This window comes from Conyzicola lurida (assembly GCF_014204935.1).
Taxonomy (GTDB): domain Bacteria; phylum Actinomycetota; class Actinomycetes; order Actinomycetales; family Microbacteriaceae; genus Conyzicola; species Conyzicola lurida.
Map to the genome: position 1 here is coordinate 1256969 of NZ_JACHMJ010000001.1, position 115343 is coordinate 1372311.

The 115343-nt window shown below is 69.1% G+C and carries 110 protein-coding genes and 1 pseudogene (2 of these 111 running past the window's edge); 70 read left to right on the top strand and 41 right to left on the bottom strand.

Annotation, left to right across the window (positions count from 1 at the left end):
• From HD599_RS06070 to HD599_RS06090, 5 genes are all read right to left on the bottom strand, one after another.
• Positions 1-1565, bottom strand: the 5' portion of a protein-coding gene (locus HD599_RS06070; RefSeq protein WP_184234699.1) for a DEAD/DEAH box helicase. 229 nt of this gene lie to the left of the window's left edge; only the first 1565 of its 1794 coding nucleotides appear in the window; its start codon is at positions 1563-1565; the stop codon falls past the left edge of the window.
• Positions 1566-1723: 158 nt separating this feature from the next.
• On the bottom strand, positions 1724-3142 hold the full coding sequence (locus HD599_RS06075; RefSeq protein WP_343061911.1) for a UDP-glucose dehydrogenase family protein: 1419 nt from the start codon (positions 3140-3142) through the stop codon (positions 1724-1726).
• An 85-nt stretch (positions 3143-3227) separates the two neighbouring features.
• Entirely contained in the window at positions 3228-4325 is a 1098-nt protein-coding gene (locus tag HD599_RS06080) for a right-handed parallel beta-helix repeat-containing protein (RefSeq protein WP_246376107.1), read from the bottom strand.
• The gene (locus HD599_RS06085) at positions 4322-6232 is read right to left on the bottom strand and encodes a right-handed parallel beta-helix repeat-containing protein (RefSeq protein WP_184234702.1); all 1911 of its coding nucleotides are present in this window, start codon (positions 6230-6232) and stop codon (positions 4322-4324) included. The genes HD599_RS06080 and HD599_RS06085 overlap by 4 nt, the downstream gene beginning before the upstream one ends.
• On the bottom strand, positions 6229-7551 hold the full coding sequence (locus tag HD599_RS06090; RefSeq protein ID WP_184234705.1) for a glycosyltransferase: 1323 nt from the start codon (positions 7549-7551) through the stop codon (positions 6229-6231). Before HD599_RS06090 ends, HD599_RS06085 begins: the two co-directional genes overlap by 4 nt.
• 550 nt (positions 7552-8101) lie before the next feature.
• Between HD599_RS06090 and HD599_RS06095 the strand changes: the two genes are divergently transcribed.
• From HD599_RS06095 to HD599_RS17785, 6 genes are all read left to right on the top strand, one after another.
• Entirely contained in the window at positions 8102-9673 is a 1572-nt protein-coding gene (locus tag HD599_RS06095; RefSeq protein ID WP_184234708.1) for a DUF6345 domain-containing protein, read from the top strand.
• 43 nt (positions 9674-9716) lie between these two features.
• A complete protein-coding gene (locus HD599_RS06100) occupies positions 9717-10346 on the top strand; it encodes an RNA polymerase sigma factor (RefSeq protein WP_184234711.1) in 630 nt (209 codons plus the stop codon).
• Positions 10343-10885 (top strand): hypothetical protein, encoded by a 543-nt coding sequence (locus HD599_RS06105; protein ID WP_184234715.1) that lies wholly within the window; start codon positions 10343-10345, stop codon positions 10883-10885. The genes HD599_RS06100 and HD599_RS06105 overlap by 4 nt, the downstream gene beginning before the upstream one ends.
• A gap of 18 nt (positions 10886-10903) precedes the next feature.
• On the top strand, positions 10904-12514 hold the full coding sequence (locus tag HD599_RS06110) for a S8 family peptidase (protein WP_184234718.1): 1611 nt from the start codon (positions 10904-10906) through the stop codon (positions 12512-12514).
• A gap of 32 nt (positions 12515-12546) precedes the next feature.
• Entirely contained in the window at positions 12547-14997 is a 2451-nt protein-coding gene (locus HD599_RS06115) for a CHAT domain-containing protein (protein ID WP_184234721.1), read from the top strand.
• A gap of 90 nt (positions 14998-15087) precedes the next feature.
• Complete coding sequence (locus HD599_RS17785; protein WP_246376109.1) at positions 15088-16113, top strand: LGFP repeat-containing protein; 1026 nt, start codon at positions 15088-15090, stop codon at positions 16111-16113.
• A gap of 184 nt (positions 16114-16297) precedes the next feature.
• Here HD599_RS17785 and HD599_RS06125 read toward each other — a convergent pair whose 3' ends face one another.
• On the bottom strand, positions 16298-16720 hold the full coding sequence (locus HD599_RS06125) for a DUF1801 domain-containing protein (protein ID WP_184234724.1): 423 nt from the start codon (positions 16718-16720) through the stop codon (positions 16298-16300).
• Between the two features lie 24 nt (positions 16721-16744).
• Positions 16745-17146, bottom strand: coding sequence for a hypothetical protein (locus HD599_RS06130; protein ID WP_184234727.1), 402 nt, complete (start codon positions 17144-17146; stop codon positions 16745-16747).
• 81 nt (positions 17147-17227) lie between these two features.
• Between HD599_RS06130 and HD599_RS06135 the strand changes: the two genes are divergently transcribed.
• Both HD599_RS06135 and HD599_RS17920 read left to right on the top strand, forming a co-directional pair.
• Entirely contained in the window at positions 17228-17950 is a 723-nt protein-coding gene (locus HD599_RS06135; protein WP_343061912.1) for an AzlC family ABC transporter permease, read from the top strand.
• Entirely contained in the window at positions 17947-18258 is a 312-nt protein-coding gene (locus tag HD599_RS17920) for an AzlD domain-containing protein (protein WP_343061913.1), read from the top strand. Before HD599_RS06135 ends, HD599_RS17920 begins: the two co-directional genes overlap by 4 nt.
• A 32-nt stretch (positions 18259-18290) precedes the next feature.
• Here HD599_RS17920 and HD599_RS06140 read toward each other — a convergent pair.
• Both HD599_RS06140 and HD599_RS06145 read right to left on the bottom strand, forming a co-directional pair.
• Positions 18291-19292, bottom strand: a pseudogene (locus HD599_RS06140) (GtrA family protein); the annotation flags it as partial.
• Positions 19289-20224, bottom strand: a complete 936-nt coding sequence (locus HD599_RS06145) for a phosphodiester glycosidase family protein (RefSeq protein ID WP_184234733.1) — start codon at positions 20222-20224, stop codon at positions 19289-19291. The pseudogene HD599_RS06140 and the gene HD599_RS06145, both read right to left, overlap by 4 nt.
• Before the next feature lie 125 nt (positions 20225-20349).
• Here HD599_RS06145 and ligD point away from each other — a divergent pair, with 125 nt between their 5' ends.
• A complete protein-coding gene (gene ligD, locus HD599_RS06150) occupies positions 20350-21357 on the top strand; it encodes a non-homologous end-joining DNA ligase (RefSeq protein ID WP_184234735.1) in 1008 nt (335 codons plus the stop codon).
• A gap of 68 nt (positions 21358-21425) precedes the next feature.
• Here ligD and HD599_RS06155 read toward each other — a convergent pair whose 3' ends face one another.
• Positions 21426-22463 (bottom strand): ATP-dependent DNA ligase, encoded by a 1038-nt coding sequence (locus tag HD599_RS06155; RefSeq protein ID WP_184234738.1) that lies wholly within the window; start codon positions 22461-22463, stop codon positions 21426-21428.
• Between the two features lie 102 nt (positions 22464-22565).
• Here HD599_RS06155 and HD599_RS06160 point away from each other — a divergent pair, with 102 nt between their 5' ends.
• Positions 22566-23426, top strand: coding sequence for a phosphatase PAP2 family protein (locus tag HD599_RS06160; protein ID WP_184234741.1), 861 nt, complete (start codon positions 22566-22568; stop codon positions 23424-23426).
• A gap of 63 nt (positions 23427-23489) precedes the next feature.
• Complete coding sequence (locus tag HD599_RS06165; protein WP_184234743.1) at positions 23490-24911, top strand: APC family permease; 1422 nt, start codon at positions 23490-23492, stop codon at positions 24909-24911.
• Here the strand turns inward: HD599_RS06165 and HD599_RS06170 are convergent.
• A complete protein-coding gene (locus tag HD599_RS06170) occupies positions 24908-25096 on the bottom strand; it encodes a hypothetical protein (protein ID WP_184234747.1) in 189 nt (62 codons plus the stop codon). The genes HD599_RS06165 and HD599_RS06170 overlap by 4 nt on opposite strands.
• Before the next feature lie 92 nt (positions 25097-25188).
• On the opposite strand from HD599_RS06170, the gene HD599_RS06175 reads away from it, so the two are divergent.
• Both HD599_RS06175 and HD599_RS06180 read left to right on the top strand, forming a co-directional pair.
• On the top strand, positions 25189-26898 hold the full coding sequence (locus HD599_RS06175) for an AMP-binding protein (RefSeq protein WP_184234750.1): 1710 nt from the start codon (positions 25189-25191) through the stop codon (positions 26896-26898).
• Positions 26895-27362 carry a cupin domain-containing protein gene (locus tag HD599_RS06180; protein ID WP_343061916.1) on the top strand — a complete coding sequence of 156 codons (468 nt, stop codon included), beginning with the start codon at positions 26895-26897 and terminating at the stop codon, positions 27360-27362. Before HD599_RS06175 ends, HD599_RS06180 begins: the two co-directional genes overlap by 4 nt.
• Positions 27363-27385: 23 nt before the next feature.
• On the opposite strand, the gene HD599_RS06185 is transcribed toward HD599_RS06180, so the two are convergent.
• A complete protein-coding gene (locus tag HD599_RS06185; protein WP_184234753.1) occupies positions 27386-28891 on the bottom strand; it encodes an NAD(P)/FAD-dependent oxidoreductase in 1506 nt (501 codons plus the stop codon).
• 85 nt (positions 28892-28976) lie between these two features.
• On the opposite strand from HD599_RS06185, the gene HD599_RS06190 reads away from it, so the two are divergent.
• Entirely contained in the window at positions 28977-31616 is a 2640-nt protein-coding gene (locus HD599_RS06190; protein WP_184234756.1) for a DUF4062 domain-containing protein, read from the top strand.
• Positions 31613-32437, top strand: a complete 825-nt coding sequence (locus HD599_RS06195) for a hypothetical protein (protein ID WP_184234759.1) — start codon at positions 31613-31615, stop codon at positions 32435-32437. Before HD599_RS06190 ends, HD599_RS06195 begins: the two co-directional genes overlap by 4 nt.
• On the opposite strand, the gene HD599_RS06200 is transcribed toward HD599_RS06195, so the two are convergent.
• A complete protein-coding gene (locus tag HD599_RS06200) occupies positions 32420-32938 on the bottom strand; it encodes a hypothetical protein (protein WP_184234762.1) in 519 nt (172 codons plus the stop codon). The genes HD599_RS06195 and HD599_RS06200 overlap by 18 nt on opposite strands.
• Before the next feature lie 77 nt (positions 32939-33015).
• Between HD599_RS06200 and HD599_RS06205 the strand changes: the two genes are divergently transcribed.
• Positions 33016-33480 carry a VOC family protein gene (locus HD599_RS06205; protein WP_184234765.1) on the top strand — a complete coding sequence of 155 codons (465 nt, stop codon included), beginning with the start codon at positions 33016-33018 and terminating at the stop codon, positions 33478-33480.
• Between the two features lie 23 nt (positions 33481-33503).
• On the opposite strand, the gene HD599_RS06210 is transcribed toward HD599_RS06205, so the two are convergent.
• Positions 33504-33908 (bottom strand): hypothetical protein, encoded by a 405-nt coding sequence (locus tag HD599_RS06210; protein WP_184234767.1) that lies wholly within the window; start codon positions 33906-33908, stop codon positions 33504-33506.
• Positions 33909-34055: 147 nt separating this feature from the next.
• Here HD599_RS06210 and HD599_RS06215 point away from each other — a divergent pair, with 147 nt between their 5' ends.
• The 4 genes from HD599_RS06215 to HD599_RS06230 all read left to right on the top strand — a co-directional run bounded on the left by HD599_RS06215 (position 34056) and on the right by HD599_RS06230 (position 37847).
• The gene (locus HD599_RS06215; RefSeq protein WP_184234769.1) at positions 34056-34448 is read left to right on the top strand and encodes a hypothetical protein; all 393 of its coding nucleotides are present in this window, start codon (positions 34056-34058) and stop codon (positions 34446-34448) included.
• A gap of 27 nt (positions 34449-34475) precedes the next feature.
• Entirely contained in the window at positions 34476-35093 is a 618-nt protein-coding gene (locus HD599_RS06220; RefSeq protein ID WP_184234772.1) for a TMEM175 family protein, read from the top strand.
• A 66-nt stretch (positions 35094-35159) separates the two neighbouring features.
• Positions 35160-36680, top strand: coding sequence for an SPFH domain-containing protein (locus tag HD599_RS06225; RefSeq protein WP_184234776.1), 1521 nt, complete (start codon positions 35160-35162; stop codon positions 36678-36680).
• A gap of 141 nt (positions 36681-36821) precedes the next feature.
• A complete protein-coding gene (locus HD599_RS06230; protein ID WP_184234779.1) occupies positions 36822-37847 on the top strand; it encodes an adenosine deaminase in 1026 nt (341 codons plus the stop codon).
• Here the strand turns inward: HD599_RS06230 and HD599_RS06235 are convergent.
• The 4 genes from HD599_RS06235 to HD599_RS06250 are packed head-to-tail and all read right to left on the bottom strand — an operon-like array spanning position 37801 to position 40192.
• Positions 37801-38733 (bottom strand): oxygenase MpaB family protein, encoded by a 933-nt coding sequence (locus HD599_RS06235; protein WP_184234782.1) that lies wholly within the window; start codon positions 38731-38733, stop codon positions 37801-37803. The two genes, HD599_RS06230 and HD599_RS06235, sit on opposite strands and share 47 nt — an antisense overlap.
• A 10-nt stretch (positions 38734-38743) precedes the next feature.
• Positions 38744-38962 (bottom strand): hypothetical protein, encoded by a 219-nt coding sequence (locus HD599_RS06240; protein ID WP_184234785.1) that lies wholly within the window; start codon positions 38960-38962, stop codon positions 38744-38746.
• 52 nt (positions 38963-39014) lie between these two features.
• Positions 39015-39416 carry a S4 domain-containing protein gene (locus HD599_RS06245; protein ID WP_184234788.1) on the bottom strand — a complete coding sequence of 134 codons (402 nt, stop codon included), beginning with the start codon at positions 39414-39416 and terminating at the stop codon, positions 39015-39017.
• Positions 39413-40192, bottom strand: coding sequence for a lysophospholipid acyltransferase family protein (locus HD599_RS06250; RefSeq protein ID WP_184234791.1), 780 nt, complete (start codon positions 40190-40192; stop codon positions 39413-39415). Before HD599_RS06250 ends, HD599_RS06245 begins: the two co-directional genes overlap by 4 nt.
• Before the next feature lie 82 nt (positions 40193-40274).
• Here HD599_RS06250 and HD599_RS06255 point away from each other — a divergent pair, with 82 nt between their 5' ends.
• On the top strand, positions 40275-41252 hold the full coding sequence (locus tag HD599_RS06255) for a siderophore-interacting protein (protein WP_184234793.1): 978 nt from the start codon (positions 40275-40277) through the stop codon (positions 41250-41252).
• Between the two features lie 17 nt (positions 41253-41269).
• Here the strand turns inward: HD599_RS06255 and HD599_RS06260 are convergent, their stop codons facing one another.
• Positions 41270-41716 (bottom strand): hypothetical protein, encoded by a 447-nt coding sequence (locus tag HD599_RS06260; protein WP_184234796.1) that lies wholly within the window; start codon positions 41714-41716, stop codon positions 41270-41272.
• Between the two features lie 104 nt (positions 41717-41820).
• Here HD599_RS06260 and HD599_RS06265 point away from each other — a divergent pair, with 104 nt between their 5' ends.
• The 4 genes from HD599_RS06265 to HD599_RS06280 all read left to right on the top strand — a co-directional run bounded on the left by HD599_RS06265 (position 41821) and on the right by HD599_RS06280 (position 44400).
• Positions 41821-42396, top strand: coding sequence for a CDP-alcohol phosphatidyltransferase family protein (locus tag HD599_RS06265; RefSeq protein ID WP_184234799.1), 576 nt, complete (start codon positions 41821-41823; stop codon positions 42394-42396).
• Positions 42397-42498: 102 nt separating this feature from the next.
• Positions 42499-43017 carry an FHA domain-containing protein gene (locus HD599_RS06270; RefSeq protein WP_184234802.1) on the top strand — a complete coding sequence of 173 codons (519 nt, stop codon included), beginning with the start codon at positions 42499-42501 and terminating at the stop codon, positions 43015-43017.
• Positions 43017-43715, top strand: coding sequence for a transcriptional regulator FtsR (gene ftsR, locus HD599_RS06275; protein WP_184234805.1), 699 nt, complete (start codon positions 43017-43019; stop codon positions 43713-43715). The genes HD599_RS06270 and ftsR overlap by 1 nt, the downstream gene beginning before the upstream one ends.
• Before the next feature lie 136 nt (positions 43716-43851).
• On the top strand, positions 43852-44400 hold the full coding sequence (locus HD599_RS06280) for a MerR family transcriptional regulator (RefSeq protein ID WP_184234808.1): 549 nt from the start codon (positions 43852-43854) through the stop codon (positions 44398-44400).
• Positions 44401-44627: 227 nt separating this feature from the next.
• Here the strand turns inward: HD599_RS06280 and HD599_RS06285 are convergent, their stop codons facing one another.
• Positions 44628-45434, bottom strand: a complete 807-nt coding sequence (locus tag HD599_RS06285) for an AAA family ATPase (RefSeq protein WP_184234811.1) — start codon at positions 45432-45434, stop codon at positions 44628-44630.
• A gap of 67 nt (positions 45435-45501) precedes the next feature.
• On the opposite strand from HD599_RS06285, the gene HD599_RS06290 reads away from it, so the two are divergent.
• From HD599_RS06290 to HD599_RS06300, 3 genes are all read left to right on the top strand, one after another.
• Positions 45502-48909, top strand: coding sequence for a pyruvate carboxylase (locus HD599_RS06290; RefSeq protein WP_184234814.1), 3408 nt, complete (start codon positions 45502-45504; stop codon positions 48907-48909).
• 72 nt (positions 48910-48981) lie between these two features.
• A complete protein-coding gene (locus HD599_RS06295) occupies positions 48982-50379 on the top strand; it encodes a MinD/ParA family ATP-binding protein (RefSeq protein ID WP_343061920.1) in 1398 nt (465 codons plus the stop codon).
• A 5-nt stretch (positions 50380-50384) separates the two neighbouring features.
• Positions 50385-50879 (top strand): peptide deformylase, encoded by a 495-nt coding sequence (locus tag HD599_RS06300; RefSeq protein ID WP_184234817.1) that lies wholly within the window; start codon positions 50385-50387, stop codon positions 50877-50879.
• 66 nt (positions 50880-50945) lie between these two features.
• Here the strand turns inward: HD599_RS06300 and HD599_RS06305 are convergent, their stop codons facing one another.
• Complete coding sequence (locus HD599_RS06305) at positions 50946-52769, bottom strand: AMP-binding protein (protein WP_184234820.1); 1824 nt, start codon at positions 52767-52769, stop codon at positions 50946-50948.
• 127 nt (positions 52770-52896) lie between these two features.
• Between HD599_RS06305 and HD599_RS06310 the strand changes: the two genes are divergently transcribed.
• The 3 genes from HD599_RS06310 (at position 52897) to HD599_RS06320 (ending at position 56039) form a co-directional block, all read left to right on the top strand.
• Entirely contained in the window at positions 52897-53844 is a 948-nt protein-coding gene (locus tag HD599_RS06310) for an ROK family glucokinase (RefSeq protein WP_184234823.1), read from the top strand.
• Between the two features lie 29 nt (positions 53845-53873).
• Complete coding sequence (locus HD599_RS06315; RefSeq protein ID WP_184234827.1) at positions 53874-54572, top strand: lysophospholipid acyltransferase family protein; 699 nt, start codon at positions 53874-53876, stop codon at positions 54570-54572.
• A 93-nt stretch (positions 54573-54665) separates the two neighbouring features.
• A complete protein-coding gene (locus tag HD599_RS06320; RefSeq protein WP_343061921.1) occupies positions 54666-56039 on the top strand; it encodes a class II 3-deoxy-7-phosphoheptulonate synthase in 1374 nt (457 codons plus the stop codon).
• Positions 56040-56101: 62 nt separating this feature from the next.
• Here HD599_RS06320 and pknB read toward each other — a convergent pair whose 3' ends face one another.
• Complete coding sequence (gene pknB / locus HD599_RS06325; RefSeq protein ID WP_184234829.1) at positions 56102-58057, bottom strand: Stk1 family PASTA domain-containing Ser/Thr kinase; 1956 nt, start codon at positions 58055-58057, stop codon at positions 56102-56104.
• A gap of 89 nt (positions 58058-58146) precedes the next feature.
• On the bottom strand, positions 58147-59436 hold the full coding sequence (locus tag HD599_RS06330; RefSeq protein WP_343061922.1) for a LysM peptidoglycan-binding domain-containing protein: 1290 nt from the start codon (positions 59434-59436) through the stop codon (positions 58147-58149).
• Positions 59437-59730: 294 nt separating this feature from the next.
• Between HD599_RS06330 and HD599_RS06335 the strand changes: the two genes are divergently transcribed.
• Positions 59731-60069, top strand: a complete 339-nt coding sequence (locus tag HD599_RS06335) for an Rv2175c family DNA-binding protein (protein ID WP_184234832.1) — start codon at positions 59731-59733, stop codon at positions 60067-60069.
• 65 nt (positions 60070-60134) lie between these two features.
• Here the strand turns inward: HD599_RS06335 and HD599_RS06340 are convergent, their stop codons facing one another.
• Complete coding sequence (locus HD599_RS06340) at positions 60135-61253, bottom strand: polyprenyl synthetase family protein (protein ID WP_184234835.1); 1119 nt, start codon at positions 61251-61253, stop codon at positions 60135-60137.
• Positions 61254-61332: 79 nt separating this feature from the next.
• Here HD599_RS06340 and HD599_RS06345 point away from each other — a divergent pair, with 79 nt between their 5' ends.
• The 21 genes from HD599_RS06345 (at position 61333) to dnaE (ending at position 85424) form a co-directional block, all read left to right on the top strand.
• Positions 61333-61710 carry a DUF3040 domain-containing protein gene (locus tag HD599_RS06345; RefSeq protein ID WP_184234837.1) on the top strand — a complete coding sequence of 126 codons (378 nt, stop codon included), beginning with the start codon at positions 61333-61335 and terminating at the stop codon, positions 61708-61710.
• A gap of 248 nt (positions 61711-61958) precedes the next feature.
• Positions 61959-62390 (top strand): division/cell wall cluster transcriptional repressor MraZ, encoded by a 432-nt coding sequence (gene mraZ, locus HD599_RS06350; RefSeq protein WP_184234840.1) that lies wholly within the window; start codon positions 61959-61961, stop codon positions 62388-62390.
• A 103-nt stretch (positions 62391-62493) separates the two neighbouring features.
• A complete protein-coding gene (gene rsmH / locus HD599_RS06355; RefSeq protein ID WP_184234843.1) occupies positions 62494-63447 on the top strand; it encodes a 16S rRNA (cytosine(1402)-N(4))-methyltransferase RsmH in 954 nt (317 codons plus the stop codon).
• Positions 63444-64046, top strand: a complete 603-nt coding sequence (gene ftsL / locus HD599_RS06360; protein ID WP_184234846.1) for a cell division protein FtsL — start codon at positions 63444-63446, stop codon at positions 64044-64046. Before rsmH ends, ftsL begins: the two co-directional genes overlap by 4 nt.
• 66 nt (positions 64047-64112) lie before the next feature.
• On the top strand, positions 64113-65876 hold the full coding sequence (locus HD599_RS06365) for a peptidoglycan D,D-transpeptidase FtsI family protein (protein ID WP_343061924.1): 1764 nt from the start codon (positions 64113-64115) through the stop codon (positions 65874-65876).
• Positions 65877-65922: 46 nt separating this feature from the next.
• Complete coding sequence (locus HD599_RS06370; protein ID WP_184234849.1) at positions 65923-67467, top strand: UDP-N-acetylmuramyl-tripeptide synthetase; 1545 nt, start codon at positions 65923-65925, stop codon at positions 67465-67467.
• Complete coding sequence (locus HD599_RS06375) at positions 67464-68369, top strand: UDP-N-acetylmuramoyl-tripeptide--D-alanyl-D-alanine ligase (RefSeq protein ID WP_184234852.1); 906 nt, start codon at positions 67464-67466, stop codon at positions 68367-68369. The genes HD599_RS06370 and HD599_RS06375 overlap by 4 nt, the downstream gene beginning before the upstream one ends.
• Entirely contained in the window at positions 68366-69499 is a 1134-nt protein-coding gene (mraY, locus tag HD599_RS06380; RefSeq protein ID WP_184234855.1) for a phospho-N-acetylmuramoyl-pentapeptide-transferase, read from the top strand. The genes HD599_RS06375 and mraY overlap by 4 nt, the downstream gene beginning before the upstream one ends.
• Entirely contained in the window at positions 69478-71070 is a 1593-nt protein-coding gene (murD, locus tag HD599_RS06385; protein WP_184234857.1) for a UDP-N-acetylmuramoyl-L-alanine--D-glutamate ligase, read from the top strand. Before mraY ends, murD begins: the two co-directional genes overlap by 22 nt.
• Complete coding sequence (ftsW, locus tag HD599_RS06390) at positions 71012-72409, top strand: putative lipid II flippase FtsW (RefSeq protein ID WP_184234860.1); 1398 nt, start codon at positions 71012-71014, stop codon at positions 72407-72409. Before murD ends, ftsW begins: the two co-directional genes overlap by 59 nt.
• Positions 72406-73560: a glycosyltransferase gene (locus HD599_RS06395; RefSeq protein WP_184234864.1), complete on the top strand. Its 1155-nt coding sequence runs from the start codon at positions 72406-72408 to the stop codon at positions 73558-73560. The genes ftsW and HD599_RS06395 overlap by 4 nt, the downstream gene beginning before the upstream one ends.
• Positions 73547-74947, top strand: a complete 1401-nt coding sequence (murC, locus tag HD599_RS06400) for a UDP-N-acetylmuramate--L-alanine ligase (protein WP_184234867.1) — start codon at positions 73547-73549, stop codon at positions 74945-74947. The genes HD599_RS06395 and murC overlap by 14 nt, the downstream gene beginning before the upstream one ends.
• Before the next feature lie 497 nt (positions 74948-75444).
• On the top strand, positions 75445-76449 hold the full coding sequence (locus HD599_RS06405; protein ID WP_343061926.1) for an FtsQ-type POTRA domain-containing protein: 1005 nt from the start codon (positions 75445-75447) through the stop codon (positions 76447-76449).
• Positions 76450-76655: 206 nt separating this feature from the next.
• On the top strand, positions 76656-77813 hold the full coding sequence (gene ftsZ, locus HD599_RS06410; protein WP_184234873.1) for a cell division protein FtsZ: 1158 nt from the start codon (positions 76656-76658) through the stop codon (positions 77811-77813).
• Complete coding sequence (locus HD599_RS06415; protein WP_184234876.1) at positions 77814-78515, top strand: YggS family pyridoxal phosphate-dependent enzyme; 702 nt, start codon at positions 77814-77816, stop codon at positions 78513-78515.
• A gap of 34 nt (positions 78516-78549) precedes the next feature.
• The gene (locus HD599_RS06420) at positions 78550-79038 is read left to right on the top strand and encodes a cell division protein SepF (protein ID WP_184234879.1); all 489 of its coding nucleotides are present in this window, start codon (positions 78550-78552) and stop codon (positions 79036-79038) included.
• Positions 79039-79072: 34 nt separating this feature from the next.
• The gene (locus HD599_RS06425) at positions 79073-79372 is read left to right on the top strand and encodes a YggT family protein (protein ID WP_184234882.1); all 300 of its coding nucleotides are present in this window, start codon (positions 79073-79075) and stop codon (positions 79370-79372) included.
• A 121-nt stretch (positions 79373-79493) separates the two neighbouring features.
• The gene (locus HD599_RS06430; protein WP_184234884.1) at positions 79494-80369 is read left to right on the top strand and encodes a DivIVA domain-containing protein; all 876 of its coding nucleotides are present in this window, start codon (positions 79494-79496) and stop codon (positions 80367-80369) included.
• Positions 80353-80922, top strand: a complete 570-nt coding sequence (lspA, locus tag HD599_RS06435) for a signal peptidase II (RefSeq protein WP_246376113.1) — start codon at positions 80353-80355, stop codon at positions 80920-80922. The genes HD599_RS06430 and lspA overlap by 17 nt, the downstream gene beginning before the upstream one ends.
• Entirely contained in the window at positions 80922-81842 is a 921-nt protein-coding gene (locus HD599_RS06440; RefSeq protein WP_184234887.1) for an RluA family pseudouridine synthase, read from the top strand. The genes lspA and HD599_RS06440 overlap by 1 nt, the downstream gene beginning before the upstream one ends.
• Before the next feature lie 96 nt (positions 81843-81938).
• Entirely contained in the window at positions 81939-85424 is a 3486-nt protein-coding gene (dnaE, locus tag HD599_RS06445) for a DNA polymerase III subunit alpha (RefSeq protein ID WP_246376114.1), read from the top strand.
• 54 nt (positions 85425-85478) lie between these two features.
• On the opposite strand, the gene HD599_RS06450 is transcribed toward dnaE, so the two are convergent.
• The gene (locus tag HD599_RS06450; protein ID WP_184234893.1) at positions 85479-85979 is read right to left on the bottom strand and encodes a flavin reductase family protein; all 501 of its coding nucleotides are present in this window, start codon (positions 85977-85979) and stop codon (positions 85479-85481) included.
• A 96-nt stretch (positions 85980-86075) separates the two neighbouring features.
• On the opposite strand from HD599_RS06450, the gene hisD reads away from it, so the two are divergent.
• Genes hisD through HD599_RS06465 form a run of 3 tightly spaced genes read left to right on the top strand, consistent with a single transcriptional unit; the run spans position 86076 to position 88988 of the window.
• Entirely contained in the window at positions 86076-87383 is a 1308-nt protein-coding gene (hisD, locus tag HD599_RS06455; RefSeq protein ID WP_184234896.1) for a histidinol dehydrogenase, read from the top strand.
• Positions 87384-87431: 48 nt separating this feature from the next.
• The gene (nrdR, locus tag HD599_RS06460) at positions 87432-87908 is read left to right on the top strand and encodes a transcriptional regulator NrdR (RefSeq protein ID WP_184234899.1); all 477 of its coding nucleotides are present in this window, start codon (positions 87432-87434) and stop codon (positions 87906-87908) included.
• Positions 87909-87959: 51 nt separating this feature from the next.
• Positions 87960-88988 carry a quinone-dependent dihydroorotate dehydrogenase gene (locus HD599_RS06465; RefSeq protein ID WP_184234902.1) on the top strand — a complete coding sequence of 343 codons (1029 nt, stop codon included), beginning with the start codon at positions 87960-87962 and terminating at the stop codon, positions 88986-88988.
• Positions 88989-89046: 58 nt separating this feature from the next.
• Here HD599_RS06465 and HD599_RS06470 read toward each other — a convergent pair whose 3' ends face one another.
• Positions 89047-89631: a DUF3043 domain-containing protein gene (locus tag HD599_RS06470; protein ID WP_343061927.1), complete on the bottom strand. Its 585-nt coding sequence runs from the start codon at positions 89629-89631 to the stop codon at positions 89047-89049.
• Positions 89632-89671: 40 nt separating this feature from the next.
• On the opposite strand from HD599_RS06470, the gene HD599_RS06475 reads away from it, so the two are divergent.
• The 6 genes from HD599_RS06475 to HD599_RS06500 all read left to right on the top strand — a co-directional run bounded on the left by HD599_RS06475 (position 89672) and on the right by HD599_RS06500 (position 95021).
• Positions 89672-91087: a dipeptidase gene (locus tag HD599_RS06475; protein WP_184234908.1), complete on the top strand. Its 1416-nt coding sequence runs from the start codon at positions 89672-89674 to the stop codon at positions 91085-91087.
• A gap of 10 nt (positions 91088-91097) precedes the next feature.
• Positions 91098-91466: a HesB/IscA family protein gene (locus HD599_RS06480; protein ID WP_184234911.1), complete on the top strand. Its 369-nt coding sequence runs from the start codon at positions 91098-91100 to the stop codon at positions 91464-91466.
• Between the two features lie 106 nt (positions 91467-91572).
• The gene (ctaC, locus tag HD599_RS06485; RefSeq protein ID WP_425489155.1) at positions 91573-92442 is read left to right on the top strand and encodes an aa3-type cytochrome oxidase subunit II; all 870 of its coding nucleotides are present in this window, start codon (positions 91573-91575) and stop codon (positions 92440-92442) included.
• Positions 92443-92447: 5 nt separating this feature from the next.
• Positions 92448-94166, top strand: coding sequence for an aa3-type cytochrome oxidase subunit I (gene ctaD, locus HD599_RS06490; protein WP_184234918.1), 1719 nt, complete (start codon positions 92448-92450; stop codon positions 94164-94166).
• Between the two features lie 2 nt (positions 94167-94168).
• On the top strand, positions 94169-94594 hold the full coding sequence (locus tag HD599_RS06495) for a cytochrome c oxidase subunit 4 (protein WP_184234921.1): 426 nt from the start codon (positions 94169-94171) through the stop codon (positions 94592-94594).
• Positions 94563-95021 (top strand): GNAT family N-acetyltransferase, encoded by a 459-nt coding sequence (locus HD599_RS06500; protein WP_184234924.1) that lies wholly within the window; start codon positions 94563-94565, stop codon positions 95019-95021. The genes HD599_RS06495 and HD599_RS06500 overlap by 32 nt, the downstream gene beginning before the upstream one ends.
• A 30-nt stretch (positions 95022-95051) precedes the next feature.
• On the opposite strand, the gene HD599_RS06505 is transcribed toward HD599_RS06500, so the two are convergent.
• The 5 genes from HD599_RS06505 to ctaE all read right to left on the bottom strand — a co-directional run bounded on the left by HD599_RS06505 (position 95052) and on the right by ctaE (position 100188).
• Positions 95052-95846: a putative RNA methyltransferase gene (locus HD599_RS06505; protein ID WP_343061929.1), complete on the bottom strand. Its 795-nt coding sequence runs from the start codon at positions 95844-95846 to the stop codon at positions 95052-95054.
• Between the two features lie 32 nt (positions 95847-95878).
• The gene (qcrB, locus tag HD599_RS06510; RefSeq protein WP_184234930.1) at positions 95879-97543 is read right to left on the bottom strand and encodes a cytochrome bc1 complex cytochrome b subunit; all 1665 of its coding nucleotides are present in this window, start codon (positions 97541-97543) and stop codon (positions 95879-95881) included.
• Positions 97540-98616: a cytochrome bc1 complex Rieske iron-sulfur subunit gene (gene qcrA, locus HD599_RS06515; protein WP_184234933.1), complete on the bottom strand. Its 1077-nt coding sequence runs from the start codon at positions 98614-98616 to the stop codon at positions 97540-97542. Before qcrA ends, qcrB begins: the two co-directional genes overlap by 4 nt.
• A gap of 112 nt (positions 98617-98728) precedes the next feature.
• A complete protein-coding gene (gene qcrC, locus HD599_RS06520; protein WP_184240402.1) occupies positions 98729-99538 on the bottom strand; it encodes a cytochrome bc1 complex diheme cytochrome c subunit in 810 nt (269 codons plus the stop codon).
• A gap of 20 nt (positions 99539-99558) precedes the next feature.
• On the bottom strand, positions 99559-100188 hold the full coding sequence (gene ctaE, locus HD599_RS06525) for an aa3-type cytochrome oxidase subunit III (protein WP_184234935.1): 630 nt from the start codon (positions 100186-100188) through the stop codon (positions 99559-99561).
• A 94-nt stretch (positions 100189-100282) separates the two neighbouring features.
• Here ctaE and trpD point away from each other — a divergent pair, with 94 nt between their 5' ends.
• Positions 100283-101338 carry an anthranilate phosphoribosyltransferase gene (gene trpD / locus HD599_RS06530; RefSeq protein ID WP_184234938.1) on the top strand — a complete coding sequence of 352 codons (1056 nt, stop codon included), beginning with the start codon at positions 100283-100285 and terminating at the stop codon, positions 101336-101338.
• Here trpD and HD599_RS06535 read toward each other — a convergent pair.
• Complete coding sequence (locus HD599_RS06535; RefSeq protein WP_184234941.1) at positions 101335-101742, bottom strand: YchJ family protein; 408 nt, start codon at positions 101740-101742, stop codon at positions 101335-101337. The two genes, trpD and HD599_RS06535, sit on opposite strands and share 4 nt — an antisense overlap.
• A gap of 118 nt (positions 101743-101860) precedes the next feature.
• Here HD599_RS06535 and HD599_RS06540 point away from each other — a divergent pair, with 118 nt between their 5' ends.
• From HD599_RS06540 to helR, 3 genes are all read left to right on the top strand, one after another.
• The gene (locus tag HD599_RS06540; protein ID WP_184234944.1) at positions 101861-102904 is read left to right on the top strand and encodes an LLM class flavin-dependent oxidoreductase; all 1044 of its coding nucleotides are present in this window, start codon (positions 101861-101863) and stop codon (positions 102902-102904) included.
• 32 nt (positions 102905-102936) lie between these two features.
• Positions 102937-103500, top strand: a complete 564-nt coding sequence (locus HD599_RS06545; RefSeq protein WP_184234947.1) for a dihydrofolate reductase family protein — start codon at positions 102937-102939, stop codon at positions 103498-103500.
• A 101-nt stretch (positions 103501-103601) separates the two neighbouring features.
• The gene (gene helR, locus HD599_RS06550; RefSeq protein ID WP_184240404.1) at positions 103602-105776 is read left to right on the top strand and encodes an RNA polymerase recycling motor ATPase HelR; all 2175 of its coding nucleotides are present in this window, start codon (positions 103602-103604) and stop codon (positions 105774-105776) included.
• Between the two features lie 19 nt (positions 105777-105795).
• On the opposite strand, the gene HD599_RS06555 is transcribed toward helR, so the two are convergent.
• From HD599_RS06555 to HD599_RS06580, 6 genes are all read right to left on the bottom strand, one after another.
• A complete protein-coding gene (locus HD599_RS06555) occupies positions 105796-106710 on the bottom strand; it encodes a 5'-3' exonuclease (RefSeq protein ID WP_184240406.1) in 915 nt (304 codons plus the stop codon).
• Between the two features lie 63 nt (positions 106711-106773).
• Positions 106774-106950 carry a hypothetical protein gene (locus HD599_RS06560; protein ID WP_184234950.1) on the bottom strand — a complete coding sequence of 59 codons (177 nt, stop codon included), beginning with the start codon at positions 106948-106950 and terminating at the stop codon, positions 106774-106776.
• 225 nt (positions 106951-107175) lie between these two features.
• Positions 107176-107445 carry an HPr family phosphocarrier protein gene (locus tag HD599_RS06565; RefSeq protein ID WP_184234953.1) on the bottom strand — a complete coding sequence of 90 codons (270 nt, stop codon included), beginning with the start codon at positions 107443-107445 and terminating at the stop codon, positions 107176-107178.
• 31 nt (positions 107446-107476) lie between these two features.
• Complete coding sequence (locus HD599_RS06570) at positions 107477-109480, bottom strand: PTS fructose transporter subunit IIABC (protein ID WP_184234955.1); 2004 nt, start codon at positions 109478-109480, stop codon at positions 107477-107479.
• Positions 109481-109505: 25 nt separating this feature from the next.
• Positions 109506-110462: a 1-phosphofructokinase family hexose kinase gene (locus HD599_RS06575; RefSeq protein ID WP_184234958.1), complete on the bottom strand. Its 957-nt coding sequence runs from the start codon at positions 110460-110462 to the stop codon at positions 109506-109508.
• Positions 110459-111247, bottom strand: a complete 789-nt coding sequence (locus HD599_RS06580; RefSeq protein WP_184234961.1) for a DeoR/GlpR family DNA-binding transcription regulator — start codon at positions 111245-111247, stop codon at positions 110459-110461. The genes HD599_RS06575 and HD599_RS06580 overlap by 4 nt, the downstream gene beginning before the upstream one ends.
• A 199-nt stretch (positions 111248-111446) precedes the next feature.
• Between HD599_RS06580 and HD599_RS06585 the strand changes: the two genes are divergently transcribed.
• Positions 111447-112049: a hypothetical protein gene (locus HD599_RS06585; protein ID WP_184234964.1), complete on the top strand. Its 603-nt coding sequence runs from the start codon at positions 111447-111449 to the stop codon at positions 112047-112049.
• On the opposite strand, the gene HD599_RS06590 is transcribed toward HD599_RS06585, so the two are convergent.
• From HD599_RS06590 to HD599_RS06600, 3 genes are read right to left on the bottom strand one after another with little or no spacing between them, the layout of a single operon-like run.
• Positions 112046-112525 (bottom strand): heme-degrading domain-containing protein, encoded by a 480-nt coding sequence (locus HD599_RS06590; protein WP_184234966.1) that lies wholly within the window; start codon positions 112523-112525, stop codon positions 112046-112048. The two genes, HD599_RS06585 and HD599_RS06590, sit on opposite strands and share 4 nt — an antisense overlap.
• Complete coding sequence (locus tag HD599_RS06595) at positions 112522-112989, bottom strand: NUDIX domain-containing protein (RefSeq protein WP_184234968.1); 468 nt, start codon at positions 112987-112989, stop codon at positions 112522-112524. The genes HD599_RS06590 and HD599_RS06595 overlap by 4 nt, the downstream gene beginning before the upstream one ends.
• A gap of 9 nt (positions 112990-112998) precedes the next feature.
• On the bottom strand, positions 112999-113781 hold the full coding sequence (locus HD599_RS06600) for an SDR family oxidoreductase (protein WP_184234970.1): 783 nt from the start codon (positions 113779-113781) through the stop codon (positions 112999-113001).
• Positions 113782-113864: 83 nt separating this feature from the next.
• Here HD599_RS06600 and HD599_RS06605 point away from each other — a divergent pair, with 83 nt between their 5' ends.
• The 3 genes in view from HD599_RS06605 to HD599_RS06615 are tightly spaced (at most 49 nt apart) and all read left to right on the top strand, a layout consistent with a single transcriptional unit that may run on beyond the window.
• Positions 113865-114338, top strand: coding sequence for an NfeD family protein (locus HD599_RS06605; RefSeq protein ID WP_246376115.1), 474 nt, complete (start codon positions 113865-113867; stop codon positions 114336-114338).
• Positions 114335-115285, top strand: coding sequence for an SPFH domain-containing protein (locus HD599_RS06610; protein ID WP_184234972.1), 951 nt, complete (start codon positions 114335-114337; stop codon positions 115283-115285). Before HD599_RS06605 ends, HD599_RS06610 begins: the two co-directional genes overlap by 4 nt.
• 49 nt (positions 115286-115334) lie before the next feature.
• On the top strand, positions 115335-115343 hold the beginning of the coding sequence (locus HD599_RS06615) for a glycerophosphodiester phosphodiesterase family protein (protein WP_343061932.1). 714 nt of this gene lie beyond the right edge of the window; only the first 9 of its 723 coding nucleotides appear in the window; it begins with the start codon at positions 115335-115337; its stop codon lies off the right edge, out of view.

Genomic DNA, 115343 nt, shown 5'->3' on the forward strand with positions numbered 1-115343 from the left:
ACGATCTGGCGCGGCTCGACACGCTGGCGCTTGCCGACCTCGATGCGGTACGCGGTGAGGCGCTTGTTCGGGTCGCGCGGGCGACGCTCGGCGCGCTCGGGACGGTCGGGGCGGTCGTCGCGGAACGAACGCTCCGACCGGTTCTGGCGGTCGTTCTGGTCGCGGTCCATGCGCTCGCGCTCGCGTCGCGCGAAACGGGGGTCGTCGGGCGAGAGCAGCAGGGGCGTGTCGCCCTGTGCCACGACCGCGAGGGCGGCCGCGACATCCGACTCGACCACATCGTGGTGTTCGACGTAGTGGGCGATGATGTCGCGGAACGCGTTGAGCTTGTCGGCCTGGCCGAGCGCCTCGGTGATCGCGTCGTCGAAGCGGGTCAGGCGCGTCACGTTGACGTCCTCGACGCTCGGCATGCGCATCTCGACCATCGGCTGGCGCGTGGCCTTCTCGATGGCGGAGAGCAGGCGGCGCTCCCGCGGGGTGACGAAACTGATGGCTGCGCCGCTGCGTCCGGCGCGGCCCGTGCGGCCGATACGGTGCACGTACGACTCGGTGTCGATCGGGATGTCGTAGTTGACCACGTGGCTGATGCGTTCGACGTCGAGGCCTCGGGCCGCGACATCCGTCGCCACCAGAATATCGAGCTTGCCGTTCTTCAGCTGCTCGACGGTGCGCTCGCGCTGGGCCTGCGGCACGTCGCCGCTGATCGCCGTGGCGGAGTACCCGCGGGCGCGCAGCTTCTCGGCGAGCGTCTCCGTCTCGTTCTTCGTGCGCACGAACACGATCATGCCCTCGAAGTTCTCGACCTCGAGGATGCGCGTCAGGGCGTCGATCTTCTGCGGGTACGAGACCATCAGGTAGCGCTGCGTGGTGTTCGCCGACGTCGTGGTCTTGTTCTTGACCGTGATCTCTTCGGGGTCGTGCAGGTACTTCTGCGAGATGCGGCGGATCTGCGCCGGCATCGTCGCCGAGAACAGGGCGATCTGCTTCTCGTCGGGGGTGTCGGCGAGGATCGTCTCGACGTCCTCGGCGAAGCCCATCTTCAGCATTTCGTCGGCCTCGTCGAGGACGAGGTATTTGAGCTGCGACAGGTCGAGCGTGCCCTTGTCGAGGTGGTCCATGATGCGGCCGGGCGTACCGACGACCACGTGCACGCCGCGGCGGAGCGCCGACAGCTGGGTGCCGTAGCCCTGTCCGCCGTAGACGGGCAGCACGTGCACGCCCTTGAGGTGCGCCGAGTACCGTTCGAACGCCTCGCACACCTGCAGAGCGAGCTCGCGGGTGGGGGCGAGTACGAGCGCCTGCGGGCTCTTCTGCGAGAGGTCGATGCGCGACAGGATCGGCAGTGCGAACGCGGCGGTCTTGCCGGTTCCGGTCTGGGCGACGCCGAGCACGTCGCGGCCGGCGAGCAGCGGCGGGATCGTGGCGGCCTGGATGGCGGACGGGGTCTCGTACCCGACATCCTTGAGGGCCTTCAGTACTGCATCACCGAGCCCGAGTTCGGAGAAAGTAATGGTGGGAGCGGCAGGATCTTCCGCGCCGGGCGTGGTGGTGTCAGGGGACGTCATGCTTCAACGGTAGACCGTCGCGGCGGTCGTGTCGTCATCGGGCCTGCTCCGGCCGCCCATCCGACGGCTCCGGCCGGGCACCGGAGCCGCTCGGGCGCCGTCCGCCCGTCGACGGAGGGAGCCCGGCGATTCCGAAGTCGCCGGGCTCCCTCGTCTACTCAGGCGGCATCGACCTCGTCTCTCGCATCCACCGTCAGGCCCACCGTCTGGGCCTGAGCGGGTCGACCGAGAGCCCGGTACTCCCAGCCGTTCGATACGTAGGCGTCGGCGTCGAGCGCGTGCCGGCCGTCGACGATCCGACGGTGGCGCACGATCCGGCCGAGGTCGTCGGGGTCGACGTCTTTGAACTCCTGCCATTCGGTGAGCAACGCGACGACGTCGGCATCGATCGCCGCCGCAACCATGCTGTCCGCGAAGTTGAGGTCGGGATAGACGCGGTGGGCGTTCTCGTTCGCTTCGGGATCGTAGACCGTCACGATGGCGCCTTCGAGGTAGAGCATGCGGGCCACATCGAGTGCCGGGGCGTCGCGTACGTCGTCGGAGTTCGGTTTGAATGCCGCCCCGAACGCCGCAACGCGCTTCCCGTTCAGGTCGCCGCCAGCCATTTCGCGGATCAGGTCGACGGTTCGGAGGCGCCGGCGGTTGTTGATGTCGTCGACCTCGTGCAGGAAGGCCACCGCATGCCCGACTCCCAGTTCTTCCGCGCGGTGTGCGAATGCCCGAATATCCTTCGGGAGGCAACCGCCGCCGAAGCCGAGGCCCGGCTTGAGGAAGCGTCCGCCGATTCGGTCGTCGAGCGCGAGCGCGCTGGCCAGCAAGTTGACGTCGGCGCCGGTCGACTCGCACACCTCGGCCATCGCGTTGATGAACGAGATCTTCGTCGCGAGGAAGGAATTCGCCGCGACCTTGACGAGTTCGGACGTAGCGAGGTCGGAAATCACCAGGGGCGTGTCGACGGCGAGGATCGGGCGGAACGCCGCGCTGAGCTGGCGCTTGGCCCATTCGGACGCCACGCCGAAGACCAGCCGGTCGGGGTGCAAGGTGTCTTCCACCGCGAATCCCTCGCGGAGGAACTCGGGGTTCCAGGCGAGTTCGAGTTCGGCGCCGATCGGCGAGATCTGCTGGACGAGCGCGGTGAGACGCGCGGCGGTGCCGATCGGAACGGTCGACTTGCCCACGATAAGCGCCTTGCGGTCGATGCGACGCGCGAGCTCGGAGAATGCCGACTCGACGAAGCGCAGGTCGGCCGCCTGCGAGCCGGGCGCCTGGGGTGTGCCGACGCAGACGAAGTGGACGTCGCCGAATTCGGCCGCGTGGTCGAAATCGGTCGTGAAGTGCAGGCGGCCGGAGTCGAGCGCCTCCCGCAGTTTCTCGGGCAGGCCCGGCTCGTAGAACGGCACGATGCCGTTGCTGAGGTCGTCGATCTTCTTCTGGTCGACGTCGACGCCGAGTACGTCGTAGCCGAGCACGGCCATGCAGATCGCGTGGGTAGCACCGAGGTAGCCGGTGCCGATGACGGTCAGACGAGGGTTGTCGACGATGGGCGTGAGAGCGGGGTAGGGCTGCAGTTCAGACACGGGTAAGCCTTTCTGTCGGTAGGTGTGGTGCGTGGAGACGGGGGTGAGGTTCGGGTTCACCCCCGCCAGCTGAGGAGCGGGCCGCCTAAGAACAGGTCACATTCGTCAACCCTTCTGCGGCGCCCGATGCGGTATTGCTGCACTCGACGACGTTGTCGAGTTCGGGGGTGAGCGAGAATCCGAAGCCCTGGCCGTTGACGGCTGCGGTGTTGCCTCGGAAGACGTTGTCGGTTCCCCAGCCCTCGAGGATCTCGTGGGTCTGAAAGCCGTCCATGGGGGAATTGACCCCCGAGTTGTTTTCGATCACGTAGCCGTTTCCTTTGACGTCCACCCACGAGTCGGCCTCGACCAGCGCCGAGCCGTCGAACGAGTTGCCGCGGACGATCCCGCCCGACGAACCCTCTTTGAGGTCGATGCTCTCCGAGGTGGTGCCGCTGAAGGTGTTCCCCTCGATGAGGTTGCGGTCCGAGGCATCCGGTTGGCAGTCGTTGACGTCGCACCAGTTGCTCTCGGCCGACCCGATATAGACCCCCTCGCCGAACTTCGGTTTGCGCAATCCGGTATTGCTCACCGTGTTGCCGATGACGCTGTTGTCGGTGCTGCCCTTGCGCAGATGGATGGCCTCATCCCCGATTGTGGTGACGGTGAGATTCTGGATGACGCTCCCGACGGTCGCGTCGGCCATGACGCCTTTCTGTCCGTTGGTCACGGTGAAGCCGTCGAGTTTCCAGTACTCGGCGTGGTCGAGGTGGAAGACGTAGCCGTCGCTCTCGTCGTCTCCGTCCAGCACGCTCTCCGACGAGCCGCACAGGGTGATCGGGCTCGCCGCGGTGCCGGACGTCGTAGCGACGAAGTTACCGACATAGCTGCCCGGCGCCATCACGATCACCGCGCCCGGCTGAGCGCCGGCGAGGGCGGCTTCGAGCTCGGAGGCGTCGCTGACGGTGGGGGACGACAGATCGCACGAGCCGGCGGAGGGCGTCGGGGCATCCTCCGGCGGTGTGGGAGTGGAGCTCGCCGTCGGTGTCGCCTCGGGCCGGGGGCCGGCCGGTTCCCCGGTCGGCGCGCCGTCGTTCTGCGCGGTCGCCGTCGCGACCGTGAAAACGGCTACCGCGAGCAGAGCGCCGATCACCGCGGCCGCGACGATCGTGATCATCGGGTGGCGGAGGAAAAAGGTTTTCATACGTGTTTTCCTGTCTGACCGCGGCGGATTCGTTCGAGGGAGTCACGGTCGACGATGCCCTTGCTGTAGCTGCTGAGAGGAGCGAGGTTGGAATAGGGATGGCGGAAGCCTGTGTGCTTGCGCCCGACGCTGGACAAGGCGGAGATCAGCAGCAGCAGCCCCAGGAACAACCACATGACGGTCAACGGCTGGAAGATGCTGCGGAGCACGACGTCGAGAGGCTTCGTACTGCGCCAGTCGTCGTCGTTCGTGCGGGTGACCTCTGTATCGGCCGCCCGAGCCACGTCGATCGCGCTCGGTCCTGCGCCGGAGACCGTGTTCTTGTCGATCACCGAGGCCCCCGTGGCGCCGATCAGTGTGATCGCGTGGTTGGAGACGTTCTCGATCGTGTTGCGTTCGAACCTGCCGCCGGCGTCTCTCACGTAGATGCCGATCTCGCCGCCGACGATCGTGTTGCCCTGCACGAGCGCGTCGGTGCCCGCTTCGCGGATCGCGATTCCCTGTTTCAGCGAACTCTCGACCATGTTGTTCTTGACGACCACCTCGTCGGCGCCGGCACCGACGACGATCCCCATGAGGTTGTTGCGGACTGCATTGCTGTCGAGGTGTACGCCGTTGCCGCCGAGCACGTCGATGCCGTATCTGACGTTGTCGTTAGCCGTGCTGTTGGAGACCTCGTTGTTGCCGTACGAGCCGACGGCGGTTCCCGTGGCGCTCGGCCCATCGGCGAGCGGGCGCCCGTTGAGCGAGATACCGTTGGCGCCGTTGTCGGTCGAGGTGACGCGGTCGAGAATAACGCCGGAGGTGCCACGGGTGAGCTTGACACCGTCCATCGCGTTGTGGTGGGAGACGGTGCGGGAGATCTCGCTGTTGGTGACGTAGCGGTGGAAGATGATGCCGTCGACGAGGCTCTCGCGCACCTCGGAGTCCCTGATGACGACGCCCTCCGCGCTGGTCACGAACAAGCCGAAGGCATTGCCGTCGAAGGTGACGTTGTTGATCAAGGCCGACACGTATCCGTAGCTCGTGAGGTCGGCGTCGATCGGCAGCAGTCCCGCACCCTCGTCGGCGGGGATCAGCTCCTGGCCGAAGACCTCGGGGTTGGCGGCGTCGCCCTCGGCGATGCGCTGGTCCTTGCCCGTGGCGAGGTCGGCTGTCTCGATGTCGAGCGCGTCTGTGCCGGTCAGGGACACTCCGCCGGTCGCGCCGCTCCAGAATCCGAGGTTCGAGAAGAACGCGGCATCCAGATCGGCGTGCCCGCCGACCACCCGGATGTAGGAGCGGCCGTCCGTGGTATCGACGTCGGGTTTGCCCGTCGTGATGTCCCAGCTGCTGACGGTCGCCGGTGCCAAAAGCGTGCCCTTCACGGTGAACGATCCTCCGAGCGTGATGATCGACACGAACGACTCGCTGTTGGAGGCGAGGTGAAGTGTGAGGCCGTCGGGGTGGGTCAACTCGAGGCTCGCGCCCTCGTCGACGACGATGTTCTCGCTCAGCAGGAAGGTGCCGTCGGGCTGGCGGGCGAAGGTACGCGGCGCGAGCGCCTGGAGGTCGTCGATCGTGTACGGCGCGTCTCTCGCGACGAGCACGAGCGTGTACAGCTTGCCCGTGGCCAGTCGGTACGGCTTGTACTGCGCGGCGCCGCTCCAGTCAGCGGCATTTGCGATGGCGCGCACACTGGCGATGCGCCGGTCCTCGGTCGCGACCAGCAGCGCCTCCGCTTCGGCGTCGCCACGGTAGGTCTCCCCGGCCACGCTGTCGTCGTGTTCGGTCGCGCTGGGCGAGGGTGAGGGGGTCGTGTCGACGGACAGGGATGTCGCGGCCGATGCCGCGCCGGGCACCGCGAGACCGGCGACGAGCAGACCGGCGGTCAGAGCAGTCCCCGCGAGCAGGGTCAGGCGCTTCATGCCGCGACCGAGTCGGTGGTGTCGTTCGCGAACTGGTTGTTCTGCGCGGGGTCATCGGCCACGAGGGTTCGCGCCGTCTGTCCGTCGCCGCCGACGGTGTCGGCGTGCCTGGTGAGCCAGCCCTGCTTGTTCATCGTCACGAAGGCGTAGAGCTTTATCGGCAGGGCGATCAGGATCACTACCAGCGCGACGACCGGCAGCAGGAAGATCTCCTGCGGGTGCCGCTTGAGGTGCGAGAAGCCGCGGATGCCGCGGGTGAGCAGTAGCCAGACCGCCGTCGCAGTGATGCCGATCACGGTGAAGTCGAGCCTGCTCATGACGATGTAGGCGATGGTGAGACCCATGGTGAGGGGCGTGAGCAGGATCTGCAGCACGGTCACCTTGGTGACGAACGGGGTCTTCCAGAGCCAGCCCTTGGCAATGGCGGTCAGGTAGCAGCGGTAGGAATTGCGGCTCCAGCGCACGCGCTGCTTGACGAACGCGCTGAAACTCGACGGGAACATCGACAGCGCTTTGGCCGACGACTGGTGCACGGTCTTGAATCCGGAGGCGAGGACGAGCCAGGTGAGCCGGCCGTCGTCGCCGGAGATGCAGCGCTTGCCGAGGAAGAACTCGTTTTCGAGGTTGTCGAGCACCGGCAGCACTGCCGATCGGCGGTACGCGGCGGTGCGGCCGGACAGGCACGGTACGGCGCCGGCGCGGCCCATGGCGGGAACGTAGTTGTAGTAGCGCAGGTTGACGAGCCAGTCGGCGACACGGCGCCAGATGCTCGTCGTGCGCTGGTAGACGTTCTGCTGGGTGCTGACGCCGCCGACGAGAGGGTCGGCGAACGGCTTCTGCACGTTCTCGAGCAGATTCGGCAGCCACGACGTGTCGGAGTCCGCGAAGACCAGGATCTCGGATGTCGCGCGCCGCACTCCCACACCGAGTGCCGATCGCTTGCCGACGTGGTGATAGAGCACCGGCACGACCCTGTCGTCGCCGAGAGCCACGATCCGGTCGTAGGCCTCGACGTCCATCACGTCGAGCACGATGATGATCTCGGTCGGGTTCTGCTCTCGCCACGATTCGAGACAGCGCATGAGGATGTCGGGGTCCTCGTGGTACGACGGCACGATAACCGACGTGCTGGAACGGAAGTCGCTCTCGATCGGCTTGGCTGTCGCAGAGAGGATGACCCGGTACAGCCAGAGCAGCCAGACGATAGATCCGGCGATCGCCAGCGGGAAATACGGGGCGACCGACCCGAGGAAGTCGAGGACGGATCGCCAATCTGTGATGGTTTGTGAGTCGACAAATAACGCTATTGCTGTGCGCATGGTTTCGGGTTCCTTGCACTAAGGGGCGGGTAGGCGCGCCGATACGATTCCCCTTGGAGCTACATCGGTCCCCGGTGTTTCGAGGAGAACCGTGACCGACGCCAGACTTCGGGTAGGACGCCGCGGTTGTCCCTTTCGACTACAGAAGCAATAACGACAGAGCCCTCGATTTTCGTCAACACCCGGAATGTTTACTTTCCCGAAACACGATCACTGCTAGTGGATGCGGGTTCCCCCGGCGTTCGAGGGTGTGTCACTCTGGTCCTCGTTCCGCTCCCCGTCGTCATGACGAGGAAATAACAAGCCCCTGATCAGCACTTGCGGGTTTCCCGATGCGGGAGCGGCTCTGCGAACGAGCGGACTCCGCCCACGTCGACCGACCGGACCGCACGCCGGCCGGACGGTGCCTTCCGGCGGCCTCGATTCCGCGTGCACCCCCGAACTGGGGGTACTCGTTCGGGGGGTGAAAATTCTCGTGCTCCTGGGAAATCCGTATCAGAAGACCGGGTGCCCGCTCCTCACCCGCATCAGCGGTGAAAGGAGAACCACAATGTCCGTCTCAATCGACCCCGAGAGCATCCGCCCCCATGACGGTGTGCTCGGCGTCCTCAGACTCGGCGAGCGCCGCTCCGCCGGCGCCGAGCGTGTGCTCGAGCTCGCGAAGTCCGCGGCTCCCGACGCCGAGGCGCGCTCCCTCGGCGACAGCGCGACCGGCCTGTACGTCGACGACCGGTTCGTCGCCTACGCCGACCCGGACGGGCCCCTGTCGCGCAGCTTCCCGCAGCTCGAGCTGCTCTCCCCGGGCGACGGTCTCGCCGACCGGGCCGCGCGCGCGGCACACGAACTCGCCGAGGACGACGGACTGGTTCCCCGGGACGGCACCGAGTTCGCCGTGCTCGACCCGACGACCCTGCACGGGGCCGCCGCCTCCCGTCGCCGTGTCACCGACACGGCCGACTACCTCGCGACCGCGCGCATCCAGCGCCGCATCGACGGTGTGCCCGTCGTCGGAGACGGATCCCAGGCCACGGTGAGCGTGTCGGCCGACGGCATCGAGTCGTTCGCCCACAACTGGCGGCCTGCCGACCGGGTCGAGGAGTACTCCGGCGCCGATATCGACCGCCGCCGCGTGGCCGACGCGATCACCGAGTCGCTCGCCCCCGTCGCCGAGGAGAAGGACGTGCGCGTCGAGAGCGTCGAGCTCGTCTACTACGACGGCGACAACCAGCTCATCCAACCGGTCTACCGCTTCGTGGCGGCGGTCGGCGACGAGAACTCCGCGCGTCTCGTCGGCTACGTGCCGGCCCTCGAAGCGTTCGACCGCCTGCCGCTGACGATCCAGCCGCAGAAGCTGCAACCGCGCGTGACGAAGGCCGCGAAGGCCGCGCTCACCACCCGCCGTGCCGCCGCCGCCCGCCCGGGCCTCGGGCGGTATGTCGTGCGCAACGACAACGCCGGCTGGGTCGAGAGCGCGAACGACTTCCTCAGCGGTCTGCGCGCCTCGGCGATCTTCGGCGGCGTCTCGCCGGTCGACCGGCAGTACTACTGGGCGTATCCGAGGCTGTACGAGAACGAGAACCGGTCGTTCGTCGACTCCGTGCACGTGACGCTCACCGAGGGGCACGGCAACTGGTGGCTGTTCACCACGGAGGGCGACGACACCGACATCGTGCGCCTCGCCGACATCCCCGCCGACGGTTACGGCGGCGCGTTCGACCTCGGCTCGCTCGCCCACTGGGTGATCCACTCCTGCTCGGTGATCCCGGCCCCGATCGACACGTCCGCCTCGTTCGACGTCTGGTGGGACATCTTCCGCGGCCTGCACTCGGCCGTCGGCTACCGCACCGTGATGTGGATCAACGACCGGGTCACCTGGCGTTACGGGTTTTTCGCCGGCCTCGGCGCCCCGATGGTGTCGAACTGGCTGTCCGCCGTGATCGGCGACGACTCCTACTCGCCGACCACCTTCTACACCGATTCGGACCACCACAACCCGGCCCGGGTGCTGCCGCACGGCCGTCCGTCCGCGGTGAACGTCTTCGGCCACGCCGACGACACGATCCGCCAGACGGCTCCGCTCGGCCGCCCGTCGGTGCTGCAGCAGTGGTGGTACGGCAACTGAGGGGGCTTGTCGCCCGCCGACCGGAGAGATCACAATGCACACCATGAGCAGCGCCGAGACAGTGCCGTCGACGACCGGGCCGTCGACGGCAGGTCCGACGACTGGGGCGTCCGAGAGGGCGCTGTGGGATGCCGCGGCCGACGCCTTCCGCCGGTGGCAGTCCGGTGCGGACCCCGTCGATCCGCTCGTGCGGGTGATGACGCCGGTGCTCTGGCACGTGGTGCGCGCGTACGGTCTCGACGAGGAACTCGCCCGCGACGTCGTGCAGACCACCTGGCTCGCACTCGTGCGCCGCGCCGGCTCGATCGCCGACCCGCAGGCGGTCGCGGCGTGGCTCACCGTCACGGCCCGGCGTGAGGCGTGGCGGGCGGCGAAGCGGGCGGCCACCACTGTCGCCGTCGACGACGAGGTGCTCGACGTCGTCGTCGACGCGGGGGAGTCGGCGGAAGACAGCGCCGTGCAGCAGGACCAGCACCGCCGGCTGTGGGCGGGGGTCGCGACCCTCGACGAGCGCTGCCAGCGCCTGCTGCGCATCGTCGCCTTCGACGCGCGGCCCGACTACGCGCGCATCGCCAGCGACCTGGGCATGGCGGTGGGCAGCATCGGTCCCACCCGGGGCCGCTGCCTCGACAAATTGCGCACCGCCGTGCGTGAGAACGGGGGAGTGTCATGAACGGGCACACGGGGACCAGCGCCGACGACGGACGGCTGCTCGCCGACCTCAGGAGCATGTGGGAGCGCCTCGACCCGCCGCCGCGCGGCCTCGTCGACGATGTGCTCGTCACCCTCGCGACCGCCGACGTCGCCGACGAGTACGAGGTGCTGACCCTCGTCAGCGACGCACGCGAACTCGCCGGTACGCGCGGCGACGGCGAGGCGCGGGTGCTCGAGTTCACCGCGACCCGGCGCGACGGCGCGGCGACCGTGCTGCTGCGGGTGAGTCCCCTCGAGGGCGGCCCGGGCGAGGACGGTCCGGGCGGGGGCGGTCCGGGCGGGGGCGGCGACGTCCGCATCGACGGCTGGGTGGTGCCCGGGCGGGCGGGCAGCGTACTGCTCGAGCGCGACGCCGGGGACGACGCCACAGCTGTGGTGAGTGCGGAGGGGCGCTTCGAGTTCGCGCGGGTGCCCGCGGGCGCCGCGCGGCTGACGGTGTCGGCGCGGCAGGACGCCGCGGCATCCGTGCCCCTCGTGACCCCCGATTTCGAACTGTAACCGCGAAGGAGAACCACGATGGCCCGAACCCCGTCCCGCATCGCCGCAGACGACTGGCGGCTGCGCTTCGACCGCGTGCGTCCGCGCGGCGCGGTGCTCAACCCCGGCACCGACCAGCGCGAGCCGTACCCGGTGTACCCGACCGCGTACGTCACCGACCGGTTGCTCGTCTCCGCCCTGCTCGACGACGGCGGGCGGACGCGGACGCTGCTCGACGAGACGGCGGCGGCCTACGGCTGGGAGCTGGTGGACGACCGGGAGTACCGGGCGGTGCTGCCCGTCGACGACCGCGAGCGGGAGGAACGCCGGTCGCGCTACCCGTGGGCCACCGGCGACCTCGGGTTCGTCCGCGTCCTGCTCGTCGCCCGCACCGGCGCGCTGCCGCCCGACGCCTGGATCGTGCTGCGCGACGCCCGCCGGCGGCAGGGCGAACTCGACGGCGGCCGGCTCGTGGGGGTGGGACTCGACCACATCCTCAGCGTGCACGCCGGGTTCTCGGCCGAGCCGTACCATTCGACGCCCTACCACTCGACCCCATACCATTCCACGCCCTACCACTCGACGCCCGCCGGGGGTTTCGACCCCTCGGGCGGCGGCACACCGATGGGCGCCTACCTGTTCCAGGGATCGGGCGGACGGCAGCCCGTGACCGTCGTGCTGCCCACGCCGCCGCGCACGGAGGCCGGGAACCGCGTGATCGTCGCCACCCTCGACACCGGGCTGGGCGCGCACGACTGGCTCGACCGCTGCCGGCGCGACCTCACCGGGCTGCCGATGATCGGGTACACCGACGACGCGGACGATCCCGAACTGCACCCCGACCTGGTCGGCCCGCTCGACGGGCAGACCGACGCGCTCACCGGCCACGGCACGTTCATCGCCGGTCTCGTGCACCAGGCGGCGCCGGACGCCGACATCGCCGCGTGGCGGGTGGTGGGGGCGGATGGCGCGATCTCCGAGTCCGAGGTCGGTGCGGCGATCACGGCCCTGGCCACGCTCATCGAGTCCGCCACCGCGACGCCGCAGGGGAAACCCCAGCTGCTGATCGACGTGCTGTCGCTCTCGCTCGGGTACTACCACGAGACCCCCGAAGACACGCTCATCGACATCACGCTCGCGGAGCAGCTGCTGCGCATCCGCCGGGCGGGCACGGTCGTCGTCTGCTCGGCGGGCAACGACGGCACGAGCCGCCCGATGTTCCCCGCCGCGTTCGGCGACTGGGAGTCGACACCGGCCGACCAGGTGCCGTGGCGCGGCGGGGCGGACGCCGCGCCCCTCGTCTCGGTCGGGGCGCTCAACCCCAACGGCTCCACGGCCCTGTTCAGCAACACGGGCGCGTGGGTGCGCTGCTACGCCCCGGGCGCCGCGGTCGTGAGCACGATGCCCGCGCACCCGGGAGGCGCCGAGCCGATCGCCCGCACGACGGCCGACGCGCGCACGCGCGAGACGGTGGACGCGGACGACTTCCGCGGCGGGTTCGCCGTCTGGAGCGGTACCTCGTTCGCCGCGCCGGTCGTCGCGGGGCGCATCGCGGCCGCACTGCACACCGAGGTGAGGACGGCGGACAGAGACGACCGGGTGAAGCGGGCCACCCGCATCACAGCCGACGTGCTCGCGTCCACTCCCTGACAGGCCCGGATGCCCCGGCGCATACTGGTCGCGTGCTGACGGCAGCGACGCTCTACCAGCGGGGTATCGACCTCGCCAACGCGGGGCGCCACGCGGCGGCGCGGCGCCAGCTCGACGCGGCGCTCGCGCGCGATCCCGACCCCGACGTCGAAGCGCTCGTCACCGGCATCCTCGCCTACATCGTCTCGGAGACCGGCGACGCCGACACCGCCCTCGCCATGTGTCTGGCGGCCGCCGCCGACCCGCGGCTCTCCGCCCACACGCGGGCGGTGCTCGCCGGACAGACCGGGCTGATCGAGCTCAGACGGGGCGATGCGGATGCCGCTCTGAAACACCTCTCCGCGGCGGCGGCCCGTCTCGATACGGACCCCGCCCGGCAGGGTAGGGCGCTGCTCAACCGCGGTCTCGTCCGCCTCGACCGCACCGAACCCGCGGCCGCCCTGCGCGACTTCGGCCGCGCGGCCGAGGCGTTCGACCGCAGCGGCGAGCCGGTCGAGCAGGCGAAGGCGCTGCACAACCAGGGTTACGCGGCGATGCTCACCGGCGATCTGGTCACCGCCATCCGGTCGATGGACGCGGCGCGGCCGGTGCTCGCCGCGCTCTCGCCCGTGGCCGCCGCGGTCGGGGACGCGGACCGCGCCGAGGTGCTGCTCGCCGCGGGGATGACGACGGAGGCGGTGCGCGTGCTGCGCGAGGTGGCGCGCGTCTACGGTCTGCGCCGGTTGCGGCAGGCGCAGGCCGAAGCGGAGCTCGCGCTGGCCCGTGCGCTCTCCGCCGAGTCGCCGCTGGAGGCCTCCACGATCGCGCGACGGGCGGCGCGGCGGTTCCGCTCGCGCGGAAGCGAGAGCTGGGCGGTGCGGGCCGACGCCCTCGCGCTCGGGGCGGCCATCGCCGGGGGACGTGGCGGACCCGCCGTGCGCGCGGCCGCCGAACAGACCGCGACGGCGCTCGCCGCGGCACGCCGTGTCGACGACGCGGCCGCGCTGCGCCTCCAGGTCGTGCGGGCGGAGGTGCGCGGGGGCGACCCGTTCCGACGGGTACGGGTACGCGAGTCAGCGCCGATCGTCACCCGCCTGCTCGCCGACGAGGTGCTCGCCGAGATCGCGGAAGCAGAGGGGAGTGCCTCCGGCGCGCTCCGCCGGGCCGCCGCGGGACTCGACCGGCTGCGCGACTGGCAGTCCGCCTTCGGCAGCCTCGAACTGCAGAGCGCGGCGGCGGCGCACGGGCGAACACTCGCGGTTCTCGGCGTGCGGGTCGCCGTCGGCACGGGCGATCCCGGCACGGTGCTCGAGTGGTCGGAACGGGTGCGCGCCCTGTCGAAGCGGGTGGCGGTCGTGCGGGCACCGTCCGACCCGGACGCGGCCGGCCAGCTCGCCGAACTCCGGGCACTCCGTGCCGCTGCCTCCGGGGCGGACGCCGCCGCTGGCCGCGAACTCGACACGCGCGAGACGGAGCTGCGCGAGAGCATCCGCCGCCGACGCTGGACGCGCGACGGCGGGGGGACGCGCGAACCCCGGGTCGCGCTCGCCGACCTGGCCGCCGCGCTCGCCGAGGACGGCGCCGTATTCGTGTCCTACCTCTGGACGGTCGACCGGCTCACCGCACTCGTCGTCGGTCCGAGCGGCACCCGTCTCGTCGATCTGGGGGAGTGGGCGCCCGTCGATGCCCTGCTCGCCGGCCTGCTGGCGGACCTCGACATGGCGGCGACCGCCCTCCCGTCCGCACTGCGGCAGGCCGTGCGGACGGGGCTCGCCGACCGGATGGCACGCCTCGACGCGCTGCTCGTCGCGCCGCTGATGCTGCCGGCCGGCGACCGGGTCGTGATCACCCCGGCCGGCGCGCTCGCGGGGGTGCCGTGGGGCATGCTGCCGTCGCTGGCGGGGCGGGCCGTCGCCGTGCCGGGGTCCGCGGCCGAGTGGCTGGCCGGGCGCGGCACCGTCGCGGACCTGTCCGCCACGGGATTCGTCGCGGGCCCGGGGGTGGCCCGTGCCGAGGCGGAGGTGCTCGCGGCGGCATCCTCGTGGCCCGAACCGGCGATACTCAGCGGAGGGGCCGCGACAGCGGACGCGGTCTCCCGGCTCGCCCCGCGGGTCGACCTGCTGCACGTCGCGGCTCACGGCAGGCACTCGGCCGACAACCCGCTGTTCTCCGCCTTCGAGCTCGCCGACGGGGCCTGGTACGGCTACGACATCGACCAGCTCGAGCGCGTACCGCGGGTGGTCGTGCTCTCCGCCTGCGAATTGGGACGCTCGGCCACCCGGTGGGGCATCGAAGCCCTCGGGATGTCGCGGGCCTGGTTGCACGCGGGTGCCCACTGCGTCATCTCGTCGCCGTCGGCCATCGCCGACACCGCGGCCGAGCACCTCCTGCGCGCTCTGCACACCCGGGTGGCTGCGGGCGACGGCCCCGCCGAGGCGCTCGCCGCCGCGGGTCGGGAGACCGGGATCGTCGCCCCGTTCGTCTGCCACGGCTCCGGTTGGTGACCGCGTATCAGACCGGCCGCCATGGCCTCCTCATGGGTATCGGGCGTAAAGCGGCATCCGCTGCGTGTCGCCACCACAGAAGGAGTTCCCATGCCTGACAACAGACTCGTCGTCAACCGCGACCGGATCGACATCGATCCCGGCCTCGTGCACGTCTTCGTGCGCGGGCCGCACGGCGGCCGCATGTTCGACTCGCCCACGGGGCGGTTCGAGGTGTACGGCGCCATCCTCGACAAGTACCTCGCGTTCGGCGGTCCGGCGTCGTTGCTCGGGATGCCGCTCACCGACGAGACCGGAACCCCCGACGGCGTCGGCCGGTTCAACCACTTCCAGGGCGGCTCGATCTACTGGACGCCGGCGACCGGGGCGCACGTCGTCTACGGGGCCATCCGGGCCCGCTGGGAGTTCCTCGGCTGGGAGCGGTCGTTCCTCGGCTACCCGGTCAGCGACGAGCTCGACTTCGACGAGGGCGGCCGTGTCTCCGTCTTCCAAGGCGGCGAGGTGTACTGGTGGCCCGACACCGACGCCATCGAACTGCACCACGTCGTCGTGCGTTACGCCGGCATGCACGCGTTCGGCGTCTCGTCGGGCAGCCCCACCGACAACACATACGGCGTGCTGGGCGTGGTCGGCGCCGAGTCCCGGTTCGCAACGCGTACCCCGCGCCGCGACATCCGGTCGGGGGGATCCCACGCCGACGCGGTCGAGTTGTACCGTGGCCGCCCCACCGGTCTCACGATCAGCTCCACGGTGATCGAGCACGACTACGGCAGTCCCGACAGCTACGTCGGTGCGGCGAAACAGGCCGTCCAGGCCGCCGGCACCGCGGTCGCCGGTCTGGTCACGCTGATTCCGTACGTCGGTCCGCTCTTGGGCGCGGCTGTGATCGCGGGAGTCGCTGAGGCGGGGGACGACATCGCCGCCTGGGTGGCGGGCATCGTCGGCGACGACGTCATGGGGTCGGCCCAGAACACGCTGACGCCGAAGCAGCTGGCGGTCCTCGCCGGCCGCACGGGCGACAGCCACTTCGCGGGGCTGACCTACAAGTTCGAGACCCCGTTGTTGAGCGACGGCGACGCGTCGTACAAGTTCTACTTCACGGTCGCGGCGGAGTAGCGAACGAGCAATTCGGCCGGCGGGGCGGTCCCGACTGTGGCCCGCGCGTCATTACCCAGGCTCGACGGGTCAGGGACCGCCCCTGTGGCGCGCGACCGATCAGGTGCCCGCGAACGCCGTCGGCCGCCCGCCGCCCGCCGCTCTTCGGGGTCAGCCGCACGTCGGGGTCAGCAGCCCGTCGGGGTCAGCCGTCCGTCGGGCGGTTCGGCCAGTCGCCGGCCATGATCGCGCGGTAGGACCGGTCGACCAGGGCCTCGAGCACGGCGAGGTCGACCGTCGAGAGGTCCTTCAGGTACAGGCAGCCGACGCCCGTGGTGTGCGGGCCGAGCCGCGCGAGATCGTCGCCGTAACTCTCGACGCCCTGTGCGAGGTAGACGGTGGTCGCGGGCTTGCGGGGCGCGAACGCGGCGGCCGGCGCATCGCCCTCGCGGCCGGTGGCGTAGACGTAGTGGTACTCGCCGAACCCGACGATCGACGTTCCCCACATGCGCGGCGCCTCGCCGGTCACGCGGGTCATCAGCTCGAGCAGGGTCTCGGCGTCCCGGCGTCTCACGGCGCCAGGGACGGCGTCGACGAACGAACGGACGGATGCTCCGGTGCTCTCCATGGAACGACCATAGGACCTGGCGGGCTAGTCGCGCACCAGGAGGTTGTCGCTGATCGCCGTCCATTCGTCGTTGCTGGCGGCCGTATCCCGCACCAGCCAGGCGTCGAAGCCGGAGATCGTCGTCTGTACCTCCCCGCCGCACACGATGCCGAGTTCGAAGTCGTTGTCGCCGGAGAACGCGAGGCAGGGATCGTCCATGTCCTCGTTTCTCACGAGGTAGAAGTCGACGCCGTTATGAGTGCCCGAGAACCGGGACGATTCCAGGTCGTACTCGTCCAGCTCCATCCCGTCCACCATCCGGTCGGGCAGCTCGTCCTCCGCCGTCTGCTCTCTGTCGAGCACGGAAAACCCGGAACCCGCACACCCGGCGAGCAGCAGGACGGCCGCGACACCGACGACGGGACCGATCAGGCGAGTTTTGGTCATGTACCGACGGTATCCCGCCAATTGCGGTCTGGGAAGGCTCGCCGGTTTCGCAGGCCGGACAAGCACTGGCACGATTGACCGGTGACCGCGAGCCTCCGACATTCCCCGGGCGCGCGAGTCGGGGCATCGATCGCCGTGGCAACGGGGCTGTACGGCATGTCGTTCGGGGCGCTCGCCGTGGCGTCGGGCCTCGACGTCTGGCAGACCTGCGTGCTTAGCCTGCTGCTGTTCTCGGGCGGATCCCAGTTCGCCTTCATCGGCGTCATCGCCGGCGGCGGGTCGGGCATAGCCGCGGCGTCCGCCGCCGCCCTGCTCGGAATCCGCAACACCGTCTACGGCATGCAGCTGAACGCCCTGCTGCACCCGACCGGCTGGCGGCGGTTCGCCTCCGCACACGTCACTATCGACGAGTCACTCGCGACCAGCACCGGCCAGACCGACCCGGTCGAGCAGAAGCGGGGCTTCTGGGTCGCGGGACTGGGCATTTTCGTGCTCTGGAACCTCTTCACCCTCGTCGGGGCGCTCGCCGGCGACGCCCTCGGCGACCCGAAGCAGTGGGGACTCGACGGGGCAGCGGTCGCCGCGTTCCTCGCCCTGCTCTGGCCGCGTCTCCGCTCGCGCGAGGCCGGGGCGATTGCCGTCGCCTGCGCCCTCGTCACCGTCGTCGCCGTGCCGTTCGTGCCCGCCGGCGTGCCGATTCTGGTCGCGGCGGTCGTCGCCGCCGCGATCGGCTGGTTCGGCAGCGGCCCCCGCGGTGAGGGGCTCGAGCCCGACGTGGAACCGAAGCGCGAGGCCACCTCGTGAGCCTCTGGTTCTGGATCCTCGTCGCCTGCGTGGTCGCCTACCTCACCAAGCTGCTCGGCTACCTCGTGCCGCGCAAGGTGCTCGCCAATCCGCGCTTCGCCCGCGTCGCCGGCACGCTGACCATCGGCCTGCTCGCGTCGCTCACGGTGGTGAACACCGTGGCCACCGGTCAGGGCCTGGTAGTCGACTCCCGCATCGGCGCGCTCGTCGCCGCCGCGGTCGCCCTGTGGCTCCGCGCTCCGTTCCTCGTCGTCGTGATCGTGGGTGCGGCGGCCGCTGCGGGTCTGCGGCTCCTCGGGTTGCCGTAGCCGCCCCGGCGACCGTGCCCGAAGACGAACCAGCGCTGCACGAGATAGCTCACGACATAGAGTGCGGCGTCGGTTATGAGCTTTGCCGCCAGCAGCGGCATCCCGACGCCTGTCAGTAGGGCTAGACCTCCGTAACTCGCCGCCAGCAGCGTGAGCGCGAGGGCAAGGTAGCGGCTCGCGTGCCTCAGAACGCCGCCGCCCGACGTGCGGAACACGACCCGGCGGTTGGCGAAGAAATTGCCGGTACCGCTGATCAGCCGGGCACCGACGACGGATGTCGCGAGCGACCCCGTCGCCAGGTAGAGCAGTTCGAGTGCCACGACGTCGACGACGAACGATCCGAACGACACCGCCGCGAACACGATCAGCGGCCGCATCACCCGCAGCGAGTCGACCACGGGGCGGAAGTGCGACGACGCGTTCTGCTCGAGGTAGATCGTTTCGATCGGGATCTCGTCGATCGCGACCCCCGCGTCCCGCGACCGCAGCAGCATCGTCAGCTCGTACTCGAACCGCTCGCCGTCGAGGGCGAGCAGCCAGTCGAGCATGCCGGCCGGGAATCCGCGCAGCCCGGTCTGGGTGTCGTGCACCGACAGGCCGGTCACGAGCCGGAAGCCCACGCGCGACACGGCGTTACCGAACCGGCTGCGAGCGGGCACGTCGCCCGCGAACCGCCGGCCGCCCAGCACCATCGCGCCGCCGGAGGTGCGCAGCCGCTCGGCGACCCGCAGGATGTCGGCGGTGCAGTGCTGCCCGTCGCAGTCGGCGGTCACCACGTCTTCGCCGGGGTAGGTCGAAAGGATATGCCGCAGCCCGACCTTGAGCGCGTGGCCCTTGCCCGCGTTGACGTCGTAGCGCAGCACCTCGGCGTCCTCGGCACGGGCCGCCCGGAGCGCGGGGTCGTAGGCCGGCCCGCTGCCGTCGTCGACGACGAGCACCCGGGTTGCGGGGGAGGCGATGCGCAACTGGCGCACGACGTCGGCGAGGCTGGCGCCCGGTTCGAAGGCGGGGATCAGGACGATCACGGCCGTCACCCCTCGATGTAGAGGATGTCGGAGGTGCCGCGTTCGGTCCCGGTCCCGAGCGGGTTGTTCACGAGTTCGCCGTCGAAGTACATCGTCGACGACCCGCCGCCGTCGATGTTGTACGCCGTCGTCGCTCCGAGCCCCTGCATGATCTCGGCGAGCCCGGTCATGGTGACGCCCGCGCTGTAGCCGGGGCTGCGCCCGTCGACCACGACGAACACGAGGTGGTTGTCGTCGATCACGCCGACAGCGGTGCGCGGCTGCTCGCCCTGGATGGAGTGGTTGCCGACGTTCGTGTCGACCTCGACGTCTTCGATGCCGTCCACGATGTTGCCGTCCTCGACGATCGCGGGACCGAACGAGAGGGTGTTCCAGACGCCGTCGGCGAGGAGGTCCGCCGCGGTGGTCTCCGTCTCGTCGTACACCTCCACGCTGCCGTCGGTGTAGAAGGCAAGCCCCTCGCGGGCGCCCTCGTCGCGGTAGACGACGCCGTTGCGGATCACGATGCCGGTGTCGCGGAAGCCGTAGTAGTCGCCGTTGATGGCGAAGACCGCGTTGTTGTCCTCGGCGATGTCCGACGTCGTCTCGGTGATGTTCTCGCCGAAACTGTTGTCGGCGAATGCCGACTGCAGCACCGTCGCGTCGGTGATCTGCACGTCGGCCACGTAGTAGGTGACCGTGTCGTCGCCCGTACCCTCGACCACCGTCGAGATGGTGATCGTCGCGCCGTCCGACTCGTAGCCGGTGTCGGTGGTGACGGCCGTGTCCGAGTCGGTCGTCGTCGCGGTCGTCGTCGAGTTCTCCGCCTCGTACGCGTCGACGTCGGAGATCGCGACGTGTTCGATCACGAACCGGTCGAGCGCCCAGTAGGTGCCGCCGCCGAGGACGAGCGCCACGGTGAGCGCCCCGCCGATGATGAGATTGCGCTGTCTTTTTCGCATGTCTCAGGAATACGCACGCGATCTAGGAGTACCGAAGGTCGCAGCCGGGATGCGGGTGTGAGGTTCCTATGGGGCGGCTATGGCAAGGCCTGTCCGCTCCCGGCTGCCGTCGGTAGGTTGGCCCCATGGCAAGCGAAGCAACCACCCTGTCTGTCGGCGGCCGGGAGCTGCGGCTCTCCAGCCCGAGCCGTGTGCTCTGGCCGGAACCCGGCATCACCAAACTCGACCTCGCGAACTACGTGGTCGAGGTCGGCGACGCGTTCCTCGCCGCGAACGGCGGCCGCCCGCTGTCGCTGCAGCGGTTCCCGGGCGGCGTGGACGGCGAGCAGTTCTTCTCGAAGAACCCGCCGAAGGGGGCGCCCGACTTCGTGCGCAGCGTGCCCGTGGTCTACCCGAGCGGACGCACCCACCCGCAGCTCGTGATCGACGAGATCGCCGCCGCCGTCTGGGCCGTGCAGATGAACACCGTCGTCTTCCACCCGTGGCCGAGCCGCGCCGATGCGAGCGACTTCCCCGACCAACTGCGCATCGACCTCGACCCTCAGCCCGGGACCGACTTCGACGACGCCATCGCGGCGGCGCTGCAACTGCGGGAGGTACTCGCCGAAGCCGGCCTCGAGACGTTCGTGAAGACATCCGGCAATCGCGGTCTGCATGTCTTCGCCCCGGTGGAACCGACCCACGAATTCCTCGAGGTGCGTCACGCCGTCATCGCCGCAGCGCGCGAATTAGAGAGACGGATGCCGCAGGCGGTCACGACCGCGTGGTGGAAGGAGGAGCGCGGCGAGAGGATCTTCGTCGACTACAACCAGGCCAACCGCGACCGCACCATGGCGGGCGCGTACAGCCCGCGCCCCCTGCCGCACGCCCCCGTCTCCACGCCGCTCGACTGGGCCGAACTCGAGAACACCGACCCGGCGGAGTTCACGATCCTGACCGTCCCGGCCCGGCTCGCCAGCACGGGCGACCCGTGGGCGTCGTTCGCGGCGAAGCCCGGCACGATCGACGTGCTGCTCGGCTGGTGGGAGCGCGACCTGGCGGACGGGCTCGGCGAACTGCCGTTCCCGCCCGACTACCCGAAGATGCCGGGGGAGCCGCCGCGCGTGCAGCCGAGCAGGGCGCGGAAGGCCTAGCGCCCTTCGACAGGCTCAGGGACCGCCTTCGACAGGCTCAGGGACCGCCTTCGACAGGCAGGGCCCCGCTACGCCAGCACCTTCCGTAGGTCGTACGCCACCGGGATCTCCAGCTGCTCGAAGGTGCACGAGCGCGCGTCGCGGTCGGGCCGCCAGCGATCGAACTGCACCGTGTGCCGGAAGCGCGAGCCCTCCATCTGGTCGTAGCGCACCTCGACCACCCGGGTCGGTTCGAGCCGCACGTACGAGACGTCCTTGCCCGCGGAGAACCGGCTGCGCTCCGTCTCGCCCCGCACCGCGTCCCCGGCGTCGTCGCGCTGCACGAGCGGCTCGAGCTCGTCGACGAGCTCGCCCCGGCGTCTGTCGCTGAACGCCGAGATCCCGCCCACATTCCGCAGCTCGCCGTCGTCGCCGTACAGGCCGAGCAGCAGCGACCCCACCCCGCTGCCGCTCTTGTGCACGCGGTAGCCGAGCACCACGACGTCGGCCGTGCGGTGGTGCTTCGCCTTGAGCATGACCCGCTTGCCGGGGGAGTAGACCGCGGCGAGCGGTTTCGCCACGACCCCGTCGAGCCCGGCGCCCTCGAACTCCGTGAGCCAACGTGTGGCGAGCTCGGCGTCGGTCGTGATCTGGCTGAGGTGCAGGGGCTGGCCGAGTCCCGACGCGAACCCCTCCAGGGCCGCGCGGCGCTCGGAGAACGGCGAGTCGAGGAGGCTCTCCCCGTCGAGCGACAACAGGTCGAACGCGACGAAGCTCGCGGGCGTCTGCCGGGAGAGCTGGGCGACCCGGCTCTCCGCCGGGTGGATCCGGGCGGAGAGCGCCTCCCAGTCCAGTCGTTCGTTGCCCAGGGCTCCGCTGCGCACCACGATCTCCCCGTCGAGAACGCACGGTCCGGGGAGAAGCCGGGCGAAGGCATCCACCAGATCGGGAAAATACCGCGTCAGCGGTTTCGATCCGCGGCTGTCGATCACGACCGACTCGCCGTCGTAGTGCACGATCGCGCGGAAGCCGTCCCACTTCGGCTCGTAGGCGAGTCCGCCCTCGACACTGTCGGCGGCGGGCACGGAATCGACGGCTTTGGCCAGCATGGGCGCGATGGTGGGCATACCAAGGATCATCCTCCGCGAGCGGGCCGCCGCGAAAACCGGGTCTCGGGGCTTGCGCCGCGTCGGCAGGCAGAACCCAGCCAGACTTTGTACCCTTGGCGGGTGCGTATTCCAGGGCGGTCGGAGCGGCCCCGAACGACCTCTGTCGTGGTGCTCGTCGCGAGCACGGTCGGCTTCGCCCTCGTCTACGCCGCCGGTGTGCTGACCCGGCCCGGGCAGATCGTCGAGAACCGCGCGCTCGACGCCTCCACCTACCTCGACCGGCCGGGCGGACTGCTCGCCCTCGTGAGCCCCCTCAACCTCGCGATCGCCCTCGCCGTGATCGCCCTCCTCGGACTGGCGCTGCGGCGGGTGCGCGCGACGGTGCGCGGCGTGGCCATCGTGGTCGTCAGTACCGTGCTGTCGCAACTGCTCAAGAACGGTCTGCTCGCCCGCCCCGACTACCTCGGCGATGTCTCGGCGAACACCCTGCCGAGCGGGCACACCGTGGCCTACGCCTCGATCGTCTGCGCCCTGCTGGTCGTGCTGCCGACCCGGCCGCGCACGGTCGCCGCACTCGTCTCCTCGATCGTGCTGGGCGTCGTCGTCGTGCAATTGCTCGAGTTCGGCTGGCACCGGGCGAGCGATGTGATCGCGGGGTTGCTGCTCGTGGTCGCGGTGATGGCACTCGCCCAGCTGCTCCTGCCCGATCGCGGCCCCGTCCCCGTGCGGTCGAGCACCGGAACCCGCGCCCTCCTCGTTCTCGGCGCCGTGATCGGGGTGGTTCTCGTCGTGGCGAGCGTCGCCTTCGCGGCCACGCTCGCGCTCGACCGGTCGCTCGCGACCACGCACACCCTGCTGCTCGCCAGCCAGGTCATGTGCCTCGCCGCCGTCTCGCTCGCCGTGATGACGGTGCTCTGGGTGCAGCGCGGTGTCGTCGCCGCGGCTCCCCGCGGCCGCGCTCTTGCCACGACGCCCGTCTAGGAGCATCATCGAGGGCACGTAAGCCCCCGACGGGACATCCTCACAGGCAGAGCGGGAGGGACCATGAGTTCCATGCAGACCACCGTCGCCCCGACGACCGAGCTGAAGCGGGCCATCGGTCCGAAACTGCTCCTGCTCTTCATCGTCGGCGACATCCTCGGCACGGGCATCTACGCCCTCACCGGCCAGGTCGCGGCGGAGGTGGGCGGCGCCGCCTGGCTGCCGTTCCTCGTCGCGTTCGCGGTCGCGACGGTGACCGCGTTCTCCTACCTCGAGCTGGTCACCAAGTACCCGCAGGCCGCCGGCGCCGCCCTCTACGTGCACAAGGCCTTCGGCATCCAGTTCTTCAGCTTCATCGTCTGCTTCGTGGTGATGTCCTCGGGGCTGACGTCGGCGTCGGCGGCGTCCCGGGCCTTCGCCGTCAACCTCGTCGCCGGATTCGGGCTCGACGTCGGTGTCGGTGCCGTGCTGGCGATCGCGGTCGGGTTCATCCTGCTGGTGATGCTCGTGAACTTCCGCGGGGTCACCGAGAGCGTCATGCTCAACGTCGTGCTCACCCTGGTCGAACTCTCCGGCCTCCTGCTCGTCATCCTCATCGGGTTCTGGGCGATCGCCGGCGGCGACGCGGACTTCTCCCGGGTCGTCGCGTTCGAGACACCGGAGGACAAGGGCGTCCTCGTCGCGGTCAGCACCGCCACGTCGCTCGCGTTCTTCGCGATGGTCGGGTTCGAGGACTCGGTCAACATGGCGGAGGAGACCAAGGACCCGAGCCGCATCTTCCCGCGGATCATGCTCACCGGCCTCGGCATCACCGCCGTCATCTACGTGCTCGTCTCCATCTGCGCCGTGGCGATCGTGCCGATCGGCGAACTCGCCGGCAACGAGACCCCGCTCGTGACGGTCGTGCAGACGGCAGCCCCCGACTTCCCGATCTCCGACCTGATCCCGTTCATCTCGATGTTCGCCGTCGCCAACAGCGCGCTCATCAACATGATGATGGCCAGCCGCCTGCTCTACGGCATGAGCAAGCGCGGAGTCCTCCCGTCGTTCCTCAGCCGCGTCCACCCCGGCCGCCGCACCCCGTGGGCGGCGATCCTGCTCACCACGGCCATCGCCGTCGGCCTGATCAGCTACGTGTCGCTCGACACGGAAGGGTCGGTCGTGGCCCTGCTCGGCGGCACGACGTCGCTCCTGCTGCTGGCCGTGTTCACCGTCGTCAACGGCACCGTCCTCGTGCTACGGCGCGACATGGTCGAGCACGAGCACTTCCACGCCGGACGTGTGCTCCCCGTGATCGGGGCCCTCTCCTGCGCCTACCTCGTGCTGCCGTGGTCGTCGGGGCGCCCGGTCGAGCAGTACGAGATCGCGGGCGTCCTGCTGGCGATCGGCGTCCTGCTGTGGGGGATCACCTGGCTGGCCCGCCGTCTGGTCGGGTCGAATACCACGGTGAAGGATGACGCCACCGGCCTCACCGGAGAGGACTAGTTCCCGCCGCTCAGCGCACGGTCGCGCTCGATCTCCGTCGCCTGCCGCCGCAGCGTCGCCGCGCGGTGCTCCGCCGCCACGGCCAGCTGCGAACTGCAGCGCCGCGCGTAATCGGCCTTGAGCGTCGTCCACCGGACCTCCGTCACGGTGTGGCCGTGTCGCCCGTGGGCGGTCCGCTCGATCATGGTGTTCTCTTTTCTCCCGGTGTCCTCCGAGGTTAGGCCGCGAGCGATGCTCAGAGACAGGGCACAAGGTCCCGGAGGAGGATGATGGAGGAATGTCCCGTGCCACCCCCACCACCGCCTTCCGCACCGCCCGCGACCGACTGCTCGAGCTACGGCTCGACCACGAGGCGGCGGCGGCCGAGTTCGCCTGGCCCGACGTCGGTCCCGCGTTCAACTGGTCGGTCGACTGGTTCGACCGGATCGCCGAGGGCAACCAGAAGACCGCTCTGTGGATCGTCGAGGAGGACGGCAGCGAGCAGAAGGTCACCTTCGACGCGATGCGCCGCCGCTCCGACCAGGTCGCCGCGTGGCTGCAGCGCCTCGGTGTCGGCGCGGGCGACCACGTCATGCTGATGCTCGGCAACCAGGTCGAGCTGTGGGAATCGATGCTCGCCATCATGAAGTCCGGCGCCGTCATCCTGCCGACCTCGACCGTGCTCACCTCCGCCGATCTCTCCGACCGTATCGAGCGCGCCGGCGTCACCCACGTCATCGCCAACGTCGAGGACGCGCCGAAGTTCGACGCGCTCGGCGACGGCTTCACGCGCATCCTGATCGGCGACAGCCTGCCCGGTTGGGTGCCGTACACCGACTCGGCCGCCGAGACCGCGGCGCCCACGCCCGTCGCCGTCCTGACGGGCGACCCGTCGCTCATCTACTTCACCTCGGGCACCACCAGCAAACCGAAGATGGTCGTCCACACGCAGTCGTCGTACCCGGTGGGCCACCTCTCGACGATGTACTGGCTCGGCCTGCAGCCCGGCGACGTGCATCTCGCCATCAGCTCGCCCGGCTGGGGCAAGCACGCGTGGAGCTGCTTCTTCGCCCCGTGGAACGCCGAGGCGACGGTCTTCGTCTACAACTACAGCAGGTTCGACCCCGCCGCCCTGCGGGTCCAGCTCGAGCGGGCAGAGGTCACTACCTTCTGCGCCCCGCCCACCGTCTGGCGCATGCTGATCCAGTCGCAGCTCGGCGCGAAGCCGTCCCACCTGCGCGAGGCGCTCTCCGCGGGCGAGCCGCTCAACCCCGAGGTGATCAGCCAGGTGCAGCGCGCGTGGGGACTCGTGATCCGCGACGACTACGGCCAGACCGAGACCACCGCGATCATCGCGAACGCCCCCGGCTCCGCGCTCAAGGCCGGCTCGATGGGCATCCCGCTGCCCGGCGTGAAGGTCGTGCTGGTCGACCCGCTCACGGGAGAGCTCTCCGACGAGGGCGAGATCTGCCTCGATCTCTCCTCGCCGGCGGTCAACCTGATGGCCGGTTACCACGGCGATCCCGAGCGCAGCGCCGACGTGGTCCGCGACGGGTATTTCCACACCGGCGACGTCGCCGTGCGCGACGAGAACGGCTACATCACGTTCGTCGGCCGCACCGACGACATCTTCAAATCGAGCGACTACAAGGTCTCCCCGTTCGAGGTGGAGAGCGCGCTGATCGAACACGCGGCCGTCGCCGAGGCCGCGGTGGTACCGGCGCCCGACGACACGCGCCTCAACATCACCAAGGCGTACATCGTGCTCGCCGCCGGGTGGGAGCCGTCCGAGGCGACCGCGCTCGAGATCCTGCACCACGCCCGCGTCAGCCTGCCGCCGTACTTCCGGGTGCGCCGCATCGAGTTCTTCGAGCTGCCGAAGACCAACTCGGGCAAGATCCGCCGCGTCGAGCTGCGCGAGCGCGAGAACGAAGCGGCGGCCGCCGGGCTGCGCCTTCCCGACGAGTGGCGCGACGACCAGTTCCCGCAGTTGAAGGGCCGCTCGTGAGGGCGGTGCGCCGCACGGCCGACGGCGCGTTCGTCGAGGAGCTCGAGGTGCCGCCCCTCGCCCGTCACCTCGAACTCGAGCCGCACCCCGAGGGCGGCTGGTACCGACGCACCTGGGCCTCGGCCGACACGGTCGCGACACCCGCGGGCGACCGTCCGGCCGGCACGCTCATCGTCTTCCTGCTCCCCGCGGGCGAGGCCTCGGCCTGGCACCGTGTCGCGTCGACCGAGATCTGGATCGGCGGCGGCCTCGGCCCCGTCGTCCTCGAGACCGGCGGGTCCGGCGAAACACCGGCGACGGATGCCACGGTGCGGCTCGGCGCGGACGCCGCCGCAGGCGAGACCCCGCAGTTCGAGATCGCCCCGAACGTCTGGCAGCGGACACTGCCGGCCGACCACGACTCCCTCGTGAGCTGTCTCGTGTCGCCCGGGTTCGACTTCGCCGACTTCACGCTCGCGATCTAGTACGCCCGCGGCAACCCGCGCGCCTAGTCCGTCCGGGGGTGCGCAGCCAGGTACGCGTGCACCGAGCTCACCACCACCGACCCCTCGCCGACCGCCGATGCGACGCGCTTCACCGAGCCGCGTCGCACGTCGCCCACCGCGAAAAAGCCGGGCAGCGACGACTCGAGCGGCGCGGGAGGCTGCTCGTGCGGCCACGCCCGCCGGCCACCCTCGGTCAGCACGTCGGCGCCGGTGATGACGTAGCCCCAGCGGTCGCGCAGAACCTCCGGCGGCACCCAGTCGGTGTGCGGGGCGGCGCCGATCGTGATGAACAGCGCGTCGCAGCGCACGGTCGACCGGCGTCCGGACACGCGGTCGGCGAGCACCACGTGGTCGAGCCGCCCGTCGGTGCCGCCGCCGCCCGCCACCTTCGCTTCCGTCAGGATCGCGACATCCGCCGCCGCCAGCTCGTCGATCAGGTACTGGGACATGCTGTCGGCCAGATCCGCGCCGCGCACCACGAGCGACACCGACGCGGCGTAGCGGGCGAGGTGCAGCGCCGCCTGTCCCGCCGAGTTGCCGCCGCCCACGACGAGCACGACCCGGCCGGTCTGCTCCTTGGCCTCGAGCGCCGACGCCCCGTAGAACACCGAGGTACCGACGAACGGGTCGAGCCCGGGGATGGCGAGCCGACGGTAGGAGACCCCGGTGGCGAGGATCACGCTGCGCGCGGTGACCGTCTCGTTCGGCGCGACGGCGAGCACGCTGCGGCCGTCGATCACCGACATCCCGACGACCTCCCGGGTTAGGGCGAACCGCGCCCCGAACACCCAGGCCTGCTGGTAGGCGCGCTCGGCCAACTCGACCCCCGACACCCCGCGGGCGAAGCCGAGGTAGTTGCGGATCAGCGAGCTCGATCCGGCCTGGCCGCCCACCGCCCGCTGCTCGACGACGAGCGTCGACAGGCCCTCCGATGCCGCGTACACGGCCGCCGCGAGACCGGCGGGTCCGGCACCGACGATGGCGAGGTCGACGGGTTCGGCGGGCAGCTCCGTCGACAGACCGTGCGCGCGGGCGAGGTCGGGGTCGCCGCGCACGGCCGTGATGTCGGCGGGGGAGTCGTCGGTGCTGCGCCGCCAGTCGAGCAGCAGGTCGGTCACCGTGCGGTGGAAGTACTCGTCGGCCGGCTGGCGGGGCCGCACCACGTAGTAGTCGATGAGCGTCGACGCCATCAGCCGCAGCACGCCCGCGGCCACGTCGGGGTCCGCCCAGTCGCCCCACTCGATCACGAGGGCGCGGCGGGCGGTGGGGAACAGGCGGCGGGTCGCGGCGAAGAGCGTACCGGTCACGTCGTCGCTCAGTACGAGAGCCGCCGGGTGACCGTCGGCGGCGGTGCGGGAGAGCTGCTCTTCCCCGCCGTCGGCGACCGCGAGCACGCGGTAGTCGGCGCCGAGCCGCTTGGAGAGTTCGTCGGCGGTGAAGGTCAGAGCCGGCGGGTGGGCGAGCGACAGAAGGACGACGGGCAGGGGTGCGGGGTCGGGATTCGTCATGCGACAGGCCTACACGGGCCGGGCAGGTCGGCGCACTCACTAGACAGCACGCGGCGACGCGCGCAGACTGCCAGCCATGGAACGAATGACTGGCTCCATTCGCACACCCGACCAACGACTCCGAGTCTTCATCAGCTCGACGCTGAAAGAGCTCGCGCCCGAACGCAGAGTGGCGCGCGCCGCGGCGGAGCGGCTGCATCTCGCCCCCGTGATGTTCGAACTCGGTGCCCGCCCGCACGCGCCCCGTGACCTCTACCGCGCCTATCTCGCCCAGAGCGACGTCTTCGTCGGCCTCTACGCCGAGCGGTACGGCTGGGTCGCGCCGGGCGAGGAAGTGTCGGGGTTGGAGGACGAGTACAACCTCGCCCCACGGCACCTGCCCAAGCTCATCTACATCAAGGATCCGGTGGACGAGCGCGAGCCACGGCTGGTCGAGCTGCTCGACCGCGTGCGCACCGACGACACCGCCTCGTTCAAGTACTACTCCTCGGTGCGCGAGTTCGGGCAGCTGCTCGAGAACGACCTCGCCACCCTGCTCGCCGAGCGTTTCGACGCCTCCCGGACGGCCGCCGCGCCGCCGTCCGCCGACGAACTGCCGCCCGCGGAGACTCCGCGGCAGAGCTCCGAGATCTCGCTGCCGACACAGCTCACCGAGCTGATCGGCCGCGACGCCGAGGTGCATCGGCTCGACGCTCTGCTGCGCCGCGATTCGGCCCGCTTCATCACCCTCACCGGCCCGGGCGGCATCGGCAAGAGCCGGCTCGCGGTCGCGGCGGCGTCGCGGGCGGCCGACCACTTCCCGGGCGGCGTCGTGTTCGTCGACCTCGCGCCCGTTCACGACCCGGCCCTCGTGGTGAACGCGATCGCGGCGGCCCTCGGCGTGCGCGACCCCGGCGATGCGCCGCTCGTCGAGAAGCTGACGACCGCCATCCGCACCCGCCGCCTGCTGCTGGTGCTCGACAACGTCGAACAGGTGCTCGGCGCCGCTCCGCTGTTCGTCGACCTGCTGCGCGCGGCACCCGGACTCACCCTCCTGCTCACGAGCCGTGCCCTGGTGCGCGTGTCCGCCGAGCAGAGCGTCGAGGTCGGCCCGCTCGCGCTGCCGACGCTGGGGCGGGGTCTCACCGTCGCCGACGTGCTCGCCGCGCCATCCGTCGCCCTCTTCGTCGAACGCGCCCACGCCGTGCGTCCGGACTTCGAGGTGACGCCGGAGAACGTCGAGGCCGTCGCGCGCATCTGCGTGGCGCTCGACGGCGTGCCCCTCGCGCTCGAACTCGCCGCGGCCCGCATCCGGGTGCTGACCCCCGCCGCGATGTTGGAACGGCACGAGCGCGGGCTGCCGTTGCCGGTGTGGGGCATGCGCGACCTGCCCGAGCGCCAGCAGACCCTGCGCAACACGATCGAGTGGAGCACCGGGCTGCTCGGCGAGAGCGAGAAGAACCTGCTGTTCATGCTCGGCGTCTTCGAGGGCGGGTTCTCGCTCGAGGCCGCGGAGGCGGTCGGCGGCGACGACGCCCTCGGCAACCTCGCGGTGCTCGTCGACAACTCGCTCGTGCGCCAGCAGGACTTGCGCGAGCGGTCGTACTTCACCATGCTCGCCTCGGTGCGCGAGTACGCGCTCGAACGGCTGGAGGAGAACGGCACCCTGGCGGCGACCCGCGAGCGGCACGCCGCCTTCTTCATCGAATCGGGGCGCGACATCGAGATCGCTATCGAGGGGCACCGCCAGCGCGAGCTCGTGCAGCAGCTGCGCGAGGACACCCCCAATCTTCGTGCGACGGTGCGCTATCTGCTCGACCGTCGCGAGTGGGACCGCGCGGCCGAGTTCGCCTGGTACCTCTACCTGTACTGGTGGATCGGCGGTCTGCTCGGCGAGGTGCGCGGCTGGATGGACGTGCCGCTCTCCTCGGGCGACGAGCTCCGCGACGAGACCCGGGCCATCGCGCTCTATTTCACCCGGGCCATCACCTTCTGGCAGGACCCCGCCGTCGTCGTCGTCGCGGGACTCACCGAGAGCGCCGAGCTGTTCGAGCGCGAGCAGAACCCGGCGGGCGAGGCGCTCGCGCGGGTGTCGCTCGCCCTCGCGATGCTCGCGGACGACCCGCCCGACCCCGCCCGTGCCGACGACGAGCTCGAAACGAGTCTCACGCTGTTCCGTGAGTCGGATGACGCCTGGGGAGAGTCCCTCGTGCTGGTGTCGCTCGGCCGGGTCGCGCTGCTGCAGAACCAGCTGCACCGCGCCATCAACCGGTTCGACGAGGGGTTGGCGATCACTCGGCGCGAGCGGGACAGCCTGGGTGAGACGATCGCGCTGCACCATCTCGGCTGGGCCAAGCTGCTCGGCGGCGACCTGGGTGCGGCTCGCGGCCTGTTCGCACGCAGCGTGACCCTCGCGGCCGAGCTCGGCCACGAAGAGGGGATCGCCTACGGTCTCGAGGGGCTCGTCGCCGTCGTCGCGACCGAGGGCGACGTCGACCGGGCCGGGCGGCTGCTCGGCGCCGCCGACCGGCTGCGCGAGGAGCGCGGCATTTTCAACGCCGCCGCGTTCTCCTTCCACCGCGGCATCGTCGAGCGCATCCTCGCGGGGGACCGGGCGGGAGAGTTCGCGACCGCCCGCGTGCTCGGCCGGGAGCTCTCCGCGGAGGACGCGGTCGCCGAGGCACTGTCGGACGCCCCTCCGGCAGCGGTGACCGTCAGCCGGCCGTCATCCGGGGCCCTCGAATGACCGACGCGGTACGGACGGCCACGCGCGTCGTGGCCGCCGTGATCATCCCGTTCCTCGTGGTGGCGAGCGTGCTTCTCTACCTGCTGCCGACCACGACCGGGGAGCTCTTCGCCTGGACGATCGAGCCGCGGCTCAGCGCCATGTTCCTCGGCTGCGCCTACATCGGCGGCATCTGGTTCTTCGGCCGGGTGTTGCGCGCGCGGCGCTGGCACCACGTGAAGTACGGCTTTCCCGCCGTCATCCTGTTCGCCAGCCTGCTCGGTATCGCGACACTGCTGCACTGGGACCGGTTCCACTTCGGGCACATCTCGTTCATCACCTGGACGACGCTGTACCTGACGACGCCGTTCGCCGTGCTGGCGGTGACGTTGCGCAACTGGGATGCCGACCCGGCGACGCCCGACCGCGGCGACTTCGCGATCCCACTGCCCGCCCGGGCGCTGCTGGCGGTGGTGGGGGCCGCGTCGCTCGTCTGCGGGCTGACGCTCTTCGCCGTGCCGACGCTCGCGACGGAGGCCTGGGCGTGGTCGCTCACCCCGCTCACCGCCCGCGTGGTCGGGGCGATCCTGACCCTGCCCGGCGCGGTGAACCTGTTCCTGCTGCGCGACGCGCGGTGGAGCGCGTTCCGGTTGATCTTCCAGGCGCAGCTGGTGAGCCTCGGCTTCATCGTGCTGGCGCTGGTCATCGCCCGCGCCGATCTGGTCGGCCCGCGTCCCGTCGTCGCGGCGCTCATCGTCGGCCTCGTCGGGTCGCTGCTCGCCTACGTCGCTTTCTACGCCTACTGCGAGCGGCGGCGGGCCCCGTCAGCCGTGGGCGAGTAGCTGCACGAGGATCACGGCCAGGCCGAAGACCAGGAGCGCGAAGAAGACGGCGAGCTTCGCCCACCATCGCAGCGACGACCGGAACACCGCGAGGTAGCCGACCGCGCCGAGGGTGAGCGCCATGATCGCGATCGCGACCGCGAGGGCCGTCTCCACCGGGATCCACCCGACGACGGCGAGCACCAGCACGACGACCGGCAGCACGACCGTGGCGAGAGCGCCCGACGACACCCGTACCAGGCCGGCGAACTCCGCCGCCTTCGGCAGGTGGCCGTGCACGCCGAGGTGGGCGATGATGTCGCTGACGAGTCCCGCCGAGCCGGCGCCGACGGCCGCGATCAGCAGCGACGTCACGGCGGTCAGCGGCTCGGTGTCGGACGCGTGCGCATTGAGCCCGAGCAGCACGGCGAGCCCGATGAACGAGACGTAGACGCGCTCCTTCAAGTACGGCACGAGCTGTTCGGGGGTGGGGCGTTGCCGGGCGGGGCTCGTCGAGGTCATCCGTCCAGTGTGAAGCATGGCGGGGCGGGCGATCGCATCGTTATCCTGAGTCATCGCGAACGACGAACGGGAGAATCATGTCGTCCATCAGCCCCTTCCTCTGGTTCGACAAGGACGCCTACGAGGCGGCCGAATTGTACGTCTCGCTCTTCCCCGACTCGCGCATCCTCAACGTCGGGCGCTACCCGGATGGGAGCCCGGGGGAGCCGGGATCGGTGATGTCTGTGTCGTTCGTGCTCGACGGCCTCGAGGTGCAGGCCCTCAACGCCGGCCCGCAGTTCCCGTTCACCGAGGCGTTCTCGTTCTTCGTCCAGGCCGACACCCAGGAGAAGATCGACCGCTACTGGGACGCTCTCATCGCCGACGGGGGAGCGCCGAGCCAGTGCGGCTGGCTCAAGGACCGCTTCGGCCTGTCGTGGCAGATCGTGCCCCCGCGGCTGGGCGAGCTGCTCGGCGACCCCGACCCCGAACGGGCGGGTCGCGTGATGCAGGCGATGCTCGGTATGCAGAAGATCGTCATCGCCGACCTCGAAGCGGCCTGAACCGTCGTCGGTCGAGCAACTCGTCAGTCGCGGTGCGGCGGGCCGACCCGCAGCACGTCGTCGGCCGGCAGCGTGATCGTCGCGACCGCGTCTTCCTCGTCCGGGTCGGGCAACGCCACCCGCACCGTGCACTCGTTCTTGTCGAGCTCGACGATGACGACGCGTCGCCATTCCCAGTGCGGTTCGGGATGACGCAGGTCCGAGTCATCCCGCAGCGGGCGGGGTGCGAGGCACCACCAGTAGTTGGCGAGCGAGATCAGGCCGCGGTCTCCGAGCACCGACTCCGCCTCGGTGCGCGTGCCGGGTTCGCCGAGCGGATGGCCGATCAGGTTGAGCGGCACGAATCGCCCGTCCTCGCCCGACGGGTCGAGGTATCCGGTCAGCTCCCCGTCGCTCGGACGGTGGAAAGCGATCCATTGCTCTGCCACGGCACGAATGTAGCACCGGGATACCGAGGTGACGAAGGAAAACTACCGAGGTCAGGTCGCCCGATTACCTAATTTCGGCGACTAAGCCTGTCCTAACCGAATTAGCCGGATTTACGATTGAGCGTAATTCACATTGGGGGAGCTACTATGACGCAGCTGGAACGCGACCGTGCAGAACAGTTCTTCGACGGGTACGGCGACGCGCTGACCCACAACAACCTCGAGGCGATCGCGCGCTGCTACGCGTACCCCTCGATCGTCATCACCGACACGGCGAGCCGGGCGATCACCAGCCCCGACGAAGTGATGGACGCCTTCCGTGACGACGAGAAGGACGACGACGCCGTCCAGGTGGTCGCCACCGTCGGGTCGATCGAGAGCGTCAGCAGCAATGTCGCCTGGGTCACGGTGAGCTGGAGCTACCGGGACGACTACGACGAGGAACAGCGGTCGGACGCCTACCGCTACCTGCTGCGCAACCTCGACTCCGCCGTCGAGATCTGCACCGTCACTCCGGTGCCGGTGGAGGCAGCCCGCTGACCACGTCCCGCGGCGCATAATGGCAGCATGGCAGCCCAGCGCGGATTCGACCGACTCGTCAATCTGAGCGACGCCGTCGTGTCGATCGCCGCGACCCTGCTGATCCTGCCCCTCGTCGACACCGCGTCCGAGCTGGGCTCCGGCGGCCTCGGCGAGCTGTTCGCCGACCACTGGGAGCAGCTTTTCGCCTTCGTGCTGAGCTTCGCCGTGATCTGCAGGTTCTGGCTCATCCACCACGCCGTGTTCACCCGGCTCGACGGCTACACCCGGCCGCTGCTCTGGGCGAACTTCCTCTGGATGGGCAGCATCGCCTTCCTGCCGTTCCCGACCGAGCTCGTCGCACCGTCGGGCATCGACGACCCGTTGACCTCCGGCCTGTACGTGGCGACCATGTGCGTCGCCTCGGCCGCCATCACCGTCATCCAATGGATCGCCATCAGGAACCCCGCGATCCAGGCCGAGGAGGGACGCGGCACGCTGACGATCCACGCCGCCGCCACGAGCACGGTCGCGATGCTCGTGGTGCTGCTCATCGTGCTGGTGCTCCCCGGCGTCGGCCTCTGGGCCCTCCTGCTGCTGATCCCGGCCGGCATCCTCGGCGACCGGCTCACGCGACGCGCCGTGGCCGCCCGCGGCACCGCCTAACAACTGAGCGGAATTCCACACTCTCCGACATACTGGGAGGGCACCACGAACCCCAGGAGAGCTCACATGGAAACCCCCCTGCCCTCGGATGCCCTCGTCGGAGGCGTCGTCGTCGTCGTTCTCGTCGTCCTCATCCTCGCGGTCCTGTTCACGTTCCTCCGCGGCATCAAAGTCGCGAAGCCCGACGAGGCGATCATCGTCACCTCCCGGCAGAAGACGGTCAAAAAGCCCGGCGACGAGGACGAGAACGGCGGCCAGCGCGTCGTCTTCGGATCCCGCGTCTTCGTGATGCCGATCGTCGAGGCCCACTTCAAGCTGAGCCTGCGGTCGCGCCAGCTCAACGTGCAGGCCACCGCCCAGACGAAAGACGCGATCACGATCAAGGTGAACGCGGTCGCCGTCGTCAAGGTCGGGGGCTCCGAGTCGATGGTGCGCGCCGCCGCCCAGCGATTCCTGAACCAGCAGGACCAGATCGAGACCTCGACCGAAGAGGTGCTGAGCGGTTCCGTGCGTTCCATCGTCGGCCAGCTGACGGTAACCGAGATCATCACCAACCGCTCGGCGCTGCAGGGCCAGGTGCTCGAGGCCGTGCGCGAATCCCTCGACGTTCAGGGCCTCCAGATCGACACGCTCCAGATCAAAGAGATCGACGACGACAACGGCTACATCCGCGACCTCGGCCGCGCCGAAGCCGCCCGCGTCAAGCAGGTCGCCGAGATCGCCGAGTCCGTTTCGCGCCAGGCCTCGGAAGAGGCGCGCATCTCCGCCGACCAGGCCGTCGCGGAGCAGCAGCGCAAGCTCGACCTGCGTAACGCGGAGATCCAGAAGGAGACCGACAAGGCCCGCGCCGAGGCGGCCGCCGCCCGCCCGCTCGCCGAGTCGATCGCGCAGCAGGGTGTCATCGCCCAGGACGAAATCAACGCGGCATCCCGGGTCGGCCTGCGCAAGCAGGAACTCGACGCCGAGATCCGCGCCGTCGCCGACGCCGAGGCGTACGCGGTGCTGAAGAACGCCGAGGCATCCGCCGCGGCCGCCGTCGCCGCCGCCGACTCCAACCGTGACGCCCGCAAGGCGAGCGCGGAAGCCGTCGAGGCCGAGGGTGTCGCCGAGAAGAACCGTCGTATCGCGGCCGCCGAGGCACTGCGCGCGGAGGGCGAGGCCGAGGCCAACTCGATCCGCGTCAAGGGTTCCGCCGAGGCCGAGGCCACGCGGGCCAAGGCCGAGGCGCTCGAGGAGCGCGCCGACGACCTGCTGCGCCAGCAGGTCATCGGCCAGCTGCCCGACATCGTGCGTGCGGCGTCCGAGCCGCTCGCCGCGATCAACAACATGACGGTCATCTCGTCCGACGGCAGCGGAACCGAGCAGGTTGGGCAGAACGTCGCCACCCAGCTGGCGACCGCGACCCAGATCGTGCGCGACCTCACGGGCATCGATATCGCCGAGATCGTCACGGGCCGGGCGACCGGTGCGGCGGCCGGCGACGCGCTGGCCGCCGGCACCGCTCCCGCGGCGAAGGCTCCGAAAGCGCAGAAGCCGCGCACGGCGCCCGTCGCGACGGCTCCCGCGGACACCACCCCGTCGATCTAGCCGCACCGAACGGAGCGCCCCTCCCACTCGCGGGAGGGGCGTTCCGTGTCTCGCCACCGGTCGACGTGCCCGACGAAGCGTGAGACTGCGCGCACCACCCAGGCCGTGCCAAGCTGAACCCCACCCGACGAAGGAGCGACCGTGATCTGGCCCACCGCCGAACTGCACATCCACATCGAGGGGACCGTCGAGTCGCCCTTCCTCGTTGCCGCGGCCCGCCGCAACGGGATCGCCCTGCCGACCTACGACCCGGCCGAGCTGTCGGCGCGCTACGTCTTCGCCGACCTGCAGTCGTTCCTCGACGTGCACTACTCCAACCTCACCGTGCTGCGCACCGAGCGCGATTTCCACGACCTCGCCCTCGGCTACCTCGAACGGTCCGCCGCGGGAGGCGTGCGCCGCGCCGAGTTCTTCTTCGACCCGCAGACCCACATCAACAACGGCGTCGATCTCGCCGTCGTCTTCGCCGGGCTGACCTCCGCCGTGCAGGAGGCCCGCGAGACGGTCGGCATTTCCGCCGACATCCTGTTGTCGTTCCTCCGAGATCTGGGCCCGGATGCCGCGGAGGAGACTTTCCGGGCGGCGCTGCCCTTCCGCGACCAGTTCATCGGCGTGGCACTCGACTCGACCGAGATCGGATACCCGCCGTCGCTGTTCGAGAAGGTCTACGCGATGGCGGCCGCCGAGGGACTGCACCGGGTCGCGCACGCCGGCGAGGAGGGCGGTCCCGAGTACGTCTGGGAGGCCCTCGACCTGCTCGGCGTCGAACGCGTCGACCACGGCAACCGCGCGCTGGAGGATCCGGCACTGGTCGAGCGCCTGCGCGCGGAGCGGATCCCGCTCACCGTCTGCCCGCTGTCCAATGTCGCGCTGCGCACCGCACCGCCCGCGCTGAAAGACCACCCGCTGCGCCGCATGCTCGACGAGGGGCTGCTCGTCACGATCTCGAGCGACGACCCCGCGTACTTCGGCGGCTACGTCGACGACAATTTCGCGGCGATCGAGCGGGAGATGGGCCTGACCTCCGTCGAACTGGCGACGCTCGCGGCGAACTCGTTCGTGGCCTCGTTCATCTCCGACGAGCAGCGCGCCGGCTACCTCGCCGAGGTCGCCGAAACGCTCACGGTCGCCGAGTCGCTCGCGTCGACCCGGGCTCTGGGGGAGTAACCGCCAGTCTCGCGAGCCGCTCCCTAGCGGCCGACTCGGAGGTGGACCGGGATCCGAGAACCCGTCCCACCAGTCCGAGGACGATCCCGGTGGCCCACACCACGGGCAGCCGCGAACGACGCAGGCCCAGCAGGTCGCGATACTCGTCGGGGATCGACGCCACGGCGCCCGCGAACAACACCCGGTAGGCGGGCATCATGCCGCGCCGTAGAGGCGGATTGCGGATGAACCGCACCGCCTCGGCGACCCGTTCGTCGCTCTTCAGCGTCCCCGCATCGCCGAATGCCCGGAGCCGGCCGCGGAGCTCGGCCTCCGACCTCGGCGGGTCGTCGACGCCCACGAGCTCGCCGGCCGTCGCCCATTCGCGCACGTATGCGTCGGCACCGCCCGGGATGCCGCCTCCCCACAGCTCGTGGCAGGAGAGGAACGCGTCGGTGAAGACGACGTGCACCCACGACAGCAGTTCGGGATCGCCGGCCGCGTACGGCCGCTCCACGCCGTCCGCGTCCCGATAGCGGCCGACGACGCGTTCGTGGAACCTGCCCACCCGCGCCGACTCGGCGCGCGCGACGGCGGTGTCGGCGAAGGTCACCGTGACGAGCCACTGGATGGTGCCCGACAGGCGTCCGAGCGGGTCGTCCCGGTAGCGCGACCAGTCGTGCACGCCGGCCATCGCGCCCGGGTGGAGCGTCTGCATCAGCAGGGCGCGGATGCCGGCGACGAGCGTCGGAATCCCGCCGTGCACCGCCCAGGCCGCCGATCCGGGGCCGAAGAACCCCGCGTCGTCGCCCTCCGCGATTCTCGCGACCCACGCCGGTTTCCCGTCGCTCTCGCCGGAAAAGGTGGTGAGCAGGTGCGACCGCCAGGTGTCGACGGTGCGGCTCATCGGCGAGTGATCACGCGTAGTCGGCGCCCGGGCGACCCGCCTCGCGGTACTCGTGCAGGCCCTCGTCTTCGCCGTCCTCGACGAGTTCCCAGACGACCTCCTCGCCCTCGAAGTCCCCGCTGCCGGCGCGCACGAAGCTCTTCTGCGGCAGCCCCTGGATCAGGTCGAGCTCGACCGTCTCCGTTCCGTCGTCGCCGATGAGGTGTGCGGTGTAGGTCGAATCGCTCATGGCGCGACCCTACGTCGACGGGCCGGATGACGCCAGCCGTTGCCGAAGCGACTCACACGTGCTCGCCGAGCAGGCGGTCGATCTCGCGCCGGTCCTTCTTCGTCGGTCGGCCGGCACCCCGGTCGCGCACCGCGGTCAGCACGCGCTCCTCCTTGGGCGGCGGCGGGGGAGTCAGATCCTCGAAGCACTCCGCCGCGACGGCCGCGCTCACCCGCTTCACGATCAGACGCCGCACGACGAGCGTGCGTTCGCCCTCGCCGGTGCGCACGCGCACCTCGTCGCCGATGCGCACCGACTGCGCGGCCTTCGCGCGCTCGTCGTTCACCGTCACGTGGCCGGCCTTGCTCGCCGCCGTCGCCGCGGACCGGGTCTTGAGCACGCGCACGGCCCAGATCCAGCTGTCGACCCGCACCGAGGTCGGCGGGACGAACGGCGGCTTCGGCTGGGTGCTCACCGGCGTCGTTCCGCCGCTTCGCGGGCCTTGCGCGCCTTGCGGGCGGCCTCCTCGACGGCAGCGACCTCGGGGGTGGGCGCCGAACCGCCGAGGCGGGCGGGCTGCCACCAGGCTCCGGTGCCGTCGACGGGGTAGTCGGCCTGCAGGGCGCCGACCAGGGTCTGCAGCGACCGCTGCAGGCCGAGGGTGACGTCGGCCGCGTCATCCTCGGGGCTCGGTGTAAAGGGTGTGCCGACGGCGAACCGTACGGGCACGCCGAATTTCTCCCGCAGGGACGAGCCGGCCGATTTGGTCTTCAGACGGTGTCCGCCCCAGACGGCGACGGGGATGACGGGTACGCCGGCCTCCGCGGCCATGCGGACGGCACCCGACTTGAGCTCGCGCACCTCGAACGACGCGCTCACGCCGCCCTCGGGGAACACGCCGAGCACCTCGCCGTCGCGCAGCGCCTGCACGGCCGCGCGGTAGGCGTCGGCGCCGGCCGTCATGTCGACGGAGATGTGGTGCATCCCGCGCAGCACGAACCCGACGCCGGGCTTGTCGAACGCGCCCTTCTGGGCGAGGAAGCGGATGTGGCGGCGGTTGGCCTTCCACATCATCCACTCGACGAGGGCGAAGTCCAGGTAGCCGAAGTGGGTGATGGCGAGCACGGCGCCACCCTGGGCGGGGAAGTTCTCCGCGCCGGTGATCGCGGGCTTGACCCGGAGTGCGCCGAACAGGGCCCGCCCCACGCCGATCGCCGTGCTGTAGATGGGTTCCGCGCCGCGCCTCGTCATGGGTTCAGAATACGGGGACTTCGGGCGGGCAGGCTGGGCATCCGCCTGTCCGTGTTCCGCGCGGGGATGCGATACTTAGGTAATGCTTACTTCGACCGCCGACGAGACCGCGGCTTCCGACCCCGTCTCGCCCGCCGCGCGGCAGCCCCGCCCCGCCTACCGTCCGTTCCGGGCGTCGGTCGTGGCGGTGCGCGAGCTCAGCCCGCATTTCACCCGCGTCACGTTCACGGGGCCCGACTTCGCGACCTTCGGCACGGCCGGTCTCGACCAGCGCATCAACCTGATTTTCCCGCTGCCCGGTGTCGGCATCAGCGACTGCGGCTGGGATGACGCGGAGACGCTGGTCGACGGAGCCTGGTACGCGCGCTGGCGGGCCCTGCCGAACGAGCTGCGCAACCCGCTGCGCGTCTACACGGTGCGCGCCATCCGCCCGCAGAGTCTCGAACTCGACGTCGACTTCGTGGTGCACGGCGACGGACCGGCGGCGCGCTGGCTCGCCGTGGCGGCGCCCGGCGACGAGATCGTCGTCATCGGGCCGGACGCGGTCAGCCCGCCGTCGACGGCCGGGATCGACTTCCACCCCGGCGACGCGCACTCGCTCCTGCTCGTCGGCGACGCGACGGCGGCGCCCGCGATCGCCGCGATCCTCGAGTCTCTGCCCGCCGACCGGGTCGCCCACGCGATCATCGAGGTGCCGGAGGCCGAGGACGCGCTCGACCTCGTCCACTCCGCGGCGGCGACGGTGCGCTGGATCCCGCGCGACGGCGGAGCGCCCGGCTCGCGGCTGCTGCCCGCGGTACGCGCGTGGGTGGCGGACCGTCACGACATCGTGGATACGACGCTCGCGTCATCCGCCCAGTTCGTGGCCGAGCCCACGGGGCCGGACGATCTGGTCTGGGACGTCCCGGAAGCGCCGACGGGGGCCGGGCTCTACGCCTGGATCGCGGGGGAAGCCGAGGCCATCACCGGCATCCGCCGTTACCTCGTGCGCGAGGTCGGCATCGACCGCGGCCAGATCGCCTTCATGGGCTACTGGCGCAACGGCCGCACGACCGTCTGAGGCCGAGATCGTCGGATCTAGCCGGCGACGGCGAGATCCGACTTCCACCGCACCAGGGAGCGCACGGTGTCGTCGGGATCCTCGGCGAGACGTTCCATCACGTCGGCGGGCACGAAGAAGTTGACCGCGAGCCAGCCGCGTACCGTCTCCGACTCGTCGTCGGCGAGGGAGCGCAGGATGTCGCAGGGGACGGCCTCATTGCGGGCGAGACACGCGCGCACGCTCACCTCGGGATCGTGGGCCAGAGTCTCGAACAGGTCCTCCGGCGCATGGTAGCTGCTGGCGACGCTCTCCCGGATCTTCGGGTTGGTATGGGTCGCGAGCAACCGCAGCCGCGCGATCTTCGACTCGGTCACCGCGGGGGCGTGGTGGAGTGCCGCTGCCTCTTCGGGGGTGAGCATCACTGGTGCGTGGTCGCGCATCGCCTGTCGCTGGGCCGGGGTGTTGAAGCGGATGCAAGACATGCTCCTACGCTACCGGCCGCCCGCCGAGGCATCGCGGAAACGCTGGCGGCGTTTCGGCCACGTCGACCGCGGCCGGGGCGGTGCCACTCGCTAGAATCTGGCTCGTGAGCACCGACGGGCCGGCCATCAGCAACCGGGTCATCACCGTGCCCAACCTGCTCAGCTTCCTTCGCCTCGCGCTCGTGCCCGTGTTCCTCGTGCTGATCCTGCGCGGCGAGGACGCGCTCGCGTTGCTCGTGCTGGTGATCTCGAGCGTCACCGACTTCCTCGACGGGCTCATCGCCCGGCGGTTCCACCAGATCACCCGGCTCGGCCAGCTGCTCGACCCGCTCGCCGACCGGCTGTTCATCTTCGCCGCGCTCATCGGGCTCGCCGTTCGCGGGGTGCTGCCGTGGTGGTTCCTCGCCGTCATCCTGGGCCGCGAGGTGCTGCTGCTCGTCATCGGCGTCGGGCTCGCGAACGTCGGGTACGGGCCGCTGCCCGTGCACCACCTCGGCAAGGTCGCCACGTTCTGCCTCTACTACGCCCTGCCGATCATCATGGTGGCGCAGGCCTTCCCGGCCACCGCGCCGGTGGCGGACCCGGTCGGCTGGGCGTTCGCGCTCTGGGGAGCGTTTCTGTACTGGTGGGCCGGTGTGCTCTACCTGCGTGAGGCCGTCCGCGTCGCGAAGCTCGGCTAGGAATGCAATTCTTTCGTCTCGCCGCCCCCGCGATTCGGATACGCTGGACAACCAGCGGTTAGTGAGACCTAGCCCGGCTGTGTAGCTAGCAGGAGGTTCGCGATGAATGAGTCCGAGATTCCGGATGAGCCCACCGAGTTTGAACCCCAGGAGACCCCCGACGTGCAAGAGGAAAAAGCCAACGTGCCCCAGGAAAACGACACGACGCTCACATTCGGCAGCGAATTCGGCGCCCAGCTTGCCGCACTCGAGGGGGAGGTCTCCGCTGAGGAGCAGGACGCGATCGCGGCCCTGCCGTCCGGTTCGGCCCTGCTGATCGTGCGCCGCGGTCCCACGGCGGGCGCGCGTTTCCTGCTCGACGCCGATGTCACCACGGCCGGCCGTCATCCCGAAGCCGACATCTTCCTCGACGACGTCACGGTCTCCCGTCGTCACGCCCAGTTCCTCCGTCACGGCACGAACTTCGAAGTGAAGGATCTCGGTTCTCTCAACGGCACGTACCTCAATGGCGAGCGCATCGCGTCGGAGCCGCTCGGCGACCGGTCCGAGGTGCAGGTCGGCAAGTTCCGCCTCACGTTCTACGCGTCTCGCCGCGACCTCGCGAACACGGCTGGCAAGTAGTGGTGCGAGCAACCGCCCAGGCCCGAGTGCCCGGGGCGAGTGGCCTGCTGAGCATCGGGCAGGTGCTGGCGAAACTCAATCCCGAGTTTCCCGAACTGAGCCCGTCGAAGCTGCGCTTTCTCGAAGAGCGCCAGCTGATCACCCCGTCGCGCACCGACTCGGGGTACCGCAAGTTCTCCGCGACCGACATGGACCGGCTGCGGTTCGTGCTGACGATGCAGCGCGACCATTACCTCCCGCTCAAGGTCATCCGCGGCTATCTCGACGACTTCGATGCCGGACGCCAGCCCGAACTCCCGGGCGGTGCGGTCCAGGCGCCGTCGATGCTGAGTTCCGAGCGCCGTCTCTCCCGTGACGAGCTGATCCGCGAGGCCGGCGCCAACGCCATGCTGCTGAACGACGCGGTCTCCGCCTCGCTCATCGTGCCGGCCGACCACTTCGGCGAAGACGTGCTCTCCGTGCTCAAGTCGCTCGTCGAGCTGCAGCGCTCCGGAATCGAGCCGCGGCACCTGCGCGGTTTCCGCGCGGCGGCCGAGCGCGAACTCGGTCTGATCGAGAACGCGCTGATGCCGGTCGCGCGCCGCAAGGACGCGTCCAGCCGCGCGAAAGCCGCGGAAATGGCGCGCGAAATCGCGAGCCAACTCGAAATTGTGCGGAGCAGTCTCATCCGCTCCGCCCTCACGCGCCTCGATTCGTAGTAGCGTCGGTAATCAACAGCGGCGACACGCCGAGCAGTTTTCTCGGATGTGCGGGCTGACCGACAGCTGTCTCGGTACCGTGGAGTTCGACAACATTAAGCGTCAACTTCACGATGAAGGTTAAGAGGAAAAAGCCATGAGTGAACTCAGCCGTAGCGAGGATTCCCGCTACGACCTCGGCCTCCTCTTTACCGACGGCATGCCCAACCACGACGACGACACGGGCTACCGCGGAGCGGTCGCCGCCCGCGCCGCCGGCATCAGTTACCGCCAGCTCGACTACTGGGCCCGCACCGAGCTCGTCCAGCCCACCGTGCGTGGTGCTGCGGGCAGCGGTTCGCAGCGTCTCTACGGCTTCCGCGACATCCTCGTCCTCAAACTCGTCAAGCGCCTGCTCGACACCGGCATCTCCCTCCAACAGATCCGCATCGCCGTCAACCAGCTGCGCGAGTCGGGCATCAACGACCTCGCCCAGACCACGCTGATGAGCGACGGCGCCAGCGTCTACCTCTGCACCAGCAACGACGAGGTCATCGACCTGGTCAGCCGCGGACAGGGCGTCTTCGGCATCGCCGTCGGCAAGGTGCTCCGCGAGGTGGAGACCAGCCTCATCGAGTTCGACTCCGTGCTCGGCGAAGACCCGGCCGACGAACTGGCCAAGCGCCGCGTCAGCAAGGCCTCCTAGCCTCACCGGCCGCCGGCCGCCGGTGGTCGGGTAAGGCCGTCTACGGTCTGTGTCGAAACCGTGCATGCGGCGGGTCGAGCCTGTCGAATCCCGCCACGCGGGTCGAGCCTGTCAAATCCAGCCAAGCGGGTCGAGCCCGTCGAAACCCCGCCACGCGGGTCGAGCCTGTCGAATCCCAGACCCCAACCGGCCCGGCAGATTTCGACAGGCTCACTCAGCGATGCTGGTCAGCGCTTCTCCGCGTAGTCGCCGATTCGCGCCGTGCGCATGATTCGGTCGAGCAACTGGTCGAAGTTGTGCGCCATCTCTTCGGCGCTCTCGCCCGGCCAGACGTGCAACGGCTTCGCCGCGCCCTGGGCCTGCTGCAGCGACGTGCGCTCCGGCAGCTGCGGGCTGAGGACGAGCGGCCCGAACATGTCGCGCAGCTCTTTGATGCGGAACTGGTGCTCCAGCGACTGGATGCGCACCCGGTTCACGATGATGCCGAGCGGCTGCAGGCGGGGGGAGAGGCCGCGGCGGATCTCTTCGATCGCGCGCAGCGCACGGTCGGCCGCGGCGACGGAGAACAGGCCGGGCTCGGTGACGACGGTCACGCGGTCGCTCGCGGCCCACGCCGTGCGGGTGAGCGCGTTCAACGAGGGGGCGCAGTCGATCAGTACGAGGTCGTAGTCGTTCTCGACGTTGGCGAGGGCCTCTTCGAGCTTCCAGATCTCGCGGATGCTCGGGTGCGGGCCGTCGAAGTTGATGGCGGAGGGCGAGCCGATGAGCACGTCGATCTTGCCGGGACGGCCGCGGGTCCAGCCGCTGGGGGCGATGGCCGCCCGGACGACCTTCTCCTTCGGCGACGCGAGGACGTCGGCGATGTTCAGGTGGCCGGTGACATCGATGTCCATGCCGGTCGAGACGTCGGCTTGTGGATCGAGGTCCACCACCAGCGTTCTCAGGCCTTTTGCGAAGGCGGCAGAGGCGAGCCCAAGAGTGACCGTGGTCTTGCCCACACCCCCCTTGAGGGAACTGACGCTGAGTACATGCACGAACAACGACAATACCTTCACTAGTCTGGATGAACCTAAACGTCGACGGTGTGCCGAGAGGGCTCAATTGTTCACAAAGATCCTGGTTGCCAATCGCGGCGAGATCGCGATCCGCGCTTTCCGCGCCGCCTACGAACTCGGAGCCAAGACCGTGGCGGTCTTCCCGTTCGAGGACCGCAACTCGATGCACCGGCTGAAGGCCGACGAGGCGTACCAGATCGGCGAGCCCGGCCACCCCGTGCGCGCCTACCTCGATGTCGACGAGATCATCCGCGTCGCGAAGGAGAGCGGCGCCGACGCGATCTACCCCGGATACGGCTTCCTGTCCGAGAATCCCGACCTCGCCCAGGCCGCGGCGGCCGCCGGAATCACCTTCATCGGCCCGCCGACGCGGGTGCTCGAGATGGCCGGCAACAAGGTCACCGCGAAGGAACACGCGATCGCCGCCGGCGTGCCCGTCCTCAAGTCGACCGCCGCGTCGAAGGACATCGAAGTGCTGCTCTCGCAGGCCGGGGAGATCGGCTTCCCGATCTTCGCGAAGGCCGTCGCGGGCGGCGGCGGCCGCGGAATGCGCCGCGTGAACACACAGCAAGAACTCAGGGGCGCGCTCGAGGAAGCGATGCGCGAGGCCGACAGCGCGTTCGGCGACGCGACGATGTTCCTCGAGCAGGCCGTCGTGCGCCCGCGGCACATCGAGGTGCAGATCCTCGCCGACGCCCACGGCGGCACCGTGCACCTCTTCGAGCGCGACTGCTCCGTGCAGCGCCGCCACCAGAAGGTCATCGAGGTGGCGCCCGCGCCCAACCTCGACGAGGCCATCCGCCAGGCCATGTACCGCGACGCCATCGCGTTCGCCAAGTCGATCGACTACGTCAACGCCGGCACCGTCGAGTTCCTGCTCGACACCGCGGGGGAGCGCGAGGGCCAGCACTTCTTCATCGAGATGAACCCGCGCATCCAGGTCGAGCACACCGTGACCGAGGAGGTCACCGACGTCGACCTCGTCTCGTCGCAGATGCGTATCGCCTACGGACAGTCGCTCGCCGAGCTCGGCCTCGAGCAGCAGGACATCCACCTGCGCGGCGCCGCGCTGCAGTGCCGCATCACCACGGAAGACCCGGCCGCCGGCTTCCGTCCCGACACCGGCAAGATCACCACCTACCGTTCGCCCGGCGGTGCCGGCATCCGCCTCGACGGCGGGACCGTGAGCGCCGGCGCGCAGATCTCGCCCCACTTCGACTCCATGCTGGTGAAGATGACCTGTCGCGGCCGCGACTTCGCCGCCGCAGTCACCCGGGCCCGCCGCGGTCTCGCCGAGTTCCGACTCCGCGGCGTCTCCACGAACATCCCGTTCCTGCAGGCCGTGCTCGACGACCCCGACTTCATCGCCGGCGACCTGAGCACCTCGTTCATCGAGGAACGCCCCCAGCTGCTCAATTCCCACCAGTCCAAGGACCGTGGCACGAAGATCCTCAACTGGCTCGCCGAGGTCACCGTCAACCAGCCCAACGGCGACGGTGGCGGCGTGATCAGCCCGCAACTCAAGCTGCCGGTCGTCGACCTCGACGCCCCCGCTCCGGACGGCTCCCGCCAGAAGCTCCGAGAGCTCGGCCCGGTCGGATTCGCGAGCGCCCTGCGCGCGCAGACCGCCCTCGCCGTCACCGACACCACTTTCCGCGACGCCCACCAGTCGCTGCTCGCCACCCGCGTGCGCACCCGCGACCTCGTCGCCGTGCTGCCGCACGTTGCCCTGATGACGCCCGAGCTGCTCTCGGTCGAAGCCTGGGGTGGCGCCACCTACGACGTCGCGCTGCGCTTCCTCGGCGAGGACCCCTGGGAACGCCTCGCCTCGATGCGCGACGCCCTGCCGAACGTCAACATCCAGATGCTGCTGCGGGGCCGCAATACGGTCGGCTACACGCCCTACCCGACGCAGGTGACCGACGCCTTCGTGCGCGAGGCCGCGGCCACCGGAGTCGACATCTTCCGCATCTTCGACGCTCTCAACGACGTCTCGCAGATGAAGCCGGCGATCGACTCGGTGCTCGAGACGGGTACCTCGCTCGCCGAGGTCGCCGTCTGCTACACGGGCGACCTGCTCGACCCCGCCGAGAAGCTCTACACGCTCGACTACTACCTGCGCCTGGCCGAGCAGATCGTCGACGCCGGCGCCCACGTGCTGGCGATCAAGGACATGGCGGGCGTGATGCGCGCGAGCGCCGCGGAGAAGCTCGTCACGGCCCTGCGTGAGCGGTTCGACCTGCCGGTGCACGTGCACACGCACGACACCGCGGGCGGGCAGCTGGCGACCCTCCTGGCCGCGGCCCGCGCGGGCGCCGACGCGGTCGACGTGGCCAGTGCCCCGATGGCCGGTACCACCAGCCAGCCCTCGGCCTCCGCCCTCGTCGCCGCGCTCGCCCACACCGACCGCGACACCGGACTCTCGCTGCGCGCCGTGAGCGACCTCGAGCCGTACTGGGAGGCCGTGCGCCACGTGTACAAGCCGTTCGAGTCGGGTCTCGCCGGCCCCACCGGACGCGTCTACAAGCACGAGATCCCCGGCGGCCAACTGTCGAACCTGCGCCAGCAGGCCATCGCCCTCGGCCTCGGCGACCACTTCGAAAAGATCGAAGACCTCTACGCCGCCGCCAACGAGATGCTCGGCCGCCCGCCCAAGGTCACCCCGTCGTCGAAGGTCGTCGGCGACCTGGCGCTGGCCCTCGCCGCGGCGGACGCCGACCCGGCCGACTTCGAGCAGAACCCCTCCAGATACGACATCCCCGACTCGGTCATCGGCTTTATGGCCGGCGAACTCGGCGAGCTGCCGGGCGGCTGGCCCGAACCGTTCCGCAGCAAGGTGCTCGCCGGGCGCACGGTGAAGATCGGCGTCGAAGACGTCGGCGCCGAGGACCGGGCCGCGCTCGAGGGGACCCCGGCCGAGCGCCGTACGGCACTCAACCGCCTGCTCTTCGCCGGTCCGGCGAAGACCTTCCAGTCGGTGCGCGACAACTACGGCGACCTCTCCGTGCTCGACACCACCGACTACCTCTACGGCCTGCACCAGGGCGCGGAACACGTGGTCGAGATCGACAAGGGCGTCAGCCTCTACGTCGGCCTCGAGGCCATCGGCGACGCCGACGAGAAGGGCATCCGCACCGTGATGGCCACGCTCAACGGACAACTGCGCCCGGTTTTCGTCCGCGACACCAGCATCACGGTCGTGTCCGCGACGGCCGAGAAGGCGGATGCCGCACTCCCGGGCCACATCGCCGCGCCCTTCTCGGGCGTGGTGACCGTGCAGGTCGAGGTGGGCGACACGGTCGCCGCCGGCCAGAGCGTGGCGTCCATCGAGGCCATGAAGATGGAGGCCGCGATCACGACATCGGTCGCCGGAACGGTGTCCCGTCTCGCCATCCCGAAGACCCAACAGGTCGACGCCGGGGACCTCCTCGTGGAGATCACCCCCGCCAAATAGGGGCACGGGGGAGGGCCGGGGCGGCTCTGGCAGTAAACTGAGGGTTGTACTGCACCGAAAGGGAATGCCGCCGTGGCTATTAGACGCAAGAGGGAAGACGGGTCGATCCAGGTTCTCGACGACGAGACCGCCGACTCACCCCTGACTGACCCGACCCACGGGACCGAGAATACCGAGACGGATGCCGCCGCCGACGACGGCGGCGATTACCACGGGGAGCTCGCACACGACCCCGGCGCCGACCTGGCCACGGCCCTCCCCGAGAGCCTGACGATCAACGTCGACCTGCCCGCGACGGTGCACTCCGTGCCCGAGCACGAGGTCGCCGTCGCCATCGACGAGAACACCGTCAACCCCGGTGAGGTCGTGCTCAGTGCCGACCCGTCGACCACGACGATCTCCGTGATCGCCGACGACGTGGCCATCCATCCGGAGGAGCCCGTCGTCGAGGAGAAGGTCATCCCCGAACTCCCCGAGCGCGCGTTCAGCCGCCGCGACCGCCTGCGCGGCGCGGTCTCCGACCAGCCGGAGACCGCCGCCATGCTGACGGCCGACCGGCTGATGGAGACCAAGGGCAAGCGCCGTCACGCGCCCGAGGGCGGCTGGCCGTCGTTCGTCTACGCGATCACGCTCCACATGGTCAACCTCGGCGACTCCCAGAAGGTGCGCGACCGCAAGGCCGTCGACGCCCGCATCGACCGTCAGTTCGAGGGCTCCGCCCGCTTCGTCCCCGTGCTCACACGCAAGGGCGGCGTCGGCAAGACCACGATCACCACGATCATGGGCATGGCCTTCGCCGACGTGCGCGAGGACCGCATCGTCGCCATCGACGCGAACCCCGACCGCGGCACCCTCGCCGAACGCATCAACAAGCAGACGCGCGCCACGGTGCGCGACGTCGTCACCAGGGCGCCATCCATCAACGGCTTCACCGACTTCTCGACCCTGGTGTCGCGCGACGAGACCCGTCTCGACGTCCTCGCCTCGGACACCGACCCGCTGCTCTCCGAGGCCTTCGACGAGAACGACTACAACGTCGTCGCCGATCTCACCGAGCGCTACTACTCGCTCGTGCTCACCGACTGCGGCACGGGAATCGTGCACTCGGTCATGCGGGCGACTCTGCAGCGCGCCGACTCGATCGTCATCGTCTCCGGCGGAAGCGTCGACGAGGCGCGACTCGCCTCCGAGACCCTGACCTGGCTCGAGGCCAACGGCTACGGCGACCTCGTGCGCAACGCCGTCGTCGCCCTGAACACGGCGACGCAGGGCACGAACCTGATCAAGCTCGAGGAGATCGAGGCGCACTTCCGGTCGCGCGTGCGCGAGATCGTGCGGATCCCGTACGACCCGCAGCTCGCCGCCGGCTCGGTCGTGAACTACCGCGAACTGCGTCCGATCACGCGCGACGCCGCCCGCGAACTCGCCGCCCTCGTCGCCGACGGCCTGCCCGTCCGCCGGGTCGTCTGACCGCTGTGAGTGTCCGACAGATCCGCCTCTTCGGCGACCCCGTTCTGCGCTCGAAATGCGACCCGATCGTGCCGGGCGACCCGAAAGCCGCGGCCCTCATCGCCGACCTCATCGAGACGGTCGAGGTGCCCGGCCGGGCCGGCGTCGCCGCCAACCAGATCGGTGTGGGCCAGCGCGCCTTCAGCTACAACGTCGACGGCGTCGTGGGCTACATCATCAACCCGGTGCTCGCCGAGGTCTCGGGCGAGCCCGAGCTCGTCGACGAGGGATGCCTCTCCGTGCCGGGCTTCTACTTCCCGCGTATGCGCTACCCGTACGCCCGCGTCACCGGCATCGACCTCGACGGCAACCCCGTCGAGCTCGCCGGCGACGGGCTGATGGCGCAGGCGCTGCAGCACGAGACCGACCACCTCGACGGCCACCTCTTCATCGAGGGGCTCGAGCCGACGGCGAAGCGGGACGCGATGCGTCTGATCCGCCAGTCGGAGTGGTGGGCGTAGGTCCCGCAGCGGGTTGAGCCTGTCGAAACCCTAGGGATGTCGACAGGCTCGACCCGCCCGCGTGGGCTACTTGAGGCTCACACCCATTGTCGACGGTGCGTCGTTGTAGATGCCCTCGACCTCTCGGGCGAAGTCCTCCATGATCAGCGCGCGCTTGATGCTGAGCTTCGGCGTGAGGTGTCCACTGGCCTCGGTGAGCTCCTGCTCCAGGATCTGGAACTTGCGGATCGACTCGGCCCGCGACACCAGCGCGTTCGCCGCGTCGATGGCCCGCTGCACCTCGGCGACGACCGCCGGGTTCGTCGAGGCCTGCGCGAGTGTCAGCGTCGCGTCCTGTCCGTTGTTCTTCAGCCAGGTCGGCAGCATCTCCGCGTCCAGCGTGATCAGGGCCGCGATGAACGGCTTCTTGTCGCCGACGACGATGACCTGGCCGACGAGCGGGTTGGCGCGGATCGGGTCTTCGAGAGCGGCCGGCGCGACGTTCTTGCCGCCGGCGGTCACGATGATCTCTTTCTTCCGGCCGGTGATCGTCAGGTAGCCGTCGCTGTCGAGCGCGCCGATGTCGCCGGTTTTGAACCACTCGCCGTCCATGACCTCGGCGGTCGCCTCGGGGTTGTTCCAGTAGCCGCCGAAGACGTTGACGCCCTTGATCGAGATCTCGCCGTCGTCGCCGATGCGCAGGCCGACGCCCGGCAGCGCCGGTCCGGTCGTGCCGATCTTGAACTTGTCGGGCAGGTTCACCGTGGCGGGGGCGGTCGACTCGGTCAGGCCGTAGCCCTCGAGGATGCGCAGGTCGAGGCTGCGGAAGAAGTGTCCGAGCCGCGGGCCGAGCGGCGCAGAACCGGAGACCGCGAACTTGACCCGGCCGCCGAGTGCCGCGCGGATCTTGCTGAGCACCAGCCGGTCGTAGAGGGCGAACTGCAGGCGCAGCCCGAGCGGCACGACGCCCTCGTCCAGGGCCTTGGAGTGCGCGATCGCGACATCCGCCGCCTTGCGGAAGATCTTTCCCTTTCCGCCGCCCTCGGCCTTCTGCTCGGAGGAGTTGTAGACCTTCTCGAACACGCGCGGCACCGCGAGTAAGAAGGTGGGACGGAACGACGCCATCGACGGCAGAAGGAGCTTGGTGTCGGGCTGGTGGCCCACCTTGACGCCGGCGTGGATCGACAGCACGGAGATGAAGCGGGCGAAGATGTGCGCCGTGGTGATGAACAGCAGGGTCGACGAGCCCGGAGCCAGCACCTCGTGCATCACGACCGCGGCGTTGCGGGTGAGTTCGACGAAGTTCGAGTGCGTGAGGATGACGCCCTTCGGACGCCCGGTCGAGCCGGAGGTGTAGATCAGGGTCGCGACATCCGACCCGACGGCGATCGAGCGACGACGCTCGATCTCGGCGTCCGAGACTCCGGTGCCGGCCGCTGCGAGCTTGTCGAGGTCGCCGAGGTTGACCTGCCAGACCTTCTCGACCGCGGGGGTGTCGCCGCGGATCTCGTCGAACTTCGCGAAGTGGTCGGCCGACTCGACGATGATCGACGTCGCGCCCGAGTCGGTGAGGTTCCACTGCAGCTGCGTGGGGGAGGAGGTCTCGTAGATCGGCACCATGATCGCGCCGGCGAACCAGAGGCCGAAGTCGACGAGCGTCCACTCGTAGCGGGTCTTGCACATGAACCCGACCTTGTCTCCGGGCTCGATGCCGTTCGCGACGAATCCCTTGGCTAGCGCTACCACCTGAGCGAGGAACTCGGCGGACGTGACGTCGGACCAGCCGCCGTCGGCGGTGGGCAGGGCGAAGAGCGGATCGTTCGGCGTGGCCTTGACCCGCGCGACGAGCAGGTCGGTCGCGTTGGCGTCGGGGTCCGGCTCCACAACGGGAGGGACGAAGTATTCGGTCACGGTAACTCCTTTGGCACCGGGGCGGTCAATTCACCTCACTCTAACCGGGATTTCCGGGTATCGCCCCGGACACCCCCGCAGTGGGGTGGCTCGCACGCCCTCGTGGCCCTAACTAGACTCATCCCTTGTGCATGCCATCGGAATAGACATCGGCGGAACCAAGATCGCGGGAGCGCTCGTCAGCGAATCGGGCGAGATCCTCGCCGAGGACCGCGAACCCACCCCCGCCGGTTCGCCCACGGACATCGTCGAGCTCGTCGTCGGAATGATCGACCGCCTGTCGGCCGGACAGCAGGTCGTCGCCGCCGGAGTCGCCGCCGCGGGCTTCGTCGACGCGGCCCAGTCCACCGTCTACTACGCCCCGAACATCAACTGGCGCAACGAGCAGCTGCAGCGTCACATCTCCGACCGCGTCAGCCTGCCGATCACGATCGACAACGACGCCAACGCCGCGGGCTGGGCGGAATACCGCTTCGGAGCCGGCCGCGACCTCACCGACATGACGATGCTCACCATCGGCACGGGAGTCGGCGGCGCGATCGTCACCGGCGGCGCACTCTTCCGCGGCGGCTTCGGCGCCGGGGCCGAGCTCGGCCACCTCCGCGTCGTGCCCGACGGCCTGCCCTGCGGGTGCGGCGCGCGCGGCTGCATCGAGCAGTACGGCTCGGGACGTGCCCTGCTGCGCATGGCCAATGAGATCGCGGATGTCGGCGGCATCGGCCTCGCCCTCGCCGAGGCCCGCGCGGCCAACGGCGTGCTCACCGGACCCATCGTCGCGGCCCACATCGCCTCCGGCGACGCCGGCGCCGTGCACGCGCTGCAGGAGCTCGGCCGCTGGCTCGGGCAGGCCTGCGCTTCCCTCAGCGCCGTGCTCGATCCCCAGGCCTTCGTCTTCGGCGGCGGTGTCGCCATCGCCGGCGATCTGCTCCTCGATCCGATCCGCGAGGCCTACCTCACGCACCTCCCGGCGCGGGGATACCACCCCGAGCCGGCCTTCCTCGTCGCCGAGCTGCAGAACGACGCGGGGGTGGTCGGTGCCGCCGACCTCGCGCGCATCCACGCGGCCGGGCGTTAGAGTGACTGTCTAAGCGGAGGCAGATACCGATGTTCTACTGGTTCATGAAGAACCTCGTTGCGGGCCCGATCCTCAAGACGGTCTTCCGTCCCTGGGTGACAGGACTCGACAATATCCCCAAGACCGGCGGCGTCATCCTGGCGAGCAACCACCTCTCGTTCATCGACTCGGTGTTCCTGCCGCTCGTGATCGACCGCCGAATCTTCTTCCTCGCGAAGAGCGACTACTTCCGCGGCAAGGGCCTCAAGGGCTGGGCCACCAAGGCGTTTATGAACGGCACCGGCATGCTGCCGATCGACCGTTCCGGCGGCAAGGCGTCCGAGGCCAGCCTCAACACCGGCCTGCGCGTCCTGCACGAGGGCGAGGTGCTCGGCATCTACCCCGAGGGAACCCGCAGCCCCGACGGCAAGATGTACCGCGGCCGCACCGGTGTCGCCCGCATGATCCTCGAGGGCAACGTGCCCGTCGTGCCCGTCGCCATGATCGACACCGAGAAGGTCATGCCGATCGGCACCCGCATCCCCAAGGTGCAGCGCCTCGGCGTCGTCATCGGCGAGCCGCTCGACTTCAGCCGCTTCAAGGGCCTCGAGAGCGACCGGTTCATCCTGCGCTCGATCACCGACGAGATCATGTACGAGCTGAACCGCCTCAGCGGCCAGGAGTACGTCGACGTCTATGCCACCAGCGTCAAGGACAAGATCGCCGCCAAGGCCGTCAAAGCCCGCTGACCGGCCCTCGCCGTCACAATCCGTCGCGAGCCGATAAGCTCGTACGTCGGGCCAGTGCGCCCGTTCCGACCGACCAAAACCAAAGGAAGTACCGTGGTAGACCCGTCAGAGCAAGTCGTTCTCGCCGATCCAGCAGTGATCGCCGGGCTCGACTATTGGCGTGAACTGCCGATCAAGCAGCAGCCAGCATGGCCGGATGCCGCGGCCGTCGCCGAGGCGTCGAAGCAGATCGCGAGCTTCCCGCCCCTCGTCTTCGCGGGCGAGGTCGACGACCTGCGCGACAAGCTCGCGCGTGCCGCCGCCGGCCAGGCGTTCCTGCTGCAGGGCGGCGACTGCGCCGAGACCTTCGCCGGAGCCACCGCCGAGCAGATCAAGAACCGCGTCAAGACGATCCTGCAGATGGCCGTCGTGCTGACCTACGGTGCCTCCATGCCCATCGTCAAGATGGGCCGCATGGCCGGACAGTTCGCGAAGCCCCGCTCCAACGACTTCGAGACGCGCGGCGACGTGACCCTGCCCGCCTACCGCGGCGACATCGTCAACGGGTACGACTTCACCCCCGAGTCGCGCCAGCCCGACCCCCAGCGCCTCGTGCAGGGGTACCACACGGCCGTCTCCACCCTCAACCTCGTGCGCGCCTTCACGCAGGGCGGCTTCGCCGACCTCCGCGAGGTGCACAGCTGGAACAAGGGCTTCGCCCGCAATCCCGCGAACAAGCGCTACGAACTGCTCGCCCGCGACATCGACCGCGCCATCAAGTTCATGGAGGCGGCGGGAGCCGACTTCGACGAGCTGAAGCGCGTCGACTTCTACGCGAGCCACGAGGGCCTGCTCATGGACTACGAGCGCCCGATGACCCGCATCGACTCTCGCACCGGCACGCCGTACAACACGAGCGCGCACTTCCTCTGGGTGGGCGAGCGCACGCGCGACCTCGACGGAGCACACATCGACTACATGTCGCGGGTGCGCAACCCGATCGGCGTCAAGCTCGGCCCGTCGACGACCGCCGACGACATGCTGCGCCTCATCGACAAGCTCGACCCCGAACGCGAGCCCGGACGACTGACGTTCATCACCCGCATGGGCGCCGGCAAGATCCGCGACGCCCTGCCGCCCCTGCTCGAGGCGATCAAGGGCCACGACGCCACGCCGCTCTGGGTCTCCGACCCGATGCACGGCAACGGTCTCACCACGTCGACCGGCTACAAGACCCGTCGCTTCGACGACGTGGTCGACGAGGTCAAGGGCTTCTTCGAGGCGCACCGCGCGGTCGGAACCCATCCGGGCGGAATCCACATCGAGCTCACCGGCGACGACGTCACCGAGTGCCTCGGCGGATCGGAGCACATCGACGAGGCCGACCTCGCGACGCGCTACGAGTCGCTGTGCGACCCGCGCCTCAACCACATGCAGTCGCTCGAGCTGGCGTTCCTGGTGGCGGAGGAACTCGCCTCGGTGAACTAGCAGCAGCTCGAACGACGAAGGGCGGTCCGCATCGGCGGGCCGCCCTTCGTCATCTCTAACTGTCAGTCAGAGATGACGAGCCGGAGACTGAGAGTCACTGTCGAACCCTTGGGGACCTCGACCCCTATAGCTGGATTCGTTCCGATCACTTCCGCGTTTGGGTACGGGTCGAAGGTGTCTCGATAAGTAACGACAAGCCCGAGAGCCTGAAGTTTCGATATCGCCACGTCTCGACGATCACCCTCGACATCAGGGATCACAACCGGCTCGGGCCCCTTCGAGACGATCAGGTTCACGCCGTCGGTCGGCGCTACCGAGCCGTCGGGTGTCGCCGTCTCCATGCGGATGACGTTGCCGTCGGGGATGTCGGTGTTGAACTCGCGCTCGGCGACGGGGTTGCCGGTGACGTCGACCGCGGCGAGGGCCGACACGGCCTGGTCCACGGGCAGGTTCACCACGGTGGGCAGGGTGCCCGCCGAGAGCAGGAACGTGATCGGGCGCTGGTCGTAGTACTGGTCGCCGGTCGCGAGGGTGATCCGAGAACCGTCGTCGGCGACGCCGAAGACGGTGATGACCGTGCCCTCGGGCGCGTCGAAGAACCGTCGCTCGCTGTCGGTGGGCACGAAGCCCGTCTCCTCGGCGAGGGTCTTCGCGTCGTCCTCGGAGAGTCCGCCGAACTCGGGGACCGCGATCGGCTGCGGGCCCTGGGAGATCTTGAGAGACACGACCGTGTCGCGCGCGACGACCGAACCCGCGGAGGGGTCGGTCTCGGCGACGGCACCGAGGGGGATCGTGGGGGAGAAGACCTGCTCCTCCGCGACCTCGGACGTGAGGCCCGCCTCCGCGATCGCGGCGGCCGCGGCATCCGGGGTCTGGCCTATGACGGACTCGGTGGGGATCTCGACCTGCGAGCCCGGGCCGAGGAACCACCCGGCACCGCCGGCGGCGCCGGCCAGCACGATGAACAGGACGATCCACCACCAGGCCCGCGAGTGCCGCTTGTTGGCCTGCCGGGTGAGCGCGGCGGTCGCGTCGGAGAGCGGAGGGGCGGCGGCCGCGGGCTGCGCGGACCGGATGACGGTGGTCTGGTCCCCGGTTCCCGAGAGAGCGAGGGCCGCGGGCATCACCGTGGTGCGTTGTTGGATGACGGCGGTGGCACCCGTCGGCAGCGCCGTGCGCAGCTGGGACTGGGTCTCGACGACCTGCTCGAGCATGACCCGCGCGTCGCGCGGACGCTCGTTGGGCTCGCGCGCCGTCGCCCAGAGCACGAGCTCGTCGAGCTCGGCGGGCACGTTGGGGTTCTTGGTGCTCGGCGTCGGCACCGAGTCGTTGGCGTGCTGGTACGCGATCTGCATCGGCTGCTCGCCCCGGAACGGCTGCTCGCCGGCCAGCATCTCGTACATCATGATGCCCGCGGCGTAGATGTCGCTGCGGGCGTCCGCGATGCCGCGCGTGACCAGCTCGGGGGAGAGGTAGGCGATCGTGCCGAGCAGCGCGGCGCCGGTGGCGGTGTTGGCGCTCACCGCGCGGGCGAGGCCGAAGTCGCTGATCTTGATGCGTCCGTCGTCGGCGAGCAGCACGTTCTCGGGCTTGAGGTCGCGGTGCACGATGCCCGACTTGTGGGCGGCCGCGAGGCCGGAGAGCACGGCCTCGAGGATGTCGAGGGTCTGCTCGGGCGTGAGGATCTTGTGTTCGGTGAGGAGGTCGCGCAGCGTGATGCCGGAGAGGTACTCCATCACGAGGTAGGCGACGTCGCTGTCCTGGCCCTGGTCGAAGACGTTGACGACGTTGGGGTGGGCGAGGCGCGCGGCGCTTCGCGCCTCCTGGATGAATCGCTCTTTGAACTGGCTGTCGTCGGCGAGGTGGCCGTGCATGATCTTGATGGCGACGCGGCGCTCGAGGCGGAGGTCGGTCGCAAGGTAGACCGTGGCCATTCCGCCCCGGGCGATGCGCGACTTGACCTGATATCGGCCGTCGATGAGACGGCCGATCATCGGGTCAGTGGTGTTAGTAGTCACCGGGCTATTCTAAAGTTCGCGGGGCGCTGGGCCCGGTTGAACACGGCTCGCTCGGCCAAAACTCTGGCCCGGTCGCGCGCACGTGGCTCTTAGCCGAGGTCGGAGAGCCAGAAGCGGGCCGACTTCTCCCACTTGGCGTAGGCGTCGGGGTAGGCGGAGATCTGCACGCGCTGCGCGGCCTGCGTCACGGTCAGCGACTCCCAGCCCGAGATGTCGAGCAGGCCGGCGGTGATGCCCTTGTTCGGGTTGCTCGCGCCGCCGAAGAACAGGCGTGCGGAGTAGGTGGGATCCGTCAGCTGCGCGACGGTGCCCCAGCCCTGGCTCGGGCGTTGCTGGAACAGGCCGACCGAGTCGCGGTCGCCGTAGTCGATGTTGCGCAGGCTGGATTCCTGCATTGCGGCGGCGAGGGCGACGACGAGGCCGTAATCGCTCACACCGAGCTGGCGGCCGACGGAGACGATGGTGCGCGCGTTGGCTTCCATCTCGTCGGTGAGCAGGGTGATCGCCTCGCCGCTCGAGCTCGTCGCCACGGTGGTGCCCTTGATGGTGAGGGTGGCGCCGGCGTAGATGGTGGTCGACAGCGAGATCGAGTTGGCGCTGAGGATCGAGTCGACGGTCACGCCGTACTTCGACGCGATGCCCGAGAGGGTGTCGCCGGAGACGATCGTGTGCACGGTCGAGCTGCCCGGGGCGACCGGGGTGGCGGCGACGGGTGCTGCCACGACCGGCGCGCTGACGACCGGGGCGCTGACCACGGGGGCCGCGACGACGGGGGCGGCGACCGGGGCCGCTGCCGGGGCGACGGCGGTGACGCCGGGGATGGCGAGCGACTGGCCGGGGTAGATGATGCTCGACCAGCCGAGGCCGTTCGCCGTGAGGATGGCCTGGGTGGTGACGCCGTAACGGCCGGCGATGCCGCTGATGGTGTCGCCGCTGACGATCGTGTAGCGGCCGCCGGCGGCGGGAGTGGTCGATGCGACCGGGGTGGCCGCGATGGGCGTCGCGGCGACGGCGCCGTTGACGAGCTTGAGCACCTGCCCGGGGAAGATGGTCGACTTCCAGCCGAGGCCGTTCAGCGCGAGCACCGAAGCGGTGGAGAGGCCGTAGCGGCCGGCGATGCCGCTGACCGTGTCGCCCGAGACGACCTGGTAGGTGGTGGGGGCCGCGGCGGTGGTGATCTCGCCCTCGGAGACGCTGTCGTCGGCGGACTCGACGCCGGCGTCGTTCACGGTGGTGTCTTCGACCTCGTCCGACTTGTCGCCCACGGGCGACTTGGCCTCGATGCGGTCGATCGGTGCCGTGAGATTGAGGGAGACGGCCAGCGAGCCGACCAGGATGATCGGCATCGTCGCGAACATCGTCTTGCTGAGTTTGCTCACATCGCGAGACGGTCGCTCGCCGCGGGCGAACGCGGATGGAGTCGGAACAAGGCCGGAGAGAACAGTTCCCTCGGTCGTGTGTGCGTCGTGCTCGAATGTGAATGTCATAGGTTCCCCGTCTTGCTCCCGGCCAGGATTGCGCCACAGTCGTGGCGCAGACACTCAAAACTGACACAGTTGCGTATGAGAGTCAATCAATGTTGCTGATGTTGTTTCGGTTAACCTGCGCGAAACATTTCCGAATGGCGCACGTCAATGCCTGCCAATTCGGGTGTCCCGTGGCACGCTTGAGAGGTGACTGATACCCCCGATGCCACGTGGCTGACCGTTCCAGACCTGACTGAGCTCCTCTCCCTCAAGGTGAGCCAGGTGCGCCGTCTGATCGAAGACCGCGCCCTCCTCGCCCGCAAGATCGACGGCGTGTGGAAGGTGCCCGCCGCCTTCATCGTCGACGGCGAGCCGATGAGCGAGCTCCGCGGAACCCTCATCGTGCTCGGCGACAGCGGATTCACCGACGACGAGGCCATGGACTGGCTGCTGAACCCCGAAGACAGCCTCGGCACCAGCCCGATCGCCGCGCTGCAGGCCGGCCGCAAGGCCGAGGTGCGCCGCGTCGCCCAGGCTCTCGGCTAACCGCAGACAGATTCAGCGAACGCCCGCGCCCTATATAAGAGGCGCGGGCGTTCGGCATTCACGCGCTACGCAGTACGCCGGATGACGGTGTCGGCGAGTTGCAGCAACTGGGTGCGGGACGACGCGCTCAGCGGCGCATCGACGATCGCAGTCTTGGCCCGGCCGACGTTGTGGGCGATGATCCGTTCCACCCGGTCGATCGCGCCGCTCTCGCGCAGCACGTTCTGCAGCACCTCGACCTGTTGCGCGTCGAGTTCCGGGTCGCCGAGCAGCTCGTCGAGCAGCGAGCGCGCGTTGCCGGGAAGCAGAGGTCGGGCGAGGGCGATGAGCACGGTGCGCTTGCCCTCGCGCAGGTCGTCGCCGGCCGGCTTGCCGGTGACGGCGGGATCGCCGAACACCCCGAGCAGGTCGTCGCGCAGTTGGTAGGCGACGCCGAGGGGCAGGCCGAACTCGCGCAGGGCGGCCGACTGCTCCGACGTACCCCCGCCCAGGGCCGCGCCGATGGCGAGGGGCGCTTCGACGCTGTACTTCGCCGACTTGTAGACGATCACGCGGTGGGCGCGGGGGAGAAGCTCGCTCTCGGGGTGAATACGCCAGGCGTTCTCCTCGACGATGTCGAGGTACTGCCCGACTGTCACCTCGGCGCGCATCCGGTTGAACTCCTTGCGTCCGGCCGCGGCCGCCGCGGGATCGGCCAGCGCCCGCAGGCCCTCGTCGAAGAGCTCGTCGCTCCAGCCCAGCAGGAGGTCTCCGAGGAGGAGGCCGGCGGATCCGCCGAACGCCGTGGCGTCGTTGGTCCAGCCGCTCTCGCGGTGCAGTGTTTCGAACCGGCGGTGCGCGGCCGGCCGGCCGCGACGGGTATCGGACTTGTCCATGATGTCGTCGTGCACGAGCGCGGCGGCGTGGAACAGTTCCAGCGCGGCGGCCGCGGAGACGACACCGGGCAGATCGAGCGCCGCGCTGTCCTCAGCGACGTCGAAGCCGACTCCCGGCGAGCTCACGGATTGCCAGCCCCAGTAGCAGAAGAGCGCCCGGAAGCGCTTCCCTCCACTCAGGACCTCACGGGAATACCCCACGAAATCGCCGATCTCGTCGGAGATTGCCGACAGTTGCGGTGAACGTTCCTCCAGAAATTGGTCGATGCGTTCTTGAACAAGGTCAACTAACCGCGTACTCTCAGCCACACTCATAGCCTAGCGAGCCGCGCGAGGCGTATTATCGACAGCATCGCGTCGAACATAATCCGAGCCGGAGGGGATCAGGATGCCACTTTCCGAGCAGGAGCAACGTCTCCTGGAAGAGATGGAGCGGGGTCTGTATCAAAACGACGCCGATTTCGTCGCCACCGTCGGCCAGCGCCGCGGTAAGCCGAACTACACGATCGTCGTGGTCGGCGTCCTTCTGGGAATCCTGGGTATCGCCACTCTGCTCGTCGGCGTCGTGATCCAACAGCCGCTCGTCGGCATCCTCGGCTTCGTCATCATGTTCGGCGGCGTTCTGCTCGCCATCGCGCCGCCCCGTCGGGCCGAGGCGCCGATCGACCCGACCCGCTCGAACAAGCCGGGCAAGGCGAAGTCCGGCGGATTTATGGACGGACTCAACGACCGCTGGGACAAGCGCCAAGACGAGCGCGGACGCTAGGCCCACTCCCGCGTTCTTCCCGCTTTAGCCTCAAATCAGGACCGACCTTCGGGTCGGTCCTTTTTTTGTGCCCTTTTTCGGCCGGGAAACGGCATTTCTGCTCCATTTCCCTCCACCGCGGCATCCCGCATAAATACTGGAAAGTTTTGAGATTGGTGCCGCAATTGCCATCGATTTCGTAGGTTTGTGGAGCGTTGTGGAGTAAAGTGGAGGTAATCCACCGGCCGGGGGAGTGAGAGGAGTGTTCCGTGTTTCTTGGCACGCACGCTCCCAAGCTCGACGACAAGGGCCGGGTGATTCTTCCCGCGAAGTTCCGGGACGAGCTTTCGGGCGGTCTGGTGATCACCCGCGGGCAGGAACGCTGCCTCTACGTGTTCACCGAGCGCGAGTTCGAGAACCTGCACGAGAAGATCCGGCAGGCCCCGGTCACGAGCAAGCAAGCGCGTGACTTCCTGCGAGTGTTTCTCTCCGGTGCGAGCCAGGAGCGGCCCGACAGCCAGCACCGCGTCACCATCCCGGCGTCGCTGCGTGAATACGCCAACCTCGGCCGCGACCTCACGGTCATCGGAGTCGGCTCACGTGCCGAGATCTGGGACACCGAGGCCTGGAACGACAACTACGAAAAGACCGAAGCAGAGTTCTCCAACACCGACGAGGAGGTGATCCCCGGACTCTTCTAGCTCCCTGGCGCTGACTCCCAGCCGATCAAGCCCTGACTTTCTTCCCCGATGTCAGGTCGGACCGGATGGGGATCACCGCCAGCGATCTCGATTCCGATTTCCTATGAACGACAACGACATCCACATCCCGGTGAACCTCGAACGCTCGATCGAGCTTCTCGGCCCCGCGCTCCAGCGCGACGGCGCCGTGCTCGTCGACGGCACTCTGGGGATGGGCGGGCACGCCGAAGCGTTCCTCACCCGGTTCCCGGACATCACCTTCGTCGGCATCGACCGCGACACCGACGCCCTCGCCATCGCGGGCAAGCGGCTCGCCCCGTTCGGCGACCGGGTGCACCTCGTGCACTCCGTCTACGACGAGATCCCGGCCGCGCTGAAAACCCTCGGCATCGACGAGGTATCTGCCTACCTGTTCGACCTCGGCGTCTCGTCGCTGCAGCTCGACGAGGTTGACCGCGGTTTCTCCTACTCCAAGGACGCGCCGCTCGACATGCGCATGGACGCGACCTCACCGCTCACCGCGGAGAAGATCCTCGCCGAATACAGCGAATTCGAACTGCGCCGCATCTTCTACGACTACGGCGAAGAGAAGCTCGCACCGCGCTACGCCAGCAAGATCGTGCAGCGCCGCGAGATCGAGCCCTTCGTCCGCTCGTCGCAGCTCGTCGAGGTCATCATCGCGGCCACTCCCGCGGCTGTGCAGCGCGCCGGCCACCCGGCCAAGCGCGTGTTCCAGGCCCTGCGCATCGAGGTCAACCAGGAACTGTCCGTGCTCGAACGCGCGATCCCCGCCGCGATCGACACGCTCGAGGTCGGCGGCCGCATCGTCGTCCTCTCCTACCAGTCGCTCGAAGACCGCATCGTCAAGCGCGTGCTCGCCGCCCGTTCCGCCTCGACCGCCCCGGCCGGGCTCCCGGTGGAACTCCCGGAGCACCGCCCCGAACTGAAGCTCCTCGTGCGTGGCGCAGAACTCGCCTCCGACGCCGAGAAGGCCGTCAACCCCCGTGCAACCCCCGTGCGTCTTCGTGCCGCTGAACGACTGAGGAGAACCAAGTGAGCACCAACCTCGCCTTCGCCACGCCACTGACCGCCCCGCGCGAGGAGCAGCACCCGCGCCACATCGAGATCGTGTCGAGCCGTGAGCAGCGCAAGGCGCGTCCCCGCGTCGTCTACGCGGTGGTCACCATCTCGGCCATGTTCGCCATCTTCATCGCCCAGCTGCTGCTGAGCATCGTCGTCTCCGACGGCGCGTACAGCATCGCCGCCCTGCAGACGAGCCAGCGCGACCTCACCCGCGAGGAAGCCGCCCTCAACGAGCAGATCGACCTGCTGGCGTCGCCGCAGAACCTCGCCACCCAGGCCGAGTCGCTCGGCATGACGCTCGGCGACACGGCTCCCGTCTACCTACGTCTCTCGGACGGCGCCATCGTCGGCACCGAGACGGCGGCCGGAACCGGCGCGACCGTGGTCGGCGGCGGCAGCCTCGTCCCGAACTCCCTGCTCGGCTCCGTCCCGCTCGTCACGGCGGCTACCCCCGCGGATGCTTCCGGCGACACCGCCGCGACTACCGCGACCACTGGCGCGCCTTCGACCGTCGCGGCCGAGGGATCGGTAGCGTCGACTCCCGTGGCGTTGCCCTCACCGGTCACCCGCTAAGAACCCGGCCACCCGCCCCGGAACGCTCCAGATCCGTCGCGGGAGTCAACGGTAAGGAACCCAGTAGTGAATGATGCGCGCAAGTCCAAACGTCGAGTCGGAATCGCGATCATCGTCATCTTCGCGGTCGTCGCCGTGTTCGTGGTGCGGCTCGTTGACATCCAGGTCGTGCGCGCCGCCGATCTGAACGCCCAGTCGCTCGAGAAGCGGTCCGTGCAACAGACCACGTACGGCTCGCGCGGCAATATCGTCGACACCAACGGCGCCGTGCTCGCCGACAGCGTCGACCGTTTCGACATCACCGCGTCGCCCCTGCTCGTCAACCCGTTCACCCGGCTGGCCGACGACGGCGAGACCCGCGTCGAGGTGACCGTGCAGGAGGCGATCGCCGAACTCGCCGAGGTGACCGCCGTGCCCGTCGCCGACATCACCACCGCCCTCACCAGCGACCCCGAGTCCAACTTCACCTACGTGGCCAAGGAGATGACCCTCGAGGTGCTCACCAAGGTGCGCGAACTCGACATCCCCTGGATCTACGACGTGCTCCACCCCGCGCGCACCTACCCGAACGGCGCGGTCGCCGGCAACCTCGTCGGCTTCGTCGGCACCGACGGCCCGCAGAACGGCCTCGAGACCACCGCCGACTCCTGCGTCGGCAGCACGAACGGCACCAGCACCTACGAGCGCGGCGCCGACGGCATCCGCATCCCCGGCAGCACGGTCACCACCGAGGAAGCCAAAGACGGCGGAACCCTGCACACCACGATCGACAAGGACCTGCAGTGGTACGCCCAGCAGATCCTCGCCGAGCGGTCCGTCGAACTCGGCGCCGACTGGGGAACCATCGTCGTCGTCCGCGTGAGCGACGGCCACCTGATGACGGTCGCCGACTACCCCTCGGTCGACCCGAACAACGTCGACGGCGTGACGAGCTCCGATCTGGGTTCCCGCGCCTTCACCTCCCCGTTCGAGCCCGGCTCGACAATGAAGGCGCTCACCGTAGCGTCGCTGCTCGACGCCGGTGTCATCACACCGACGACCGAGGTCACCGCCCCCGGCCGTCGCGACCTCGGCAACGGCTCCTACATCAAGGACGCCTGGGCCCACGCCGACATCCCGTACACCGCGGCCGGCGTGCTCACCAACTCCTCGAACACCGGTACCTCGTACCTGACCGACCTGCTTCCCGACAAGGAGACGCGTCGCGACTACATGCTGAAGTTCGGCCTGAACCAGAAGACGGCCGTGGACTTCCAGGGCGAGTCCGCCGGCGACATCCTCTCTACCGACCGCTGGGACGCCGTCACCAACTACGCGGTGCAGTTCGGACAGGGCATGTCCGCCACCTCGGCGCAGATGGCATCCGCCTACCAGGCGCTCGGCAACGGCGGGGTGCGGATGCCCCTCACCCTCGTCGAGGGCTGCGAGTGGGCCGACGGCACCTGGACCGACCTCCCCTCCACCGAGGGCGTGCAGGTCGTCTCCGAGTCCGCCGCCGACCAGACCGTCGCCATGATGGAGAACGTCGTCACCCAGGGCGGTCTGAGCAACGAACTGAGCATCCCGGGCTACCGCGTCGCGGCCAAGACCGGTACCGCCGAGGTCGCCGACTCCACCGGTTACGGCTCCGACCGCATCATCTCCATAGCAGGCCTCGTGCCCGCCGAAGCACCGGAGTACGCGATTGTCGTGACCTTCGCCAAGCCGGATACGATAAAGACGTCGAGCGCCGTCTCGACCACTTTCAAGAAGATCACGACCCAGGTGATCAAGTCTTTCCGGATCGCACCGTCGGACGAACCCTCGCCGCTGTTGCCCCTCACGTGGTGAGACCCACTACAAACGTGAAACGAGAACCCGCAGAAATGAGCATCGCGTGACCGCCAGGATTCCCCCGGTACTTCGACCGGAGCATCCGTCGGCCAAACCCCTCACGGCGCTGGCGACCGAGTTCGCGCTCGAATCGCGCGGCTCTCTCGACGGTATCGAGATCACCGGCATCACCCTCAGCACGGGTGACCTGCACGCGGGGGACCTGTACGTCGGGATGCCGGGAGCGAACAGCCATGGCGCGAAGTACGCGGCTCAGGCCAAGGCGGGCGGCGCCGTGGCCGTGCTGACCGACGCCGCCGGTGCCGAACTCGCGGCAGACACCGGTCTGCCCATCCTCGTCGTCGACTCGCCCCGCGCCGCGCTCGGTGCCATCGCCGCCTGGGTCTACGACACGAACGTCAACCCGCCGCTGCGATTCGGCACCACCGGGACCAACGGCAAGACCAGCGTCTCCTACCTGCTCGACGGCATCCTCAAGCAGCTCGGCCGCACCACCGGTCTCAGCTCGACCGCGGAGCGACACATCGGCGACCTCGTCGTCGTCAGCCGCCTGACCACCCCCGAGGCGAGCGAGATGCACGCCCTGCTCGCCCGCATGCGCGAGAGCGCCGTCGACGCCGTCGTTATCGAGGTCAGCGCGCAGGCGCTCAGCCGCCACCGGGTCGACGGCATCGTCTTCGACGTCGTCGGGTTCACCAACCTGAGCCACGACCACCTCGACGACTACGCCGACATGGAGGAGTATTTCCAGGCGAAGCTGCCGCTCTTCCAGCCCGACCGCGGCACGCGCGGCGTGATCTCGCTCGATTCCCCGTACGGCGCGCGCGTCGTGGAGGAAGCCGGCATCCCGGTCACCACCATCTCGTCGACGCCCGGCGTCGTGGGGGACTGGAACGTCGACATCACGGCCGAGGAGGCCGCGTTCACGGCGTTCACCCTCACCGCGCCCGACGGACGCGAACTGTCGAGCCGCGTGCCGATCATCGGCCGCCACATGGCCGCCAACGGAGCGCTCGCCATCGTCATGCTGGTCGAGGCCGGCTTCGAGCTCGACGAGATCGCCGCCGCACTGGAGAAGTCCGGGGGCATCGAGGCGTACCTGCCCGGCCGCACCGAGCGCGTCTCGGGCGACCGCGGCCCCGCCGTGTTCGTCGACTTCGGTCACAGCCCCGACGCCTTCCTCAACACGCTCGCCGCCGTGCGCACGTTCACCCGCGGCAAGGTCGTCATGGTGTTCGGCGCCGACGGCGACCGCGACGCCACCAAGCGGCACGAGATGGCCCGCGTCGCCTCCGAGGGGTCCGACATCCTCGTCATCACCGACCACCACCCGCGCTTCGAGAACGCCGCCTCCATCCGCGCGACACTCGTCGAGGGCGCGCACCTGGCCGAGCACGAGGCGGAGCTGCACGAGGTGAGCCCTCCCGAGAGCGCCATCCGCACCGCCGTCGGCCTCGCCGGCGAGGGCGACTCGATCCTCTGGGCCGGCCCCGGCCACCAGGACTACCGCGACATCGAGGGTGTCCGCACGCCGTACTCCGCGCGAGAAGAAGCGCGCGCCGCCCTGCGCGAAGCCGGTTGGGCGTGAGCCTCCAGGTAGCGCCCCACCGCGGACTCGCGACGACGACGGCCCTCGTGGGCGCGGTCGTCGCGGCCGCCGCCGGGGAGCGCGACGTGATCGTGCTTCTCGGCGACCCCGGCGAGCTCGTACCCTCCACCGACCCGGTCGTCGTGGTGCTGGCGGATGACGCGGCCCTCGTCACCGCCGGGTCCACGATCCGCGCCGACCACGCCGTCGCCACCGTGGGGTACTCCGCCGGCGCCGACACCCGCGCCACCGACATCGCGGTCGACGTCGAGGGAACCGGTTTCGTCGCGCTGCGCCACGGCGTCGCGCTTCCCGTGCGTCTCGCCCTCGTCGGCGAGCGGCACGTGCCCGCCGCCCTCGCCGCGCTCGAGGTCGGGCTGCAGCTCGGCCTGCCGCCCGAGACCGCCGTCGCGGCCCTCGCCGCGGTCACCTCCGCCGAGAGCGGGAACCTCGAGACCGCGGCATCCGCCCACGGCCGGCGCCTCATCGACGACGGGTACGACCTGACGCCCCTCTCCACGACGGAGGCCCTCAAGACCCTCGCCGAGATCACCCGCGACAGTGCCCGGTCGATCGCCGTGCTCGGCGAACTCGACCTGCCCGCCGGCACCGGCCCGCAGGAATCGCGCGAGGAGCACGACCGCATCGGCCGTCTCGTCGTGCGGCTCAACATCGACGCGCTCATCGTCATCGGGCAGTCGGCACGGCACATTCACAACGCGGCGGGCCTCGAAGGTTCGTGGGACGGGGAGTCGGTGCTCGTCGACACCGCCGAGGAGGCATACGATTTGCTCACTGACCAACTGTCCGAGCGGGGTAGCGACACCGTCGTCCTCGTGAAGTCTCCGTTCTCCGACCGGCTTCGTGCTCTCGGCGCCACAATCGAAAGCGTGTCCGCATGATCGCACTCCTGACCGGAGCGGCCTTCTCGCTGGTCTTCACTCTGCTCACCACGCCCCTGTTCATCAAACTGTTCAACCGCATCGGCTGGGGACAGTTCATCCGCGACGACGGTCCGCAGTCGCACCACGCCAAGCGCGGCACGCCGACCATGGGCGGCATCGTGTTCATCATCGGCGCGGTGCTCGGCTACTTCGTCGGGCACCTCATCGCGCGGGAGCCGTTCACCCTCGTCGCCTTCCTGGTCATGTTCCTCATGGTGGGCCTCGGCGCGGTCGGTTTCCTCGACGACTTCCTGAAGACCCGTAACCAGCGCAGCCTCGGACTCGGCGGCTGGTCGAAGATCCTCGGCCAGGTCATCGTCGCCGCCATCTTCGCGGTGATCGCGCTCAACTTCCCCGACGAGAACGACCTGACGCCGGTGTCGAAGATCCTCGACGGCGTGCAGCACACCTACATCTCGTTCGTCCGTGACATCGAGTGGCTCGACTTCGCCACGTTCGGGCTCATCGGCGGCGGCATCCTGTTCGCCATCTGGTCGATCGTGATCGTGGTCAGCGCCTCGAACGGCGTCAACGTGGCCGACGGTCTCGACGGTCTCGCGACCGGCGCGTCGATCCTCGCCTTCACGTCGTACATCTTCATCGGCTTCTGGCAGAACAACCAGTCCTGCTACAACGTGAACGTGCAGGAGAGCGTCGAGAACTCGTTCCGCTGCTACCAGGTGCGCGACCCGCTCGACCTCGCGGTCATCGCGGCCTGCATCGTGGGAAGCCTCATCGGCTTCCTCTGGTGGAACACCAGCCCGGCGCAGATCTTCATGGGCGACACCGGCTCGCTGGGCCTCGGCGGCGCACTCGCCGCCCTCGCCATCCTCAGCCGCACCGACCTGCTGCTCGTCTTCATCGGCGGACTGTTCCTCATCGTCACCGGTTCGGTGATCCTGCAGCGCATCTACTTCAAGCTCACCAAGGGCAAGCGCATCTTCCTGATGAGCCCGCTGCACCACCACTTCGAACTCAAGGGCTGGGCCGAGATCACCGTCGTGGTGAGGTTCTGGATCATCGCCGGCCTGTTCGTCGCCGCGGGCATCGGAATCTTCTACGTCGAATGGGCGTTGGCCCGACCGTGACCGATCTGACAACTCTCACCAGCTGGCACGCCGACTGGAAGGGCCTGCGCGTCGCGGTGCTCGGACTCGGCATGACCGGATTCGCCGCGGCCGACACACTCGTCGAACTCGGGGCCACCGTCCTCGTCGTCGCCGCGAAGGCACCCGAGGAGCACGCCGACCTGCTCGGCGTCATCGGTGCCGAACTGCTCGAGGTCCCGGGGCTCGACGCGGTACCCCCGCGGCTCGCCGAGTTCGACCCGGAACTGGTGATCGTCTCGCCCGGCTTCCACCCCGACCACGCCGTGCTGCTCTGGGCCGCCGCGACGGGCATCCCCGTCTGGGGCGACATCGAGCTGGCCTGGCGGGTGCGCGACAAGGTGCGCGCCGCCGAGTGGATCACGGTCACCGGAACCAACGGCAAGACCACGACCGTGCAGCTCGCCACCCATCTTCTGGCCGCCGCCGGACACCGCGTGGCCGCGGTCGGCAACATCGGCGTGCCGGTGCTCGACGCCGTGCGCGACCCGATCGGCTTCGACGTGCTCGTCGTCGAGCTGTCCAGCTACCAGCTGCACTGGATCAACCAGACGCCCGAGGGCTCGCTCTCGCCGCTCGCGAGCGTCTGCCTGAACCTCGCCGACGACCACCTCGACTGGCACGGCTCTGCCGACGCCTACGCGGCGGCCAAGGGCAAGGTCTACGACAACACCCGCATCGCGGCCGTCTACAACCTCGCCGACGAGGCGACCATGCACATGGTCGAAGAGGCCGACGTGGTCGAGGGATGCCGCGCCATCGGTTTCGGAACGGGTGCACCGGGTCCGAGCGACCTCGGAGTCGTCGACGGCATCATCGTCGACCGCGCGTTCCACGACGACCGCCGCAACTCGGCGTTCGAACTGACCACCCACGGCGAGCTCGCGGCCGCGGGTCTCGCGGCGCCGCACTCCGTCTCGAACGTGCTCGCCGCATCCGCCCTGGTGCGTGCCTACGGGGTCGCACCCGCCGTCATCCGGGACGCCCTCGCGACCTTCCGCATCGACCACCACCGCACCGAGACGGTCCTCGAAGCCGACGGCGTGCTCTGGGTCGACGACTCGAAGGCCACCAACCCGCACGCCGCCGAGGCGTCGTTGCGCGCCTTCGAGCGCGTCGTCTGGGTCGTCGGCGGCCTGCTCAAGGGCGTCGACGTCAGCCGGCTGGTCGAGCGGCAGGCCGCCCGGCTCGCCGCGGCGGTCATCATCGGTGTCGACCGCACGGAGCTTCGCGAGGCATTCGAGCGACACGCGCCGGGGCTCCCGGTCTTTGAGGTGGCCGCGACGGACACTGATGACGTAATGCCAGAGGTCGTGCGCTTGTCGGCGGCTGCTGCGCGACCGGGGGACACCGTGCTCCTGGCTCCGGCAGCGGCATCCATGGATCAGTTCACCGACTACGGAGACCGCGGGCGTCGCTTCGCAGCGGCGGTCCTCGATCAGTTGCGTAGCCCATCAGACAGTTCAGCAGACGACAGTGCAGGAGGTGCAGCGGATGACGACCACTCGGAATCCGGGCACGGGGCAGGCGAACCAGGGGCCCCAACCGCCTAAGCGGCCGACTCGACCGGCGGGCAACCCGCCCGCGGCACGTCGTACCCCGCCCGCGGCGGGTGCCGACCAGCCCGCGGCATCCCGTCCCTCCACCATCACGGTGGGCGTGCGCAAGATCTTCGCCGCGGAAACCGGCAACTTCTTCCTCCTGCTCGGCACGACGCTGTTCCTCGTCGTGTTCGGTCTCGTCATGGTGCTGTCGTCCTCGTCGGTCGAGTCGCACCTCGAGAGCAACGACTTCTTCGCCTCGTTCTCCCGCCAGGGACTGTTCGCCCTCATCGGCGTGCCCGTGATGCTGTTCGCCTCCCGGATGCCGATCTCGTTCTGGAAGCGTTGGGCCTGGCCGGCCATCGCGCTGGGCGTCGGCCTGCAGCTGCTCGTCTTCACCCCGCTCGGCTGGGGCTACGGCGGAAACCAGAACTGGATCAAGATCGCCGGCTTCACCGCGCAGCCATCCGAGCTCCTCAAGCTCGCGCTCATCGTCTGGGTCGCATCCGTGCTCGTGTCGAAGCAGCACCTGTTGGCCGACTGGAAGCACGTCCTGCTGCCTATCGGCCCGGTCGCCGGCCTCGCCATCGGACTGGTCCTCGTCGGTAACGACCTCGGAACCGCGGTCATCATGCTGTCGATTGTGCTCGGCGCGCTCTTCTTCGCCGGTATCAAGCTGCGCTTCCTCGCCCTCGCGGTCGGGGTGCTCTCGTTCTTCGGCCTCGTCATCGCGTTCGCGAGCTCGTCGCGGACGGAGCGCATCGGCGCCTGGATCAACGGCTGCACCCCCGAGCAGTACGAGAACTTCTGCTGGCAGCCCACGCACGGGCTCTGGGCGCTCGCGTCCGGCGGCATCTTCGGCGTCGGTCTCGGCAATTCCAAGGCCAAGTGGTCGTGGCTGCCCGAAGCCGACAACGACTACATCTTCGCGATCATCGGCGAGGAACTCGGCCTGATCGGCGCGATCGTCGTGCTGGCCCTGTTCATCGTGCTCGCCCTGTCGTTCGTGCGCATCCTCCGCGCCAACTCCGACCCGTTCGCCCGCATCGTCACCGCCGGCGTCGGCATCTGGGTGATCGGCCAGGCCCTGGTCAACATCGCGGTGGTGCTCGGTGTGCTCCCGGTGCTCGGTGTGCCGCTCCCGCTGACCTCCGCGGGAGGCACGGCCCTCATCTCGACCCTGCTCGCCATCGGCGTGGTGCTCTCCTTCGCGAGGGAACACCCGGCCCCGGCCGACGGACCCGATCCCTCCACCCGTTCCGACCGTCCCGTCGAGCAGACCCCGGCCGAGCGTTCGCGCCTCGCGGCCGCCCAGCGTGCACGTCCGGTGCGAGAGAGGCGCACCTCGTGACCACCTATCTTCTGGCGGGCGGCGGCACCGCCGGCCACGTCAACCCGCTGCTGGCGACCGCCGACCGCATTTCCGACAGACACGAGGATGCCGCGGTCGTCGTCCTCGGAACCCGCGAGGGGCTCGAGGCACGCCTCGTGCCCGAACGCGGCTACGAACTGGTCACCATCGCGCGCCTCCCGTTCCCGCGTCGCCCGAGTGCCGCGGCGCTGAAGTTCCCGGCGGCGTTCCGTGCCGCGGTCGACGAGACCCGCGCCCTGATCCGCGACCGTGGAGTCGACGTCGTCGTCGGGTTCGGCGGCTACGCCTCGGCCCCCGCCTACATCGCCGCCTGGCGGGAGAAGGTGCCGCTGGTCGTGCACGAGGCCAACGCCAAGCCGGGCATCGCCAACCGCCTCGGCAGCTGGGTCACCCGCTACGTCGGGGTCGCCTTCCAGAGCACCCGCCTCCGCGGCAAGACCCTCGTCGGTATGCCCCTGCGCGTCGAGGTCGAACGTCTCGACCGTCGCGCCGAGCGGGCGACGGCGCTGAAGTACTTCGGCCTCGACGAGGGAAAGCCCACCCTGCTCGTCACCGGCGGCTCCAGCGGAGCGCGTCACATCAACACCACGGTGTCCGAGGCGATCACCTTCATCCTCGGCGCCGGCTGGCAGGTGGTACACATCGCCGGCGAAAAGTCGGAGATCGTCGACCCGAAACTCGCCGGCTACCGCCTGCTGCCCTACTGCAACCGCATGGAACTGGCGATCGCCGTCGCCGACCTCGCCGTCTCCCGCGCCGGATCCGCGACGGTGAGCGAATTCTCCGCGGTCGGTGTGCCGGCCGTCTACATCCCGTACCCCGTCGGCAACGGCGAACAGCGGTTCAACGCCAAGGACGCGGTCGAGGCCGGGGGAGCGGTGCTCGTCGCCGACGCCGATTTCACCCCGGAGTGGGTGCTCTCCACGCTCGTCCCGCTCCTGCTCGATCGGGCGCTCATCGCCGAGATGACCGCGGTCGCCGGCGTGACCGGTGTGCTCGACGGCGCCGACCGCATGGTCGACCTGATCGACCGCGCGGTGGCCGAGCACCCCGTGCAGCCCGAGCCCGCTGCGGCATCCAGCTCTGACGACGACGCGAACGGTAAAATCGACACCGATGATCTATCCTGACTTTTTTCAAGCCCTGCCCGGCGAGCTCGGACCCGTCCACTTCGTCGGAATCGGCGGCTCGGGCATGAGCGGTATCGCCCGCCTCTTCCTCGCCGCCGGGCACACCGTCACCGGCTCGGACCGCAGCGAGAACCACAACACGGAGGCCCTGCGCGAGCTCGGCGCGACCGTCCACATCGGCCACGCGGCATCCAATCTCGGCGACGCCGACGCTCTGGTCTTCACCGGCGCCCTCTGGCCGGACAATCCCGAGTACCTGCTCGCGGTCGAGCGCGGTATCCCGGTGCTGCACCGTTCGCAGGCGCTCGCCTGGCTCATCAACGGCCAGCGCCTCATCGCGGTCGCCGGAGCGCACGGCAAGACCACGTCGACCGGCATGATCATCACGGCGCTGCTCGAGCTCGGCGCCGACCCCAGTTTCGTCAACGGCGGCGTCATCCAGTCGATCGGCACGAGTGCCGCGGCCGGATCGGGCGAACTGTTCGTCATCGAAGCCGACGAGTCCGACCGGTCGTTCCTGCTCTACGACAAGGCCGTCGCCCTCGTCACCAACGTCGACGCCGACCACCTCGACCTCTACGGCAGCCACGAGGCGTTCGACGAGGCGTTCGTCGAATTCACGTCGACGGCGCGCGAACTCGTCGTGATTTCGAGCGACGACGCCGGCGCCGTGCGCGTCACCGGTGCCCTGCGCGAGGTCGCCGATGCGCCGCGCATCGTCACCTTCGGCGAGGATGCCGCGGCCGACGTGCGCATCCACTCGATCGTGGCCGACGGGCCCGTCGCGTTCACCGTGACCTGGCAGGGCGTCGACTACGCCGCCCGCCTCCGCGTCCCCGGCGTGCACAACGCGCTGAACGCCGCGGGCGCCTTCGCCGTGCTCGTCGGACTCGGCTTCGACCCGTCCGACGTGCTCGCCGGAATCGAACTCTTCGGTGGCACCGAGCGTCGCTTCGAACTGCACGGGGTCGTGCGCGGTGTCAGCGTCTACGACGACTACGCGCACCACCCGACCGAGGTCGCCGCTGCCCTGTCCGCGGCGCGCAGCGTCGTCGGCAGCGGACGCCTGATCGCTATTCACCAGCCGCACCTCTACAGCCGCACGCAGCTCATGGCCGGCGACTTCGCCAAGGTCTACGAGGAGCTCGCCGACGCGACGATCGTGCTCGACGTGTACGGAGCCCGCGAGGACCCCGTGCCCGGCGTCACCGGGGCGCTCGTCTCCGAGCGTTTCGTCGACCCGTCGCGCGTGAGCTACCTGCCCGACTGGCAGGCCGCCGCCGACCACGCCGCCGAGATCGCACGCGAGGGCGACATCATCATGACGCTGAGCTGTGGTGACGTGTACCGCATCGTGCCGCAGGTCCTCGACGCCCTCTCCGAGTAACCCGTCCGATGAAGCGTCCCGAGGGTTTCGACCCACCCGCACCCGGCAGCGACGACACCCCCACGGGCCGGCGTCGCCGCGGCGACAAGCCGGCCACGCAGCCGGCACAGCCCGTGCCGCCTGTGCAGCCCACGCGGCCGGTGCGCCCGCCGACCCGTCCGGTCGCGCCCGGGGGTGCCGCCGGGCGTCCGGAACCGGCGCCGGAGTCGACGCGTCCCGCGACGCCGTCCAGCCCTGCCGTACCGTCCTCGCCGCCGCGCCGGCCGGCGTCGCCGAACGCCGGCGGTCCGTCGGCGCCGCGCCGCCCCGTTCTGCCGTCGTCCGCCGGCCCGCGCACTGCTGTCGCGCCCGCCTCTGCCGCGACGCCGTCCCCGTCACCTTCGGCACCGTCGTCTCCGTCGTCTCCGTCGGCGAGCCCGCCCACCGCGAACGCCCCGTCCGTAGCGCAGTCAGCGCGCCCGGCCTCCGCGTCGTCGATGAAACGCCCCGGATCGCCCGTGACCACGCCGGAACCGGAACCGGAAACGACAGAGAAGCGCCGCCTCTTCGGGCGTCGATCCACGGACGCTCCCGGCGCGACCCGTACCACGGCGCCGTCCGGGCCCGTCGTTCCGCCGACCGCGACGCCGGCACAGGGCACGCCCGCACAGGGCACGCCCGCACAGGGCAGACCTGCGCAGGGCACGCCCGCGCCGGGCCGCCGGGTCCCCGCCGCCGCCCAGACCGAGCGATCCGCACGTCGTGAGCTCGCCCGCGCCGCCCGCGCGCGCAAACGCTTCGAAAAAGACGAGGTCAAACGCTTCACCCGGCGATCGCGCTCGCGCCGGACGGTCTGGCTCTCGGTCGGCGGCGTGTTCGTCGTGCTCGGTGCCCTCCTCGCGGTCGCCGTGTTCTCGCCGCTGCTGGCACTCCGTACCGTGCAGGTCGACGGTGCCTCCCGGGTGAGCGCCGCCGAGGTGCAGGAAGCGGTCGAATCCCAGCTCGGCACCTCGCTCGCCCTCATCGACTACGGCACGATCACCGATCAGCTCGCGAAGTTCCCGCTCATCCGCAGCTACGTCACCGAGCTGGTGCCGCCGAACACGCTCGTCATCCATCTGGTCGAGCGTGCGCCGGTCGGTGCCGTCGTCAACGGTGCCGAGTTCGAGCTGCTCGATCCGGCCGGGATCGTGGTGCAGACGAGCGAGACGCGTCCGGAGGGTGTGCCGCTCATCGACGTCGGCACGGAGGACGCGGACAGCGTCGCCTACCGTTCGGTCGTCGAAGTGCTGCTGAGCCTGCCTGCCGAGCTGCTCGCCCAGGTCGACACCATCTCGGCGACGACGAAGGACAACGTGACGTTTTCGCTGCGCGGCGTCGGACAGACGGTGGTGTGGGGCAGTTCCGACCGCTCCGACTACAAGGCGAGCGTCCTCGCCGGCATCGTCGCGCAGCAGGAGCCCGACGCCCTCGTCGAGTTCGACGTCTCCGCGCCCGGCAGCGTCGTCGTCACACCCCGCTGATCCACGGCCGTCGGGTCGCGGTGGGTGCGTGGAGACGAGGCAACTGACACTCTTTCGCCGCCGACTTTCCGACACGCTGGAAAACCTGCCCGACGCGGGGGAGGGCCCGACCTACCCTCAGAGCAGTAAATATAAACTGAGTATAACTTTAGACCTCAAGTAGAGGTTGAGAGTTTCAGCCCCACATTCTCCAGCGGAGGCCGGACGTGACTTCAAACCAAAACTACCTAGCCGTCATCAAAGTCGTCGGCATAGGCGGCGGCGGCGTCAACGCCGTCAACCGCATGATCGAACTCGGTCTGCGCGGCGTCGAATTCATCGCCATCAACACCGACGCCCAGGCGCTGCTCATGAGCGACGCCGACGTCAAGCTCGACGTCGGACGCGAGCTCACCCGCGGTCTCGGCGCCGGTGCGGACCCCGAGGTCGGCCGTCGCGCCGCCGAGGACCACGCCGAAGAGATCGAGGAAGCCCTCGCGGGCGCCGACATGGTCTTCGTCACCGCGGGCGAGGGCGGCGGTACCGGTACCGGTGGCGCTCCCGTGGTCGCCCGCATCGCCAAGTCGATCGGCGCGCTCACCATCGGTGTCGTCACGAAGCCCTTCGGCTTCGAGGGCAAGCGCCGCTCGTCGCAGGCCGAGATCGGTGTCTCCAGCCTCAAGAACGAGGTCGACACCCTCATCGTCGTCCCGAACGACCGCCTGCTCGAGATCAGCGACCGCGGCATCAGCATGCTCGAGGCCTTCGCGACCGCCGACCAGGTGCTCCTCGCCGGCGTCCAGGGCATCACCGACCTCATCACGACCCCGGGTCTGATCAACCTCGACTTCGCCGACGTCAAGTCGGTCATGCAGGGTGCGGGTTCCGCGCTCATGGGCATCGGTTCCGCCCGCGGCGCCGACCGCTCGATCAAGGCAGCCGAACTCGCCGTCGCGAGCCCGCTGCTGGAGGCGAGCATCGACGGTGCGCACGGTGTGCTCATCTCGATCCAGGGTGGGTCCAACCTCGGTATCTTCGAGATCAACGACGCCGCACGCCTGATCCAGGAGGCCGTGCACCCCGAGGCCAACATCATCTTCGGTGCGGTGATCGACGACACCCTCGGCGACGAGGTGCGCGTCACGGTCATCGCGGCCGGATTCGACGGGGGAGAGCCGGTGCCGAAGGCACTCGACGCCAAGCGCACCAACTTCGTCGCCGCGGAGGCCGGCACCTCGGCCGCTCCGGCCGAGCGCCCCGCCGAGCCCAAGGCCGAGCCGGCCGCGTGGACGCCGGAACCCGAGAGCATCCCCTCGGCTCCCGTCGACCGCACGTTCGACGACGACGAGAACAACGACCTCGACATCCCCGACTTCCTGAAGTAGGTGGAACCCCTCGCCGACCGCCTCGCGCTCGTCCGGTCCTCCGTGGCCGACGCGGTGCGCGAGGCGGGTCGCGCCGACGGCGACGTCACGACCATCGTCGTGACCAAATTCCATCCGGCGAGCCTCGTCCGCGAACTCGCCGCCCTGGGTGTCGTGGACGTCGGCGAGAACCGCCAGCAGGAAGCGGTGGAGAAGGCGGCCGAGCTCGCCGACCTGGGTCTGCGCTGGCACTTCATCGGGCAGCTGCAGAGCAAAAAGACCCGCAGCGTGCTCCGTTTCGCCACCGCCATCCACTCTCTCGACCGGCCGTCGCTCGTGACGGCGCTCGGCTCGGCCCTGCAGAGCCCCGTGGATGCCGCGTCCGGCGTCACCACGATCGACGCGTTCATCCAGCTCAACCTGACCGACGATCCCGCACGCGGCGGCGTGAACCCGGCCGACCTCGAGACGTTCGCGGAATCGGTGCTGGCCACCGACCGCATCCGGCTTCGCGGCCTGATGGCGGTCGCGCCGATCGACGCCGACCCGCGTCGGGCCTTCGCGGGGGTGCGCGCCCTCGGCGAGCGGCTCACGGCTCTCGCGCCGGGTGCCACGGGCCTGTCGATGGGCATGTCCGGCGACTACCGCGAGGCGGTCCTGGAAGGCGCGACACACCTGCGAATAGGCACGGCAATCACGGGAAACCGCCCGGTCGCCGGTTAATCTTGCAGCACGAGCTATACACCGGAGGATCACAATGGCCAACCCACTGCGCAAGACCATGGTTTACCTTGGCCTCGCTGACGAAGAATACGACTACGAAGCAGCGCAGCCGAGTGCCCCGGTGGCGCCCGTCGCCACCACGCCCCAGAACGCCACCAACACCGCGCCTGCCGCGACGCGCGCCCCGGTAACCCCGCTGCGCCGTCCCACGGCAGCACGCCAGGCAGGACCAGCTGAAATGAACGAAATTCTCACGGTGCACCCGCAGCACTACAAGGACGCGCAGGTCATCGCCGAGAACTTCCGCGAGGGCATCCCCGTCATCATCAACCTCTCGCAGATGAGCGAACCCGATGCCCGTCGTCTGGTCGACTTCGCGAGCGGCCTGTCGCAGGGCCTCTACGGCAAGATCGAGCGCGTGACCGGCAAGGTCTTCCTGCTCTCGCCCGCGCACGTCATCGTGAGCGGCGACCACGCCGAAGCCGAGACGGACGTCGAAGCATCCTTCTTCTCGCAGCAGTGATCCCCGCTCCAGCCGCGACAGCGGTGTTCCACGCATGAATACCGGTGTCTCGATCGTCGCCACGATCCTAGCGATCGCCCTGAACCTGTTCGTCCTCATCATGTGGGCGCGGTTCGTGCTCGACCTGGTGGCGATGCTCGCCCGTGAATGGCGGCCCCGTGGCCCGCTGCTGATCGTCGCGGAACTCGTCTACACGATCACCGATCCTCCGGTGAAGGCTGTACGCCGGGTAGTCCCGCCCCTGCGCGCGGGAGGGATCGTCATCGATTTTTCCTGGAGCATCGTACTCATCGCGGCGATTATTCTCGGCGCGATCGTCTCGGGATTCAGGTAACGGCTTCACCGTTGTACTCTGGACTGATTGATCCGGAGCGATCCACAGTTCCATCGACGCAGTATCAGTGGCGTTAACTCAGCGCTACATCCAGTTCAAGAAAGTGTTAGAGGTGACGGATATGGCTTTGACTCCTGAAGACGTAGTCAACAAGCGGTTCCAACCGACCAAATTTCGCGAAGGCTACGACCAGGACGAAGTCGACGACTTCCTCGACGAAGTTGTCGTCGAGCTGCGTCGCCTGAACCAGGAGAACGAAGAGCTCCGCCAGCGTCTGATCGCGAGCGACTCGCGCATCAACGAGCTGCAGCGCAGCGCCGGCCAGAACGGCTCCGCGCCGAGCTTCTCTGCCCCGGCCGAATCCGCGCAGGAGCAGGCCGAGCCCGTCCAGGAGCAGGCAGCGCCCGAGCCCGTCGCAGCGCCCGAGCCGTTCGTCGCTCCGGCACCGCAGTACGCGGCGCCCACGGCCTATGCGGCTCCCGCGCCGGTCACCGACCCCGCCGTCGACCCCAACAACACGAACAACCTCCTGCAGCTGGCCCGCCGCCTGCACGAGGAGCACGTCCGTGAGGGTGTCGAGAAGCGTGACGCTCTGATCGCCGAAGGCCAGGAGCAGGCGACCCGCCTCGTGCAGGAAGCCACCGCCGCCCAGCAGGCCGCCGCTCAGGAAGCAGCAGCGGCCCAGCAGGCAGCAGCTCAGGAGGCGGAGGCCGCCCAGCGCGCCAAGCTCTCCACCATCGAGGCGGAGCGCCAGCAGCTCGAGGCCGAGCGCCAGCAGCTCGAGAACCGCGTCGAAGAGCTCCGCAACTTCGAGCGCGAGTACCGCCTCAAGCTGAAGAGCTACATCGAGGGCCAGTTGCGCGAGCTCGACTCGAACAACGTCATCGGTTCCACCGAGGCTCCCACGTCGACGCCCCCAGCGTCGCCGTACGCCGCCCAGTCCGCCGCGCAGCCCGCAGCGGGCGCCAACTACACGGGCTTTGGCGGAAACAACTAGCACTGCCGCGACGGCCAGTGCGCCGAAGGTCAGGATTCTGGCCCTCGTCGTACTGGCCGTCGTTGCCGTGTGCGTGTTCGCGATCGACCAGGTGGCGAAGTATCTCGTCGTCGAGAACCTGACCGAACGCCAGCCGGTCGCCGTCATCGGCGAGCTGCTGCAGTTCACCTTCGTGCGCAACCCGGGTGCGGCGTTCTCGCTGTTCAGCGGCACCACGTGGATCTTCGCGATCATCGCCACCGCCGTCGCCGTCTTCATCGTCGTCTTCGCCCGACGCATCCGCTCCATCGCCTGGGCCGTGCTGTTCGGCCTGCTGCTCGGGGGTAACCTGGGCAACCTGTTCGACCGTCTCTTCCGCGAACCGGGCTTCGGCGTCGGCCACGTCATCGACTTCATCCAGATCTATTGGTTTCCGGCGATCTTCAACGTCGCCGACATGGCCATCGTCGTCAGTATGGGAATTTTCATCGTGTTGACCATCAAGGGCGTCGGCCTCGCCGGCAGTCGAGAAACCAGCAGAACCGCGGATGCCGCGGCTCAGGACATCTCCTGATGGAGAACCGCAGCCTGCCCGTCCCCGACGGTCTCGAAGGCGTCCGGGTCGACTCGGCCCTCGCCAAGCTCCTCGGCTTCTCCCGCACGTTCGCGGCCGAGGTCGCCGAGGCCGGGGGAGTGACCGCCGACGGCGTCGTCCTCGGCAAGTCCGACCGCCTGACCGCCGACTCCTGGCTCGAGGTCTCGTGGGAGAACAAGCACGCCCCTGTGGTCGTGCCCGTCGTGGTGAGCGACCTCGGGATCGTCTACGACGACGACGACTTCGTGGTCGTCGACAAGCCCGTCGGCGTCGCCGCGCACCCCTCCGTGGGGTGGACAGGACCCACCGTGCTCGGCGCCCTCGCGGGCGGCGGCATCCGGGTGTCGACCTCCGGGGCCGCCGAACGCGCCGGAATCGTGCACCGCCTCGACGCCGGCACGAGCGGCCTGATGGTCGTCGCCAAGTCGGAGCGCGCCTACACCGAGCTCAAGCGCCAGTTCCACGACCGCGAGGTCTCGAAGATCTACCACGCCGTCGTGCAGGGCCACCCCGACCCTCTCGCGGGAACCATCGACGCCCCCATCGGCCGCCACCCCGGCAGCTCGTGGAAGTTCGCGGTCACCGCCGACGGCAAACCCTCGGTCACGCACTACGAGACGCTCGAGGCGTTCCCCAGCGCGTCCCTGCTCGAGATCAACCTCGAAACGGGCCGCACGCACCAGATCCGGGTGCACATGGCTGCGCAGCGGCATCCCTGTGTCGGCGACGCCATGTACGGGGCCGACCCGTCCATCTCTGCCCGCCTGGGACTCGCCCGGCAGTGGCTGCACGCCATGAAGCTCGAATTCACGCACCCCGGCACGGGTGACCGCGTGCGGTTCGAGAGCCGGTATCCGGATGACCTGCAGCACGCCCTCAATGTCCTCCGTGAGGCTTAGTCTTAACTTCTTCCGGTCGTTCGTTCTTTCTTAGTCGGAGTTGTTTTGCCCAGTAACGATTCATTCGTTCACCTGCACGTCCACAGCGAGTACTCGATGCTCGACGGAGCGGCGCGCGTCGGTCCGCTGATGAAAGCGGCGGCGGCCGAGGGTATGCCCGCGATCGCCATGACCGACCACGGCAACATGTTCGGCGCCTACGACTTCTGGAAGCAGGCGACCGCCAACGGCGTGAAGCCGATCATCGGCACCGAGGCGTACATCACCCCGGGCACGGCCCGCGGCGACCGCACTCGTGTGCGCTGGGGCGGTCAGCACCAGAACCAGGACGACGTCGGTGGTTCCGGTTCGTACACCCACATGACGCTGCTCTCCGAGAACAACGAGGGCATGCACAACCTGTTCCGGCTGTCGTCGCTCGCCTCGATCGAGGGCTTCTACTTCAAGCCCCGCATGGACCGCGAGCTGCTCAGCCAGTACGGCAAGGGCATCATCGCGACCACCGGCTGCGTCGGTGGCGAAGTGCAGACCCGGCTGCGGCTCGGGCAGTACGAGGAGGCCCGGCAGGCGGCATCCGATTTTCAGGACATCTTCGGCAAGGGCAACTTCTTCGCCGAGGTCATGGACCACGGCATCGACATCGAACGCCGCACCATGGAAGACCTCTTCCGCCTCGCGAAAGAACTCGACCTGCCGCTCGTCGCCACCAACGACCTGCACTACACGCACGCGCACGACTCGACCGCGCACGCGGCTCTGCTCTGCGTGCAGTCGGCGTCGACGCTCGACGACCCCAACCGCTTCAAGTTCGACTCCGACGAGTTCTACCTCAAGTCGGCCGCGCAGATGCGCCACCTGTTCCGCGACCACCCCGAGGCCTGCGACAACACGCTGTTGATCGCCGAGCGCTGCGAGGTCAACTTCGAGCACCGCGACCTCATGCCGCGCTTCCCGGTGCCGGAGGGCGAGACCGAGGCCAGCTGGTTCGAGAAGGAGGTGGCGGCGGGCATGATGCGCCGCTTCCACAACGCGCCGAGCGAGGCGCACCTCGCGCAAGCCAAGTACGAGGTCGACGTCATCAAGCAGATGGGCTTCCCCGGCTACTTCCTCGTGGTCGCCGACTTCATCACCTGGGCGAAGCAGCAAGGAATCCGCGTCGGCCCCGGCCGTGGTTCCGCCGCCGGTTCCATGGCGTCGTACGCGATGGGCATCACCGAGCTCGACCCGCTGGCCCACGGCCTCATCTTCGAGCGCTTCCTCAACCCCGACCGCGTCTCCATGCCCGACGTCGACGTCGACTTCGACGACCGGCGACGCGGCGAAGTGATCCGCTACGTCACCGACAAGTACGGCGACGACCGCGTCGCGCAGATCGTCACCTACGGGACGATCAAGGCCAAGCAGGCGCTCAAGGACTCCTCGCGCGTGCTCGGTATGCCCTACTCGGTCGGCGAGAAGCTGACCAAGGCGATGCCGCCCGCCATCATGGGCAAGGACATCGCCCTCGGCGACATCATGAACAAGGATGCGCCGCGCTGGAAAGAGGCGAGCGACATCCGCGCGGTCATCGAGACCGACATGGAGGCCGCCAAGGTCTTCGAGACGGCGCTCGGCATCGAGAACCTGAAGCGCCAGTGGGGTGTGCACGCCGCCGGCGTCATCCTCTCGGCCGAACCGCTGCTCGACGTGCTTCCGATCATGAAGCGCGAAGACGACGGCGCCATCATCACCCAGTTCGACCAGCCGCCGCTGGAAGACCTCGGGCTGATCAAAATGGACTTCCTCGGTCTGCGCAACCTGACCATCATCGAAGACGCGCTCAAGATGATCGAGAAGAACACGGGCTCCAAGCTCGTGATCGAAGACCTCGACCTCGACGCCGACCAGAAGACCTACGACCTGCTGGCCCGCGGTGACACGCTGGGTGTGTTCCAGCTCGACGGCGGGCCCATGCGCGCCCTGCTCAAGCAGCTCAAGCCGACCAGCTTCGAAGACATCTCGGCCGTCATCGCGCTCTACCGCCCCGGCCCCATGGGCATGAACTCGCACACCAACTACGCGCTGCGTAAGAACGGTCTGCAGGCGATCGAGGCGATCCACCCGGAGCTCGAAGAGCCGCTGCGCGAGAGCCTCGGCATCACGTACGGCCTCATCGTCTACCAAGAGCAAGTGATGTTCGTGGCGCAGAAGGTCGCCGGGTTCTCGCTCGGTCAAGCCGACGTGCTGCGCCGCGCCATGGGTAAGAAGAAGAAGAGCGAGCTGGACAAGCAGTTCGCCGACTTCGAGGCCGGCATGATCGGCAACGGCTACAGCGCCGCCGCGGTGAAGGTGCTCTGGGACACCCTGATGCCCTTCGCCGACTACGCCTTCAACAAGGCGCACTCGGCCGGCTACGGCGTGCTCAGCTACTGGACCGCCTACCTCAAGGCCAACTTCCCCGCGGAGTACATGGCCGCGCTGCTCACCAGCGTCGGCGATTCCAAAGACAAGCTCGGCATGTACCTCAACGAGTGCCGCCGCATGGGCATCAAGGTGCTCGCGCCCGACGTGAACGAGTCGTTCGTCGACTTCACCGCCGTTCCGAGCGCCGACGGCACCGTCGGCGACATCCGCTTCGGACTCGGCGCGGTGCGCAACGTCGGAGCCAACGTGGTCGAGGGAATCCGCTCGTCGCGCGAGGCCAAGGGGCGTTTCGAGTCGTTCCACGACTTCCTCGCCAAGGTGCCGCTGCAGGTCACCAACAAGCGCACGGTCGAATCGCTCATCAAGGCCGGCGCGTTCGACTCGCTCGGTTCGACCCGGCGCGCGCTGCTCGAGATCCACGAGGACGCCGTCGACGGCTCGGTCAACGTCAAGCGCACGGAGGCCACCGGGCAGGCCGGCTTCGACTTCGACAGCCTGTTCGACGAACCGCAGGAGACCAGCAAGGTCCCCGACCGGCCCGAGTGGGCCAAGCGCGACAAGCTCGCGTTCGAACGCGAGATGCTCGGCCTCTACGTCTCCGACCACCCGCTCGCCGGGCTCGAGGTCGCGCTCGCCAAACACGCGAGCGCGACGATCACCGACCTGCTCGCGGGCGAAGTGGCAGGCGACGGAGAACACGTCACCGTGGCCGGCCTCATCACGAGCGTGCAGCACCGCGTCGCCAAGAACTCGGGCAACCAGTACGGCATCATCTCGGTGGAGGACTTCGGCGCGCAGATCGACGTGATGTTCCTCGGCAAGGCGTACCAGGAGTTCGCGCCCGAGCTGGTCAACGACTCCGTCGTGGTTATCCGCGGCCGGGTGAGCATGCGCGACGACGGCATGAACCTGCACGGCTCGAGCCTGATGGTGCCCGAACTCGGCCAGGGCGGCACCGCGGGATCGATCATGATCTCGCTCGCCGACACCCGGGCCACGCCGCCCACGATCCGCGCGCTCAAAGAGATGCTCGTGCGACACAAAGGCGAGGGCGAGGTGCGCCTTCGACTCACCAAGGGCGACGTCGGGCGCATCTACGAGCTCCCGTACTCGGTCCAGACCACCGGCGACTTCTTCGGCGAGCTGAAGAGCCTGCTCGGGCCCGGCTGCCTGGTCTGAATAGTCGCGGCTGGGAAGATTCTCATCTCCCAGCCGCGGCCCGGCTCTGGATTTCTACAGCGCCCGCGGCGTCATGTAGGTGCGCTCGTGGTACAGCAGCGCCTCGTCTTCGTCGCCGAGCGCGCCGTCCTCGATCTGCACGATGACGACCGCGTTGTTGTGCACGGGGTGCACCTCGATGATGCGGCCGACCATCCACGCGGTGACGTCGTTGAGCACGGGCACGCCGTGCGGACCCTCGTGCCAGTGGTCGCCGACGAAGCGCACGGCGTTGTCGGCGGCGAGCTTCTCGGCGAGGTGACGCGAGCGCGGACCGAGCGTGTGGATCGCGACGTAGTTGCCCACCGTCATCGCCGGCCACGCGCTCGCGATGCGGGCCATGTTGAACGTGACGAGCGGCGGCACGGCCGCGAGGCTCGCCAGCGACGTGGCGGTGAATCCGACGGGGGAGCCGTCGGGGGCGACCGAGGTGATCGCGGCGACGCCGGCGGCGTGCCGGCGGAACGTCTGCTTGAAGGCCTCGAGGTCGCTGGGGGAGGTGGATGCGTCGGTCATTAACGGGTTCAATCTCTGAAGAGGGATGCTCATTCCCGACGGCCGGGTATCGGGCGGTCTATCCGCACGCTGGCGCGCAACTACGATGGTGAAGCCATGATTCAAATCATTGACCTCCGGGACATCCAGCCTAACCGTGTCGACCTCGCCGACCTCATTCCCCGGTCGAAGACCGACTTCTCGGTCGCGACCGACATCGCGAGAGGGCTCATCGACGCCGTCCGCGAACGCGGGGAAGAGGCTCTGCTCGAGCAGGCGGAGCGCCTCGACGGCGTCCGCCCCGCCCAGGTGCGCATCCACGCCGAGGAGATCGGCGCCGCGGTGCGCGACCTCGACCCCGCCGTGCGTTCCTCGCTCGAAGAGGCGATCAGCCGCGTCACGACCGCGTCCGAGGCGCAGCTTCCGCTCGCCAAGGTCACGCAGCTCGGCGACGGCGCCGAGGTCATCCAGCGCTGGCAGCCGGTGAAGCGCGTCGGCCTCTACGTGCCCGGCGGCAAGGCCGTCTACCCCTCCAGCGTCGTTATGAACGTCGTTCCCGCGCAGGTCGCCGGCGTCTCGTCCATCGCTCTCGCCTCGCCGGCCCAGAAGCAGTTCGACGGCTCCGTGCACCCCACGATCCTCGCCGCGGCCGGCCTGCTCGGCGTCGACGAGGTCTACGCCATGGGCGGTGCCGGCGCGGTCGGCGCGTTCGCCTACGGCGTGCCGTCGCTCGGCCTCGACCCGGTGCAGGTCATCACCGGCCCGGGCAACATCTACGTGGCCGCGGCCAAGCGTCTCGTCCGTGGCGTCGCCGGCATCGACTCCGAAGCCGGTCCGACCGAAATCCTCGTGATCGCGGATGCCACGGCCGACGCACGCCTCGTGGCAGCCGACCTCGTCAGCCAGGCCGAGCACGACGAGATGGCGGCGGCCCTGCTCGTCACCGATTCCGCCGAGTTCGGCGACCGGGTGCGCGCCGAGCTCGAGATCATCGCCGCCAGCACGCACCACTCCGCGCGCGTCATCGAGGCGCTCGACGGCCAGCAGTCCGCGATCGTGCTGGTCGCCGACATGGGGGCCGCCGCGGCGTTCAGCAATGCCTACGGTCCCGAACACCTCGAGATCCAGACCGAGCAACCGGGCGCCGTGCTCGACCTCATCGACAGCGCGGGAGCGATCTTCCTCGGCGAGAACTCGCCGGTCAGCCTCGGCGACTACCTCGCCGGCTCCAACCACGTGCTGCCCACCGGCGGCCAGTCGCACTTCTCGTCCGGCCTCGGCGCGTACACGTTCCTGCGCCCGCAGCAGATCGTCAAGTACTCGAGAAGCGCCCTGCAGGAGGTGGAGGCCCGCATCGTGGCCCTCAGTTCGGCGGAGGACCTCCCGGCCCACGGCGACGCGATCACGGCGCGGTTCACCCGGTAGCCGCAACATCCCACCCTTTCGGGGTACGGGGTTTAAGATCGAAGAACTATGTTCTGCCCCTTCTGCCGCCATCCCGACAGCCGCGTTGTCGACTCCCGCACGAGCGACGACGGAATGTCGATCCGTCGACGCCGCCAATGCCCCGAATGCGGGCGCCGCTTCAGCACCACAGAGACCGCGAGCCTGATGGTCATCAAGCGCAACGGGGTCGTCGAGCCGTTCAGCCGCGAGAAGATCGTGAGCGGCGTGCGCAAGGCGTGCCAGGGCCGACCGGTCACCGACACCGACCTCGCCGTCCTCGCGCAGAAGGTCGAGGAGGCCATCCGCGCCACCGGCGCGGCGCAGATCGAAGCCAACGACATCGGGCTCGCCATCCTGCCGCCCCTCCGTGATCTCGACGAGGTCGCCTATCTGCGCTTCGCCAGCGTCTACCAGGGCTTCGACTCGCTCGAGGACTTTGAAAGCGCCATCACGCTGTTGCGCGTGAGCCACGAGTCGAAGCCGGCACCGCTCGTCGCGGAATAACACCCGCGGGGACAGGTGCGTATGGGCACGCGCTGTAGCGTTGACCCCAGCATGTACAAACTCCTCTTCTCCACGGTCCTCACCCGCATCGACCCGGAACGCGCGCACCACCTCGCGTTCGTCGTGATCCAGCGGTTGCCGCTGCTCGGCATCGGTGCGCTCGTGCGCCGCTTCACCCGACCCGACCCGAGCCTCGCCGTCAGCGCCCTCGGTCTCGAGTTCGACTCGCCGTTCGGTGTGGCCGCGGGCTTCGACAAGGACGGCAACGCCATCCGCGGTCTCGGCCAGCTCGGGTTCGGCCACGTCGAGGTCGGCACGATCACCGCGCGCCCGCAGCCGGGCAACCCGCGGCCGCGACTGTTCCGCCTCGTGCCGGACCGCGCCGTCGTCAACCGCATGGGGTTCAACAACCACGGAGCCGCCGCCGCCCGCGACCGGCTAGCCCGCGAGGCCCGTCGCCCGTCCCGGCCCGTCATCGGCGTCAACATCGGCAAGTCCCGTGTGGTCGAGGTGGATGACGCGATCTCCGACTACCTCGAGAGCGCGCGACTGCTCGCACCCGCCGCCGACTACCTCGTGGTCAACGTCAGCTCGCCGAACACGCCGGGCCTGCGCGGCCTGCAGGAGCTCGACAAGCTCGCCCCGCTGCTGACCGCCGTGCAGGGCGGAGCCGGCGACACGCCCGTGCTCGTCAAGATCGCCCCCGATCTCAGCAACGAGGAGGTCGCCCGCATCACCGAGCTCGCCCTGCGCCTCGGCCTCGCCGGCATCATCGCCAACAACACGACGCTTTCGCGCGAGGGGCTCGCAACCGACGCCGCGGTCGTCGAGGCGGCCGGCGCCGGGGGACTCTCCGGAGCGCCCCTCGCCGCCCGCTCGCTCGAGCTGCTCGTGCTCATCCGCTCGCTCGTGCCGGCCGACTTCTGCGTGATCTCCGTCGGCGGGGTCGAGACGGCGGCGGATGTCGCGGCCCGGCTCGACGCCGGTGCGACCCTCGTGCAGGGCTACACGGGGTTCCTCTACCTCGGTCCGCTCTGGGCCCGCCGGATCAACCGCGGCCTGGTCGCACTGCGCGGCTAGCGAGCCGACGCAAAAGGGGATCGAGCCGTCGGCTCGATCCCCTTTGTCGTTGTCCCGACTAGCTCGGGTACTGGCGGCGCTTGACCTGCGGCTTCGGCAGACGCATCAGGCGCAGCTGCAGGGCGCGCATGGCGGCGTACCAGCGAAGGCCGGTCTCGACGTTGTCCTCGCCGTACTTCGCCTTGAGCTTCTTGCGGATGATGAATCCGACGATCACCGTGTCGATTACCGCGGCGATGAAGAAGAGCCAGAGCAGGGCGAACGCGCCGACCTGCACCTCGGGCTGGGGGAAGACCGTCAGGATCAGCACGACGACCATGATCGGGATCAGGAACTCGCCGATGCTGGTGCGCGCGTCGATGTAGTCGCGCACGTAGCGGCGCTGCACGCCACGGTCACGCACGGGCATGTACTTCTCGACGCCGTTCGCCATACCGATGCGCTGCTTCTCACGCTCGGTGGCGAGGGCGGCCTTCGACTGGCGACGCGCCTCCGCGCGGTCGTTGGAAACGAGGGGACGCTTGCGCGCCTCCTCCTTCTCGCGGCGGGTGGGCGTGGGACGGCCCTTGCCGGTGGAGATGCTGTCTTGGTTCAGTTCGTAACCGACTTCGTTATCGGTCGAGCTGTTGGAGTTCCTGGCCACGATGAGTCCTTGCGCTTGGGGTCGCCTTAAGATTACCTGCATGACAGATTTCGAGCAGACAAACCCCGCCAACTCCCACCCTTCGCTCGACGCTCTGCGCGAAACCGTGCAGCTGGGACTGCCGGCGGCGATCGCCGATCTCTCCAGCCTGGTGCGCATCCCGTCCGTCTCGTGGGACGGCTTCGACCCCGCCCACGTGGCCGCCAGCGCCGACGCCGTGAAGGCCCTGTTCGACGGCGTCGGCGTCTTCGAGTCGGTCGAGATCGCGCGTGCCCCCATCGGATCGACCGAGACCCTCGGCCAGCCCGCCGTGCTCGCGACCCGCGCGGCCCGCAACGGCCGCCCGACGGTCCTCCTCTACGCGCACCACGACGTGCAGCCCCAGGGCGACGAGGCCTCCTGGGACTCCGCGCCCTTCGAGCCCACCGTGCGCGGCGACCGCCTGTACGGGCGCGGCGCCTCCGACGACAAGGCCGGCGTCATGTCCCACGTCGCCGCCATCCGCGCCTTCGCCGCGACCGTCGGCACCGACTTCGACCTCGGACTCGCCGTCTTCATCGAGGGGGAGGAGGAATTCGGATCACGCTCGTTCTCCAACTTCCTCACCCAGAACCAGGCGGCCCTCGCCGCCGACGTCATCATCGTTGCCGACTCGGACAACTGGAACGTCACCACCCCGTCGCTCACGGTCGCCCTGCGCGGCAACGTGGCGTTCAAGCTCACGGTTTCCACCCTCGAGCACGCCTCGCACTCGGGCATGTTCGGGGGAGCGGCGCCCGACGCCATGCTCGCCACGATCGCCCTGCTCGCCACCCTGCACGACGAGAACGGGTCCGTCGCGGTCGACGGCCTCACCTCGTGGGAGACGGAGACTCCCGACTACCCCGAGGAGCAGCTGCGCGAGGAAGCGGCGCTGCTGCCCGGCGTCCTCCCGATCGGCACCGGCACGGTGCTGAGCCGGCTCTGGGCGCAGCCGGCCATCACCATCACCGGAATCGACGCGCCCACCGTGGTCAACGCGTCGAATACGCTCATCCCGACGGTCACCGTCAAGCTCAGCGCGCGCATCGCGCCCGGCCAGAACGCGGCGGACGCCTACGCGGCGCTCGAGGCGCACCTGCGCGCCCACGCCCCGTTCGGCGCGCACATCGCGATCGACAACGTCGACCTCGGCAGTCCGTTCCTCGTCGACACCGACGGGTGGGCCGCCACGGAGGCGAAGGCGGCGATGCACGAGGCGTGGGGGACCCCGGCCGTCGAGACCGGCATCGGCGGATCGATCCCGTTCATCGCCGACCTCGTCACCGTGTTCCCCGAGGCGCAGATCCTCGTGACCGGCGTCGAAGACCCCGACACCCGCGCGCACAGCCCGAACGAGTCGCAACACCTGGGAGTCTTCCAGCGGGCGATCCTCACCGAGGCCGTTTTGTTCGCAAAACTCAACGACCGCGCGTAGAATCGCGACCATGACTGACACCACCCTGACTCCCGCTGCGCCCGCAGCCGCTCACGGCGTCGGACTTTCGGATGCGGCAGCGCAGAAAGTCCGCAGCCTCATGACGCAGGAGGGTCGCGACGACCTCCGCCTGCGCGTCGCCGTCCAGCCGGGCGGTTGCTCCGGCCTCATCTACCAGCTCTACTTCGACGAGCGTTTCCTCGACGGTGACGCCTCCGTCGACTTCGGCGAGGGTGTCGAGGTCGTCGTCGACAAGATGAGCGTGCCCTATCTCGACGGCGCGTCGATCGATTTCGAAGACACGATTCAAAAGCAGGGATTCACGATCGACAACCCGAATGCCGCGGGAAGCTGCGCCTGCGGAGACTCTTTCCACTAAAAAAGGACCGAGACACGACGCGCAAGAGGCACTGACCGGAAGGTCGGTGCCTCTTCGTCGTTATAGACTCGATGTGTTCCAGTCCGTGTCATCCGAGAGGTTCCAGGTGCGCTCCAAACGCCTAAGTCGATGGGCCATTATCCCCATTGCGGTCGCAGTCTCGGTGGTTCTCGCCGGCTGCACGCAGGCCCAGTTGCAGGGCTGGTTGCCCGGCGATCCCGATACGACCAACCACACCAGCCGCATCATGGGCCTGTGGGTCACCTCCTGGATCGTGCTGCTCGCGGTCGGTGTCATCACGTGGGGCCTCGTCATCTGGGCCGCGGTCGTCTACCGTCGCCGCAAGGGCCAGACCGGACTTCCCGTGCAGATGCGCTACAACCTGCCGGTCGAGATTTTCTACACGATCGTCCCCCTCATCCTCGTGCTGGGCTTCTTCGCCTTCACCGCACGTGACCAGGCCGCCATCGAGGCCGACCCGGGCGACCCCGACGTCACCATCGAGGTCTTCGGCAAGCGCTGGGCGTGGGACTTCAACTACATCGACGAGAACGTCTACAGCGCCGGTGTCCAGGCCACCGAGCTCGACGACTCCGACAGCGTCGACGTCGACGCCCTGCCCGTCCTCTACCTGCCGGTCGACCAGAAGGTCCAGATCGACATCGAGTCGCGCGACGTCATCCACTCGTTCTGGATCATCGACTTCCTCTACAAGAAGGACATGATCCCCGGCAAGTCGAACCACATGTACTTCACGCCGACCAAAATCGGCACCTACCAGGGCAAGTGCGCCGAGCTCTGCGGCGAGTACCACTCGCTCATGCTCTTCCAGGTGAAGGTCGTGTCGCAGGAAGACTACGACGCCTACATCGAGGGCCAGCGCGCAGCCGGCTTCGAAGGCCGTCTCGGCGAGGAATACAACACCAACACCAACCTGCCCGGCACCGGCGCGGTTGACCACAGCGAAGAAGGCTGATCGCGATGAGCACAGCAACTGCAACCAGGCCCGGCCTCAGCACACCCGCAGTGGTGCGCCGCGGCAACGTGCTCGTCAGCTGGATCACCTCCACTGACCACAAGACGATCGGGTACATGTACCTGATCAGCTCGTTCATCTACTTCTGCATCGGCGGGGTGATGGCGCTCATCATCCGCGCCCAGCTCTTCGCTCCCGGTCTGAACATCGTCGACACCAAAGAGCAGTACAACCAGCTCTTCACGATGCACGGCACGATCATGCTGCTCATGTTCGCGACGCCGCTGTTCGCCGGGTTTGCCAACGTGCTGATGCCGCTGCAGATCGGTGCGCCCGACGTGGCGTTCCCGCGACTCAACGCCTTCGCCTACTGGCTGTACAGCTTCGGATCGCTGATGGCCGTCGCCGGCTTCCTCACCCCCCAGGGTGCGGCATCCTTCGGCTGGTTCGCCTACGCGCCCCTGTCGAGTACCACGTTCTCGCCCGGTATCGGCGGTAATCTGTGGGTCTTCGGCCTCGCACTGAGCGGTTTCGGCACGATCCTCGGCGGTGTGAACTTCATCACCACGATCATCACGATGCGTGCCCCCGGTATGACGATGTTCCGCATGCCGATCTTCACGTGGAACATCCTCGTGACCTCGATCCTCGTGCTGATGGCCTTCCCGGTTCTCGCGGCCGCCATGTTCGGCCTCGCCGCCGACCGGGTGTTCGACGCGCACATCTACGACGCGGCCAACGGCGGCGTGATCCTCTGGCAGCACCTCTTCTGGTTCTTCGGCCACCCCGAGGTGTACATCATCGCCCTGCCGTTCTTCGGAATCATCTCCGAAGTGCTGCCGGTCTTCAGCCGCAAGCCGATCTTCGGCTACAAGACGCTGATCTACGCGACGATCGCTATCGCCGCTCTGTCCGTCACCGTGTGGGCCCACCACATGTACGTGACCGGCTCGGTGCTGCTGCCGTTCTTCTCGTTGATGACGATGCTCATCGCTGTTCCGACCGGTGTGAAGATCTTCAACTGGATCGGCACCATGTGGCGCGGATCCGTGACGTTCGAGACCCCGATGCTCTGGGCGATCGGCTTCCTCATCACGTTCACCTTCGGTGGACTCACCGGCGTCATCCTGGCGTCGCCGCCGCTCGACTTCCACGTCTCGGACTCGTACTTCGTCGTGGCCCACTTCCACTACGTGGTCTTCGGTACCGTCGTGTTCGCCATGTTCAGCGGCTTCTACTTCTGGTGGCCCAAGTGGACCGGCAAGATGCTCAACGAGCGTCTCGGCAAGATCCACTTCTGGCTGCTCTTCATCGGCTTCCACACGACGTTCCTGATCCAGCACTGGATCGGTGTGCTCGGCATGCCGCGTCGGTACGCGACCTACCTGCCCGAAGACGGCGTGACCTGGATGAACCAGCTCTCCACCATCGGAGCCGCGATCCTCGCGACATCCATGCTGCCGTTCTTCTACAACGTCTACCTGACCGCGCGTACCGCGCCGAAGGTCACCGTGAACGACCCGTGGGGCTTCTCGCGGTCGCTCGAGTGGGCCACCTCGTGCCCGCCGCCCCGTCACAACTTCACCTCGATCCCGCGCATCCGTTCGGAGGCCCCCGCCTTCGACCTGAACCACCCCGAGGCAGAAGTGCCGATCGGTATCGGTCCGGGCAAGGACGCGCCTGACGCTCCCGTTTACGATCTGTCAGACGAGAAGGTGAAGTAGCCATGAAGGCCAATATCAATCTGTTCTGGATCCTCGCGGCCTACTGCCTCGTCGCAGACATCGCCTACATCATCTGGTCGCTCGTCGACCAGACGCACGGCGGAACCATCGAGTGGGTCGGCACGATCGGCATCGGTCTGGCCGGCATACTCGCCGCGTTCATCGCGTTCTACGTCAGCAAGGTGCACTCGGCGCAGGGCGCAGAGCTCCCCGAGGACCGCCTCGACGCGAACATCGACGACGGCGACGCCGAGCAGGGATTCTTCAGCCCGTGGAGCTGGTGGCCGGTCATGCTGTCCGCAGCCCTCGCCCTCATGTTCCTCGGCCTCGCGGTCGGCGTCTGGATTTCGTTCGTCGGAGCGGCTCTCGTTCTGATCGGCCTGGTGGGATGGGTATATGAGTACTACCGAGGCAACTTCGCCCACTAGTCAGGCAATCATCCGCCCCGCGCGGGCGGATGATGCCGACGCGGTGTTCGGCCTGCTCAACGAGCTCGCCGAGAGCTACCTGCCCGACCGCGAGGCGTTCGACCTCACGTTCGACGCCTTCGCCTCCGGAGACGCCAACGCGCTGATCCTGGTCGCGGAACTCGGGGGAGTGGTGCGCGGCTACGTGCTCACCACCATCACCCGTCTGCTCTACACGAACGGCAGTTCCGCGCACCTGCAGGAACTCGTCGTCGAGAGTTCGGCCCAGGGCGTCGGCATCGGCTCGCAGCTGGTCGAGTCCATCGAGCGCGAGTGCCGCGCGCGCGGCGTGCGCCAGCTCACCGTGGCCAGCCGCCGCTCCGCCGGCTTCTATGAGCGCCTCGGCTACCTGTCGACAGCGGACTTCCTCAAGCGCACCTTCGACTGACGCGCGCCGTTCGGCTCGGACTCAGGTCTCTCAGCCCGGGCTGTAGACGGACACGTCGACCGCGACCGTGACGGTCGCCGACTCCGGGTGCTCGAGGTCGTTCAGCGCCGCGTGGTGCCCGCTGGGACCCATGCCGGCAAGATTCCGGATGTCGCTCTCACCGAGCTCCACGTCGTAGCCGAGCGATCGCCGCTCCACTAGCGCAAACCGTTCCGAGAGCGACGCGTCGAGATGGGCGAGCTTGTCCGGCTGTATGCCGATCAGACGTCCGCTGGCCCGCAGCTGCGCGAGGTGGTCGGCGGCGGGGGTGACGACCACGAGCCGCCCGTCGGTGCGGAGCACGCGCGCGAACTCGTCGGGGTTGCGTGGCGCGAAGACGCAGAGCACGACGTCGGCACGCGCGTCGCGCACCGGGAGCGGCCGCCAGACGTCGCTGACGACCCCGGCGGACCCCGTCGACCGTACGGTCATCGCGACGGCGTCTGCCGAGACGTCGAGGGCGAGCGGCTGCCAGTCCGGCCGTGCCTCTAGGACGCGCGCCAGGTAGTACCCCGTGCCGCAGCCGGAATCGAGGATCGACCGGCCCGCGTCATCCGGAAGCATGTCGGTTATCAGCCCGGCGACGGGGGAGTAGTGGCCGGCGCGCAGGAAGGCGTCGCGGGCCTCGAGAATCTCCCTCGTGTCACCGGTGATGCCCCGGGTGCGGTCGACCAGATTCAGGTAGCCGCGCTTGTTCGCGTCGAAGGAGTGGCCGGAGGAACACAAAAGCGACCAGGATGCGGACCCGGTTTCCGCGAGATCTCTCTCGCAGAGCGGGCACCGCAACCAGGTCGCCAGTGCGTGTGGTGAGACGGTGATTAGTGGTCGTCTCCGTGGTGCGACGCCTCGATCTCGGCCTTCGAGACAGGGATGATGCGGTCCTCGAAGAACCAGCGCGAGAAGCCCGCACGCAGACGCTGGGCCACCGTGATCTTGCCGTCGCTGTTCGGGCGGACCATGAGCGGCTCGTAGTCGGTGTAGCTGGTCAGTCTCCATCGCTCGGCGTCGCTGAGCGGCTGGTGGACCTCGATGTACTCGCCACCGGGGAGGCGCACGATACGGCCGGACTCGAAGCCGTGGAGTGCGATCTCGCGGTCCTTCTTCTGCAGGCCGAAGCAGATGCGCTTGGTGACGATGTACGCGATGATCGGGCCGAGGAAGAACAGCGCCTGGAGGGCGTGGATGACGCCCTCGATGCTGAGCATGAAGTGCGTGGCGATGAGGTCGGAGCTCGCCGCCGCCCACAGCACCGCGTAGAACGTGACGCCGGCGGCGCCGATCGCGGTGCGGGTGGGGGTGTTGCGCGGGCGGTCGAGGATGTGGTGCTCGCGCTTGTCGCCGGTGATCCACGCCTCGATGAACGGGTAGAAGGCCACGAGAGCGAGGAAGATCGGCAGCACGAGCAGCGGGAGCATGATGTTCATCGACAGCGTGTAGCCGAAGATGACGTACTCGAGTCCCGGGGGCACAAGTCGCAGGGCGCCGTCGGCGAAGCCGATGTACCAGTCGGGCTGGGTACCGGCGGACACCGGCGACGGGTCGTAGGGGCCGTAGTTCCAGATCGGGTTGATCGTGAACGTCGCCGCGATCAGCATGATCACACCGAAGACGATGAAGAAGAATCCACCGGCCTTCGCCGCGAAGACGGGCATCACGGGAACGCCGACGACATTGCCCTCGGTCTTGCCGGGACCCGCGAACTGGGTGTGCTTGTTGATGACCAGCAGCAGGAGGTGGACACCGAGAGCCGCGACGAGGATCGCCGGGAGCAGGAGGATGTGCAGCGTGTAGAAGCGGCTGACCACGTCGGTTCCGGGGAACTCGCCGCCGAACAGCAGGTAGGAGATCCAGACGCCGATGACGGGGACGGCCTTGACCATTCCGTCGATGATGCGCAGACCGTTGCCGGAGAGCAGGTCGTCGGGGAGCGAGTAGCCGGTGAAGCCCTCGGCCATCGCGAGAATGAAGAGCACAAAGCCGATCATCCAGTTGATCTCACGCGGCTTGCGGTATGCCCCGGTGAAGTAGATACGGAGCATGTGCAGACCGATGGACGCCACGAACAGCAGCGCTGCCCAGTGGTGCACCTGGCGCATGAGCAGGCCGCCGCGGATGTCGAACGAGATGTCGAGGCTCGAGGCGTAGGCAGCGGACATCTCGATGCCCTTGAGGGGCACGTAGGAGCCGTCGTAGTGGACCTCGACCATGGAGGGCTGGAAGAAGAACGTCAGGAACGTTCCCGAGAGCAGGATCGCGACGAAGCTGTAGAGCGCGACCTCGCCGAGCATAAACGACCAGTGGTCGGGGAAGATCTTGCGACCGACCTCTTTGACGAGGCCGGAGATGCTGGTGCGCTCGTCGATGTAGTTCGCGGCCGCACCCGTGAAGCGGGCACCTCGCGTGGGGGAAGCGAACGGGCCGTAGCTGGTCGACGTGGGCGCCGGCGCTGTGGTGGTGGTCGGGGTTTCGGTTGCTGTACTCACAGCTCACGCTCCCAGAAGCTCGGGCCGACGGGTTCGAGGAAGTCGCTCTGAGCGATCAGGTATCCCTCGTCGTCGATGGCGATAGGTAGTTGCGGAAGTGCACGCTTGGCCGGTCCGAAGATGACCTCCGCGTGGTTGGCCACGTCGAACTGCGACTGGTGGCAGGGGCACAGCAGGTTGTGCGTCTGCTGTTCGTAGAGCGCGACCGGGCACCCGACGTGGGTGCAGATCTTGGAGTAGGCGACGATGCCCTGGTAGGACCAGGTCTTGCGGTCTTCGACCTCGTTGAGGTCTTCGGGGCGGAGGCGCATGACCAGCACGGATGCCTTGGCCTTCTCCTCGAGGCGGTGCTCGGAGTCGTTGAGTCCCTCGGGGATCACGTGGAACGCGGATCCGTAGGTGACATCCGACGCCTTGATGGGCGTGCCGGAGGGGTCGCGCGTCAGGCGCTTGCCCTTCTCCCACATGGTGTGGCGCAGCAGCTCGCCCGGCTCTTCGGCCGGGGCGAGGTCGCGGAACAGCACGACGGCGGGCAGCGGGGAGACGACCAGGGCGCCGATGAGCGTGTTGCGCAGCATCGTGCGGCGGCCGAAGCCGGACTCCTTGTTGCCGAGGGTGAACACGTCGACGGCCTTGGCGCGCGTGGTGTCGGTGCCGCGGGTGTCGTGGCGGAGCTCGGTGATCTCGACGTCGGACATGAGCGCCTTGGCCCAGTGCACGGCGCCGATACCGATACCCAGCAGTCCGAGTGCGATCGCGACGCCGAGGCTCAGCGTGTTGAGACGCACCGAGGCCAGGTCGCCGGGGACGATCGGGAACAGGAAGTAGAAAACGATCGCCAGCACGCTGCCGATGAGCGACAGGAAGAAGAGGCCGGAAACGCGGCGCTCGGCCTGGGCGTCCTTCTTCGGGTCGAGGTCGGTGACGCGAAGGCGGTGCGGCTGGTGTCCGGGGTTCGGAATGTCGTCTGTCGGGACGACAGCCGTACCCGGCGAGACCGTTCGAGGCGTGGTTGCCTCGACCGCGGTGCCGGCATCTGTGCTGCCGGACTGGCCACCGTGATGGTCTGCCATTGTTTTCCCTTCAACTGTTGCGGACCGCCTGTGCGCGGGACGCCGGTGTTATGTAACGAGGTGCTGCTGGTGGCGTCGGTCGCTGACCGTGCCGGGCAAAACTGTGGAGTTGTTAGTTGGACTTCGCCGTCAACCAGACGGTGATCGCCACGATCGAGCCGAGGCCGAAGATCCAGATGAAGAGACCCTCCGAGACCGGGCCGAGGTTGCCGAGGTCGAAACCGCCGACCGACGGGTTGTCGTCCAGGAACTGGAGGTACGTGATGATGTTGGCCTTGTCTTCGACCGTGAGGTTCTGGTTGTTGAAGACGGGCATGTTCTGCGGGCCGGTGACCATCGCCTCGTAGACGTGGATCGACTCGACACCGGTGAGAGCGGGAGCGAACTTGCCCTGCGTCAGGGCGCCGCCGGCACCGGCGACGTTGTGGCACATGGCGCAGTTGATGCGGAAGAGTTCGGCACCGAGTGCGGCGTCGCCGTCTCCGGCGAGCGTCTCTTCCGAGGGGAGGCCGGGGCCGGGGGACTTGGATCCGACGTAGGTGTACAGCGCCTGGATCTGCTCGTCGGTGAACTGGACGGGCTTCTCTTCGGCCTGCGGTCCGCTGGCCGCGAGGGGCATACGGCCGGTGCTGACCTGGAAGTGGACGGCCGCTTCGCCGACGCCGATGAGCGTGGGGCCCTCGCTGGTGCCCTGGAGGGACATTCCGTGGCAGGTGGCGCAGTTGGCGGCGAAGAGCTTGCCGCCCTCGTCGATCAGCTGCTCCTGCGAGGCGGTGGTGTCGGCGGTCGCACTCGAGGTGAAGAGCGCGTACGCGCCACCGGTGCTGACCAGACCGATCGCGATCAGCGCGACGGCTGCAAGCGGGTGCCTGCGTCCGGTCTTACGCTTCGCGGTCGGGGTGCGGGGGGAGTTCTTCGCCATGGTGCTGGGGGATCCGATTCTCACTTGAGGATGTAAATGATGCAGAAGAGGCCGACCCAGACGACATCAACGAAGTGCCAGTAGTAGGAGACGACGATCGCGCTGGTGGCTTCCTTGTGGCCGAAGTTCTTCACCGCGTAGGCGCGGCCGATGATGAACAGGAAGGCGATGAGGCCGGCGATCACGTGGATGCCGTGGAATCCGGTGGCGAGGTAGAAGGCCGAGCCGTACGAGTCGGAGCTGAGGGTCAGACCCTCGCTCACGAGCGTGGCGTATTCGAAGACCTGGCCGACGACGAAGATGGCGCCCATGACGTAGGTGACGAAGAACCACTCGACCATGCCCCAGTCGGTGGGCTTCCAGCTGGTGCGGCGAGGCTGGAGGCGCTCAGCGGCGAACACGCCGAACTGGCACGCGAACGACGACAGCACGAGGATCGTGGTGTTGATGCCGGAGAACCAGATGTTGTGCAGGTTCGCCTGCGATTCCCAGAGGCCGGGGCTCGTCGAGCGGAGAGTGAAGTAAATGGCGAAGAGCCCGGCGAAGAACATGACTTCGCTTCCGAGCCACACGATGGTGCCAACCGCGACGGTGTTCGGGCGGTTGACCACGGGGGCGCCGACGGAGGGGCTGATGGAGGTCGTAGTCACTCATCCATTATGTCCGATAACGGGGACGTCGTTTCCCTTTCGAGCGGTCTGTCGCACGAGTGTCGCCCAGATTCCTGTCATTAGTATTTGAGCCATGTCTGCATTTACCTCGTGGCCCCGCATTCTCGGCACTCTCGTAGACGGGGAAGATCTCTCGATCGCCGAATCCACGTGGGCGATGCGCCAGGTGATGGCCGGCGAAGCGACGAACGCTCAAATCGCTGGGCTCCTCGTCGCCCTGCGGATCAAGGGCGAAACCGTCGACGAGATCGTCGGATTCCGCGACGCCGTGCTCGAAAACGCCCTGCCGCTCGACGTGGACTCGATGGTTCTCGACATCGTCGGCACCGGGGGAGACCCGTACGGGGCCGTGCTCAACATCTCCTCTGTCGCGTCGGTGATCGCCGCGGCATCCGGCGTGCCCGTCGTCAAGCACGGCAATCGGGGGGCGAGTTCCGCGTCCGGCGCGTCGGACGTTCTCTCGACCCTCGGGCTCAACCTCGCCATCGAACCCGAGCGTGTCGCCGCGGTTCTCGACGAGGTCGGCATCACCTTCGCCTTCGCCGCCAAGTTCCACCAGGGATTCCGGCACGCGGGACCGGTGCGCACCGAGCTCGGCATCTCCACCCTGTTCAACGTGCTCGGCCCGCTCTGCAACCCGGCGCGGCCTGAGGCGTCCGCCGTGGGCGTGGCGCAGCTCGAGCGCGTGCCGCTCGTCGTCGGCGTGTTCCAGACCCGCGGTGCGACCGCGCTCGTCTACCGCGGTGACGACGGGATCGACAAGCTCACCACGACGGGCCACAGCCACATCTGGGAGGTCTCGCTCGGCGCCGTGACCGAGCACGACCTCGACCCGCTCGACCTCGGTATCCCGCGCGCCGACATCCAGTCGCTGCTCGGCTCCGACCCGGTGAACAACGCGGGCGTCATCCGCTCGGTTCTCGCCGGCGACACCGGACCCGTGCGCGACGTCGTGTTGTTGAACGCGGCCGCCGGGCTCGTCTCCTTCGCCCTCGCGCAGGATCCCGACCAGGTGCGCGTGCCGATCGTCGACCGCCTCGCCCAGAAGCTCACCGTGGCGGCCGAAGTCGTCGACTCCGGAGCGGCCGCGGCCAAGCTCGACGCCTGGATCGCGGCGACGAACCGCTAGATCGCGTCGACGTAGTACCAGCGGCGCTTCTCGCGCGTGAACCGGCTGTTCTCGTGCTGCTCGCCCGCCGCCGTACCGTGGCGGTACTTTGCCTTGAACTCGACAGTGCCGTAGGTGTCGAGCATGCTGCCGCGCGTGGTGCGCAGGATGTCGAGGCGGTACCAGCGCTGGTCGGGGTCGAGTTGCAGGGCGCGGGGCTTGGTGTTGGGATGCCACGTGGCGAGCAGATAGCGGACGTTGCCGAGCACATACGCCGAGTACCGCGAGCGCATCAGGCTCTCGGCGGAGGGCGCGAGCGCGTCACCCCGGTGGAACGGTCCGCAGCACGAACCGTAGGTGGCGCCGCTCAGGCAGGGGCAGCGGTCGCCGTCGCCGAGCTTCGGCCAGGGCGAATCGGTACTCATGCGCCCATTATTCCGGGCAACCGGGGAAACTGCGGGTTATGGAGCGTCGCGTTCTCGGTGTGCGTCGCGCGGTGTAACGCGGCGCGTGACCCGGAGCGCGGCACAGTATCGTGACGTCATGCCCTCGCAGCGCCTCGAACTCGGCTTCCTCTCGTTTGTGCCCAACCCCTACGGCGCCGGGGGAGAGGCCCGGGCCCTGAACGACGGGATCCGCCTGTTCGAGCACGCCGAGCAGCTCGGCTTCGACGTCGGCTGGATCCGCGTGCGCCACTTCGAGCAGTTCCCGTCGAGCCCGTTGACCCTGATCTCCGCGGTCGCCCAGCGCACCTCGCGCATCCGGCTCGGCACCGGGGTGATCCCGCTGCGCTACGAGGACCCGATCCGCCTCGCCGAGGACGCGTCGACCGTCGACCTGCTGAGCGGCGGCCGGCTCGAGCTCGGAGTCAGCTCCGGTATCGGCCAGTTCGCCGGCATCCTCGACCCCGTCTTCGGCGAGAGCGAGCGCGGCTTCTCGGGCGAGTCGCAGCACCGGCTTGTGCGGCTGCGCGCCGCCCTCGCCGGGGTGCCGGTGGCGCACAGCGGCCCCGGGTTCATGTCGATCCCCGCGGACACCGACCTCAGGGTGACGCCGGCCGCGCCGGGCCTCGCCGAGCGCGTCTGGTACGGCCCGGGCACTCTGGCGAGCGCCATCCGTACCGGTGAGCAAGGACTGGACATCCACGTCTCGACTCTCAATGCCGAGGAGACGGGGCAGTCGTTCGCGGCGGGCCAGGCCGAGCAGATCCGGGCCTACAAGACGGCGTTCGCCGGCTCGGATGCCGCGGCGGGCCGTACACCGCGGGTGGCAGCCGGCCGCATCGTGCTGCCGTTCCTCACCGCTGCCGACGAAGAGCCGTACGCCGAGTACATCCGCGGGCACAACGACCGGATGCTGCCGGACGGGAGGCCGCACAACGCCGCGATGAAGATGCGCTTCGACCGGATCCACTCGGGCGAACCCGCGCGCATCGTCGACGGCCTGCTCGCCGACGAGGCGGTCGCGGAGATCACCGAGCTCACGATCACCCTGCCCGCGCCCGGCGGCATCGACGCGCACCGTCGCACGCTCGACCTCGTGGCCGAGCACGTGGCGCCCGCGCTCGGGTGGACGCCCGCGGTCTAGTCGGTGTCGGCGGTGCTGGCTAGCATCCCCCTATGGGACGCATACTCTTCGACACCGCGACCACGATCAACGGGTGGATCGCCGACAGCGGCAACTCTCTGGCCTGGCTGTTCGCCGTCGACGGCGGCGAGCATCCCGACGAGGGGCTGTTCCCCACCGGCGTCGGCGCGCAGGTCGAGGGCTCGACGACGTACGAGTGGGTGCTCGCGGAGTCCGACATCCTCAACCACCCCGAGAGGTGGAAGGAATTCCACGGCGACCGGCCGACGTTCGTGTTCACGACCCGGGACCTGCCGGTGCCCGAGGGCGCCGACATCCGGTTCGTCCGCGGCTCGGTCGCCGACGCCCTGCCCGCGATCCGCGAGGCCGCGGGCGACGGCGACATCTGGGTCGTCGGGGGTGGAGACCTGGCCGGTCAGTTCCTGGATGCCGGTGCGCTCGACCGGCTCGCGCTGTCGGTCGCGCCCGTCGCTCTCGACGGGGGAGCGCCGCTGCTCCCGCGTCGCGTCGAGTCCGACCGGCTGACGCTGGTGTCGGCCGAGGCGAAGGGCCAGTTCGCGCGCTTGATCTACGACGTCGTGCCCGCTTCGGACTAGCGAGGGCGTAAAAAAAGGGAGCCACCGGCTCCCTTCCACTCTCAATTTATAGCGCGGTGGGGGCCTTGCCGCAAGACCCCCTGGATGGCCGACAATCGTCGATTGTGACAGTGACTACCAGCGTTTTCGACCTCCCCGACCGGCTCGCCGCCAAACGCGACCCCGTGCTCGTTGCCGCCGACGAGCGGCATTTCGCCGCCATCGAGGCCGCGCTCGAGCGCCAGACCTCGGAACTCTCCGACCAGCTGGATGCGGCCCTGAGGACCGCGGGCGGTCTTGGGCAATCGGCCGTGGAACGGGACCTCGAGGTGCGGCGGCTCGGCTCACGTCTCCGCGCGCTGCGCCGGTTCGGGCTCGACCTCTGCCTCGGCCGCATCGTCGGGGAGGCCGGCGCAGATCCGGTGTATATCGGTCGTCTCAGCCTCACCGACAGCGAGGGCCGGCGGCTCCTCGTCGACTGGCGGGCGCCCGCGGCCGAGCCGTTCTTCGCGGCAACCCACGCCCGGCCGCTCGGACTCGCGAGCCGTCGTCGCTACCGCTGGAAGCGGGGGCGGATCAACGACTACTGGGACGAGGTATTTGGCCCGGACGGTGGGGAGAGCAGCGCCGCACTCGACGACCAGTCGGCGTTCATCGCCAGTCTCGGCAGCAGCCGGTCGTCGAAAATGCGCGACGTGCTGGGCACGATCCAAGCCGATCAGGATGCCATTATCCGCGCCGGGTCGCACGGCGCGCTCGTCGTCGACGGGGGTCCCGGAACGGGGAAGACCGTCGTCGCCCTGCACCGTGCCGCGTACCTGCTCTACGCCGACGCGCGTATTGCCCGTCCCGGACAGAACGTGCTGTTCGTCGGGCCGCACCAGCCCTACCTCGCCTACGTCGCCGACGTTCTGCCGAGCCTGGGGGAGGACGGGGTGCAGACCTGCACGGTGCGCGACCTCGTGCCCGAGGGGAGTGCGGCCGTGGTGGAGAGCGACGACGCCGTCGCCCGGATCAAGGCGTCGGCGGCGATGGTGCGCGCGGTGGAGCGGGCGGTGCGCTACTACGAGCAGCCGCCCGCCGCGGGGATGACCGTCGAGAACGACTGGGTCGACCTCTGGCTCGGACCCGAGCACTGGGCGGAGGCGTTCGAAGCGGTCGAACCCGGCGTTCCGCACAACGAGGCGCGCGACCAAGTCTGGGAGGAACTGCTGTCGATCCTGCTGCGCGACACCGCCGAGGAGGATGTGCCCGAGTCACTTCTGCGCCGGTCGATCGCGCGGAACGACGACCTCCGTGCCGCTTTCGCCCGCGCGTGGCCGCTGCTCGATCCCGCCGGCGTCGTTGCCGACCTGTGGTCCGTTCCCGCCTACCTGGCGAAGTGCGCGCCGTGGCTCGCGCCCGACGAGCTCGCGGCGCTGCACCGTTCCGACCCGCGCGCCTGGACGGACGCCGACCTGCCGCTGCTGGACGCGGCGCGGTCGCGCATCGGCGACCCGGAGGCGTCGCGGCGACGACGCCAGCGCGCGGCGGCGATCGTCGCGGAGCGCGAACAGCGCAACCGGGTCGTCGACGAGCTGATCGCCGCCGAGGTGCACGACGACGGCGAGGGCGTGATGACGATGCTCCGTGTGGACGATCTGCAGAACACCCTCGTCGACGAGGACGCGCTCCCGGCCGCCGACACCGACCTGCTGGCGGGACCCTTCGCGCACGTCGTGGTCGACGAGGCGCAGGAACTGACCGACGCGGAATGGCAGATGCTGCTGGCGCGCTGCCCGTCCCGCAGCTTCACGATCGTCGGCGACAGGGCCCAGGCCCGCCGCGGGGTCGCCGAGTCCTGGCGGGAACGCCTGGAACGGGTCGGACTCGGCAGCGTCACGGAGGCGTCGCTGACCGTCAACTACCGCACGCCGGCCGAGGTGATGGCCGAGGCGGAGCCGGTGATCAGGCGCGCGCTGCCCGATGCCAACGTGCCCGCTGCCATCCGGCGGAGCGGTGTGCCCGTCATCCACGATTCTGTCTCGCGGCTGACGGCGATCGTCGACGACTGGCTCGCCACCAACGCCGACGGAGTGGCCTGCGTTATCGGCGACCCGTCGTTCCCGGGCACGGCGAGGGTGCGGTCGCTGGCGCCGGAGCTGACGAAGGGCCTCGAGTTCGACCTCGTGGTGCTCGTCGCCCCCGAGTCGTTCGGCGACGGCGACACGGACGGCGACGGCATCGGGGGAGCGGTGGACCGGTACGTCGCCATGACGCGGGCGACGCGGCAACTGGTGATCCTGACGGGCCCGTGACCCCGCGAGTTGCGGAAGGTCAGCCCGCGGCGGCCGCCAGCGCCTTCCGGGCGCGGGTCAGCGACGAGCCGAGGCCCCAGGTCTCCGCGAGTTCGTCGAGGGCGGCCGCGTCGTCGTCGGGGATCGCCGTGATGCGGCCGTCGTAGTCGCCGACGTCCAGGTCGCGCGCGACCTCGACGACCCGCGTCGCCACACCGAGGTAGTCGCTGGCGGCGGTCAGCTTGGAGCGGACGGCGGCGCCCATGGCGACCTCCGGGTCCGCCGCGGCGGCGACGATGCCGTCGAGCGAGCCGAAGTCCCTCAGCAGGCCCACCGCGGTCTTCTCGCCGACTCCCGCGACTCCGGGGAGGCCGTCGGAGGGGTCGCCGCGCATCACGGCGAAGTCGACGTACTGGGCGGGGGAGACCCCGTACTTCTCCTCGACCGCGGCATCGGTGAGCAGCTCCAGGTTCGACATGCCCCGACCCGTGTAGATCACCCGCACGGAGCGGGAGTCGTCGACGAGCTGGAAGAGATCCCGGTCGCCGGTGACGATGTCCACCGGCATCCTCGATCGGGTCGCCAGGGTGCCGATCACATCGTCGGCCTCGTAGCCGGGCACCCCGACAACCGGGATACCGAGCCGGGTCAGCACCTCGCGGATGACCGGCACCTGCTGCTGCAGCTGGTCGGGAACGGCCTCGACAGAACCGGCGTCGGTCTCGTGGTCGACGCGGTGGGCCTTGTACGACGGGATCAGGTCGACGCGCCACTGCGGACGCCAGTCGTCGTCCCAGCAGGCCACGAGATCGGACGGCGCGAACTCGCCGACGAGTTTCGCGATCATGTCGAGGAGTCCTCGAATAGCATTCACCGGCTCGCCGTCGGGGGAGCGCACGGTATCCGGCACGCCGTGGAAGGCGCGGAAGTAGAGCGAGGCGGTGTCGAGCAGCATTCTGCGGTGTTCGGTCACGGGGGAATCGTAGCCCCGATGTCGTACGCCCGGGCGGCGCGGCGGCTATGGGGCGTCGGGATGCTCGCTGTGGTCGGCGACGTCGGGCTCGGCGCGCAACGCGTCGGCGATTTCTTCCTCGGGGCGCGGTGCGACCGTCTGGTCGTCTTCGAGCTCCGGCACGGTCGGCTCGTCGGGTGCGGGGATGTGCTCGTGGTGGGCGTGGTCGGTCTGGTCGGGCACGGCGGTTCCTTCGGTCGGTGGACACTGCCAGCGTAGGCCGCCGGGGAGCGTCATCCACATCACTTGACATAATGTGCATTATCAGCGCTCATGGGAGATCCCGAGAGGGGCCGCCAGCTGGCGAGATTGTGCGGTTGTCGAAGCAGGTTGAGCGCACGAACTGACCGGCTGGCGCGAATCCGAATCATGATGTCGCATCAGCCGGCCAGTCAGAAACGGCGGGTGTTACTCGGCGTCGAGATCCGTCTCGAGCAGCGTCACGAGCTGTTCCAGCGCGTCGTCGGCACCGTCGCCCTCGGCGGCCAGCGTCACGACGTCGCCGTGCGACGCGCCCAGCGCCAACAGCGACAGGATGCTGCCGGCGTTCAGCGGCGTGCCGCCGGCCTTGCGGATCGTGACGGTCACCGGCAGCTTGCTGGCGGCCTCGACGAAGATCGACGCGGGCCGGGCGTGCAGGCCGACCCGGCTGGCGATCGTTGCTTCGCGTTCTGGCATAACTGTTCTCCTTCGAATCGGTTGGTGCGGACTACGCGGCGACCGCGACGGCCTCGAGCTCGGCCTCGCGCTCCTCGAGCGGCTTGCGGGCCACCCAGCGCTTGAGTGCCACGACGATGAGCGCCGAGACGACGGTACCGGCCGCGATAGCGGCGATGAACATGCCCAGGTTGCCGATCGCGAAGAAAACGAAGATTCCTCCGTGCGGGGCCTGCGAGGTGACGCCGGCACCCATCGAGATGGCACCGGTGAGCGCTCCCCCGACGATTCCGGCCGGGATGACGCGCAGCGGGTCGGCGGCGGCGAACGGGATCGCTCCCTCGGAGATGAACGCGGCACCGAGCAGCCAGGCCGCCTTGCCGTTCTCCTGCTCGGCCGGGCTGAACAGCCGGCGCGCGAGCACCGTGCTGGCGAGTGCCATCGCGAGCGGCGGCACCATTCCGGCGGCCATCACGGCGGCCATGATCTGCCACGGCGCCTGGTTGTCGATGCTGCCGGCGCCGAGCCCGGCGACCGCGAAGGCGTAGGCGACCTTGTTGACCGGTCCGCCGAGGTCGATGGCCATCATGGTGCCGAGGATGATGCCGAGGATCACGGCCGAGACACCGGTGAGCGACGACAGCCAGTCGTTGAGGCTGGTCTGCAGCCAGGCGATCGGGCCGCCGAGCACGAGGATCATCAGACCGGACGCCACGATCGAGGCGCCGAGCGGGATGATCACCACGGGCATCAGGCCGCGCAGCCAGCGCGGCACGTCGAGACGCCCGATCGCGTAGGCAACACCGCCGGCGAGCAGGCCGCCGACCAGACCGCCGATGAACCCGGCGCCCATCAGTAGCGCGACGGCACCCGCGGTGAATCCGGGCGCGATACCCGGCCGGTCGGCGATCGCGTAGGCGATGTAGCCGGCGAGGGCGGGAACAAGGAAGCCCATCGACGCGCCGCCGATCATAAACGCGACGGCGCCGAGGTAGGTGCCCAGTCCCCCGTCGGGCAGGTTCCACAGGCTGTTCTCGAGGATGATGCTGCCCGCGTCGTCGGTGATCTTGTACCCGCCGAGCAGGAACCCGAGGGCGATCAGCAGACCGCCGCCCGCGACGAACGGGATCATGTAGCTCACACCGGTGAGCAGCCAGCGCTTGAGTTTGAGGCCGAAGTTCTCGTTGTCGGTGCCGGTCGCGGCCGCGGCCGCCGCTCCCCCGCCCTGCACGCGCGTCGCGTTCGGGTTCGTCGAGGCGGCGACCGCCTCCGCGATCATGCGGTCGGGCTCGTCGATGCCGCGCTTGACCGGCGACTGCACGACGGGCTTGCCGGCGAACCGGCCCTTGTCGCGCACGTCGACGTCGACCGCGAAGATGACCGCGGACGCCTGGGCGATGATCGCCGGGTCGAGCGGCTTCGCGCCCGAGGAACCCTGCGTCTCGACGTGCAGCGTGACGCCGGCGCGCTTCGCGGCCGCGGCCAGCGAGTCGGCCGCCATGTAGGTGTGCGCGATGCCCGTGGGGCACGCCGTGACGGCGACCAGAACGGGGGCGTCGGATGGCGCGGCCGGGGCGGCGGCCGGCGCGGGTGAGGCTTTCGGAAACTCGTCGAGCGCGTCATCCACGAGGTCGACGATGTCCTGCCGAGTTGACGCGGCCCGCAGGGCGGCGACGAATTCGGGCTTGATCAGCGACCGGGCCAGCGTGGAGAGCAGCGCGAGGTGCGCCTGGTCGGCACCGGCCGGGGCGGCGATGAAGAAGATCAGGTCGGCCGGTCCGTCGGCGGATCCGAAGTCGACGCCCGGGGTGGGCCGCGCCATGGCGAGTGTGGGCTCAAGCACGGCGGCCGACCGGCAATGCGGGATCGCCAGGCCGCCGGGGATTCCCGTGTCGGTCTTCGATTCGCGGTCCCACGCGTCGGCGAACAGCGCGTCCGCGTCGGTCGCGCGGCCGGTGGCGGTGATCTTCTCGGCGAGGAACCGGATCGCCTGCCTTTTGTCGGTGCCGATGGACTCGTCGAGGAAGACGGTGTCCACGGTGATGAGAGACGACATTGTTTTCTCCTTGGGCTGGTGGTGCTTATGGTGCGAGGGCGGTGACCGAGACGAGTTCTGGGCTCGAATCGGCGGTGGTCGGCATGGTGCTGCCGGGGAGGGATGCCGCGGCAGCACCGTGCGCGACCGCTTGGGCGAGGCGCTGCCGGGGAGCATCGCCGCGGCGGGCGGCGACGAGGTAGCCGGCGAGCGACGAGTCGCCCGCGCCGACCGTGCTTTTCACGACGATCGGCGGCATCGTGGCGTGCCAGCCGCCGTCGGCGGTGGCGAGCACCGCCCCCTGGGCTCCGAGCGTGGCGAGCACCGAGGCGCATCCCGACGCGACGAGCCCCGACGCCGCGGTCCAGGCGGCGCGCGGGTCGGCCTCGAAGGCGGCCTCGCTCCCCTGCCCGGTCAGCTCGGCGAGCTCCTCGGCGTTCGGCTTGATCAGGTCGACGCCGACACCCGACGCCACGAGGGCGGCGAGCGGCTCGCCCGACGAATCGACGGCGATCAGCGGACCGCCCGCGGGTGAGACGGCGCGCACGGCGCGGACGACGCGCGCGTAGAAGTCGACGGGCAGGCCGGGCGGCAGCGAGCCGGCGAGCACGAGCCACTCGGCCCGGCGCGACGACGCGACGATCGCGTCGAGCAGGGCGCGTTCGTCGGACTCCCCCAGCGTCGGCCCCGGTTCGTTGATCTTCGTCGTGGTGCCGTCGGGCTCGGTGAGCGTGATGTTGGAGCGGATGCGTTCGGCGATCGGCACGCTGGTGGTCGGGATGCCGGCCGCGCGCAGTGCGACGATCATCGGGTCGGAGGGGTCGCCCGGCAGGATCGCGAGTGTGTCGAGCCCTGAAGCGAGTAGCGCGCGCGAGACGTTGACGCCCTTGCCGCCCGGCTGTTCGGCCGTGGCGGTGGCGCGCTGCACTTCTCCGCGGGCGAGCGGCGCGCCGAGTTCGATCGTGCGGTCGAGACTGGGGTTGGCCGTGACGGTGACGATCATGCGACCAGGACCTCCACTTCTGCGGTCTCGAGAGCTGTGCGGAGGTCGTCCGCGGGGTGCTCGTCGGTGATGAGGGTGTCGAGGTCGTCGAGCTGGGCGAACCGCACGAGTGCCTCCTCGCCGAGCTTCGAGGCGTCGACGAGAGCGACGGCCCGGCGGGACCCGCGGGTGAGCGCGGTCTTGACCGCTGCCTCGTCGTCGTCGGGCGTGCTGAGGCCGAAGTCCGCGTGGACGCCGTTGGCGCCGATGAACGCGACGTCGGGGCGGATGCGCGCGAGCTGGGCGAGGGTCGAAGCCCCGACGGCGGCGCCCGTCACGCCGCGCAGCCGGCCGCCGAGCAGCTGCACCTCGACGTGCGGGTTCACGGCCACGGCGGCCGCCACGGCGATCGAGTGGGTGATGACGACGAGCGACTGCTCGGGGGATTCGGGGGTCCAGCGCGCGATGCGGTCGGCGAGCAGCGCCGTCGTGGTGCCGGCGTCCAGTGCGACCGCTCCGCGGAACGTCGGGGGCAGCAGCTTCATGGCCCGGTCGGCGATCGCGGCCTTCGCGCGGGCGTTGATGTCGACGCGTTGGGCGATGCTCTTCTCGGCGCGGCTGGACTTGGAGAGCATGACCGCTCCCCCGTGCACACGACGGATCGTGCCGCGCTCTTCGAGCTGCGCGAGATCGCGGCGGATGGTCTCGGTGGTGACGTTGAACGATTTGGCCAGGTCGACGACCGCGGCACGGCCCTGGGCGAGCACGATGCGTTCGACCTCGAATTGCCGTTCGTCCGCGTACATTGCCTGACCTGTCCCCTTCGACATCCGGCGTTTCGCCGGGCTTGGATACAGACGATACAACTCGAATCCAGATAATGCAACAGAAAAACAAGCAAAACCACATCCCGAGCAATGCCGGGTGCGAGTTCGCCGATCCGGCCGCCCGCCCCGTAGGGTCGAGAGGGACCATCACGAATCTCGCTCATCTCGGAGGATACGAATGCGTTCACTCACCGGTCTCGGCATCGCGTCGCTCGCGGCACTCTCACTCGCCGGCTGCGTCGCCTCCCCGGCGCCGACCGCGTCCCCCACCGTCATCCCGTCGGCAAGTTCGACCCCGCAGGCCGACCCGGCCGACCCGGCCACCTGGGTCATCAGCATCGAGGGCGTCGGACCCGTCGAGTTCGGCGCACCCGTCGCCGAAGAGACGGCGGATCTCGTCGCGGCCTACGCCGACGTCTCGGACCTCGAGGCGTGCAGCACCCTGATGTTCGAGGCCGAGGGCTCGCCCACGATCTGGCTGGCACCCGACCTCGACGGGTTCGTCAGCGCCATCCTCGTCACAGCAGAGACCGCCGACGGCGACGTCTCCGCCGGCTCGCCGCGCACCGAGGAGGGCATCGGCATCGGGTCCACGCGGGACGAGCTGTTCGAGGCCTACCCGGTCGTGGTCGACGCCGTGCAGGACGACGTCGGGTACGACACCTACTCCGTCGAGGAGTTCGAGGGCCGGTGGGTGCACTTCGACGTCGGACCGGACGACACGGTCATCGACATCGTCGTGAACGCGGCCGACGCGCCGCCGTACGAGTTCTGCGGCTAGGGCGTACCCGCGAGGAACAGCTCCAGCGCCTCGACCACGAGCGCGTGGTCGTCGGCCTGCGCCAGTCCCGACACCGTCACGGTGCCGACGATCCCGACGTCGCGGATGGCGATCGGGAAGCACCCGCCGTGCGCGGCGTACAGCGCCAGCGGCAGTCCGGTCGCCTCGTTGAAGTCCTTGCCCTGCTCCTTGAACTTTCGTCCGATAAGGAACGAGCTCGCCCCGAAACGGCGGACGGTGCGCGTCTTGCGCGCCACCCAGTCGTCGTTGTCCGCGGTCGTTCCGGCGAGGGCGGCGTGGAAGACCTGCTGCTCGCCCTTGGTCACGTCCACCGTGATGGTCAGCGACCGCTCGGTGCCGAACCGCACGAGCAGCAGTCCGAGCTGCAGCGCGTCGTCGTGGGTGAAGCGTTCGAATTGCAGGCGATCCTCCTGCGCGGTGATCTCCGCGATCTGGGCCGGGTAGTCCTCGGTCACTGCGTCTCCTTCGATGCCAGCGTGCGACGCACGAGCTCGACGAGCTCGGCGGGTTCGAATCTGTCCTGGGTCGCCTCGAGCTCGTCGAGACTCCACCAGCGGAGCTCGAAGACCTCGACCTTCTCGTCGTCGGTCCAGTTGTCGCTGGATGGCGCGAACCGGTCCACCACGGCGGTGTAGAACTCCGCGTGGCCGGTGTCGTGGTCGGCCGAATCCCACGCGACGTCGAAGTCGTGCGCCCAGACCGGCGACCCGAGGGGTACGCCGGTGAGGCCGGTTTCCTCGAACAGCTCACGGTAGGCGGCCGCTTCGTGGTCCTCCCCCGGGTCGACTCCCCCGCCCGGCGTGAGCCAGCGGGACACGCCGCTCGCGTCCGGCGCGAGCGTCAGAAAGAGGAGGAACCGGTCGTCACGGTCGAACAGCAGCACCCTCGAGGTGAGCCTGTGGTGGTGGAGGTTGGCCACGAAGTCGACCTAGCCGGCGGCCAGGAAGTCGGCGACGTCCCCGACGTAGCGGGTGTTGTTCTCGGGCACCGGCTCGACGGCGGCGAGGGTGACCTCGGCGGCGAACTCGTTGACGTTGTACAGGCGGCCGGCGGCTTCCTTGCGCTGGCCGATGGCGCCGGGGTTGGCACGCTCGAGCAGGGTCGCCGTGATGGTGCCCTCGATCATGTCGCCGGAGACGACGACGAACTCGATGCCGCGTTCGGCGAGCTCGGGGATCATGTCGCGAAGCGCGTCTTCGCCGGCGCGCTTGCTCAGCGCGACCGGGACGTACTCCGGCATGGTCTCGACGGTCTTGATGAAGTGCGCCTGGTGGCTGGTGACGAACACGACGCGCGCTCCGTCGGAGAGCAGGGGCAGCGCCGTCTTCAGCAGGGTGACCTGCGCGTCGCGGTTGAGCTGCATGGCGTAGTCCTCGGCCATACCGCTCTCCATGCCGCCCGACGCGTTCATCACGAGGATGTCGAGGCCGCCGAGTTCGGTCTCGATGGTGTCGAAGAGACGAGTGACGGATGCCGCGTCCGTGAGGTCGGCGCCCACGGCGATGGCCGATCCGCCGTCCGCCTCGATCGCGGCCACGAGTTTGAGCGCCCGTGCCTCCTTGTTGCGGAAGTTGACGACGACCTGCGCGCCCGCTCCGGCGAGGTTCGCGACCGTGTCGGCGCCGATGCCCCGCGATGATCCGGTGACGAGGGCGCGCTTTCCGGTCAGGGTGCCGGGCTGAACTGGGTTGCTATTTGCTGAGGTGCTCACAGCGAATCAGACTACCAACAGCCCGCCGCGCACGTGCCCGTGCTAGGTTCGGAAAGTCACCGACACGCGAGGAGTGCCGACCAATGCTGATTGAATTCTTGATGGATTACGCGTGGGTCGTGTGGGTGTCGCTCATTCTGATTTTCCTCGTCATCGAGGTCTTCACCCTCGATTTCACCTTCCTGATGCTCGCCCTCGGCAGCGTCGCCGGTCTGGCGTCGAGTTTTACTCCGCTGAATTTCTGGGTGCAGATCGTCATCGCGGCCGTGGTCGCCGTCGCCCTGATCTTCGCCGTGCGGCCCCCGCTGTTGCGCCGCCTCGGCCGCGGAGCGGATCCCACCCTGAGCAACGTCGAGGCCCTGCTGGGCAAGCCCGGCACCGTCGCCACCGACTTCGTCGCGGGAAACGGCTACGTGAAGCTGTCGAACGGCGAGACCTGGACGGCGCGCGTCGTCGACCACTCCACCCATCCGCTTGCCACCGGCGACCGCGTGGTCGTCATCTCCATCGATGGGGCGACCGCCGTGGTCGCACCCGCTGAAAGGACCGCCCTGTGACATCCGGTGAAATCTTCGGGCAGATCCTGCTCGTGCTGTTCCTGCTCGTCGTCGTCATCTTCGTGTTGGTCGTCCTGTTCCGGTCGATCCGGATCATCCCGCAGGCCAACGCGGGGGTCGTCGAGCGGCTCGGCAAGTACCACAAGACACTCATGCCGGGGCTCAACATCCTCGTCCCGTTCATCGACCGCCTGCGGCCGCTGATCGACATGCGCGAGCAGGTCGTCTCCTTCCCGCCGCAGCCCGTCATCACCGAGGACAACCTCGTCGTCTCGATCGACACCGTCGTCTTCTTCCAGGTCACCGACGCCCGTGCCGCGACCTACGAGATCGCCAACTACCTCGGCGCCGTCGAGCAGCTCACCACCACGACGCTGCGTAACGTCGTCGGTAGCCTCAACCTCGAAGAGGCGCTCACCAGCCGCGACAACATCAACGGCCAGCTGCGTGTCGTTCTCGACGAGACCACCGGCAAGTGGGGCGTCCGCGTCGGACGTGTCGAGCTCAAGGCGATCGACCCGCCCCTCTCCATCCAGGACTCGATGGAGAAGCAGATGCGAGCCGAGCGGGACCGTCGCGCGCAGATCCTCACCGCCGAGGGCACCAAGCAGGCCGCGATCCTCCAGGCCGAGGGTTCGCGCCAGGCGTCGATCCTCGAGGCCGAGGGCGAGGCGCAGGCCGCCGTCCTCCGGGCCAACGGTGAAGCGCAGGCCATCGAGACGGTGTTCGGTGCCATCCACGCGGGCGACCCCGACTCGAAGCTGCTCGCGTACCAGTACCTGCAGATGCTCCCGAAGATCGCCGAGGGCGAGTCGAACAAGCTCTGGATCATCCCCACCGAGCTGACCGAGGCGCTCAAGGGAATCACGTCGGGCTTTATGTCCGGCCGTGGCCCCGACACCACCGGCGCGACCCCGTTCACGCCGCCCACCGCACCGCGGGCGTAGTCCGGGAGCACCGGCAATTACGACGTACCTCACGCCCGCTCCCCCGCGGGTGCTCGCC

Coding starts and splice junctions, on each gene's coding strand:
- HD599_RS06080 (WP_246376107.1), bottom strand. CDS start 4,325: ATGAAAACCTTTTTCCTCCGCCACCCGATGATCACGATCGTCGCGGCC.
- HD599_RS06085 (WP_184234702.1), bottom strand. CDS start 6,232: ATGAAGCGCCTGACCCTGCTCGCGGGGACTGCTCTGACCGCCGGTCTG.
- HD599_RS06090 (WP_184234705.1), bottom strand. CDS start 7,551: ATGCGCACAGCAATAGCGTTATTTGTCGACTCACAAACCATCACAGAT.
- HD599_RS06095 (WP_184234708.1), top strand. CDS start 8,102: ATGTCCGTCTCAATCGACCCCGAGAGCATCCGCCCCCATGACGGTGTG.
- HD599_RS06100 (WP_184234711.1), top strand. CDS start 9,717: ATGAGCAGCGCCGAGACAGTGCCGTCGACGACCGGGCCGTCGACGGCA.
- HD599_RS06105 (WP_184234715.1), top strand. CDS start 10,343: ATGAACGGGCACACGGGGACCAGCGCCGACGACGGACGGCTGCTCGCC.
- HD599_RS06110 (WP_184234718.1), top strand. CDS start 10,904: ATGGCCCGAACCCCGTCCCGCATCGCCGCAGACGACTGGCGGCTGCGC.
- HD599_RS17785 (WP_246376109.1), top strand. CDS start 15,088: ATGCCTGACAACAGACTCGTCGTCAACCGCGACCGGATCGACATCGAT.
- HD599_RS06125 (WP_184234724.1), bottom strand. CDS start 16,720: ATGGAGAGCACCGGAGCATCCGTCCGTTCGTTCGTCGACGCCGTCCCT.
- HD599_RS06130 (WP_184234727.1), bottom strand. CDS start 17,146: ATGACCAAAACTCGCCTGATCGGTCCCGTCGTCGGTGTCGCGGCCGTC.
- HD599_RS06145 (WP_184234733.1), bottom strand. CDS start 20,224: ATGCGAAAAAGACAGCGCAATCTCATCATCGGCGGGGCGCTCACCGTG.
- ligD (WP_184234735.1), top strand. CDS start 20,350: ATGGCAAGCGAAGCAACCACCCTGTCTGTCGGCGGCCGGGAGCTGCGG.
- HD599_RS06155 (WP_184234738.1), bottom strand. CDS start 22,463: ATGCCCACCATCGCGCCCATGCTGGCCAAAGCCGTCGATTCCGTGCCC.
- HD599_RS06165 (WP_184234743.1), top strand. CDS start 23,490: ATGAGTTCCATGCAGACCACCGTCGCCCCGACGACCGAGCTGAAGCGG.
- HD599_RS06170 (WP_184234747.1), bottom strand. CDS start 25,096: ATGATCGAGCGGACCGCCCACGGGCGACACGGCCACACCGTGACGGAG.
- HD599_RS06175 (WP_184234750.1), top strand. CDS start 25,189: ATGTCCCGTGCCACCCCCACCACCGCCTTCCGCACCGCCCGCGACCGA.
- HD599_RS06185 (WP_184234753.1), bottom strand. CDS start 28,891: ATGACGAATCCCGACCCCGCACCCCTGCCCGTCGTCCTTCTGTCGCTC.
- HD599_RS06190 (WP_184234756.1), top strand. CDS start 28,977: ATGACTGGCTCCATTCGCACACCCGACCAACGACTCCGAGTCTTCATC.
- HD599_RS06195 (WP_184234759.1), top strand. CDS start 31,613: ATGACCGACGCGGTACGGACGGCCACGCGCGTCGTGGCCGCCGTGATC.
- HD599_RS06200 (WP_184234762.1), bottom strand. CDS start 32,938: ATGACCTCGACGAGCCCCGCCCGGCAACGCCCCACCCCCGAACAGCTC.
- HD599_RS06205 (WP_184234765.1), top strand. CDS start 33,016: ATGTCGTCCATCAGCCCCTTCCTCTGGTTCGACAAGGACGCCTACGAG.
- HD599_RS06215 (WP_184234769.1), top strand. CDS start 34,056: ATGACGCAGCTGGAACGCGACCGTGCAGAACAGTTCTTCGACGGGTAC.
- HD599_RS06220 (WP_184234772.1), top strand. CDS start 34,476: ATGGCAGCCCAGCGCGGATTCGACCGACTCGTCAATCTGAGCGACGCC.
- HD599_RS06225 (WP_184234776.1), top strand. CDS start 35,160: ATGGAAACCCCCCTGCCCTCGGATGCCCTCGTCGGAGGCGTCGTCGTC.
- HD599_RS06235 (WP_184234782.1), bottom strand. CDS start 38,733: ATGAGCCGCACCGTCGACACCTGGCGGTCGCACCTGCTCACCACCTTT.
- HD599_RS06240 (WP_184234785.1), bottom strand. CDS start 38,962: ATGAGCGATTCGACCTACACCGCACACCTCATCGGCGACGACGGAACG.
- HD599_RS06250 (WP_184234791.1), bottom strand. CDS start 40,192: ATGACGAGGCGCGGCGCGGAACCCATCTACAGCACGGCGATCGGCGTG.
- HD599_RS06255 (WP_184234793.1), top strand. CDS start 40,275: ATGCTTACTTCGACCGCCGACGAGACCGCGGCTTCCGACCCCGTCTCG.
- HD599_RS06260 (WP_184234796.1), bottom strand. CDS start 41,716: ATGTCTTGCATCCGCTTCAACACCCCGGCCCAGCGACAGGCGATGCGC.
- HD599_RS06270 (WP_184234802.1), top strand. CDS start 42,499: ATGAATGAGTCCGAGATTCCGGATGAGCCCACCGAGTTTGAACCCCAG.
- HD599_RS06280 (WP_184234808.1), top strand. CDS start 43,852: ATGAGTGAACTCAGCCGTAGCGAGGATTCCCGCTACGACCTCGGCCTC.
- HD599_RS06315 (WP_184234827.1), top strand. CDS start 53,874: ATGTTCTACTGGTTCATGAAGAACCTCGTTGCGGGCCCGATCCTCAAG.
- HD599_RS06345 (WP_184234837.1), top strand. CDS start 61,333: ATGCCACTTTCCGAGCAGGAGCAACGTCTCCTGGAAGAGATGGAGCGG.
- rsmH (WP_184234843.1), top strand. CDS start 62,494: ATGAACGACAACGACATCCACATCCCGGTGAACCTCGAACGCTCGATC.
- mraY (WP_184234855.1), top strand. CDS start 68,366: ATGATCGCACTCCTGACCGGAGCGGCCTTCTCGCTGGTCTTCACTCTG.
- murD (WP_184234857.1), top strand. CDS start 69,478: ATGGGCGTTGGCCCGACCGTGACCGATCTGACAACTCTCACCAGCTGG.
- ftsW (WP_184234860.1), top strand. CDS start 71,012: ATGACGACCACTCGGAATCCGGGCACGGGGCAGGCGAACCAGGGGCCC.
- murC (WP_184234867.1), top strand. CDS start 73,547: ATGATCTATCCTGACTTTTTTCAAGCCCTGCCCGGCGAGCTCGGACCC.
- HD599_RS06420 (WP_184234879.1), top strand. CDS start 78,550: ATGGCCAACCCACTGCGCAAGACCATGGTTTACCTTGGCCTCGCTGAC.
- HD599_RS06425 (WP_184234882.1), top strand. CDS start 79,073: ATGAATACCGGTGTCTCGATCGTCGCCACGATCCTAGCGATCGCCCTG.
- HD599_RS06430 (WP_184234884.1), top strand. CDS start 79,494: ATGGCTTTGACTCCTGAAGACGTAGTCAACAAGCGGTTCCAACCGACC.
- HD599_RS06440 (WP_184234887.1), top strand. CDS start 80,922: ATGGAGAACCGCAGCCTGCCCGTCCCCGACGGTCTCGAAGGCGTCCGG.
- dnaE (WP_246376114.1), top strand. CDS start 81,939: ATGCTCGACGGAGCGGCGCGCGTCGGTCCGCTGATGAAAGCGGCGGCG.
- HD599_RS06450 (WP_184234893.1), bottom strand. CDS start 85,979: ATGACCGACGCATCCACCTCCCCCAGCGACCTCGAGGCCTTCAAGCAG.
- hisD (WP_184234896.1), top strand. CDS start 86,076: ATGATTCAAATCATTGACCTCCGGGACATCCAGCCTAACCGTGTCGAC.
- nrdR (WP_184234899.1), top strand. CDS start 87,432: ATGTTCTGCCCCTTCTGCCGCCATCCCGACAGCCGCGTTGTCGACTCC.
- HD599_RS06465 (WP_184234902.1), top strand. CDS start 87,960: ATGTACAAACTCCTCTTCTCCACGGTCCTCACCCGCATCGACCCGGAA.
- HD599_RS06475 (WP_184234908.1), top strand. CDS start 89,672: ATGACAGATTTCGAGCAGACAAACCCCGCCAACTCCCACCCTTCGCTC.
- HD599_RS06480 (WP_184234911.1), top strand. CDS start 91,098: ATGACTGACACCACCCTGACTCCCGCTGCGCCCGCAGCCGCTCACGGC.
- ctaD (WP_184234918.1), top strand. CDS start 92,448: ATGAGCACAGCAACTGCAACCAGGCCCGGCCTCAGCACACCCGCAGTG.
- HD599_RS06495 (WP_184234921.1), top strand. CDS start 94,169: ATGAAGGCCAATATCAATCTGTTCTGGATCCTCGCGGCCTACTGCCTC.
- HD599_RS06500 (WP_184234924.1), top strand. CDS start 94,563: ATGAGTACTACCGAGGCAACTTCGCCCACTAGTCAGGCAATCATCCGC.
- qcrA (WP_184234933.1), bottom strand. CDS start 98,616: ATGGCAGACCATCACGGTGGCCAGTCCGGCAGCACAGATGCCGGCACC.
- qcrC (WP_184240402.1), bottom strand. CDS start 99,538: ATGGCGAAGAACTCCCCCCGCACCCCGACCGCGAAGCGTAAGACCGGA.
- trpD (WP_184234938.1), top strand. CDS start 100,283: ATGTCTGCATTTACCTCGTGGCCCCGCATTCTCGGCACTCTCGTAGAC.
- HD599_RS06535 (WP_184234941.1), bottom strand. CDS start 101,742: ATGAGTACCGATTCGCCCTGGCCGAAGCTCGGCGACGGCGACCGCTGC.
- HD599_RS06540 (WP_184234944.1), top strand. CDS start 101,861: ATGCCCTCGCAGCGCCTCGAACTCGGCTTCCTCTCGTTTGTGCCCAAC.
- HD599_RS06545 (WP_184234947.1), top strand. CDS start 102,937: ATGGGACGCATACTCTTCGACACCGCGACCACGATCAACGGGTGGATC.
- HD599_RS06555 (WP_184240406.1), bottom strand. CDS start 106,710: ATGCTGCTCGACACCGCCTCGCTCTACTTCCGCGCCTTCCACGGCGTG.
- HD599_RS06565 (WP_184234953.1), bottom strand. CDS start 107,445: ATGCCAGAACGCGAAGCAACGATCGCCAGCCGGGTCGGCCTGCACGCC.
- HD599_RS06570 (WP_184234955.1), bottom strand. CDS start 109,480: ATGTCGTCTCTCATCACCGTGGACACCGTCTTCCTCGACGAGTCCATC.
- HD599_RS06575 (WP_184234958.1), bottom strand. CDS start 110,462: ATGATCGTCACCGTCACGGCCAACCCCAGTCTCGACCGCACGATCGAA.
- HD599_RS06580 (WP_184234961.1), bottom strand. CDS start 111,247: ATGTACGCGGACGAACGGCAATTCGAGGTCGAACGCATCGTGCTCGCC.
- HD599_RS06585 (WP_184234964.1), top strand. CDS start 111,447: ATGCGTTCACTCACCGGTCTCGGCATCGCGTCGCTCGCGGCACTCTCA.
- HD599_RS06605 (WP_246376115.1), top strand. CDS start 113,865: ATGCTGATTGAATTCTTGATGGATTACGCGTGGGTCGTGTGGGTGTCG.